A 115343-nucleotide genomic window follows, 5' to 3' on the forward strand; every position below is an offset into this window, starting at 1 on the left:
TTAAACGATAATCTCCCAAATTGTGAACAGATATTTTTTTTCTATACCTAAAAACATTTCCATGCTACAAGTTCTTAATTTTTTTTATCTTATCTAAAAGATGTGGGTAATCAGTAGGACTTAAGTCCCTCGCTAGGGATAAAGTACTTGTTTTTTAATCTTTTTTAATAATATAGGATTTAAGACAATCTCGCCTAAAGCTTACAGCCTAACGCCTATCGCCAAAATCAATAAACACCAACATTAGAAATCACAGGGCAAGCCTTGGCATCTTTGATATTGATTCTTACTTTGCTAGTTTCCACGCCATCCAGTTTCAATATTCTTTTATAGCCAATCGTAGTAGCTGACGCTACCTCTTTCCATGCGTTATCTTTCCAAACCTCCACATTAAAGCTTTTTACTCTTTGACCTAATTTGATGTATTCCTGCAAAAGCACGTATTTTACAGGCTTATTAGCTCCTAAATTAATTTCAAGGCTTCCTGATTTTTGTTCATCATCGGTTGTCCAATAGGTTTCCTTATTGCCGTCAGTTACGTTTTTAGCCTTAAACTTTACATCATTTCCACGTACTTCGCTAGCTTTTACTGAGGCGTTGAGTGCCAAATTGGTTTTAAATTCCTTATCCAAAATAGCCTTGAAACCCTTCAATGATTTTACATCATTTTCATGAAAAAGCCCACGACGATCAGGAGGAATATTCAATAACAAGTTTGAACCTCTACCTACTGATGAAAGATAAATTTCAAATAATCTTTCTGGCGACTTTACTGCTGCATCTTCTTTAGCATGATAAAACCACCCTGGACGGATAGAAACATCTATTTCGCTCGGAATCCAAGCCGTTCCATTTTCAGAACCCGTATTCAATAAGTGTTCAATACCACTTTTGCCAGCGTACAAACTATCAGGCGTAATATTATTCCAGTTGGTTTCGCCTGCAATACCACTTTCGTTGCCACACCAACGTACTTCTGGCCCAGCATCGCTGAAAAAGATAACATCAGGTTGCATTTTTCTTACCATCGGGATGGTCGTTTTCCAGTCGTAATATGTTTTAGCGTCTATTTTGCGTTTCTCGTTAGCACCACCATAATAGCCCGTTCCGCCATTGGCACCGTCGAACCAAAGTTCAAAAACAGGCTTATAATTACTAAATAATTCGTTTAATTGATTACGATAATAGTTAATGTATTCAGGCTTGCCATAGTCGGCACGGTTTCTATCCCAAGGCGATAAGTAAACCCCAAATTTTACCCCGAATTTCTTACAAGCCTCTGCCGTTTCTTTGACAACATCGCCTTTGCCATCTTTATAAGGACTGTTTTTGATAGAATGCTCCGTGAATTTACTTGGCCATAATGTAAAGCCGTCGTGGTGCTTACAAGTAAGAATTGCACCTTTAAAGCCAGTAGCTTTCAAGGTACTAATCCACTGGTTCGCATCCAGTGCCGAAGGGTTAAAAATAGCAGGACTTTCATCGCCATTTCCCCATTCCAAATCAGTAAAAGTGTTGGTCGTAAAATGGATAAAAGCATTGGTTTCCATTTCCTGATAAGCCAATTGCTCTTTCGTAGGAATCGGATACACAGGTTTTGGGGCTGTAACAGCCTTTTTGATAGTCTTTTTTACAATCGGCTCATGCGTTTTGGGTAACGTTTCAGCATGATTAAGTTGAGAAAAAAGCAAAAAAGGAATAGATAAAAATAGCGCGTTTTTCATGGAATAATTAGTATTTAAAAGCTAAACTCGGATAGTTCTTATATTTTTTTAGGAAATTAGCTGGCAACGTTACAGTTACTTTGTCGCCTTCCGCTTTCCATTTTACGGTTGTTTTTTCGCTTAACAATTGCACTTTCGCTCCTTTGGCAGGCACATTGCCAGTCCATGTGATGGTCGTAGCAATTGGTTGATTTTCTGGTAATCTTACCAGCGCATAGATGGCGTTGTCTTTGCCTTTGGTAAAAAATGTTTCGCCGTCTCTGTAAACATCCGTAGTTCTAGTATTATAAATAGCCTCGCCATTAGCATTCAACCAAGTACCGATTTCTTTCAAACGTGATACTTGTGTATCGTTTAACGTACCGTCGGCTTGTGGGCCAACGCCTAGTAACAAACTGCCGCCTTTGGCTACTACTTCTATCAAACTATGGATAACTTTAGTTGACGATTTGAAATTATCATTCGGTACATAGCCCCACGCACCGCCTAAAGTAATACAGCTTTCCCACGGCGTGTCTGACTTATTGGCTGGAATACTTTGCTCTGGTGTTCTGTAGTTTTCGTATTCACCATGAACCGTTCTGTCAACCACTAAAAGACCGGGCTGAGCCTTACGAGCCATCGAAGCAATTTTGGGCATATCTATTTCCTGACTGAAAGCAGGAATAGCAGCACCCCAAGCCCGTACTTCGTCGGTAACGGTATCCAACGGACGAACCCAACCGCCATCAAGCCAAAGAATATCCATTTTGCCATAGCCTGTCATTAATTCTTGAATTTGGTTGTAGCTAAACTCTTTGAATTTATTCCAACGCCAAGGATTCTTACGGATGTCATAATTCACATTACGGTCTGGCGTAGCATAACGATTCCACCAAAAGTATTCAGAATGCCAGTCTGGTTTTGAAAAGTAAGCGCCAATCATAAAATTCTGTTTTCTGAATGCTTCAAAAACATATTTGGCTACGTCGGCTTTTGGATTTTGAGCGAACGGACCATTTGAAATTTTGAAATCAGAATACTTAGTATCGAACATCGAAAACCCGTCATGATGTTTTGTCGTAAAAACTACGTATTTCATCCCAGCGTCTTTGGCAGCACTAGCCCATTGGTCTGGATTAAAATTGGTAGGATTAAACTTTTTGTTCAAACCCCAATACCACTTTTTATAATCATCATAAGTTTGGGTACTGTCGCGGCTAATCCAATCCTCAGAACACAATTCCCATGATTCGATAATACCCGGTACAGCATACAAGCCCCAGTGGATAATCATCCCAAATTTTTGGTCACGCCAAGTTTCTAACTTTTCTTTTACCAAAGGGTCAGTAGGGTATTGGTATTCCGTTGAAGCCTGATGAATATTTCCCTGTGCTGTTGACTGAAAATGTGAAAAGGCAAAAAGACCAAGCAATGCAATTATTTTTTTGAACATAATAATAGTTTTTATGAAGGATAATATGACAAACGATTGTTGTTGATAATCGTTTTTGTTGGTTAAATTAACTTCTTTACAAAAGAGGTTTTAAGGATACTTATACCTCTTTATATTTACTAAATTACGAAAATATTTGATTTATTTTTAATAATCGGAAATATATTACATTTTTAATCAAATAAATGTGCATTTTTTTAAGGCTACATACCGTTTAATAATTATTGAGGTCAGAAACAAGTTGAAGATTTTATTTTAGCTAATTTTAAACAGCAAACTATGAACTTTAACTATGACAAAATGACACACACTGTACAACCAAAGGAAACCCTTTATAGTATCTCAAAAAAATACAGACTTTCTATAGAGCAACTCACCGAAATGAATAGTTTACAATCTACCAATTTGTCGATAGGGCAGGTGTTAGTAGTAGATTCTTCCACTTTTTCTGACGATACCACGACTACTACCATTTTCAGTGCTAATACGAGCGTTTTTAATGACAATACTGCTTATAATACTTCTAATACCTCCAGCCAAAATAGTTCTATCAATCATGCTGCTGTCAATCCTGTAGATTATGGAAGTTCGGTTTTTGAACGACGACAAGTATTCCAAATTCAGCAACAAAACAAAGGTTCATATAGCACTTATGTAATTAATTTTCCGAGTTCAGACGGTTTTATGCAGACTGGTCCCATGCGTGACGTTTATCCCTCGCCCAATCAAGTAAATCCTAAAGGGGTAAGCTATGCGGGGCAATCTGGCTTTGATGAAAACAAAAGTATGTTTTTAGATTTATGTCAAGAGCCATATTATGCCGATATTCTAAAATACATTTCAAAAAACGAAGGCTGTTTCGATGCCGTGAATAGCTATGACAAAGCCATTTTTTCTTTTGGATTTATTCAATTTACAGGTGCAGTAGCTAGCGGTTCAATGCTTACAAGGGTATTAGCAAGGCTAAAAGATAGAGACGAAGATGTATTTAATGAATGTTTTGGTCAATACGGACTGGATGTTCAAAATGATGGAACACCTGTTTTTCAGGTAGATACCAGCTATGGAACCAAAGAAGGCGATGCTGCATATTTAGAAGTAGCCAACGATTTAAGATTAACAGGAGCTTTTATAGCCAGTGCGTTCAAACCAAGTATGATTTGCGTGCAGGTAGAAGTAGCCTTAGAAGAATATGTAGTCAAGGCGGTGTCATCGTCGGTAATGATTAATATTTATGGGAATGCATATCCATTAAACCAGATTATCAATACACAGGGGGGAATTGCTTTCAGAGTAGATTTAGCCGTCAATCGAGGTTTGAGCGGCTCGTTGGCAGTACTAAAAAAGGCCATTGAACAAGTGTTGTCTGAATCTGGAAGTGGGGATATTACTAGTTTAGATGAAAGAAGTATCATCGAAAAAGTAGCCATGAACGATGTAGAAACTTGGAAAAAACAACGAGTATTGAAAGTGTTGGATAGTGGCTTTAGCTTTGCGAAGTGAAATAATGAAAATATAGGTTTCTACTAAAGAGATATAACTTCCATTTTACGGTTTAATTAGTAAAATGGAAGTTTTTGTTTGAAAAAGCATTACAGAATGCTTTAATTTGAGATAAAATAATTGAGAATAGTTTTACACATGAAATCAAAAAAACAAGCCAATCAATACGATAAGATATTCAAGGAAAATATAGAGGCTGTTATACCAAGTTTAATGGAAAATATACTTGGCATATCTGCGGTTTTATCAGAAGAACTTCCCGACGATATTCAGCATACTAAAGAACGAAAACCTGATGTTTTAAAGAAAATTACTGATATCCAAGGTAATATCTTTGTCCTTCAAATAGAGTTTCAAGTAGTTGATGAGTCAGATATGATTTATAGAATGGCAGAGTACAATGTCATGTTGGCAAGAAAATATAAATTACCAATCGAGCAATTTGTGATTTACCTTGGCATAAAAAAGCCAAAATTTTCAACTCGTATAGAAAGTAAACTTTTAAATTATAACTTCCCTTTAATTACATTTTCAGAACTTGATTATCATATTTTCCTGAAATCAGATAAACCTGAAGAAATAATATTAAGTATTTTAGCAAACTTCAGAGAAGAAGAACCGAAAAATGTTTTGAAGGAAATTATTCATCGCATTGAAGAAACCACTGAAGGAGATTTTTCGTTAAGAAGGTACATGCAACAGTTGCGAGTACTATCACAATTGCGTAACTTAGAACAAAAACTTAAAGAAATTATCATGATAAGTATTGCAGAATATATAAATGAAGAAAAAGATCCTGCTTTTATGATTGCTAAAGAAAGAGAACAAACTAAGTTTGTCATCAACTTGCTAAGCGAAAGCGACTTTTCTATTGAGAAGATTGCTAAAGTTACAGGTGTGTCATTAGATTTCGTAAAAAACATTCAGCAACAACTCAAGCTTTTACCCGAATAATATCTGCCAACCGCGTGGTATATCTTTTCGAAAGCTTCTCTTGTTTCATTTTCCAAGTACGTTGTAAATCTTGGGTAGCTAGTTTTACTATCGTCGTGCCTGTTTTTCTATTGATGTTATCTACAGCTTCCATCAATTTTTTATGCTTGGGATTACTATTTTGAAAGAGGCTGATTTGTTGAGCATTTTCGGGAGTTAAATCTGTTACAATTACGCCTGCTTTTTTGTATTCAAAACCCTCTCTGAAAATCATATCCAAAGCCTCTGTCGCAAATTTTGCTAATTCTATGTTTGAATTAGTTGGATAGGGTAGTGCCAACACCTGACTTTTACTGTACTGTTCTAATTCTTTTCGATGCGCATTGGTACGCAGAAAAACCACGATGGCATTACAACAAGACTTTTGCTTTCTTAACTTCTCCGCACAACTCACCGTAAACGTAATAATCCTCTCTTTGACAAGCTCATAGTCTTTATAATTTGTTTCAAAACTTCGTGTAGTAGCAATGTTTCTTTTATCGGCTACTTCGTCTAAATCTAAGCAACTAATTCCTTGCAGTTCTTTGTATAGGCGTAAACCTACCACACCCATTTCTTTTTTTACCCACTCTTCTTTGCAATTAGTAAAATCAAATGCAGTGTGTACTTCTGCCGCTTTCAACCGTTTGGCAAGTCTGTAGCCTATTCCCCATACACCCTCTATCGCCAGCCATTTCAAGGCTTTGATACGTTTCTCATCGCTATCAATTACATATACGTTACCTGTTTTTTCGGGGAATTTTTTAGCGATATTGTTCGCCACTTTTGAAAGTGCTTTAGTAGGAGCAATGCCCACACTGATGGGAATCCCCGTGCCTTTGGTTACTTGATAGCGAATCTCATTGCCATACTTTTGAAAATCGAAATACTTTTCAAAGCCATCAAATTTCAAAAAGGCCTCATCGATGCTGTATAGCTCTATCTCTGGTGTAAATTCGGCTAATAAATTCATCACTCTGTTGCTCATATCGCCATACAAAGCATAGTTAGATGAAACCACATGAATGTTATTCTTGTTAAAAAAATCCTCAAATTTATAAGCCGGAGCACCCATCGGTACGCCCGCCTTTTTGGCTTCGTTACTTCTGGAAATCACACAGCCATCGTTATTAGACAGCACAGCAATGGGCTGGTTCCTCAGTTTGGGCTGAAAAACTCTTTCGCAGGATGCGTAAAAATTATTACAATCAACTAGTGCAAACATATTTTAGTGCTTTTGAATGGAAAAAGTAACCATACCCCAAATTTCAAAATCGTAATATTCTGTCACTTTCGTTGGCTTATAATTATCATTGGCAGGCATTAGCCAAATACCTTCTTGGTCTACTTTCAGGCGTTTTAATACAAACTCTCCATTCAGGATACACACAGCAATTTTACCATCTGTAGGCTCAATAGATTTGTCGATAATCAATAAATCTTTGTCGGCAATACCTGCGTCAGTCATCGAAACACCATCTGTTAGGGCAATAAAAGTAGTGGAAGGATGCTTGATTAAATATTTATTAAGGTCGATGGCTGTATCTAAAAAATCGGCGGCTGGCGATGGAAACCCCGCACTAATGCCCCCTTCGATGAGTGGTAACTCCAACGAAGTTTCATCTGAAAATGCGTAAATCTTTAATGTTCCCTTTGTATTAACAGCTTTTAGATTCATTTACTTATCAGTTCGGCACTTTGCGAAGTGGTGAGGATTGAAGCACTAATGTTGAGTTTTGAACTAAAGTTTAAGAGTACTACCACCGTTCAATTTAGTGCTTAGCCCTCCATTTTGTAAACCCCTTGCTAGGCGTTCATTGTTTTTGTTCGTCAGTTCTTTTATTTGTAATTCAAGTGATTTCAATATAGTTACGTCTGTTTCAAACCCAAAAAGTCTGCTTATCCCAGTTTCTCTTGTCTGTATTAAAATTTTCATCTTATAGTTTTTCCCGTAACAAGCCTTTTCAAGTTTCTCAATAGCATCTTCAATGCTTTCATATTCTGTTTGTATTTTTACAGGCACAGGTACCCCGTCACAATGCTCTTTTAAAAAACCGTCAATTCCTGAATTACGTTGAACTGGGAAGGCATTTATATTTTGAAGGGTTGCTAGTTCTTTTTCTGTTTTTTCAAAATAGTCGTTTGCTCCCTTATTTAATAAATTGGATTCTGAAATTATCATTTCTTCTAAACGAGAGTTAGCCAATTCAACTGCATCAGCAGATACATCTATTCCAATGAAATTCCTTTTTAATGATTTTGCAGAGACACATGTTGTTCCACTTCCACAAAATGGGTCAAGAACTAAATCACCTTCATCTGTTACGATATTTAGAACTTGATTTAGTAACAGAACAGGTTTTTGAGTTGGATACCCTGTTCTTTCTTTTGCTTTTGGGTTTAAATATGGTATTTCCCATACGTCTGAAAGTGGAACACCTTTTTTCTCTTTTCCTAAAATTGGGTTTCCATTTTCGTCTCTTTTGTAAACAGATTTCCCATTTTCATTTCTTTCTCTGTCTTGTAAAATTTGGTCAATATTTGTTGTAGCTGAATAGTCAGTATACAATGTGTTGAATTTGAAATTCTGTGTTTTTGAATAAAAAAAGATTACTTGATGAGAGTTTAAAAGTCCCTTTTTTGCATTAGACCATCGTTTGTAAGACCATATAATTTCGCTTTGAAAATTATTACGTCCGAAAACTTTATCCATAATAACTCTTATATTATGAGAAGCTGTTTTATCGCAATGTAAAAATACACTTCCTGTATCCTTTAAAACACGTTTTGACTGCTCTAACACACTTTCTATAACAAATAAATACTCTTCAATAGAATTATATTTATCGTCAAATTCATAAGTTTTGGAGTTATTCTTATTAGTTAAAGAATGTTTTTTTTGGGTGAAAAAAGGTGGGTCGAAGTAAACTAAATCTATTTTATTAGCTTCAACTTCTTTGAGCTTTTCAATACAATTTCCGTGAATGATTTTATTAATTTCCATCTTGAGGTGTTCTTTCGTTAGCAATTTCTGTCAAAATCAATTTTAGGTCAACTCCAGAATATGTTTTTATGTATTCCCAAGCTTCTTCCCCACCGTAATATTCACCTTCAACACCTGCATAAAGTGTTTTTAGTGTTTGTTGAATCCTAATTGCCTGCTCTCTTTGTGGATAATAAAACATGACCCGAATTGGCTTATAACCGTGGACTCTAATTACTTGAACTCTTGTATGTTCTTTAGTAATATGATCTCCATCTGTTGTAGCATCTCTCCATTTAATTTCAATTGCATCATTTGCATTCAGAAAATCAATTTCAAACGTTTTTGGCCGTTGTCCTATGGTATTTTCAACTTTTGTTTTTATTCCTTCTGGGAATTTATAATTTAAACATAATGTTGCAGCTTCTTCAAGAAATGAACCTGCATACTTATACAAAAATCGTCCAGTGTTTTGGTGTGAGTCTATAAGTTGCCCTTCTTCGGGTGTAATTCCTAATACACGATATATCAGATAATGAGAGTTGTCATCAGCTTTCATTTCTTCTGTTCTGGCTTCAATTTTTCCTTTTAAGTTTGCTGAGTAAACTTCTGCTAAATTCTTGATATTTTCTTTTAACACATCCATACTAAATTTATCTAAATAATTCGGTGCAAGTTAGGGAATTTTAGTTGCTTTCAGTTTGTCTTCGTTTTGATGACATAATGATGCGTAACAACAGGCTTATGCATGACATAATCATTCATCCAGAAATCATTCCCTATATTAATATCTATTTCATTGACTACTTCAAACCCCAGTTTTTCATAAAAACTTTTTGCTTTGTTGGTTCTGTTTACATTCAGTTCTATATAATCACAATTTTCTGCTTGGGCTATTGCTACTATTTCCTGAATCATCATTTTGCCAAAGCCTTTTCCTTGTGTTTCAGGTAAAAAATAAATCTTATGTAATTTGATCATTTTTTCCTTTTTTTCAAAACCCGAAAACCCTACTGGCTTATCATTATCAGAAAAAAGCAGAAATTGGTTTGTTTCAAACTGCTTTGTAAGTGATGTATCGCTATACATCATCTCTAGCATAAACAATGTTTGTTCTTCCGTCAAGATACCTCCATAGGTTGGTCTCCAAGTTTCATTCGCAATTTGTTGAATAATGGGTAAATCCTGTAAACCAGCTTTTGCTATTTTGTAATCACTCATGATAATCTATTTTTTGTCTTTTAATGAAAATAAAGCAGGATATTTAGGTGTAATATTCATATAGTAGGCTTGAATACTATCCAAATCGGCTTCATAATTACCCGTTGGGTAAAATACGTCTAAAAATCCAGCTTCTTTGTTCTTATAATCTAAAAATCCTAAAATGATAGGTACTCCTGCTTTTAAGGCAATATGGTAAAATCCTGATTTCCATTCGCTTGTATAAGAGCGTGTGCCTTCTGCGGGAACAATTAATTGAATGGGTTGAGTGGAGGTTTTCAGTAACTGAGCCATCTCTTCTACTAAATTATTTTTTTTCTCCCTGTTTACAGGAATCCCGCCCAATGCGCGCATTAATATTCCTAATGGGAATTTAAACAAGGACGCTTTTGCCAAATAGCGAATCTGTAGTTTGACAGAATAAATGGTTGCCATACAAAAGACGTAGTCCCAATTAGAGGTATGCGGAGCCGCAATAATCACAGCATGGTGGTATGAATTTACGCCATTGGGTGTATTATCGATAACTTTCCAACCTGAAAATTGTAGTATTAATTGACCTATGATTTTTAACATGAAAGATTTCTGTAATTTCGTCGCCACAACAAAACTACCTATATTTGATTTTAGATTCAAAAGTAAAGATATTTTGGTATTATTATTAGATATTTAATAATAATAATTAGAGCTAACAGCAACTAAAACATTAAATTTGATACAACAAACGCAGATTTTTAAAATACCGATTACAAACAATGCAAAAACCACTCATATTGATTGCTAATGATGATTCAATAGCGGCGAAAGGGATAAAAACATTAGCAGAGATTATGTCTAGGATTGGCGAGGTATTCGTAGTAGCGCCTGATAGCCACCAGTCTGGAATGGGCCATGCTATTACGTTAGACAGACCACTCAGAGTGAACCCCGTAAAAGATTTTTTACCTAATGTAGAGGCTTATCAATGCAGTGGAACACCTGCTGATTGTATAAAATTTGGAAAACACTTTTTATTAAAAGGTAGGAAAATAGATTTAGTAGTTTCGGGTATCAATCATGGCTCAAATTCTTCTATTTCAGTGATTTACAGTGGAACCATGTCGGCGGCGATAGAAGCAGCCATAGAAGGTATCCCAGCGATTGGGTTTTCGTTGTGTGATTTTGGTGCTGAAGCCGACTTTTCGCATACAGAAGAATACATCATTCAGATTGCAAACAAAGTATTGGCAAATGGCTTACCCAAAGGCATCGCCTTGAATGTAAACTTTCCTAAAAAATCTGATGAACCCCTTAAAGGTATTAAGGTGTGTCGTCAGACGGATGCCTTGTATCGCGAGACCTTTCAAGAAAGACAAGACCCGTATGGAAAGTCATATTATTGGATGGATGGATTTCTTCAAAATAAAGATACCGCAGGGGGAAATGATGAAGATGCTTTGGCAGAAAACTATGTTTCAATAGTTCCCGCAAAATTTGATTTAACAGATTATCAAGCACTTGATACCATCAAAGAATGGTTTTAATGAGTGAAAACTTTAAACTTTTTCTGACGAATTAATTCCTATGGCAATAGTTGGCAATATTTTAAAAAGAGGTATCGGATTGACAGGCCTGATAAAACGCCCAAAATCTAATTTAGCGAAGATTCAGCGTAAGACCTTGGTGAAGTTGTTGAATAAAGGACGCTTTACGCAATTTGGAGAGAAGTATCATTTTGAGGAAATTATGAATGCTGCATTGTTTTCGGACGATAAAGAATTCTACACAAAATATAAGAAGCTTGTTCCTGTGTATGACTACAACAAGATGTTTGCAGAATGGTGGCACAAGACTTTGGCAGGAGAAAAGAATGTTTCGTGGGTAGGGAATGTGAAATATTTTGCGTTGAGTTCGGGTACTTCCGAGGCCGCTTCCAAGCATATTCCTGTTACGAAAGACATGGTGAAAGCCATCCACAGGACTTCCATTCGTCAAATTTTAGCATTATCTGCCTATAAAAATCTACCTTCTCAATTGTACGAAAAAGGCTATTTAATGCTTGGTGGAAGTACAAAATTGCAGGATAAAGGTGATTATTTTGAAGGAGATTTGAGTGGGATTACTGCAGGGAAAATTCCGTTTTGGTTCGAACGTTTTTATAAACCCGGAAAAATCATTGCTGAAACTGCCGACTGGAGTGAAAAGCTGGATAAAATAACGAAGAAAGCAAAAGATTGGGATATTGGTTTTATTGTAGGAGTGCCAGCGTGGATTCAGATTTTGATGGAAAAAATCATCAAAGAATATAACCTGAAAAACATTCACGAAATTTGGCCGAATTTAGAAATATATTGTCATGGGGGAGTAAGTTTTGAGCCCTATAAGCAAGGTTTTGCCAAATTACTTGGTCGCCCGATTACTTATATTGAAACATATTTAGCTTCAGAGGGTTTTTTGGCGTATCAGACCCACCCCAATAGCGATATGCAGTTGGTGCTAAACAATGGGATTTTCTTTGAGTTTATCCCTTTTAATGACCGTAACTTTGATGAAGACGGTAGCATGGTTCAATACCCAGAAACGTTGATGATAGATGAAGTGGAGGAGGGTAAAGAATACGCGCTGTTGATTTCTACAGTATCTGGAGCATGGCGTTATCTGATAGGCGATACCATTAAGTTTACCAATAAAAAACAAGCTGAAATTATTATTACAGGTAGAACAAAGCACTTTTTGAGTCTTTGTGGCGAACACCTTTCTGTGGATAATATGAATAAAGCCATTGAATTGGCCTGTAAGCAATTTAATATCGATATCAGAGAGTTTACGGTAGTAGGTAAAAGGCTGGAAGATACCTTCGGGCATCATTGGTATGTGGGGACGGATGATCAAGTGGATGCTGAGGAATTGCTAAAATTTATAGATGAAACACTTTGCAGAATTAATGATGATTATCCCGTAGAGCGAAAACATGCTTTAAGAGGATTGGAAATCAGTGTGTTACCAGTAAAAGCTTTTTATGATTTTATGGCATCTAAAGGCAAAACAGGCGGACAACATAAATTCCCGAGAGTATTGAAGAAAAAAGACTTAATCGCTGAATGGGAAGCGTATATTCAATAGTGCTGGGTAGGGAGTGTTGAGTGAGGGAATTTTTACCCGCAGATTTTACTGATTAACCCCGCAGATATTCGCTGATATAATTGTCTATGAATATCTGCGATAAAATCTCTGTGAATCTGCGGGTAAAGATATTACTTTTAAATTTTAAAAACTCATAGCTCAAATATTAGATAGTGCTGAGTTTGGGAAGTGCTGAGTTGGGAGTTTTGAGTGAGGGAATTTTTACCCGCAGATTTTACTGATTAACCCCGCAGATATTCGCTGTATACTTGTCTGCGGAAATCTGCGAGAAAATCTCTGTAAATCAGCGGGTAAAAATATTACTTTTAAGACTCACAGCTCAAATCTCATAACTCAAAGCCTACAAAAACTGCTTCCAAAGAATCAACAACCCTGAAATAATAAAAATAATACCAGCTACTTGATTGATTCTCCTTAAAATTGTAGGCGTTAATACACTCTTCATTTTTTGAGCATAGAAGGCAATCAACGATTCAGCCAACATCGTAGCACATAAGCTTGCTATAAAAAAAATGATGGTTTCATTAAGGCTAAATCCTTCTACACCAGTTAAGTAAGTAGACGTAGTGAAAACTGCAATATAGTTTGAAGGATTGAGTAGATTCAATAATATACCTGACGTAAAGTAGTACAGAAAAGAGCCAAATTTCGATTTAGGATATACCAATTGGGTTTGCTGTTTAAACAAACTATTGAACCCAAGGATAAATAAAATAGATGCCCCAACAAGGGCAATAGTAATATTGAAATATTGAAACTTTGGTAGAAAACTAGTGCCAAATACTGCAAAAAACATCAAAATAGCATCCGCAGCCGTTACTCCTCCCGCAATTAATACTCCTCTTCGAAACCCAATATCAATACTAGTTTGTATCAATCTGAAAAACGCCGGCCCAAAAGTAAAACACAATAAGAATCCATAAAGGAATCCAAAAACAATCGCATTAATTATCATAAATTTAAATTCCTTTCAAACGTGCCACTTTCAGAATTGTTGCAATACTTAATGAATCCGTAATTTCGGAATCCATTACCATTCTGATTGCTTCAACTAAACTCACTTTTTTCAACACCAAAATCTCAGTATCATCTGGTTCGGCCTCTCCATAGGTTAAACCTTCTGCCAGAAACATAAAACCAACCTCGTCGGTTACAGAATTTGATGTATGAAGTTTTCCTAATTCCGTCCATTTTTCTGCTTCTATGCCTGTTTCTTCTTTTAATTCACGCCGAGCTGATTCCAGAATATCTACCTCAAAAGAGCCACCCCCCATGGGAATCTCCCATGTATATTCGTTTAAAGTATATCGATACTGGCCAACTAACCAAGTATTGTTTTCTTCGTCGAGTGGTAAAACTGCGGCTGCTCTGTTCTTGAAATGAGCTACCCCATAAATACCTGCTTCGCCGTTAGGCTTAATTACCTCTTCGTGGCGAATATTTACCCACGGATTATCATAAACTTCACGAGACGATATCGTCTTCCAAGGATTATCAAAAGTTGTCATTTTGCAAAGGTATAATAGTATGTTCTAAAATTAAAATATGAATTTCGTACCTTTGTGATTAAATATACGAAGAATGTCTCCTAAATATAAATTAATACTTACATCATTTGTGGTGAGTACACTATTGATGATTGTAAAATTCATTGCTTATTATTTAACTTATTCAAGTGCTATCCTAACGGATGCGCTAGAATCAATCATTAATGTAGTAGCCAGTGGTTTTGCTTTTTATGCGGTTTATTTAGCATCGCTCCCCAAAGATTTGAACCACCCTTACGGACATGGTAAAATCGAATTTTTTTCAGCAGGATTAGAAGGCGTACTTATCACGCTGGCTAGTATATTTATCATATTTCACTCGTTACAAGGTTTTGTTAATCCTTTGCCTTTGAATGACCTAAATGTTGGCCTCGTTATTATTTCTGCGGGTGCTTTGATTAATTATTTTTTAGGGTATGCGATAGAAAAAGAAGGAACCAATCAAAACTCACCAACACTTATTGCTGATGGGAAACACCTAAAATTAGATGCTATGAGTGGTATTATTCTGATTATTGCTATTGGTTTAATCATTCTCACAGGGGCTTTATGGATAGATGGCTTGGCTTCTATCATTTTTGCTGTTTTTATGGGCATTAGTGGCATCAAAATTATCAGGAAATCAATTGGTGGATTAATGGATGAAACCAATGATAACATCCTACATAGTATCGTAGAAATCCTCAAAAATAATCAAAAGAAAGAATGGATAGATGTCCATAACCTAAGGATACAAGAGTACGGTTCCGACCTCCACATTGACTGTCACCTAACTTTACCCAACTATTGGGTATTAGATAAAGTACATGATACCGTTCATGAATTTGAAGAAATTTTAGGCAAAGAATTTGACTCAAACGTAGAGTTTTTTATTCATGCCGACCCATGTTTGCCAGATTGCTGTCATCATTGCAAAATTGAAAATTGCCCTATCAGGCAGCATGAGCAGACTAAAAATATTGAATGGAATAAAATTAATTTATCATTAAATCAGAAGCATTTTCTTGAAGACATTTCATAAAGTTGTCATCGTTATACTCATCGTAAGTTGCATTTCATGTTTGAAGAGCTTCAAAATGAACGACGAAGCCGTTGATAAATATTATAGTCAACACCCACCAAAACCCACCTTTTCATACTTTAATTACGAAGGCAACAAGTATTTCTATGCATCGTCTGGCGATACTACCAAACCTATGCTTTTTTTGATTCATGGTGCTCCGGGGGCGTGGTCTGGGTATAAAGAGTTTTTAGCGGATAGTTTGCTCTTGGAAAAATACCAAATAGTAGTACCCGACCGTTCAGGCTATAATAATTCTGGGCATAAGGTGACTTCTATCGAAGAACAAGCCAAAATATTCTACCAAATCATTAAGATGAAAAAGCCTTCGGGCGTTGTTTTGTTGGGGCGTTCGTATGGGGCAGGTGTGGCGGCTAGAATGGCCGCAGAGTATCCTGCATTTATTAAAGCTTTGATGTTGGTGTCACCCGCATGCGACCCATCTCTCGAAAAATTCTGGTGGTTTTCAAAGCCTATCAATTCAAAATTCGCAAGGTTATTTTTACCTCAATATATCAATGCGGCTAGCGACGAAAAGTTTAACCACGTAACGGAATTAAAAAAGCTATTGCCTTTTTGGCGAAAAATTACTTGCCCCGTTACCATTTTGCAAGGAGGGAAAGATTGGATTATTGAAACAACCAATGGACAGTTTGTGGCAAATTCCTTGGAAAATGCCCCTCATCGCTTGATTTATTTACCCGAAAACGGGCATTTAATCACTACAGAACGTTATGAACTTGTAAAATCTATTTTGCTGGAAAATAACTAATAAATGCTTTTAGAGTCCTTAAAAATCTTCATTAAACATTAAAATTCCCTTAAAATACGCCTTTTACAATTTTCATTATAGTTCTTTCTGGCTAATATTCCTTAATTTTGATTAAAGCAAACGAACATCGTATGAGAATATTAGTAATAGAAGACGAAATAAAGACGGTGCAACTCATCAAACAAGGGCTTGAAGAACAGCAATGTGAAGTGGATGTAGCCTATGATGGCAATATGGGGTTTCAGCTCGCTTCTCGCAATCATTATAATTTAATCATCTCTGATATCATCTTACCCGGCATTAATGGTTTAGAACTTTGTAAAAAACTTCGAGCAAATGGCATTTCTTTTCCAATCCTCCTCCTCACGGCCCTTGGTACTACTGATGATAAAATCATCGGGCTTGATAGTGGTGCCGACGATTATCTGGTAAAGCCCTTTGAATTCAAAGAATTAATGGCCAGAATCCGTGCTTTAACCCGCAGAAGCATAGGCTCTATACAAACAGCTAATACGCTGAAAATATCGGATTTGGAAATGGATTTAGAAAGCAAGAGTGTGTCGAGGGGGGGTAAAGAGATCGTATTGACAGCCAAAGAGTTTTCGTTGCTAGAATATTTTATCAGGCACCAAGGACGCGTAATTTCTAAAGCTGAACTCGCCGAAAAAATTTGGGATGTAACCTTTGATACGGGTACTAACGTAATAGAAGTGTATGTAAACTTTGTCCGCAAAAAAATTGACAAAGATTTTGATACCAAACTATTACATACACAGATTGGGATGGGTTATGTACTGAAAATACCAAATTGATGATTAATATTCGCTCCAGACTTACTTACCAATTCATCGCATTGGTAACGGCCATCTTACTACTTTTTTCAGTAGGAGTATATTTCTTTAGTAAGCTGTATCTTGAAAAACGTTTTTATAAACGCCTACAAGACCGTGCCATTACTACCACTACCTTGCTCTTCGATTTACAAGCAACTGATTCGACCGTACTGAGATTGGTCAATATTTCGGATAAAGAATTATTGATTGACGAAAATATTTTTGTGTATGATGAAATCAGTAAGATGATAGTGTTTTCATCCAACAATGGCAATCTGCTTTCACGCCAACAGTTGTTGCCCTTGATGAAATCTGACCAGATAACTACCTACGCCCGTGTTGGCGACTATCAGGTACTGGGCATACACCTGAGAAAAGGAGAGTCTGACAACTGGGTCGTAGTAAGTGCTATTGATAAAAACGGCATAGAAGCCTTAGACGACCTGAGGCGAATCTTGATGATTATGATACTGGCAGGTATTTTACTACTAGGACTATCAGGCTGGTTTTTCGCTGATAGGGCACTGGCTCCGATGTCGGGTATTATTAAACAGGTAAATGGTATTTTCCCTGAGTATGTCGCCAAAAGGGTAGAACACCCCAATCGCTCAGATGAAATAGGGTTGTTGGTGGCTACTTTTAACCAACTATTAGATAGGATTGAGGATGCCCTGATTATGCAAAAAATGTTTATTGCCAATGTCTCGCATGAATTAAAGAATCCTCTTACCAAAATATATTCGCAGATAGACGTAGCCTTAATGCAAAAAAGGAGTCCAGAAGTATATGAAAAAAGCTTAAATTCTTTAAAAGAAGATACTACTACCTTAATTCAGCTAACCAATACCCTTTTAAACTTGGCAAATACCATCGTCAGTTCAGAAAGCGTACAAAAAACGCCTATCCGAATGGATGAGTTACTTTGGGAAACCAAAGGACAACTTCAAAAATGGCATGAAGATTATCAGGTACAAATTAATTTCCTAGACTTCCCCGAAGACGAAGAATCGTTAATTCTCCAAGGCAATGAAGCATCATTAAAGGTAGTATTGATGAATTTAATGGATAATGCTTGTAAGTTTTCAAACGATAATACAGTAATTGTCACCTTCTTAGCCAATCAAGAAGGCATTAAAATATCCTTTATGAACAAAGGCTCGATTATTCCAGCGTCTGATTTACCCTTCATCTTCCATCCATTTTATCGGAGCAATGCCACTGCTCAGGCCACCAAAGGACATGGTGTTGGCTTGGCGATAGTCTCGCAAGTTACTCGCCTACACAAAGGCGAAGTCACAGTAGTATCAGATAAAAACGGAACCATCTTCACGTTATCGTTTCCCAAAAACACTGAGCAATTTTAAGGTAAATTTAATGTGAGTTTAATTCTTGTTTAAGTTAAGGGGTGTTAGTTTGTATCATCAAAAACAACAACAATTACTTAAACAGGAACAATCATGGAATCAAACAACAATCAAGGAGTATTCAAAATTACTATAGGCGTTCTGATTGGTATTGTAGCTTTATTAAGTTACTTATTCATGGGAGCTAGAAACGAAACTTTTGAGCTTCAACATTCATTGACAACCAAAGTTGAACAGTTATCAAGTACTCAAATTAAACTAGACTCTATTGCTTTTGTATTAAACGATAAAATAGCTGAAATTAAAAAACTGGGGGGTAATGTTACTGAATTAGAAAACGTAAAAGCTCAGTTAGAAAATGATAAAAAGAGATTAAAATCTGACTTTAATTTCTCTGTTCAAAAATACGATACCAAAATCAAAGAATACGAAAAATTCTTGACTGTTAAAGATGACGATATTCGCAAATTGCAAGAAGAAAATGGCAACTTGATAGCACGTACCAAAACACTTGAAGAAGAAAAACAACAAGTAGTTACTGAAAACACTGGCTTGAAAACAGAAAAAGCTTCATTAGTTCAAACGGTTTCTGATTATTCTTCACAAAATGATGATTTGAAACGTAAAGTAACGATGGCAAGTGCTATGAAGGCTATCAACGTACAAGTAGCTGCGTTGGCAGCCAATGGTAAAGTACGTGAGGGAGGCTTGTATAAAGCATCAAAAATCAATAAATTAAAGATTTCATTTATCATGCCTTCTAATCCTGTGGCTGAGAAAAATAGCAAAGAAATTTTTGTTAGAATTCTAGATCAAAACGGAGCGGTTGTAAGCGAAGATGGTTCGGCAGGAACAGTAAATTATGATGGAAAAGAACTAGGGTACAGCTTCAAACAAAGTGTTCCATTTGAAAATAATGACCAAAAAGTGGACATCATTTACGGTAAAAGTTCTTCTTATCAATCAGGGAAATATAACATAGAGTTGTATTCCGAAGGGTTCAAAATCGGAAATGGTTCATTTCAAGTTAAGTAATGATGGAATGAATAAAAACTAAAGACGATGTTGAACAAACATCGTCTTTAGTTTTTAAAAGGAGCAATATTATTTTTTGTTCGTTACAATTGTTTGATAACACACCAACCTTAAACTCACTAATGCTATGATACTATACATCAAATTTTTCCAAATCTTATTAGTCTTCCCAAGCTTACTAATTTCAAGCACCATTGATGGACTACGAATTGCTTATCAGAAATTCAAAGAGTTTCCTCTAGCTTATACCGCACTTTCTTATCTCTTCATTACAATGTCTTTTTGTCATTATCCAATTTTTGACCATTGGATAGCAGGTTTCATCATGATGAGCTCGCCCATTGCCTTTGTCGTAGGGCTGATAGCAAGCGGTTATTTATTATACAAAAAACAAAAAGTAATGGCCACTATTGGCTTTATCTGGGTATTGATGGCCTTCCCCATCATGAAGCGTTTTATAAGCATCAACAATGCTAATACAGCAGAAATTACCTCTTTGAATACCTTGAAAGTATTGAGTTTTAACGGAGAATGTTTTGCTGAAAATGCGGAAGGAAATTCAAAATGGGGCGCGTTAAAGTCGGATATTGCTTGTTTTCAAGAATATTCACCCAATCAGCACCTTGAAGAGCAATACTCAAATAAGATTGAAAAACTAACGGACTTTGGTAAAGACCGTTCAGTAGGCTTGGCCTTGTTTTCTCAGTACCCAATCGTCAATCAATATAGTAAGATTTGGGACAAAGCCTATGGCCCTAAAATCAATGGTTTTATCTGTGCCGACATTGCTTATGGTAACGATACCGTTAGAGTAGTAAATGCACATTTATGGTCGATGGGCGTAAGAATCAATCAGAGCATAGATGCCTTGAAGAATGGCGAGTTTAAACAATTTGCCTTGGAAATCATGGATACTTTTGACAAGATGAAACAAGGTTTTGAGTTTAGAAACGAACAGTTGAAAGAGGTAGAATCGTATGTAGCAGGCAGTAAATATCCCGTTATCATTTGTGGTGATTTCAACGAAACACCATTTGGATATGCTTATGGGAAATTGAGTTTAAGCTTTAAAAATGCCTTTGAGGAGGTAGGTAAAGGTCTGGGATTTACCTTGAACAGACAACCGTACTGTGTGAGAATAGACCAGCAATTCTTTAGTGCAGAATGGCAAGTGCAGTCGTGTCATACTATTTCAGATTTTAATATCTCAGACCATTTCCCTGTGATGGCAGAATATGTGTTAAAAAGCCCTAATAAGATTTCAAATAATTCGAACAATGTTTTTGCTTCAATTTTTTAAAAGCTACAATTTTATGGCAGGCTCTTGGTCATCAAAGAAAATATAGTTCAAAAAGTCTAAGTATGGTTTTAGAATAAAGCATGCTTCTGTTACTTTTTGAACAAAATTATCCGCCGATACTTCTTCGTTTGAAAATTTATGCCAGAAAAATAATTGTTTTTTACGCAGCAATTCAATCTCTGGATGCTCTTTTGAATATCCTTTTGGAGCCGACTTTACCGATTCTCCTTCGGCCTCACCAAATGCTTTTATAAAGTCAGGATTGTAAATGATTGATTTCAATTCGGCAGCATTATAATCAATTTCTTGTCGGAGTTTTGCCAATTGTTCGGGTGTAGGTGAATACATACCGCCTCCTATAAACGATTTGCCGGCTTCAATATGAAGATAATAGTCCATTCTGCCCGCTTTTCTACCACCAGCCGAAAAGCTAGCCGACAACCACGTTTTGTAAGGTGCTTTGTCTTTACTAAACCGAACATCGCGCGCTATCCTGTAATTACAGTCTTTTACTTCAACGCCAGTCATATCTTCAAAAGCCCCAATAGCACCAATCAGTTCTTTGATAGTAGCTTCAAAATCAGCCTTTACACCATCATACGTTTTTTTGTTGGCATGAAACCATTCTCGGGTATTGTTTTCTTTGAGTAAATTTAGGTAATCGAAAGTTGAAGTAGGAACAGCCATTATTGACAATTTTAAGAAGATAAAAAACGATAATTTATTAGGTTAAAAATACTTAATTCGTGAAGTTACGTAAAATCAGGGAACACGATTTGATGGATTCATGGATTTTACTCAATTTTGCAAAATATTAACATCAGTTACACATTTCATTTTACGATTATACCCTTTTTTTAAAATGCGCATTCTAACAGGCATACAAGCATCAGGCAGACCACATTTAGGCAATGTTTTGGGTGCAATTCGTCCAGCCATCGAATTATCAAAAAATCCAGCTAACGAATCTTTTTTGTTTATAGCCGATTTACATACACTTACTTCTTTAAAAGACGGAAAACAACTCCGTGAAAATACGTATGCTATCGCCGCCGCATGGTTAGCTTGTGGTTTTGATGCTGACAAGAATTTTTTCTATCGCCAATCTAGATTAGCAGGTTATCATACCGAATTAATGTGGTATTTAAGTTGCTTTACACCTTTCCCTATGTTGGCGAATGGACATAGTTTCAAAGAAAAATCAGAAAAACTAGCTAATGTAAATGCTGGGTTATTTACCTATCCAGTATTACAGGCTGCTGATATAATGCTATATGACGCACATTTAGTTCCAGTAGGAAAAGACCAACGCCAACATCTTGAAATGACAAGAGACCTAGGCGGAGCGTTTAATAATCAATATGGCGAAGATACTTTGGTAATACCAGAAGCTAAGATTGATGAAACCGTCATGGTGATTCCGGGTACGGATGGACAAAAAATGTCAAAGTCTTATGGAAACTATATTGATATTTTCGTGGATGAAAAAGATTTGTTGAAGGCCGTAAAAAAGATTGTTACCGATGCTACTCCACTAGAAGAACCTAAGAATCCTGAGACTGATAATGTTTTTAAACTATATTCTTTAGTAGCAACCAACGAAGAAGTTGAAGAAATGAGAGCCAAGTACTTAGCAGGTGGGTATGGCTATGGTCATGCTAAACAAGCCTTACACCAAGTATTAGTACGTGAATTTGCCAAAGAAAGAGAATTATTTAATTATTATATGAATAATATTCCTGAACTAGAGCAAAAATTAAAAGAAGGCGAAGCCAAAGCCGAAGTAATAGCCAAAGCCACTATCGAGCGGGTTCGTGAGAAAATGAATTTTTAAATTTTATAAGATAATTTTGATGAATCAACTTGATACAGCAGTCTTCTTATGGCTCAATTCATGTCATACTACTACTTTAGACCCAATAATGGCGTGGATTTCGGCAAGAAACTCTTGGATTCCTCTTTATATACTTATCATTGGATTATTAGTATGGCGTTATAAAAAGCAATCTATTGCTATCATTCTAACGATAATAATAAGTGTAGCATTAGCTGATCAAATTTGTTCATCATTTTTTAAACCATTAGTGGAACGACTGAGGCCTTGTCATGAACCTGCCATTCAACATTTAGTCCATGTAGTAGGCAATTGCGGAGGTCAATTTGGGTTTTGTTCCTCTCATGCAGCTAACTCGTTTACCTTAGTGGTATGCTTGATATTATTGGTTGGCAAACAATATTCATGGGTCAAATACCTGTTTTTGTGGGCAATAATTGTATCATATAGTCGTATTTATGTAGGCGTTCATTATCCGCTTGATGTACTAGCAGGTGCTGGAGTAGGAGTGTTTACTGCTTTTATATCATTCAAACTATATCAATTCTATGTATCAAAATATGTTCATGAAGTGTCCTAAGTTGTTATCATTGCTTTTTGTATGGTGTTTGTTGAGCTCTTTTATAAATAGCGAAGAATCTGATGGAATTGTAGGCGTGTGGTTTACGGAAGACAGAGCATCCAAGATTCAAATTTTTAAGCAGGACAATCATTATTTTGGGAAAATAGTTTGGTTAAAGTCACCTACTGTGAATGGCAAGCCCATTTTAGACACAAAAAATCCAGAAGAAAAATTACGAACCAGACACATACTTGGACTTGTTTTTCTGAACAAATTTGTGTTTGAAGGGAATAATAGCTGGGCACATGGAGAAATTTATGATGCTCGTTCTGGAAGGACAGTATCAGGTAAAATGTCTCTTAAAAATAAAAATATGTTGGATTTGAGAGGTTTTATAGGTAGACCTCTTTTTGGCAAAACAGTAACTTTAGTCAGAGCGGAGTAGAAAACTATTCCAATTTTATCCTTAGCGAGGGACTTAAGTCCCTCGCTAAGGATAAAATTGGAATAAGACAAACATGAGTCATCCCGAATTTTAAAATCATAAAAAGCGGTCGAAATTAGTTTTTCGACCGCTTTTTTATGATTGATGAACACCGAATTCCTACTGTTTGAGCGGAGCGAGGCGGTTCGCCACTGCGATTAGGAATTCTTGATTTTCTTTTGCGGTCCGCCGCGCGGTTACTTTTCTTTCATCAAGGAAAGAAAAGTAAGGACTAGACAATAATAAGTAGAAAACCTCTCAAATTGTCTCCAAAACGCACAATTTTAGGGAAAATTCGGTATGACTCATGTTTGTGATTCAACAATTCAGAATATTTTATCTTTAGTCATTCAATGACAATAAAAACAACATCGTATCTACACCATCCGCATAATCCCACAGCTTTGGCATTTGTGTTTCTCCGAAAGGAATACTGCCCTCAAACCAAGCATCTTTTGAAACAATACACTGAATTTTATCTGTTTTATCCGATATTTTTTGTTTTAAATCTTCTTCATTTTGGTAAGTTTCATAGAAGATAACAGAAATAGGAGAGACCAACGACTCGTTTTTTGTCAGTATCAAAAAGCCATTATCATAATGATGCACCTGATTTACTAAATAAATAGACTTATTATAATCGTAATTATTTTTGTATTTATTATGGTAAAAAACATCGCCCAATGGCTCGATAGTATCATAAAAATTCACAAAGTCATAATCCTCAGGAACATAAAACTTTGAGATATTTCTACAGCCTAAACCGTAATAATCTGTAATGTCTTTTCCCAATGCAAAGAAATCATCCTCCGTTTCACTACCATTCAAAATAGCTACTGAGCTTCTATTTTGACGAATAATATGAGCTTTATTTCTGAAATAATATTCAAAATAACGAGCCGAATTATCAGAACCAGTAGCTATTAAAGCATCCACTTCGTTCATTCTTTCGCTAATTCTAATGCCCAGAGTCGGACTAATTTCTAACAGCTTTTCAATCAAAGCTAACATCAACACCGAATCCTGCGAACTAACCTTTGCTACACAGTCATGCCCCGCAATGACAACCGTCAATAAATCATGGAAACCTACAGCAGGAATATTCCCAGCCATTATCACACCAATACTTTTTATAATCGGAGGTCTATCAGGTATTTCATATAACCCTACCCATCTTTCCAAGGTATCTCTATCTAAATAAAAATCAGCGATTGATTTGATAGCATTCTTAGTGTTTTGGGGTGTAAACCAGTTGTTTTGATGCGAAGCCCTATCTGCCCATTCCTCAATGATTGATTGATTTTCTTCGTCTCTTAAGAAATTTCCTAAGCTAACGAATGTTTCAATTCTTGCTTGTAAATCCATTTTCTGTACTTTTTTTACAAATTTACACAAATACAACGAAATATTTTTTTCAATAGTCTCCAAACTTTATAGGCTATTCAATGTTTAACTGTTAATTTTGTGAATGATTTAAAGAAATAGAATGTTTTAAATTCTGATAGAGGTATTAAATCAATTTAAGAAAGCATATACAATTAAAACGAAGTTTTTATGGCAATTATCATAACCGAAGAATGCATCAACTGCGGTGCTTGCGAGCCAGAATGCCCTAATACAGCAATTTATGAAGGTGGAGTAGAATGGACTTGGTCGGGTGGAACCAAATTAGTAGACGTTGAACTAGAAGACGGTAGTGTTATTGGAGGTAAAGACCCAATGACACCTATTTCGGATGAATTTTATTACATCGTTTCAGATAAATGTACTGAATGTATGGGTTTCCACGAAGAGCCACAGTGTGCAGCTGTTTGCCCTGTAGACTGTTGTGTTCCTGATCCAGACCACGAAGAAGACGAAGAAACACTGTATGCTAAAAAGGCATGGTTACACGCTGAATAGTATTTTTTATTTTTTGTTGAAAGCCCTGATTTAGAGATAAATCAGGGCTTTTTTATTTGAATAATTATATTTTTTCTTGATATTTTACTTTAAGAATATTTGGTTTTTTGTCAATATTACAGAATATGTTAAAAATGAACTTATAGAGTAAAAATATTGACATTTTTCCCCAATATGTGGTTAAAATTATACCTGTTTTGGATTATTTTTTGAAAAAAAGCCTAAAATAGGTTAAAAATTTGCACATAAAATTTGGAATAGTAAATTTTACCTATAATATTTGCACCGTAATCAAGCATTAATATTTAAACATTCAACCAAATATTATTATGAAAAAAACCTTAATCACGTTATTTTCTTTGTTTTTAGCCGTTCCTGCATTTTCTCAAGAAAAAGAGGAGGACAAAGGTAAGTTTACTTTCTCTGGATATATTGATTCTTACTATCTAGCTAACTTCAATAACCCAAAAGATATGTCGAATACAGGTGCATCTAAAACGGCTAGAGCATTTGATCAAAAAACTGGTTTTTCTTTAGGTCTTGTTCAAACTAAAATTGGATATGCTACTGCAAAATCTGATGTTGTTGTTGACTTAGCATTCGGACCAAACGCTGACTTAGGGAACTATGGTAACAATATTGGACCATTAGGGGCTGGTTCCTCTTCTTTGGTTATCAAACAAGCTTATTTTAACTGGAAAGCTACAGATAAATTTACTTTGACCGCAGGTCAGTTTGGTACGCACATCGGTTATGAAGTAATTGATGCTCCAGTAAATTATCACTATTCACTTTCTAACTTGTTCAACAATGGACCATTCTACCATGTTGGTGTGAAAGCAGCTTATGCAGTTTCTGACAAATTTGCTTTAATGGGTGGTATTGTAAATGGAGTTGACCAACTTTACAGTAACAACGAGAAACCTGGTTTAATTGCACAAGTATTTGTTCAACCTGTTGCTGGTTGGAACGTTTATGTAAACGGAATCACTGCAAACCGTAACGCTAAAGATGCAACTACTGGTACTACTTCATCTGGATCGTATAACTTATTGGATTTAACAACTACTTATCAAGTAACTGAGAAATTCTTATTAGGCTTAAATGCTGCAACTGGTAAGCAAAACTATGCTACTGGTGATGGTAAGACATGGGGTGGATTTGCAGTTTATCCAAAATATGACTTCTCAAGTACTTTTAGCTTAGGAGCTAGATATGAATCATTCTCTAATACAAACGGTGTAACAGCTCTTTTAGACTATGATGGTAATGGTGTTACTGTTAATTCATTCACTGTGACTCCAACTTTTACAGTTGCAGACGGACACTTATTGTTGAAACCAGAATTTAGAGTAGATTCTTATGACAAGAATTTCTTTACTGATGGAGATGGCGTTAAAACAAAATCTCAATCTACTTTTACTTGGGCAATGATTTATAAGTTTTAATGATAAATAATCACATAATCAGCTAAAATATAGCTGGTTATGTGTAATTTAGTTTCTGTAAACAATTCCATAATAAACCCCTAAAACACTAATCACAATGACACAAAAACCAACATTTATTCCAATTCTCATTTTGCTTATCATTGCAATTGGAGCGGCGTTTGTTCCTGCTCCGGGTGCTGCGGTAACGGAAGGTATCAATTCAGGCGATACTGCTTGGATGCTAGTATCTTCTGGTTTGGTATTATTAATGACTCCTGGTTTAGCTTACTTTTATGGTGGTATGGTTAACCACAAAAACGTAATTTCTACAATGTTGCAATCATTTATTGCAATGGGTGTAATTACAGTTATTTGGGTAGTATTTGGCTTCAGCTTAGCTTTCGGAGAAACAATCGGAGGTTTTGTTGGTAACCCTTCTACTTACTTTATGTTCCAAGGAGTATTTGATGGTAAGCCTTGGCCATTAGCTGGTACTATTCCATTTGCTTTGTTTGCATTTTTCCAAATGAAATTCGCAGTAATTACGCCAGCACTTATTTCAGGTGCTTTAGCAGAACGTATTAACTTCCGTGCATTTGTATTATTTATGGTGCTTTTCTGTGTAGTAGTTTATGCTCCGTTAGCACACTGGACATGGCACCCAGAAGGTTGGTTGTTTAAATATGGTGTTCTTGACTTCGCTGGTGGTACTGTTGTACACATGAGTGCAGGTTGGGCTGCTTTAGCAGGTGCATTATATTTGAAACGTCGTAAGTCACACGTTGAAGCAAACATTCTTCCTCCAGCAAACATTCCTTACGTATTATTAGGTACTGGTTTACTTTGGTTCGGTTGGTTCGGTTTCAATGCTGGTTCAGCAGTAGGTGCTAGTCCATTAGCAGTATCTGCATTTGCAACTACTCACGTAGCAGCTGCTTCTGCTGGTCTTTCTTGGATTTTATTTGATGTAACACGTGGTCGTAAAGTTTCAGCGTTAGGTTTCTCTATCGGTGCTGTAGTAGGTTTAGTAGCTATTACGCCTGCTTCAGGTTTTGTTTCAGTAACAGCCGCTATCACAATTGGTACAATCGCTGCTATTATTTCAAACATCGCTGCACACTGGAGAGCTAATTCTAAATTAGATGATACTTTAGACGTATTCCCTTGCCATGGTGTAGGTGGTATGGTAGGTATGGTAATGACAGGTTTGTTTGCTTCTAAAGCAGTTAACGCTGCAGTTGTTGAAACAGAACAAGGTTTCTTCATCACTGGCGACCCAGCTTTATTTATCAAGCACTTAGTAGCTCTTGTAGTTGTTTCAGCTTTCGCATTTGGTCTTTCATATTTCTTATTATTCGTTACTGATAAAATCATTCCTTTACGTGTAACTGAAGAAGAAGAAAGAGTAGGTTTGGATATCTCTCAACACGATGAATTCCTTGCAGAAGCATAAAATATTAAAACTTTACCACAAGTAATGGTTCTTGTGGTTTTGTTTCAGAAGGAAAGCCCTCAGACTATGTCAGAGGGCTTTTTATGCTTTTAATAAGCCAAATACCAAAAGTGATGGCACTAAAATGGCAGTAAAATGGCACTTAGAATTACAAAACATGATTAAAGAAAATCCTGAGAAGAGAAATCACCTCATTGTACCACCCTCACTTGTCAAGTCTACTGGCAAGTCTGGGTGGTACATTAAGTTTTGGGCTTTTAATATGGATTCTCAGAAAAAGGAGAGAGTTCGTATTAAGGTCCATGGAAAAACAGTAGCACAAAGAATTAATGATGCTAACTTAATTATCAAAACAATTACCGAAGCTTTTGAAAGCGGAGCCTATATCTCTGATGTTACAAGGACTGAAACGCCTGAAGAAAAAGTGATAGATACACTTACTTTTAAAAAGGCCTTAGATTCATATTTAATTCATAGAAAGATAAACTTGAAAAAAAGGTCTCAGGAGACTTACACAACATGGTATAATACTGTACTGGAGTTTTTTGAATTGAAAGGCTATGATAAGTTTTTCCTAACAAGTGTTACTAAAAAACACATACGGGAATTTTTCGACTACATTATCGAAGTTAAAAACCTTAGCCCAAAAAGTTTTAACGATTATATCGGCTTTCTTTCGGGCTTTTATATTTTTCAGGTCGATAGGCAAAATGTCGAAGAAAATATTGTTGTAGGTTTTATCAAACGGATGAAAGTAATTTCTGGTAAACACGTACCTTATACAATGCCACAAGCTAAAAGTATTTTGGATTACTTTGATAATATTAATGATGAGCAAACAAAGCTATTTTTAGCGTTCAGTTATTATACATTAGCCCGCCCACGTGAGGAACTAAGAAATTTGAAAGTAGGGGATATTAAAGAGCATACAATTTATTTCCGCCCTGAGAACGCAAAATCAACTGAAAACAGCTACATAGTTATTCCAGAGCCACTCGAAGAACTCATAGTAAAGTATCAACTAAGAGAACAAGACCCAAATTTGTATTTATTCACTCCTAATAAGGACAAAGCATTTGTACCGGGAGAAAAAATAACTAATTCTCAATTCTTTTATTTAAAAATTAAAAAGTGTCTTAAGGCGCTTAAATTAACCGATAAAGAATATGACCTGTATAGTTGGAAACATACTGCTGTTTGTCAATTATTTTTATCAGGAGTAGATATTGAAGCCATTCGCCAACAATGTCGTCACTCAGATATTAAACAGACTATTCAGTATCTAAAGGATTTAGGAATGATTCGAAATGCAGAAATAAAATTAAATTTCCCTAGGCTAAACCTTAGCATTGCTAACTGACAAAATCCCATTTTTGCTGAAACTTTGTAACCATAAAACAAAAAGCCTGACAATTAATAATCGTCAGGCTTTTTATCTACCTACTTAAACCGAGCCGTAAACGCCACTAACGCACCCATATCCTTAGTACTCTTTGCAGTGTTGGCAGTGTTATTATTAATGCTCCCTAACAAACGATTTATATCATCTCGCAGAGCTTTTACCACATCTAATATTGCTCGCTCCGCCACATTCACATCTTTCAGCTCCTGCACCGCATCAGCTCCGTTTTTACGAATATCTTCCTGAAGCTTTGTATTTTCCGCAATGGCTGATTCCTGAGCCGACGTATCGCCCAAACCACTGTTATACGCTGGACTGTTCCCATCGCCAGCAGTTACGGCCGCATTGTCTTGAATTTCCTCTCTTTGTTGCTGCTCCTCACTATCTTGACGCTCTTCTTCTCGTTTTTCACGAATACGTTCCTGCATACGTTCATCAAAACTACCACCATCAGAAAACATCAAACCGCCCTCACGATAGATGGGAGCGCCATTTTTGTGCAATGAGCTATCCAACAACTTATCCACCACAGGTTTATTATTTTGATACGTATTCCTCGAAAGAATCATGATAGGCTCACCACCTTCCATTTCTCCAATTTCATGTCCGCTACTTCTATCTACCAGACTAATGCCAGATTCTCCATATTTCGAGCCGTGTCTTGGCCCCTGAGCAACACCAGCATTTTTAATAACAGCTCCTTTCTGGGCAAATGTTCTGGAGCTGATAGATGCCACTTGTACGCCCGTCATCACCCCTGCGGCCGCTGCTGCAATTAACCCAAAAGGCCAGCCAAACATGGCCAAAGATTTAATGATTGCCTGAGCACCATTAATCAATGCCTGGGCGATATCCATTTTCTTTTGTTTCTCAAAAGCCTCTTTTCTCAACTGTTGCTCTTTAGCAGCATACTGTTTATTCAGCTCGTCGGTTTTCGCTTCAAACTGGTCTTTTGTAATAAGCCCTTTATTATACTTCTCTTCCCAAGCCTTCAGCTGTTCATTCTTCTCTTTAGTCAAGTTGTTTACATCCTTCTGGAGCTTCAAATCATTCAACTTTCGCAAGAAATCAAAGCCTTCATTGGCATAATCAGCCACTTTATCGGTGTGGTCCATAAACTTGGAAGTACGCTCACTCAGGTTCTTTTTATCAGCTCCCAACTTTGCGGATAACCCATCAATAAAGCCCTTATAATCACCATCCATTAAGCCTTTCAAGCCTGAAAAGAATTTCTTATTGTTCTCGTCTCTTAGCTTATTATGTTCTTCCAGCTCCTTGGTTTTCGCCTGTTGGTACTGTGCAGTAGCTAGCGAGCTTTGAGCCAAATACTTTTCATCCAAACTCATTTGGTTGGTTCGGTACTGGCGGTGTAGCTCAGTAGTATCCTTTCCAGAAGCAGCTGCTTTCGCCACCTCAGCGTCATAGGCTTCTTTTAAAGCTTTCTTTTCAGCATCTAGCTCGGTTTGAAGTTTTTGAAGGGTCTCTCTTTTTTCAATATCCAATCGTTGTAGCTTCAACCGTTGGATTTCATCTTGATTATTTTTGGCAGTGATGAGCTCATATTCATTGATCGCTTTTTCAGCATCAAAACTATTCTTTATTCGAGTCTGGCGCTTCTGGTCTTGGTCTTTTTCTATCTCCAGTGCTGCTTTCTTTTCATCGGCAATTTTCTCGTCCCGGGCTTTTTTCTCCAGCTCGGCGATATCGCGGGAAAGTTTATCATTTAACGCTTGTTCCCAAGCTGCTTTGGTGCTTTGATTAGCCTTTGAAGTGGCTATTTTCTCAATCTCCTGCTGGGTCTGTAATTTCAGTTTGGCAATATTTCTAGCATTCTCTTCTTTAATGCTATCAATATCCATTTTCTTGATTTCAGCCAACATCTGCTTATCCTGGGCAATACCATCTTCCTTTTCTTTCTTAGCCTTTTCTTTGGCTTTGGCCAGCTCGTCAGCCCTATGTTTTACAGCTGCCTTTTCCTTAGCTGTTAGAGTAGCTTTATGTTCAGATTGCTCGTTTTCGGCTATTTTCTTGGCATTCGCCTTGGCATCCGTGGCGGTTTTATCATTGGCTTTTTTGTTGTTGGCGTCGTTTTCTTTCCGCAACTCATTCATTTTGCCGTTATAACCTTCATTGAATGAATTGCCTATTTTGGTTGCTCCAGTTTTGAAAATATCGGATAATTTTCCAAAATCAAAAGTCGTAAATGCTTTAAAAGCATCTGAAACCACAGCAATCAATGTTTTTATCGTATTCCATAAACCCGCCACAGAAGCTTTTACAGCATCACTTTTTTCATACCAAGTAGCAAATGCTCCGACTAATATCGCAATAACAGCAATGACCGCACCTATTGGGTTTGCACTCATTACAGTATTTAAAGCTGTTTGAGCAATCGTGACGCTTTGTGTGGCTATAGCCCTAGCTTTCTCAACCGCAGCATAAGCCAAACTGGTAGCAGTAGCAATAATCAATTGACCATTGAAAGCAAGAATAGCCGCTCCCAAAGCCAAAATCATGGTTTTGTTTTCAGAAATAAATTCGGGTACAGCTCTAATTACATTCACAAAAGTGATAAAACCAGCGGTTATTTTAACCAATATAGGCTCTAATCCTGCACCAATTTCAGTCTTTAAAGTGGCCATCGTAGCAGTGGCCTGCTTACTTTGAAAGTCTAGTGTACTGGTATTTTTGGCTGCTTGGGTATAGGCTTCTGTAGTACCTGTAAGCTTTTTGGTAAGTTCAGTAATTTCTTTGCCGTGGGTTACGATATGCTGGGCCGCTACTACGTTTTCTTTACCAAACATCTTCGCAATTTCAGCAGTACTCATCTGTTTTTTACCAAGATTTTCAATGGCTTTATCAAGTCCAACAATTTGCGGATTAGTTTCTTTTGAGCCTGCCGAGAGGGTTAATAAGACGTTTTTAAGTTGGTTACCCGCTTCACCGCCTTTTAATGATATCGTAGAAAGTGATTGTAATACCGCATTGGTTTGCTCAAAACTAACTTTAGAGGCGGCTGCTACTGTACCTGAGTTTTTTAAGGCTCCAGCCATTTCTTCAATCTCTGCCGAGCCTTCTTTTGCACCTGCTGCCATCACGTTAATGAACCTACTGGCCGAGCTGGCTGGTTCGCCAAACTGGTTTAAGCTACTGGCCAAAGCATCAGTAGCAGGACCGAGTTCCATTTTAGAGGCCTGAGCCAACTTGATGGCTTCATTAGTAGTGGCCGCTAACAGTTCTTTTTGTTCAAGCAATTCGGGTTTTGCAGAAGCCATCATCTTATATGCTTCGAGCATATCGCTCCCTAACATACCAAATTCAGGCCCCGTCTCTTTCGCTTGATCGGTTAAATATTTCAATTCATCACCCACCAAACCTGTAACAGCTGAAAGGTCGGCAGCCGAACTTTGAAATGTCTTAAATTCTCTAACAGAATCACTTACAAAATCATAAATCGCTTTACCAGCTTCAAAAACGGACATGACAGAAAAAGCCCTTGTAAAGTCTTCTTTGAACTGTTCCCAAATGCCTTTTTGCGATTCAGCTTCATTGCCAATCCCTCGCATATCTTGCCGTACTTCTGCCAATATTGGGTTAATTTCAGCGAGTCTATGAGCGGCCGCATTGTATTCATCAGACCCCACCACACTATCTTTCATGACACGCACTAAGTCGCCTTGCAATGCAGTAAGTTGCTTAACCGTCAGCTGGGTGACATCCATTTGCTGACGAGCAGTTTCAAGGGCCGCTTCTAAATCTTTTACATCCCTTCTGGCATCAGTCCACTCCTTTGTCCCTTTTTCAAGTAAAGCCATTTTATCCCTAGCTTCTTGAAGGGAAGATTCAATTTTGGATAATTCAGAAACAAAGGGCTGGCCATTAAGGCGAAAAACGATGGTACTTTCTTCTACTAAATTCATTTGGTACAGAACATTAGATTATTCAATACCAAGGTAGGGAGGGTAAATGGGGGAGAGTAGGACAAAAAAAGCCTCTCGATTTAGAAGCTTTGTTATCTTGTGCTATAATTATCACATGATAATTTTTACTCGAAAGTATATTTTTATCGTAAAATAAACCAAATCGGCAATATATTGCCTTATTTAATTATTTATTTACAAATAATAGTATTAAATAACCTTTTGATAATATTTTATATACATCAAGTTTATAATTGAAGATTACTTTGCGTAAGGTAAAATAAAAAAAGGCTACTCTTTTCCGCAAAAGAATAGCCATCAAACAACAATTAAACCAACAAGAAAATGAAGCTCAAAAAACGTTGGATTACAAGAATCTGGAGGATTTTTGTAACAAAAATTGTGTCTGTTGCTTTTAGTATTAGTACTTTTTTAAAGTCGCCGATTGGATTAAAAATGTTTGACTTGCTTTTGCTTTTGACTACCTTTTATGTCAAGAATTATCATGATTTATTTAGTAATTACTGATTTTTAAACTAATAGAAACTATGTATTATCAGTCTAATGAAAAGGTAGCTTTACTAAAGGAATTGCAAAGTTACCTTTTCCATTTTAAGATTCTAAAAAAACAAATTAACTATTTATGAATTTTGACAATTTAGTTTGTTAATAATTAGAAATACCCTCCAACTCACTAGTTCCCCCACTCAATATTTACCCCTCAAAACTAGGCAATAACTTCTTCCAAGTATAACACAAAAAAGCCTCTCATTGAGAAGCTTTTATTTATGCACTTAGCTTTTCAGCTATCATTAAATTTTCATCAAATGGTGTTTTATAATCTAAAATATTTTTTTCACCTGATAAGTATTCTTCATATTTATCAGGTGAAATAATTACTGGCATTCGTTTTCTTGTATTGTGTATTTTAGCCATCATTTCATTGGCAACAGTTGTCAATATTGAGAATGTGCGAATATATTTACCATTTTCAGGACTTTTCCAGTAAGAAAATATACCACCTAAAGCAAAACTATCCTCATCCTTTAACCAAATCCTGTACCTTTCACGTGATTTATCAGGTTTTTGGTGAGGCTCAATTATCGCCTTAACAATTACTAAACAGCGTAAATTTTGTGAATTTTTATAGGACATTTTTTCATGTACAGTTTCAATACAAGCATTTAACGTTTTAGTTTGGATAGATTTTGCTTGCTCCAAAGACGAAATATGCGTAGGTATTAAACCCCATCTAACTAAACAGATTTTGTCAGGCATATCACACATAATGATAGGCATTTTAGGATTAGTAAATCCATTAAATATTATATCAACTTGATTATCCTCGTAATACCTTTTTGTATGTAAACTGGCTTTGTATCTTTTTTCAAGCAATTTATCTGACGGCGGGATTTCTGCATAAAAACACATATCTTTCTAATTATAAATACTTTACAAAAATAAAAGAATTATTGACTTTTCAAACTTTACCCCTCCAAAGTCATCTCCAAACCATTAGCCACTTCCCTCAAAACCAGCTCCGCAATACTAGCCTGTAATTTCCTCCTAACATCCCTTACAAAAAGCGAACGTCCTTTATTATACCAACCCTCACCACGCCGTTTAATCTTCAATGAATTCTTTCTGGAGTAAGCCAAAGTATAAGCCAAACGATTGATGGCAATTGAAGTAACAGGCATTCTGGAAGCACCATAATAACCAGGAATACCCTTAAAAAAAGCTAAACCCTTTTTCTCAATGTATTCCTTCATACCTTCTACGAGTGGGCCTTCTGGGTCGGGCTTTCCGGGCTTATAGCCAATGGCTTTCATATCCAAATATCGGCCGTAGCTATTAAAGGTGACGTTTACTTCTGCATACAGCTCCGAAGCCACTACCATCGTTGATTTTTGAAAATGTTCCAGTAAGTTATTAGTCAAAACCAACCCTCTATCCTTGATAAATTTCTGAAAATACAAAACCGCCTGTTCCTGAATCTCATTCAGTTCGGTTTCAAACAGTACCTCCAAGGCTTTAGTATCAATATTCTCCATCAGTTTATGCGATATCCATGCCCCACACAACCCAGCGAAAGATTATGAAGCGGGCAAACTATTTCTTCAAAAATATAATTCACTCCATTGATATGTATTTTACGGTCTGGTGTCCACCCTGCCAAATCGCTTTCAGTTAAATACAAATCCACTGGTGGTGTTCGGAATGTGTTCATTAAAAACGATTCTTCTTCCTTGTAATAGGTATTATACAAGCCATTAGCACCATTCCAGTACAAACCCAACCCCGATACCTCTGGCAATGCCACCGGAACACCATCGACCACACCAGCCCATTGCAACATTCTAGGACTAAAATTCTTATCATTTTGCCCTGTCGTAATACCTTGCTGTAGCGTAAAAGGCAAACCACCATCCGTAATTAAGGAGCTCCACACTGTTTGAACTTTAAAGATATTTTCCTCGGCGCCAGCTGTCAGGTATCCATCAAAATAAGGGTGCTGCACTTTTGTTGTAGCATCGTCTGAATCCACCGAAAACGATAATTCCAAACCCGATATATTGGTTGGCATTTTACCCAAAATTGGCTTGGCTTTCTTGCTCCAGTCCAAAGTACAATCTGCCTGATACACACTTTTTCGGGTCCTGAATTGTAGCTTACGGTTGGGAGCATCAAAGAAAAGGGCTGAATTGGTTAGCTTCGCTACCTCCAACAAAAAAACGCCCAAAGGCAAATCGGGCAAATGATTCTGCGGATAAATCGTATTAAGCTCATCTAAACTAAGGGTATTATAAATCAAAAAACGGTTAATCTCAGGCGTATCAAAGCTAAATTCATAGTCAACTTTAATGGCTAGCTGGTCTAAAATATACCTTAAAAAGAACATGGGTACTTTGGTTCCACCGCTATAATGCCCAGCGGTACACTCGTTAATAATACCCGAAAAACCAGCTGGCATATTCTGATAAAAGTCAGGGTTTTTGATGCTTGGAAAAACATAACCGCCAGCTGCATACGTATTCGACAAGGTTACATCAAAATCTGACGGTATGGGCAATGTTCCAAAATCTATTTCACGTAAACTTTTAGTCCTTAAATTCCCAAATACGGCTTCAAGGTTGGAGGTATAACCCAGCTTATAATCGCTAATGGCTTCTAGTGGCAATACATATCCACGAGCCAAACGATTAGAATTTACATACTGCTCACAGTACATTTTGGTAGGCGAAGCCAATACCTGTGGGTGTCTATAATAGCCCAAAATACGGTCGTTCCGCACCGTAAAGGGCAAAATGATTTCCTCTGCATAATCGCCTATTACCTCATCCCTGAGGAACATAGGCGATTGCTTTTTCAAATTACACACTAGCTCGCTGGTTACATCTACCACCTCACCACCAATTTTTATCGTTAGGTTCATAAGACTTCTATTAAACAATATACCTTTGCTTGTGAAGGGTGATAGATGGCAGGTTGCCACAAATAAGCACCACTACCAGCCGAAAACTCAGCGGGTGTAATGGTTTTGGTAGCCACTTGCACGCCATTAGAATAAAGCTTTACTCTTATAGATTTGGTGCTACCATACACAGTAATAAAATACAGCTCCGAGCATGGCAAGAAAATATCATTCTTTCCAGCTGGATACACCTTCGAACCTGCGTTGGTATTGTTCTGAACTGCCCAATGGTTTCCATACACTACATCCGTTGGACTTCCAGAATAAGCACCACCACCTCCGTGGATATAATTGACAATTCCGCTTGGCTTGGTCAAAAACCGATAGTTAAACTTATTCACGGGCGGACCAGGAACGATGTTGTAATACTGAGGATCGGTCAGGCAAGTACCATTGTTGTTGGCATAGGTCTGCGTATTCAAAAACGCAAAACGGCTTTCGGCTCTGGCCGTTGCCTCAGCTTGTGTTTGTCCGCCAAAGGTATTGGCTGGAATAGTGATGGTAGCATAGTCGCCATAACCACTCGGACAATTGTTTCGGGTATAATTGCCCAGGCGTGAGATTAAGAAATTCTTATAAGGTGCCGAACCTGCCGTACACATATTTGAAGGTGCGGGCGTAAAATATCCTTCTGTCCCTGGCGAATTAAGTTTAGTCGGCACACCCTTCACAGGCTCTCCAGTATCTTTATAAGTCAACGTCAACCGAGTAGCTCCCTGATAACCCGTTGCCAAACCCGTCTCAGGGTCAAAAATACAATAAGGTTCTATCGGTAACCAAACCAATTCCCGCACAGAAACAGGCGGAGCAGATGGCAAATCCGAATAACCCAACTCGTTTTTGGCATATTCAAACGTAAAGGTTCGCCCCATTAAATCAACATTGTCTTCAACAGTGGTCAAAGATTCTGTGATAAGCGTCATAGGAACAAAGCCATCTTTGGTGGCAATGTAAATTTCTTCGGCAAACATCAGCTCTGAGTAATAGGCAGAATTTACACCATCAAAATAACCTGTGTTTATCGTAATCTCTTTTTTGCCCGTGATGCCAGTAACAAATACCTCAGCACTACTAGGCAAATAATTACTATCCAAAGCCTTTTCGCCTTTATTACGATTCACTTTCAAACTTGCCTGAGCAGTACCCACCGTGCGAATGGTATCATAACCACCCAAGGAATTAACCATTAATAAATACCTAGTATTTGGCTCATAAATATGGTCTAATTCATAACTCCTTATTTCAGTAATTCTATCACCCAAATCATTATTAAGCCAAACATCATACCCAGTAATAGGGTTTTCAGGCGTGCTAAAGTCACCCAAACCCAAGGCTACAAATCCCACAGGGATACAATAAACGGTATATTGGGTTACCACATTTAGGGTTTGTACAGTAAGGATTTGAGTAAAACCATCTTCATAAGAAACCTTTACTCGCACCGTAATGCTGTTAGGCTTTGGCAAAGCATTACACAACCAAAACAAAAATTCTGGTTGAACAGCATCAATTACTTTATTATTGGGCTGAAAGGTCAAAAACGGACAATTAGCATCAAAATGACTGCTAAAGAAAGTTTCCCTCCAGCTCGCAAAATCATCCACCGCTAGTTTAGATTTAATGGCAAAAGCTTCCGCCGAAATACTTTCTGTCCCCATTAGTACCCCCTCTTTTTCGATATAGCTTTTTGCCTTATAAGGTATCGTCATGCCTGCACAACTCATAATCTGCTTTTCGTCGATTTTGGGCGGACAAAATGAAAGTAAGCCATCCAAAATACTATCAATTTCAAAGTCGGTACCATAATAATAATTGGCTCCAGACAATATTTGTACAGGCCTTTCAGAACCGATACGCTCGGCCACACTGACAAATTCTGACGATTGATAAGCCTTCGGGACCAGTACTTCAATATGTGTATTCATGCCCCAACGATTGACAACAGTCGGGTCATACGCATCGATATGAACAGTCAGTTTATTCCGGGCAAAACTTACTGGGAGGTGAGAAATATAAGTAGCTAAAGAATCCATGAGAAAAGTTGTGATTTAGTGAGTTAGTGAATGAGTGATTTATTTTAGTTAGTGAATTGTGAATGAGTGAATGAGCGATTACTTTTTTAAATCACTAGCTCACTCATTCACTCAATCACAACTACAATAGAGCTCATTAACATTGAACGTGAACATTATTTCATTCCGCCAGCCCATCACGTCGGCGTTAACTACTTTTGAGACTTGATTCAGACGGTTTTCTACTACTGCCATTTCAAAGTCCCCAGTCTCTCTTTCTTCATGGCGAAGCTTGCCAATAAAGCCAATCATACTGGTTAGCGTATCATTCCAAATAGCATCTTGTATTTCTGGAGTTGCCTTGGCTTTACTTAAAATCGTGACGCCAAGCAGAAAGGTTAGCCGAACGTTTGAGGTGTCTGAATCATCTAAAAAGCCTTCTGAAGTATCAATAAACACCGCCTGACCTACTTTGTACCTAGCTTCGTAGTATTTGCCAATTCTACCTACTAGAATCTCTCCAGACCCTACATGCACAAAATCCACAACGCCAGCCGTGGATTCTGCTTGTCCCTTCAGGAAGGCGACCATTTCTGAAAAATTTGTTATCATGAGTTTTTAAATCGCTGTGCCTCCAGCTGCTTTTCTTGTTCCTTTACATCCAATGTATCATCTAAACACTTTGCCCAAATCAGGTGTACGTTTTGATAACATACACTTTCAAAGTTTCCAAACGTGCCTTTTTCCGCCACACTCATCAGCATCGTTACCCAACCCATCCCGTTTCCGTATCGTGGTTCTCTGCCATCATCACCAAGCATTTGAGAGTAATTTTCCAGAAACAGGCTGTTTTGCGCTTCAAAATATTGCAGTATCGCCACCTTTAACCCAAAGGGTAAAGTCTTTAATTCCTTCGCCCTGGCTTTTACTCTTTGACCGTTGTACACCTCTCTTTCATCACCGTCCCATTCCTTTGATTCTCTGAAGGTTAGCAAATCTTTTCTGCGAGGCCTGCAAAGCGTAGCAATCAGCTCATCCAAGGCAACCACGTTCGGAGCATCAGGATTGGCAAAAGCCAAATACTGCATATTTGCCCAAGCCAAATCCACGGCATCCGTATCGGCAAATCCTTCCTGAAACACTAGGTATTCAGTACCCAAATGCACAAAACTTGGAAACGGCTGCTCAACAATTTTTTCAGCAAAAGCAAAATTGGCTACTTCTTTGAGCTTGTACCATTGCGGTAACTCCAGCTCTAAGCGCTGCCAAAATTTATCACTACATCCCATCAGCACACAAACCGCATACTCATGTTCGCTTTGGGTAATTTCATCCACTTTCCATTGTGTCAATGGCGAAAGCTTTGAGATTTGCTCCAGCGTGCATTCATCCCAACGCTCAGGCATCGTAAATTTTTTCTTGTTGATTTGTACCTCTACCATACGCTTAAAATTTTCAGTACTAAAGCTGCTCTCAACGTCCAGACTTCAATGGTCTTAAAGGTCAGCTGTCTGTTAGCTTTTTTAAGTGCCTTTTCACTTTCAATCGATATAAATTCACGTTGGCGGATTTCCTCATTTTTGGCCGAAATGATAATATCTTTTTCGACCAGTACTGAGTCTTTAATGCCCAGCTGTAGCTTATAAATTGTAGCGTCTACTTTGGCTTTCAACGCTTCTCTGGCGCCATCTTCTGTTAGTAATACATAACCCTTGGGAATGAGCTTACGGAGGCTGTCTGTAGTTGAACGCTGTATCAATTGCCCATTGCAAACCGTCGTTATCAAGCTTATCAATAACCAGGTGTAAAGAATCTTTTTTAGCTTCATAGCTTTGTGATTTTTTTAATAATGTGGTTACTTTCTTTTCGGCAATGTTGGTTTTTTCCAAAGTTTCTGGCATATAATACAGGTTCTCTGCCTGCGCCTTTACCATAAACTTTTTCCTTTTCCAGTACGACGTCGCCACTATTCCAATCAGGAAGAGGGCAATCCCCAAAATGTACAGCTTCCACCCCGTAACCCAGCTTTTTACAAAGCTCCCACAACCAAACGGCATCGCCATCGGTAGGCGTGTTAATAATAAGTTGAGCCATTTCATCGGTAGGTAGCTAAAAAGGTGGGAGGCGCATTAATGATAGAATCATTGTGCAAAATCATCTTTTGCATTTCAAAGTTTTGCTCTGAAATACGCTTGGCCAGCAAACGGTTTTCGATAATCACCGCCTTGTAACTTGCCACACAGGTATCACAAAGCCCCTCTTGGAATCGCTCCACCGTATCAATTTGCTGTTTGATATAGGTGATTTTGGCAACTTTTTGTAGGCCAGATTCTGCATTGGGTGTTTTTATTGATGGTTTTACACCCTGTTCATTCAAACAGCTCCAAAAGACCGATAGCGTCAACACGCTAAGAAATAAGATACTTTTCATTGTGATGTAGTTTTTTAAGTTTTGAAATTCGATTAAGCCAACCCTTCAAGAATTTGCTTTGTTTCCCTACGCCAATTTTTCGGTAGTATCCCGCTCGATAGGTGTAGATATAATGATATAATTTTGACTGATTAGCCTGGTTTAATTTTTTCAGCATCTTGCTCCCAATCACCCCGTCTTGCTGAATGCCTAAATATTTTTGAATGACTTTGATATGTTTATCATCCTTGCCAGTACCACAATTGATAATCATATCAGAAATGATTTCGGCGACTGCTTGATTTTTAACCTCAGACAACCTGAAAAAATCCCAGTACTGGCGCTGGTAGATGGGCTTCATGTCGTTTAAAGTGGTTAGGCGTAAATCATTGGCGTCTATTTTGCCGTTTTTGTCCTTATCACATACCACAAAAATGAGCTTGGTTTTGTTACACCATTTGTCATATACGACCAAGGTTACCCCAAACTTTGTGGCGCCACCTCTATCGTACTGAATCATCACAAAATAAATCCCTTCAGATTGGATAATTCTAGGGTAGAACGGGTCAAAAACGGCTGAATAACTGTGAAAAAATGAACACCATAAAAGTGTAAATACTAATAAAGTCTTTAAAAATTTCATAAGATAGATGTAGTAAAAATAGAAAATATCAAAGCTTCCAGCCTAAAGCCTATCGCCTACAGCCTAAAGCCAAAATCACTTCATTCTAAAAACCGAACGATATTTTTTGTTATCGGGCAATCGACTTTGGCTTTCAGCCTTATACAAAATACTGGTTTTGAAGGTTGGAAAATTATCAGCATTCTTGTTTAGGAAACCTATTAAATCAGCTCTGGCAGAAGATGTTCTGGTGTCAATATTTCGTTTATATTCCATCCAAGTGTTCTGGTCTGGAGCTTTCGTATTGTTGATACCATCAAATTCTGATAGCACTCGTAATCCACCATTGCCCAGCTGTACCACATTCAAAAACAACAGTGCTTCTTCGTATGCAGCCCAAGCTAAATATTGCCTTGAAAGTCGGTAAAGGTCAGCCATGCCAGTCACTAAATTCGGGGTCAAATGGTAATTTTTTAGCATTGTCATAATCTCAATACCGACAATTTGTTGAAGTCTTGCCGTTTCAGCCCACACAAAATATTTGTTAAGCGTTAGCAATAAACGATAAGAACAATCTACCAGCGGTAAAGCATTTGACAATTGCTCTGCTGTACCAAACCAAGACTTTTTGAATGCAATCCCAAAAGCAGAACCCCAGAAGGTTGGGTATTTATTAGGTTCAGCAAAAAGCAATTCCAACACCGTTTCCATTGCCTTTGAAGCATTTTCGATAGTAGCACGCTGCCTTTTTTCTAGTACTCCAATTCTGGCGGGCTTAGTGGTGTCGGTCTCCGTTTCTTGCAAACCATTATCGCCATCATTTCCAATGGCATAAGGTAAATACAAATGATAGGTATAGAACGCCAAAGCACGTTGGATGTATGGCAAAATAAAAGCGTTATTAGCAGATAGCTGAACGCTACCAGTGCCGTTTACTTGGTTATTTAATTCATTGAAATACACCAAGCCTAAGCCTTTTTTTAGGTACTCATCCTCAGCCAATTCGATAAATGGTTGAAGTGATTCAATTTCAAAGCTTGCATTTACAGCCCTTCCAAGGTATTTCCTTAATTCCTCTACGTTACGAATCAGCATCAGAAAAAGCAGTTAAAAAATCCCCCAAACACTAGAATCAAATCATTGAGTAAGCAGTACACCAATGTACCAATTACGGTACTAGCCGCACTCAATACCGAAATATCACCACGGTTCAATTGTACACGAGTACCCATTGATACCACCCCTAAAATAACCAGCTGAAGAACCAGCCAAACAATTTGCCAAAACATAATTATGAAGCGTTAGAAGTTGTTTTCTGCGAACCAGTCGGGTTTTTATCCAAGGTTTGCAGAATGATATTTTTATAAGCAAAAACTACATTATCAGGTAATTCTAGTAGGGGTTTGATGGTACGGTTCAATACACGTAAAATCATCTGACGCTCACGAGGCGTTCTGTACTGCTGTTGAAATTCAGCTGATACACGAAGTTCCGAGCCTGACCCACCCATGATTTTACCATTTGATACGCCAGCCAAGTTTGACAAAACGCCTGAAGCATTGGCAATCGAAAGAATCGTCGTTTCGTAAAGCTTCAGGTATTCGTCGCCTTTAATGCCTTTTGGAATCGGAGCAATCTCAATCCAAGGAATTAAACCATTCGGACCCATTTCGCATTCATCCGCTAAAATTCGGTTAGTGCCTTCACCACCAGACAATAAGCTATCAATGTTTTCCCAGAACTCATTCCGAAAAGCATCTTCACCGCCTTCAAATTCTTCACCGAACTTCCTAAAATATTCGCCAGCTACCCGAACAATATTAGTAGCGTTATACTCCGTATCCAGTCCGTTAGCATGAAAATCCCACAGGCGATTAGCGATTTTAATAATCTTTTCAATCGCCCACCAAGTAGCATAGCTATAATAAAATTGCCCTGACTGTGTACGCTTTACATGAGCGATATACTCACCAATTTTATTTAAATCTGCTCCTGGTAATAGTGCAGGCGTACTGACAACATTCTTAATGGTATTATTCGCCCAGTCGGGACTAGTCAAATAACTTTGCACCCGTCCAAGTTTTAACTCCCTATTCGCTCGCATCAGTAGAGGGTCTAAAGTTGCAAGGCTTGGAATCTTGTCAGTATCAATACTGATATTCACAAAAAGGTTAGCCGTATCCACCACATGGCTCCCTGCTGATTCGTTGTATTCACTCAAATCGTTCTTATCTAAGAAAGCTTTAAGTTTTGGATACTTTGATGGCTCAATAGGCGATAATACGTAAGTGTCACCGTCATAACGTTCCTCAAAAACGCCAATACCAGCCCCAAAAAGAAAGTCCTTACGAGTATCCAGCAAATTGATTAAGTCCGCATTAGACGCCAGCAAATCCATCATTTCAGCAGGCTTCTTGTTATTCTTACCCCACGGATAAATATCAACAGATTGATTCCCAATCTTAACGGTTTTCTTAGTCGCCGTATAGTTTGCCCCACCAGTGTTGGAATCATTCCGATTCGCAACACTGATAGCAGCAGTCTTTTCATCGCCAATGAAGACGGTTTTACCAACTTTATTTATCATAGGTGTACAACTAATTACTAAAATCTGTGGTCAATCGGCTGACCATTAAATGAGATAAGCCCGCAGGCATGAATATCAAAATTCCCAGCATCAGGATGCCACAAGTACCATTTACCAGCTTGGCGGTTTTCATACTTGATAGATGATAAATCCTTTTTAGGTTTACTTACGCCACTAGGCCTACGCTTACAACCCTTCTTTTCACCAAAGCTTCCATCTGCTCTTGTATACACAATATCAAAGGATTCAGGAAAACCATTCCCTTTCCCCGAAAGCTGATATTGGTGATACGCATCTTTGTAATACATTCAATTTCCTCGGTTTTGTGTCACAAAAATGGCATTTCCATCAAAATCATCATAGGACAAAACTATTTACCCCCCAAATCCAACCCAATTCTACTCCACAAAACACCTTACCCACTGACTACCAAAAACTTAAACTCAAAACACCCCCAAAAATTCTATCCCTTTAGTCGATTGAAACGCACGCACTTGAACATTTTGGCGTACGCCAATTTGAAAAAAAAGAATATATGAATCTGTAACTGGGTATGCCAGTTTTCAAATGGGTGTTTACTTGAATACGAAGGGTTTGGATTTTGACGTTGATATCGAAACGTAACGAGCATACTTTCTATAGATAATATAATCGAATGTATCGCTTAAGTGTGTTGCATATTCCTGTGGAATTGGTTTGCTCTCTGAGCTCTTGTCCTTCTCAAAGTTGTCTCCAATGATTGGCGCATCTTGAAGAGACATAACCATTGCTTTAGCAGACCAGCCATTGATTGCAATGGTGGGCACTTTAGTAACAGCCCCTTTTAATATCTCATTAACCACCTTATAGCGTATGTTGTAGGGTGGATAGCTCAATTGTACCTCATCAAATACTAGCCATTTATCCTTACGCAAGGCCTTTTTAATGTCCTCAAAATAAGGCTTTCTATTAGCATCCTTTTTAGACCCTCCATTATCACCATAGATATACACCTTCTTATTACGGTGCTCATTATACTTGATAATAAAATCATTGATAAGCTTATTGACCAGAAGACTGTCTTCAGCTTCCTTCACATACATCGTATCAATACACTTAAATTCAGCCCCAAAATCTTGCCATATAGACACACTCGTAAACTTGGCATTAAAATCAAAGCTTATTTCAAGCCCTCTATTGGGGTCATAATCACCCTTATCATAGTCTAAATAAACGTGCTTATCACCAAAAGCCGAATAAAAAGAGTTCGGATTTCTGGTCCTACGCTTATTCATAATCTCAACCTCAAAACTCAGCGGGTCCAATATCTCTCGCTGGTCCTCAATATAATTCCCGGGCAAAAACATGGCATTATCAAAAGCCGAACCCTGCATATAGTAATACTTATGCGGTTTCTGTTTCGCTAAATCTTCGGTTTTATAAATCCAACGTCCTTCAGGGAGCCAAGGAGCTGAAGTAAAATCAATAATCGCCCAGTGTAACGGATGATTAAAACCTTTCCGCCCTGGTCTAGTATCTGAATAAACATACTTATTGGCACGTACAGTAGGCCGCAAGATTTTGTTAAAATGTTCTTCTTTAATAGTGGCCGATTCATCAATAAAAAGTTGATCCAAATTTGTACCTCTTTTTGCTTGAATCTGACCAACTGATAAAAACTCTACGGTATAACCATTGGCAAAACAGATACAGTTATCATATTTTCTAAGCGGATGGTGTGACTTTTTCCAATGAGTAGGAGGACGCTGGTTCACGACATAACAACCTATGCCAGTTTTAGCGTCATATTCTTCATACCCCCACTGCTTAAACACTTCAGCAGATTGCGAAAGAATTACATCTGATACCTGACGTAAGGTCAAACCCACCAACCCAGCTCTAGCCCTTGGCAATTCACTAGCCGAAAGGGCTATCACATGACACAATAAGTGAGATTTACCAAACCCACGACCACACTGACCAGTGGCACGCCAACCACCAGAAAAACCCCAGCCACGGGTATCCTTCGGGTCTGGCACGTCCGCCAAATTATTCATAAAAGCCTCCAAAAAATCGGCTTGCAAGGGATTAAGGGAAATTTCAGCAACGTTAGACGATTTCATATTCATCCTCCTTTCCCTCATCTGTGCTTGAGTAATTGTTGTTGACCGTCACCCGATTAAACACAATGGTTCGTTTCGGCATCAAATCAGCTGGAGACAATTGCGGTTGGTCGTTGTAAACGTTAGACAGCTTACCAATTTCTTTTACTGTAGAAATCACGGCGTTGGCATCTTTCTCACGAATGGCAATACTCATCGCCAAATACAAGTTTTCAATCAGTATTCGTTTGGTACCTTCCGCATCAATTTCCTCAACACGGCCATACAGCTCCGTCGCTTCCTGAAGTATTCTAGCAGCTTGCGCATACTGACTACCCTCATCCTGCATCATCATCTGTTTGACGTGCTGCGGTGAAAAGCCTTTACATCGCCAGCTAAAGGCTTTACGGTACTTCTCTAGCATTTTCAATTCACTAGGTGTCAATTTACCTCTACCCAATAAGTAATCCTTATACTTATCCAGTTTGTCGGGCGAACGTGGCTCAAGGTCGTTCTCTAAATTTGTTAATTCATTCATAGGTGCATAAAAAAAAAGTCTGTCACAAAACTGTAACAGACTTTTTAAAGTTGGTAGGATAGAAGTTTAATTATCCTCGATATATTTGAAAGTTTCAAAAAAATCTATAGCTAGTAGTCCTGGTGTGGGAATAATTACTTTTTTGATAATTTCAAGTTTTAGAGCGTTTTCTTTTTTCCCTTTTATTTTGTCTAAGTCGGGAAAGGTATCAACTATCAGGTCTTCTAATTTATGCCCACGATGCTCAGTGAACCAAGTCGGCAAATTAATTGTCATCCCATTCATTAGGATAGTTTTAATTAAATTCACATCATCTCTAGTATCAATAATAGGGTCAATTATATCCAGAATAATGTCAGCAATATGTTGAAAATCATCATTCGTAAATTGATTTATATCTTCAAAATTCTCATATTCTAAGTCAAAATCTTGAAGAGTCATTATGTTTTCTTTTACTAAAAGGACACCCAGTAAAATTGGATCGAGAAGATAGTTCTCGATAGCATATCTATATCTTGATTTATTTCCGAATACTAATGTATGTTCTACATTAGTATTGGATTCATCTCTATCAACAATACCCCAAATTAGATTATTTCCAGAGTCCGTCAAAGTTTTTGTAATATGTTTCACTTGTGCACAACCAGTAACAGGCATCCCATGTTTGTTCGTTCTTGAGTCTCCTGCTGATATAAAACTCAAATGAATTTTAGGATTTAATTTATCTTTAAGTATACTATATATTTTATCATAAAAAAGCACATCGTTAGCACTCTCGACAAATACTTGTCTTCTATTTTCATATGAGACAAATAACCCACTAATACCATAGATTAAAGAATTTATGGCATCTTCTCGACTTATTTTTACAGGATAACCAATATCCCTTTTCATGTAATAAATCGACTCCTCTGGTGAAAGAGCCACAGTAGAAGGAGAATGTGTTGTCATTATCACATCAACGCCATTTTTTTTCACTAAAACATTTTGGACTACATCTAAAAACATTTGAGCCATTGAAGGGTGTAAATGTGCATCGGGTTCATCAAACAGAATTAATTCAGGAAATGCACCACCTGATGTAGAGCTATATAAAGTAAATATAAGTGCCATGATAGTTTTTTCTCCAGAAGATAAACTTTCAAAACTTATAATATTGTTATTATCAATATCAACTAGAGTGACATTACCATTAAATTCATTATCACTAGTGAAAGTATATTTAGCAAGATATCTAAAATTAGCAGATTGCAGTATTTCATTAAAAAGTACTAAAGGTGGTTTTTGCCCTTCAACTAACTCTGGGTAATATTTCTTTTTTAATTCAAATTGGTGAAAAAGTAAATCTATGTAGGGAGAAAAAACGCTATTAGAAGTTTCATAAAAAATAATAAAATCATTGAAATTTATATTTAAGGATGTTTTTTTTGTATTATTTTTCAACTTAATAGTTTTTATTATGTCAGAATTAACAACCTTCCTGATGCTGTGATTAGGATATGGATTTGTTATCATTTTAGAAACGAATTGCTCTATTTTATCATTCATATTCAGTGCTTCATGTCCAATGTTTTTAATATCAAGATTTGGGTCTATTGCAAAGTCACTTGCATAAAGAATAGGTATTAATTGTTCCCATTCATTTTGAAAAGATTCGTAAAAGATACTTGGACTAATTTTATTTTCAGGTGGTTCTGTGATGCCAGGTAAGGTTAAAACAATATTATTATAAAATCCCCCAGAATGTTTTTGTATGGAAGTATTAATGATTTCATCCGAATAATTACGACGAGGTAGAGGATTCTCTTTTATACAATTCAATAATTGTGTTTTCCCTGAACCATTTTCTCCCATTAATACCGTGAACTTATTTAATTTAATTTCGGGAGAATCTTTTAAAACCATCCCATTTGATTTTACTGTTAGAATCATTTTGTGAAATTGTTTAAATTTTATACAATGTTGAGAACCTTATTTATTTAGATATTTCTTTTCTAATATTAAATAAAAAAATCCGTTAAAATGCTTTAACGGACTTTTTTATTTCGATATGTTAACTCTCTACTCAAACAAATTAAACCCACCATTCTTATTCTCAATTGCCCCCTTAGCCAGCTCCCTATACTCATCCTCATTCAGTTGCTTCTCATGCGGATTCAAAAGCGTACCTTCCTCAAAGAAATGCCCAAATCCTCTGCCCAGGCGTCTACCTCTTTCAGTATGTTTATCCAAGGCAACATCAGGCACTGGCGGACGTCTGAAGGGATGAGAAAGCCAAGCCCAAATCAACGCCCAATCTACAAGCCTACTCTTTTTTGAACGACTAAGCTTGATAACCGCATGAGTCAAAAACAACCGCTGCGGCTCATTCTTATCATCCTTCTTTTTGGCCTGCTCTCGATACATTTCATACAAAGCCCAAATCTCTGAAGAGATATTTTCCTCTGCCAATCCCACATCTTCGCTACTCATTATACGCAAGCGTTTAAAGCACCATTCCCCATAGCCACTATCAAACAGCTCCACGGCCCAAAACAACGCTTCTTTCTCCAAACCCCTACGGATACACTTCTGTAAAGCCGATATCACCTCGCTACCTTCATAGCCCTTATTCGTAATTATTTTATGCTGACTCATATCATTTTGATGGTTATTACTCCTTGTTCTATATTTACACTTACATCATAGCCTACCTTAAATCCTGCGTCACGTAGGTATTGCCCCGCAATCACTATTTTAGGCACTTTCGTTTCTTTCCAGATGCTTTTAACATATCTGCGTGAAACCTTTATTTTTCTGTTTTTTTCAATTATTTTTGTCCCGTTCATTATTGTAAATTTATTTGCAGTAATCAAAGCCCAAGCTCGTCACTTGGGCTTTTTCTTTTTTAGTCAAATAGCTCCTTGGGAGCTGGAGGCGCAAACAATGGCATATCACTCACACGCTTTTGTTCTGATTTCCGTTTGGTTACTTTTACTTGGTAGTTACCTACAAGCTCCAAAAACACTTTTTGTTCAGCCTTCGTCATTTTTTCAAAGTCTCTTCTTTTTATCATCGTTTCATCATTTTTAAGTGTTTAGAAACTGCTGTATAAGAAAGCTTACCCAGCTCCAACTGCCAGCTAATTTTTAAGCTGAGCGAAAAACTAACCATCCCTTTGCGGAATAATTTCCATGCGAAACGCATTACGCTAGCCATGCGTAATTTCTTTTTTAATCCTAATTTTGTGTCCATTATTGTATTGTTGTTATTGATTTGATACTGTAAATTTCTCCCAGATTATCAAGTTTCAGAAACGCAAAACCTGCTGATATGGCAGTCAGCCGCAGTAAATTTGGCAAGGCTAAAACAGGCTCATTTGCCCATTTTGCAGGATGGTAGGTTCCATTTTGGCAGGCTCGTATTTCCCTCTTTCTTTGGGCTTCGGTGGCTCAACTACCTTGCATTCTTTGTCTTTTACATAGAAGTAACTATCCTCAAATTTTTCGATATGTTCTATCGTTGGTACACCCACTCGGTTTAAATGTGTATTAATTCTATAGCCAAACTTCCAAGTGTAGGCCAGCGAGTCCATACAGCTCACTTCCCCCACACATCCGTGGAGCATCATATTAATGGCCGTCATTTTGGTACAAATTGGGTCAATGTCACTACCAAATTGATAATTGCCCGGAGCATGCGCATGAGCCGATATCAACATTCTTCCTGAGCCACAACAGTTGTCTAATACCCTTTTGCCAAATCCCTGTTCATCTTCGCCAAGGGTCATAAAAGTCATGGCATCTACCAACGCACAAGGTGTAAAGAATTGCCCCAAGGCCGACGACTTCCAATGACTAGAAATCGTTTCGTAGATAGTCCCCAGACCATCATACCAACTTTTATTCCCTCCCAAAACATCATTCATACACATGATGTATTCTTTCAGTAGTTCGTCAAATAAGGCATACTCGCCCTTATATTTTTTCTGCAATTGTTCCGCTCTTTCTTTGTCGCCTGTGGTCAAAAAACAGGCTAGCATATAATCTAGGTTATCGCTAAAAACATCGCTATAGCTACCATTCCGATAGGCGAGTTTATCCATTACCGCCGCAAACTTTTTTAGTTCCTTCGGTACTTCTTGTGCTAAATTCATAATGAGTAAATAAAAAAAGCCACTCGGTCGAGTGGCTCTGGTGGGTTAAAATGGTACGTCGTTGGTTTCGATTGTCGGTTGATAACTATTGGCTTTTATCAGGTGATCGATATAATAATCTTTCACCGCAAAGCTGGTCAATGCTCGCCAGCGTTCTTCCAAAGCCTTCACTTTCTGAGCTGGAGGCGAAACATACGAATTTCGGCGATAGGTTTTGACAAACTCGATTACATCTTCAATTTCAATACCCAACCCAGTAACAGTATTCATTTCCTGTACTTGTGTGTCAAGGTTCAAGCCCGATTTTGAAAACCAACTTTTTGACACATCGCCCAATACATTTTTATCACCCCAACGTTCAAAGTCAGCCTTGGGAAATGGTATCAAAAATTCGTCAATAACGCTGTTTTTATCCATCCATGCCATAGCATCCAATTTGGCATCTTTCCACATTTTGCCAATTTCAAGTGGATTGATAGAATTTTCAAACAAATACACATCCACCAAGTCAGGCGTCATGTATTCATTAATTTCCGTGCTGAGGTAACTAAGATGAGAAATACTGTAGATATTCATTTTCGCACAAATCAATTTATCTAAGGTATTGATGTGCATTTGTCGGCCTATCTGAGTAGCCCATGCATTATAGTCGGCTTCGCTCTTACCCGTTACTTGGATATAGCGTTCCATGTTCTTACGAACCTTCGACTGTTCCTTTACTGCTGCCGTTTGGATGTTCATTATTGAGTTGATTTACAGTTGATTAATTGTTTTTTGATACTGTAAATTTCTCCCAACAGAACGGATAACAGAAAAAAAAATCCTGCTGATATGGCAGGATTAGGCAGTTTTTTTGGCAAGGTTTTTATTAGGTATTAAGAAATTCATTATTAAGTTCCCGGTATACTATATTTCTTAAATCACAAGACTTTTCTGTTCCAATAACTTCACCAAGATGTGTTAAGATATAGTTCAGCTCCCATTTATTTTCTTTAGTATAAAGAAATTGAATTTTAGCTGGTTTTAAGGTTTTTTTTAAAGTTTCAATTTTTGATTTAATTAATAAAATTTTTTCTTTATCTAATGCCGAAACAGCATCATCTAAGTTTTCATATTTGATAAAAAGTTCTATTTTTATATCATCAGATATTGAAAAAATGAATGCTTTCGGACTAGTAGAATGATTAAAGTTTTTAATGAAATTTGCTGCTGCTTCCTTCACATGTTTTTTGAAAATATCAGTCCAGATTTCCGAGACTGAATCTAACATTTTTTCATGAATTTTTGGTAAAAGAGTCTTCAATCCCAAATATGCAACAATATATTTACCAATTGTAATAATTGTGCCTGAATCACTAAAGACCTCACTGTGTATTAATAAAAGTATATTTAATTTCTCACTCTCACTGAGAGGACCAATTACACTAGCACTAATTTCATTAATGGTTATTTTATCTTTTAATACAGTTTCTAACTCACTAGTAGTGGGGGAGAAATCTTTTTTTTCAAAATATTCTTTAATAAGGACAGTACCATCTTCTAAAGTTATTCTTTCTTGCTTATTTGAAAGCTCCTTTTGAGCAATAAGATAGAATTGTCCATCTTCACTCTCTACTACTTCTGCATTGTTCAGTCTAGTATAGGGTGATAAAAAAAACCATTCATGAATGATTATAGGTTTAATTTGTGTGCTACCATTAATATTTTTTGCAATATTTTCTAAAGTATTTTTATTAACACTTTTTCTAGGTGTTTTATCATTAAGAATACTATCATGTGTACTTAATAGAACTATAATATTATTACGTGATGTTTCCATAAAATTGTGCATCTAAAACAATACCCCTAAAACGGCAATCTCAAGCTTTTCTGAAACTCATGAGCCTTGCCCTGATTTTTCCTCAAGGTAATAATTTCTTTCCCAAAAACTTGCTGTAAATACTCAAAATCTTTTTGTTCAGCTTCAATATTTCTAAACTCAGCCAATCCCCCACGGTTCACAAACGTATCTTTCTGAGCAAAGTAAAAGCGTGTATCTTTCCAACCACCTCGGTGGTGATGGGCGTTTAAACACGAAATCCAATAATCTTCGTTACAGATAATCTCTGGGTTATACCAAAGCTTTGAACCTTTCAGTACCCCATGCGCACACCCAGTGAAGTACCCTGAGAGTTGGATAGGATTAAGAGAGTTAAAGGCAATAGGGTTAGGAGCCGAGGAGAAACCAAACAAAAACAACCCTGAATCCTTACAGGCCTGTGCCGTCACCCTGATAATTTCCGAAGCCGTTTCCGCTTCAACCGTAGTTTCTTCACCTTTCTCGGTATAAACTCGTTTCATAGCGCTGATATCATCATCTAGCATAAATACATCCCCAAAATGCTTAATTATCCAGTCACGTTTCAACGCCAAACCTTTAATGGAATCAGGATGAGTAACAATTTCAATATCGGGATTACACGCACGATATAATTTTGCTTGAGATTCCTCTACACACAAAATAGCACCTGCCACAGCACTGGTGGTAAGTACCCTATCAAACCGCTTATGCGAAGGAATTACAATTTTTAAGTCCATCTTTCTATCACATTTTTAGCGTTCAATACATGCGTTGAGCCAACCTTGCTACTCTTATAGCACTTCATCGTATCAATCCCTAGCTTTTCAGCCAAGTGGTTTTCGTCAATCTCATTCGTACAGACAATGACTATCGTCGTGTACTTTTCAGACATTTTTTGCACAATGGGTAATTCGGGTTCATCCTTTACCAAAGCTTCCTTACTATGTGCTTTGTCCAATTCATCCAGATTCAAGCCATATTCGTCCAGCTCCACCACACTAGCAAAGTGTTCAGCCAACAGCTCCCCAACAAAATCACCTTTCAAGGCGTTGGAGATAATGTTGTACTCTTTGTACTCCTGCTCAGTAAGTTTACGGTTGGGTTTGCGTACGTCGGCCAGCTCATCGCCACAGCCACTAGCCATTTTAACAGATTGCCGTTGATGACCAGCAATAATCATATTGTCGAAATCCAGTACTGGTATTTCCACATCGCCAAATTTTTGATAGGACTCACGAAGTTTTTTCTTCGTCTGCGCATTCATCTTTCTAGGATTATGCTCAAAAGGAATCATGTCACGCCAAGCAATCCGCTCAACGTGCCATTCTAGGTGTTGTGTAGTCATTTTTGTTTATTTAATAAATTCTTTTAAACCATGAAGGGCTAATATATGTCCATAAGAACAAATCATATCATCTTTTATTCTCAGCCATGGACTATTAATACAATTATCATTTGTTTCTATCCCAGAAGCATCGCAAAAATTCTTTAATGCACAACCGTAATTATGTGGCGACCTCAAATTTCTCAAGATAGAAAAAACGGCTGACGGGTAGAAAGGTTTCACATCATAATTAATTTCATCAGGAAGTACCATTGAGCCATTAAAGTTATTATTTAGCATAAATGGAGTTCCAATGGTATTTAGTATTTTAATAAATGTTTTGGTATATATTTTATCTGTACTTTCTGTTAGTTCAGAAAAAAAACCTCTATTTAACTTCCTTAACTTTTCTGCTTGGGATAAAATATACTCAAACCATTTTACATTATTTTGAAAATATTCACCATCAAATATTCCCTTAAATGATAAGGAAGTGTTTTGCAAAACCATTTCATAATAATCAATTATAACTTCTGAACCTCCAATACTAAAATAACTAAATTCATATATATCATCTATATTTTGAGGAAGCCAATTTTCTTTTTTCATTCTTTCAATTGATTCAAGAAATAATTTAGCAGGATTGTCATACATTAAAGATGCATCACATAATGCAATTATATAATCAACATTATCAAAATTGGGATAGATAGACTTTATTATCAATTCTACAAGTTTATATGGTACTTCATCAAGTAGAGTTTCTGGAAATCCTTTACGTTGTATTGCGTAAGCCATATATTCCTTGAGATGAAATGTCCCAAAATGGACCTTAATTTTTTCACTTTTAATATCATCAAAAAGATTAACCTCGTACTTGTTTAACTTAACATCTGGAGTTACATCATTACTTTTGATAGTTAGTTCTGAGTGGGTATAGTTTATAAATTTACTGTTTTCAATTTTAATCTGATTATCCCCATAAGTCGCTACAATAATTTCTCTATTAGCTAACAGATTATAATCGTTATTTAATTTTATTTGATTAGGAAATATATAGCCATCTGTTTTATACATTAAGGTTTTATAATGTATAAACTCTTTCATATCAAGAAAAAAGTGATACAATCCAGTAGTCGTAGTTAAACTCTGTAGAAAATGAACATACTCATGTATGAAAGTAGAAGTATATGTACAATCATTAGGGTCTTTAATACTTTTTGCTATATCAATATCAGAAAAGGTATCTATTTTTAATTCAAAACAGTTAGGTTTATAGTATCCGCTCATGTAATTAAATATTTTTATTTATTTTATTGAACCCCTAATTTCAAATTAATCTCACTAAGCTCCTCCTGATAAATCATCAGCTGTTTCCGCCATTCATTCACTTTCTCCTCAGCCTTATGAAACCGCACGTGCTTGGTAGGGTCAGCAATCTTTTTATCCAGCTTACCTATTTGGTCCTTTATTAGCTTTCGTTCCTGTTGTAACCCCATCCGCTTCAACCTGCTTTCTTCGCTCTCAACCTGCTCGGTATCTGTTTGAGAGCTGGTCTCAGCTGGCATACAACCATTACGCTTTAGATAAACTTTCTTATCCCAAATCCTTTCCACCTGATTCCGCAGAGCAATTGCCTGTTGCATCAATCCACCAGCGTTAGTGGCTTTAGCCAAATATGCTGCTACAATTTGATTACTCACTGCTGCTTGCTCATCAGATAACTTCTTAGCCTGTCGGCTCAATTCCGCTTGATATTCATCGTAATTCTTGGATTGTATTTCAGAAGTAAGGGAAACAGGTTGAACAAATAAAGAAGACTTTTCAAAGCCTTCCAATTCTTGCTGGAGCAATACCAACGCATCTTCCGCCCGTTCAAGTTCCTCTTGTGTACAGCGTTTAGCCTTAAATAACTGGCGTTTCAAGTTCAACACCATTTCAGCTTGCAACATACGAGATTCAATATTCATATTGTAATAAGGTATAGGTACGTAATAAGTGCGTAAGCAATTTTCCGAAAGTCCGCTGTTTGAGCGCAGCGAGTTTCGGACTTTCTTGATTTTCTTTTGTTACTTTTCTTGCATCAAGGCAAGAAAAGTAAGGCTAAGCGAAGAGGGAAAAACTCAACCCAGCAAAAATCTACTCAAGCATTTCCAAAAACTCCTCAATAATATTTCTATAATAAAAAACTTGATGGTCAGTAACAGGGTCAAAATTATAATGTTCATTTAGCGGAACATTATTTTCGAGAAGATAAGCAGTAATGGCTTCTTTCAGTGCAGATACCTTTATGCCAGCTCCCGTAAGGTGGTCTAACAAACTATCAAAATGTTCTGGAGCAGGTATCATAAAAGCCGATTGGTCTCTGCGAACAAAGTTTATTTACATACCCCCAGTCACCGTACTTTCAACGGCAAGCCAATCGGCAAGACCTTCCTTGCCGACTGGGGGTTGTAATAAATAGTTTTGTTCGCATGGCAAATATAGACAAAGCCCTTTAAACAAAAAAACCTAACAGGGCTTCCCATTAGGTTTTTTATAGGTTAAATCTTTGGCTCTGGTCGAACATCATCCGCCGTATCCTCAACAGGTTCTTCCTCTTCTAGAGGCACAGGAACTTTATAAGCCAGCTCCAACCGCTCTTTCATTTCCTGCTGTAGTGCTTCAATTTCTTCCGCTCTTTCAGCTTCTTTCAATAGAGCAACATCCTCTTCGCTCATACCCTCATACTGCTTATTAGCTTCTACATGAGCAATAGAATGATTAAGCTGGTTAAAGACATGAGCAAACAAATTGTTAGCATACACCTCTCCATATATTGCTGCTACTGCTTTTTTAGCATTCTCAGTAATATTAATAGCCTTTTTCAAATCAGGTAATTTCATCGCTATCTAAGGAGTTAAAAGGTTCATTGACGAAGAGGGAACGCGGTGGGCGTCCACTTCCTCAATATATTGTTTTACAATGTCAATCTTTCCATCTAACAAAGCCTTTGCTTCATCGTCTGTAAGATTTTTATCCAGGATAATAGTACCCTGCTGACTTTCAAACTTAATCCCATTTTCAGGGCAGTTTATAAGTCGATATTTTTGAAGTGCCATAACTGATGGAAATTAAATTCCCCCTCGCCTTCAGGAGAGGGGGCTAGGGGGTGAGGTTTAAATCAATACAAGAACATAAAGTCTTAAGTCTTAAGTCTTGTGTCTAATGTCTAAAAATCTAAATTAACACTGGTACATTAACAGCCGCCCCCAAAATCGGCGGAGCCATCGCCAAACCATCCTGGTCCATCTTAATGGTAAACTCACGTTTATCCGACCCTTTTAAGCCCGTCGTATGCGATTCCTTCAAGGCAAAACCATCTTCACTATGGCTATACACCACCATGTTTTTATCACCATGCTTTACAATCAACACAAAGCGCATGTTCAAAAACTTCCTCAACGCCAACCATTGCGTACTATTATAACCACTAATTTTAGCTTCAGCCATGTGTTTGTATGACTCATGACCCGATTCCCCTTCCTTGGCATAATCAGCTTTGGCAGTATTATCGGTAAACTCTATCTCAGCAAAAGCTTTACCCACCTTCAGCGGAATAGGTGTTATAATAGCTCCTGTAGTGGTATCAACATCTGCTTCCTCTGGCCATGCCCTTGAAAAATCTTCAGTAGCACATACCAGCCACTTTTTGTTTCCACCCGGGTTCACCTTATTACAAGGCGATTTAGGTACCGTCGTTAGCGACACACAAAAAAACATTTCAGCAGGAAGCACCGACCCCGTCACCTGACCAAGGGCAGATGTCACAGCACCCACCGCCAATAAGCCTTGGAAAACATTCCCAGTTTCCAAAACACTTGCTCCCAGCACCAAGCCAGCAAGCAAGAAAATAAATGAGACAACTAAATTTTTCATTGATTTTTGTTTTTAATGCTTTAGGCTGTAAGCAATAGGCCGTAGGCAAAAAAGCTTAAAGCTTACTGCTTACGGCTTATAGCTCAAAGCTCACAGCTTATTTCGAGTTCATTACAATCAAACGACCATCAGCATAATCCGCACCCGCTTCACCATCCAAGAAAATCTTGATAGCACGGTCTTGCTTTTCAATACTGATACTAGCAATATCCTCAGCTGTCCCCTCTGGAGCAAGGTAAAATAAGTTACCCGAAGGTGTCCAGAACTGCTTTTCAGTACCTCCCAAAAATGAACGATACTTAATGGTAGTATTCGGTAACAAAGCCAATTTCCACGCATTACCTTCTTTGAAAACTACTTGGTTTCCAGCCGTGATAGGCAGAGCCGCCACAGCATTCACCATAAAGGCATAGTGCTTAAAGGGCAAATACAATGTCGCTTCTTCTTCAATGTATTCTACCAATACATCCGAAGCCACAATAATATCAACAAGCTTTTGGATTTCTGCCAAGATGTTAGCCTGCGTAATAGTCGCCACAGATGTGGCCATGTTAGTAGTTGGAATATCACCCACGCCACCATTGCCCACAGTCAAAACACCTTTCGTTAGTTTGATGCCTAAACCATCAAAAAGGTTTACACCACCAACACCACCAGCCGCATTATAAACCCCTTTGAAAACTGCCTGAGTCATATCCTTACCCGCCTGAGCAAAGATTCTACCCATGTAATAAGCCATCGCTTCAAACGAATAAATATCGCTTGGGTCAGTTGATTTTTTATTGGCCAAGTACGACTTGCTCCAAGCATAAAGCGTTACTTCGTCCAATTTTAAATCCGCTTTAAATGGCTTAATTTCACCAATTCTCGCATTAAGGCTCACAGCATCGTTGGTGAAATTGGTTGAACCTGTTCGCCCTGGTTGTAAAATAGGGTTAGTACTATCTCTAATCAACGGTACTTTGTCTTTTGTTGGAATTACTGAGAAATCCCCGTTTCGCTTTTCGTCGAAACCATTACTCATTTTCAGCCCAAAAATTTTGGTGTAGTCACCCATGTTACGCTGAAGCTCGACCGCTAGGTCTGAAATTTTCATTGATGATGCCATCGTAGTATTATTTAATAAAAAGGTGAGAAAATAGCTGTAAGCGATAAGCTATAGGCTCTAAGCTTTTTTTGCCTAAAGCCTACCGCCTATAGCTTAAAGCATCTAAACCAAATCCCCCATCAAAGAAGGATACAGCGCTGCCAAACGGTTCAATTCTTCCAAGGCCTTGGCATCCTTTTCAGCTGTTTTTGAAATACGAACAGGCGCACCAGCCGCACCATTGTTTTCAGTATTCACCGCCATATTCGTAGGGCTTTGCGACGCTTTGAACTCTTTTAATTCCTGATTCTCCTGTGTTAGCCTTGTATTCTCCGCCTGAATACCATTGATTTTCCCATCCATAGCCGTCATAATACCCATTAACTTTTCAAGGGTTACAGGTTCTTCAGTAGTCGCTACAGCTCCTGTCGCTGGTAGTGTTCCTACTACAGGTGGTGTTCCTGCGCCGGGAGCGGTTCCAGCTGGAGGCGTACCAGTTGGCACGGTTCCAGTACCCGCACTAGCAAGTAATTGAGAAGCTGCTGCTTCGTCTGCTTTAATCGCAGAATCAATATCAGACGCCATTTTTTCGGTGAGGGTTGGCGAACCTACTAGGCCAGCGATGAGCTCACGAACCTTCTGAAACTTAATTTCCATAGTAGAAAAAATTAAAAAGATGTAAAATTAATTATTGCGTTTGTACTGTAATCCAAGTACATCCGCACGTTTAAGCGCATTGTCAAAACCCATCAGGCCGTCGGCCAAACCAATCTTAACCGCCTCTTTGCCATAGAAAATACTACCACCCGGGTCAGTTGTGAGGGCAACTCGTTTCTGCTGAACTTCCTGAAGGAATATTTTGCGTGAAGCGTCTAAAACTTTTTGCTCTTGAATGATCGCTTTTTGTTGATACTCACCCTCAAAGGCTTCAATACCATTCAATGCATTTTTATCTTCGGCGCCAGAACTTCGCAAAATCAAATACTTTTCTCCAGCTTTCGCCAAAGCTTCCGACTTATCTACATATACGCTCATGGTACCAATTGAACCCGCTGCCGTTATTTCGTTCTCCAGATAACATTCTAAACATTGAGAGAAAGCCCAAAAAGCCGCTGAGGCTACCATGTTAGTACCAAATCCTACAATTGGCTTAACAGAATCTCTTACAGATGCTGCCATATTTTGAGAACCGTTCAACTGTCCTCCGGGCGAATCAACTCGCCACAGCATCGCATTCACTAACGGATTACCATTACATAAGGCAATCTGTTGGGTAAGCCATTCGGTTCCATCACTGTAGTAGTCACCATAGCGCTGTGTAGCTCCACGAGTTGTCAGTACCGCCACCAGTCCGTCTTTGCCTTCAACAGTTTCAATTCCCAACCATCTTAATTCTCTTTGAGTATAGTTGTTAATCGTCGCTGAGGCAATCATCTCAACAGGCGTTTTGGTTATTTGACGGGAATCAATTTGATTCCCAGCCAAATACCGATTATAAAAATCATAAAAATGGCGCTCTTCGATGGCGAGCGGCCCTTGACCCAATAGATGTAGCATATATTAATAGCGGTTCGCCGCCGCGGGTGTAAAACGCTTAATTTATTTGCTGGCTCTCCAAGCACTACGACCAAACCACCTCACGATTTGGTACATGATATAGTGCCTAACAAAGCCCTTGGGGTCTACCTTATTGGCGAAATACAAAAACTGTTGGTCTGCAAAATAACGAGCCTGTTTTTCGCCCAATTCCTTTTCCCTTAACTGCAAATCATACAAATAATCATGGACCAACGCCGCACGATTATACTTGCCTATCGGCGGGAAAAAGCTCCATAATATCCAAGGAACGCTAGCGAAATCGGTCACATAGCCAGCGCTTATTTTGATTGTCGTACCGTCGCTAAGCGTTTCCTCAAATGGTTCGTAAAGCTCCCACCAATCACTCTTGTCAGTCGGAGCCTCACGATATTGAACTACAATCTTACTGTACATTGGTTACCGCTAGTCTAAAGTCAGTCAAGCTACCTTCAAAGGCAAATCCCTGTAAGGCATTATTAATGGCCGTTAGCCCTTCCATCGTTTTGTTGGCTCTATAGCTTTCAATCAACAAATACAACTCAAACGGAATGATTTTTGAACCCGTATCAAAAAGTACAGGTGTACCAAAACTCACAATAGATTCTTCAAGAACAGGCTTATTATACTTCATAATCGGATTACCCTCAGCATCCAAGCTCGGCACCATTTTGATATACTTCTCCGCCAAAATCTCATAAGAGATTTCACAAACATTCGTCCCATCCGTTACAAACAAATCTCTTAAAAGCGTGTAACGCATCGTGGTTGGTATTACTGTTACCTTATAAGGAACAGCAATATTAATTGAGGCACTTTTCATAATGTTTCTATTTTTAAGCTTAAAATACAGGTGTAATCGCATATGATAACGTCTTACCAATGGGTGCAGTAAACGTTAAAGGGTTGTCGGTATTAGCCGTACATGTACTCGCTGGCGTAGTGGTAATGGTTGTTACTCCCGAGCTGTCCAATACTTCAAACGTGAAATCAAAAGGGAAACGAACATTTCTCGTGATACTAGCTCCCGTGCCATCCACCGCAAAGGTAGATTTCCCCAAACTTCTGAGTATCGCTTCTGGCGAAACATAAGCCCCACGACCCAAATCACCGTTAGATGGTGCCTGACCCGCATCCTTTCCAAGTTTTGTGCTAGGCGTCGATAAATACTGAAGTTCGGTATTGGTTAAACGTTCACCCCAAATACAAATCTGTTTCACAGGTGCATTGGGCGAAGTATCCGACCCAATTCTTAGTTCGTTTAGTGCAGGTATCACCACCGCATTATCATCCGCCGAAGCCACACCATTCACATATACTTTTGCATCATTATTGGCAAAAGCATAAGCCATTAGTACCGAGTTGGTAGCAGGCACAATATTAGCAGAGTTCTGAGTAACGCCATCATACATAACAAAGCCCTCAACACTACCATTCGTATTGGCAATTACACCGATTCTATTAGCCCCACCAGCAGTTGCAACACCTTGCAACATCGCATATTTACCATTACCCGTAGCTACTTTTCCTTTGGCAGCACTTACAAAAATTGTCCCTTTGTTAATGGCTCCAAAAAGTTGACTGAACTGCGTTCCTGCAATCACAATCATATCTTGCTCTCTGGTTACAGTAGTAGCCGCTGTAGGAATATACGAAGTCGCATCAGCTCCCTTTGCTAATTGTGGACCATAGATATAGATATTCTGCGAAGCACTAGCAGTATGCGCACCCGTAACAGGTATAATCAGTGTATTTAAAGTAAAAGAAGCACTAGAAGTAAACGAAAGCTCACATCTATACCAACCATTTGGGTACAATGTCATGGCCGAGCTTACAAACGTAAAGCCTGCACCATAAGTAGTCCCTGCTAACCTTGTTCCAAGATTTAAGTTATAAGTTACGGTTACACCGCCTCCAGTAGAAGAAACTTGCATTTTAAAAGCTGTTCCTATGGTACCAGCTTTTGCCCAAACTGAAAAGGTGTGTGTAGTGGCATCCGTAATGGTAACGCCTTGCGTAAGAGCAGATTCAGTAGCAACAGCATTATCCGTTACAAGACTAGCTTCAGCTAACGTTCCATTAGGTCCAATGGTATCACTTGCACTAATTGCCAACGATATTTTTCCCCAAGCAGCATTTGAACAGTCGGTGGAATATCTTAGCAAATTTGTTCTGCTTTCTTCTAGCAACAGCCCCAAACATTCGCCAGTTAGCGGGTCAAAGGTAAAGCGAGGCTTGTTAGCCTGTACAGTTTTTACAAAGCCATTTCGGTCAATGTAAGTCCCCACACTGTTTCTAGTAAAAGAAAAGGCAGGGTCAAGGAATCTACCATTGGCAAAGTCTAAATTCAAAATAGGTCTAAGAGCAGGTCGTCCAAACCCACCTGCCAAAGCATCAAAACTGGCTTTATTGTCATTGACTACCTTACCGAGCGTATTGGCTGGATAATCCGTTTTGGCTGCATTGTGCGTTAGCTCTCCAGAATCGTAGGCATGCAATAAATTAGGGTCTATCGTTGCTGGGAAATACGAACCTAGCGCATTTGAATATTCCGTCGTCAGAAAAACCCTAAGCTCAGGTTGGTTCGTATAAATTGAAAGCAAAGTTTCTTGAGACAAATTATTGCTCAAAACTGTGCCATTCAGTGCATTATTGCTCTGTACGGCTATTTTTCCATTGTATGCGGGGTCTACCCGAATTACCACTGCCATTTGTATATAAAATTATAAGGTGACTAAAACTGAATTAATCAAAAACACATTCACCGATTCGGCATAGAACGACGGCTCTTTAGATAACCTCCCAAACTTGATATTCACCGTACTGGTCCCAACATTCAAGCTACACGCCAACAGTCTCAGCGGTTGTCTGACCGTTCCCAGTACCTTGGTTACACCGTTACGGTCGGTCGATAGCCCAATAAAAGTTTTCCCTCGCATACTATTAATCGAAAGCGTACGATTCGCAAAATCTTTCGGTACATTCAATTCTACCACCGTTTGCCACGCATCGCCCTGTTCAGATGGCACCAAGTCTTCATTATAAAACCCCACCCCTTCAAACTTCATATCCACCACCTTTGGATTCAGCAGAACAATTCCACCAGTCGGCACACTCCAGTTAGCAAGCTTCGGGTTAATTTCCTTCACATCCGAAACACCAATAAGCCTGAACTTCCTAAGCCCAGACGCATTGCTTTTACCTTCTATCGATTCGGTGCCAACTACAGTATTCATTCGCCAAATCTATGATGGTTTTCTGCTTTTTGGTAGGATAGAAAAACCATGCAATTATTACACAAAAAGCCCTCATACACATTGTATAAGGGCTTTTTAAGGTAATTAGAATGCCAAAAATTGAATGAATAACTACGATATTCATTGAATACCTCAAAAAGTTGATGAATAGTACCCCAACTTTTTTTCTATTTTTTTACGCTGATACGTCTGATGATTCCGCCACATTTGGCGTAACCGCTCTGCTATCTTTCCATCATCGTCAATATCATACTTTACCATAAAATTATCAACGGCGTTATAGTCGCTAACGCCCAGCTCTACGAAAGCTTCACAGTGTGCCAAGAATACCTCTCTAAAATGATACTCCAAGGCCTGTACAAAAAGCTGGACTTTTACAGGATGTAAGAAATGATTTTTCAGCGAATCGGGTAACAGAATCGTAACACAGCTCTTTTCTTCCATATCAGCAATTTTCGGTAAGCTATGTACATAACCTACCTTCTGACAAGCCAGCTCGGTCAATTTTCCGAGAAACGAGCGCCTTGTAAGGTCAATAATAGCAGTGTCGTCCCCATATCTACTAATTACGAATTTCCGCACATGCGGTTCTTTGATAGATATTCTGGTTTTAATCATTGTTGAAATTGTTTATTTGTATTATTCTAATAATTTGCCTGTGGTTGGTGACATTCCGACGAAAACGAAACGCTAGGGTAACTTTTCATTTTCTGTGTCAAATGGCTGTATTCTTGTAACCATGTATAAATATCTGATTGTCAGTATTTTAACTCAATTTAATAAGGTGTTTTCTATTTTCCAAATTTGTAACCAAATTGTAACCAAAGCAAAAATTTAAAAGCTGCCTTATTTAGTTACAACTTTTTTGTAACCATACTACAACTTTTAAAAAAATAATTGTAACTAATAATAGATAGATAAGTTGCTGATATACAGATTGTTGAAATTTTAAAAAATCCTTCGGTTACAGGGTTACAGAGTTTCTTCAAAATCTACTATCCTTACTAAGAGAATCGAAAAGAGGGCAAAACCCGCCCACCAAAATAAAAAAAGAAGGAAAAAGAAGCGGCTGTGTTTTTGTATGATTTTTAGGCTTTTGTTCCCATAGATTATATAGAGTACTCATGATGTAAAAACGCATAGACCCCACTATGCGAAAAGCCCTGCACTTGTATAAGGCAGGGCTTCTGTAATACGACTTTCCAAGTCGTTACTCGTTAAGATATGATTTATAAGGTTCCTCCGAACTAAAATGAATCAAGCTTCGTGCCTCTACAAGCTCGTGAAATAGGTTGAAGGCTAAATACTTGCTCTTGTCCTTCCCAACCTCCCAGAAGTCCACATAATACGCCTGTGGTTTCTCCAGAAAGTCAATGCCTATCAGCAAAAATTTACGATTACCGGTGACATCTTGCCACCATGTATTTCGTCGATATTTTTCATGTGGTTTTTCCATTGTTTTTCTGGTTACGGTGTTTTCCTGAATTTTGATGACCAGCCCACTTTTGTGGCGTGTTAAACTCACGGCCACAACAAACCTTTGTTTTAAACACATACTTTTCCGTATGCTCCTTTTCAAGGGGTTTGTATACTGGCTCAGCGTTGAGCTGTCCAAGCTCTATTTTAATGGCCCTCACTATTGCTTCGGCTTGGGTCAGCATCAACAGGAGCAACGACTTACGGGGTAATTTCGGGTCACATAATTGGCTAAAGTATTTCTGAAATACTTCAAGCCTAGTTGGTAAATCAGTCATGTTACTTTTTTAGTATATTAAAAATTGCATGTTCCAATTCTGGTAATGTTTTTTTTCCGTAGGTGACATAAAATTTTGTATCATCATAAATCATCCAAAACTTGGCTGTATATTTAGTCTTACCGAATATCTCGTAACATTCAACATTATTTTCCCACATATTAGTTGTATCATTCAACTTCTCTAAGAACTCATCATTAAATTTGACTTTTTCCATTTGTTGTTCATTATTGTTTAAAAGGGTAAATCTTGTTTTTCAGGTTCTTCAAGGCCTTTCGTGCTAATTTTAGTCTCTGGCGATTGAATATAAAAATGTTCAATACTCTGCGGTTTAGGTAGCTCCGTTTCTATCCACGATTTCGTCTTATTATCAAAAACCTCCCTGGTCTTACACTTGATATTAATACGACCATCTTCCTGAATATGCTTGGCTTCTTTGGGGTTTAAAATCCAGCCTTTCATTCTGCAATAGAGGGCAACTTTGTCTTTAAAACCATTGGTAGTAATATCTACATTCACTTCCATTTTGTAGCTCTCAAACATCTTATAACGGGGTACATAAGCGTTCAAAGTCTCGTTGTCTTCACTAAAATACAAATTGGCCCACGGTATAAAGTTGGGTCCTAGTTTAGATTTATAGGTGTTTATCATCAGCTCTTTCATCGGTGGCTCTACCTTACCAAACTTCAAATAGACCTGAATACACTGAGCTGCGAAGTTTAAAAACGCTATCCATTCTTCTTTCGTAAAATCTTGAAAAAGGTTCTTTCCAAACTCGTCAATGGGGCGTCGTACTTCCCGATATTCTCCCGAAGCATTGTAGTGGTAATAGTCTGAAAATGCCAAAAACCATAGACGTCTCAGCGTACTGTCGTCACTCTCTACAGGTGGGAAGTTGCTAGAGATATGAATCTTAGGCATATCCTTAAACATCAAATTGAACGACTTCGTACCCTTCGGGTTTACCTTCATAAAGGTAGTAATTACTGCAAAGAAGAAAGAGAAATCCAAGTACTTCTGACCATCATCAACCAACAAATAATCCGTATGCTCCGTGACGTTCTCAAATATGTGACGGTTCTTTGTCAGCTCTTTGTCTCGGCCATCCAGTACCTCATATTGCATCATGTTAAAGAAACTCTTACCAAAAACAGATTTACCAGTACCACCCTGCGACTTATCCGAATCTCTCATGATATAATCCATACTCCAGATACAATACGTATTTGCTTCATCTTTATAGCGGTGGAGCAGATAGCCCATTGCTGACATTTTAGCCACTAAGTGCAGCTGTTGTTCTTTCTGTTCATCTTCTTTCAACAGTGGACCTTTAATGTCATATTTGTGGACTAGTCGGTATTGCTCTTTGTCTTCAGACGATTTATCCAACCTATCCTCCAGTTCAGTCCGCCAGTGAACCCGAGAGGTATTAATCAAGAAATTGAAAAACGGATTATCGTCTTTCAATACATCAATTAGGTATTCACCCAGCTCGTTTTTCTCGATGCGAAAATAAGGATCGCTAATTTCGATATCCACCGCCTGTTCCTTTGCTCTTTCATCCAAATATTTAGGCGCTATTACTTCATGCTCCCAAACAAACGTATCTGCTTTATTGGCTTTTACCGTTTCAATTTTGTTTTCAGATACCGTCCAAACTTCATTTTTAAAGAATAGTTTCTGTGAGAAACGGTCATAATCTTTAAAGTCCAAACTCCATCGAGGCAAACGCTCCAATGTGTTTTCTGTCAGGTCTTTCGAACGAATAAAGGCATCAATCAAATCAGACTCAGCATGACGGCTCTCTAAAAAGCCATCAATAAATTCCTTCATTTCATTAGCTTTGATAGAAGTAACGATATTGTTTGTTATCCTCACGAAGTCCGTTCCTCCAGCATTATTCTTTAGCTGCACAAAGCCATTCCGGTGCAAGAAATTCAGCATCAATTTTGGTTTAGGCGTATATTTCAAAATGGCTTTCCCTTCAAAATACTTTGGGTTACCTTTGGCGTCTAATGCTGGCGCCGCATTCCAAAAACGTAGTGGGTATGAAATCTTAATAAGGTTGCTAAAGTCATGCTCCCCGTAGTGATTCAAATAATCACGAACATCCTTACTGTATTTGGGTTTACCATCTTGGTCAAACTTTCCAGTTTTCAAGTTCGCCAATGACTCAGGCAGATAAATCGTATAAAGGTCTAGGTGATAACTAGCCAACTCAAACGCTTTTTTCTTACCCGTGGCGTCGATATCAGGAAGGTTATAAACCCTATGAGCCCAAAACGTTAAATTGTGCATCGGGATAGACCAGGGATGCACAGTTTCACTATTAAACCAAACCACCTCATAACCGAGTGCTGCCACATTCAAAGCATCCGAACCGCCAGTGCAAATAATGATTTCCGAAAGCTTTCGTTTCTGCTCATCTTCCATCATTTGGGCCTCATTAAACTTTCTCAGGATACGGTCTTTACCAAACATATAATCCTTTGGCTTTTGTCCATAGCTCGCAAATCGGTTGGCAGCATCTTTGGCAAAAGGTTCATAAAACTTTTGCCAGCTCCCTTCATTAAACATATAAATCGGGTACCCTTCAGTACTCGAAAATGTATGTACAACTTTCTCTCCAGTGGCTTTCAGTTTCCCTACCAAACTAGAACTTTCTAATACATGTAGATTATACCGTTCAATCAATTTACAAGCATTGATATACGCCACTTCGTCGTCTTCTCCCTGTTGCAGATGGCTCCAAACGTGTTTACTAAAGAGCGTCTTTAAATCGCTCATTAATGGCTTTTCCTTATAAGTCCATGTACGTGTTCCAATTACCTCGTCTTCAGTAGCAGGTCGTACCCTATATTCTGGCTTTGCTTTGGTTGTTACCTCGCTAAAAGTTTTACCCGAAATATTAAAAGTTTGCTCAATCCATCTGCACGCACCTCGAAAGTCAACGTTCAATTCCTTCATTACCAAGTCGATAGGACTATACGACCTATCGCCAAAATCGGTAACATACCAGGCATTCTTATTAGGATTGAGATACAGAGAACTGGAGGCACTTCGTTCGTCTCTGATTTTGAATTTAAACTGTTTATCCCTGCTCGCTTTTTCAGCGTCAGGGAACAACATTACGATAATATCCAACCCACTGTTGGTATGCTTATAGTACTCTTCTACTGTGATATAACTCATTTGAATGGGGCTGGTAAGTCTGTGGTTCTTGTTATTGAGATAGATGTATAAGGCACTTATTTTGCTTTGATTTTGGTACTTAAACGGGCTATTACTTTGTTTCGACTACTATACTTTCTCTTGAGTCCACCGAGAACAATAAATCATGCTCCAGCTTTACTTCGTCTAAAACTTTTTGAGTTATACCCGTTATAAGCCCTAAATGATGGCTCTTTTGAATAGGGTCTTTATCCGTAGTAGTTTCAATAATAAAGGTTAACGTATCGATAAACCCCTCTAAATCACGGGTAAGGAAAACCAAATAATTCATTCGCTCCTTTAGTTTAGGTAGGTGAGCCGAATATTCGCTATCCATTAAATACAATCTCAATACTTCGTCAAATTTCATGTTAGTTTAGTTTTTGTTTACGATTATCTAGTTCATTATTAGCCATTTCCAATCCCTTTGTCCAAACGGGTATCATGTGGTTTGATGCAAACCTATTATTTTGAATAGTCGCTTTAACTAGTTTAATATAGTCCATAATTTGTACCTGAGTCATCTTCTTAAGCACATCCTCAAATGCTGGTCTTTTTTGCTCATCCATAAAAAACAGCGATTAGTATTAACAATATCCAAAAACCAAAATAACCTGCGATAAATACTTTTACCACCGATTCAAAGTCCTTAAAACTCCTCTCAAAAATGCTGGGAGGTTTGGGGGTGTTCAAACAAATCTGTCTGTTAACTTCAAGCAGAGTAGAAAGCTCCTCGAAATATTGCCTTCCACAACACTGGTTTGGTAGGATATTAGTTAAGATATCCAAACACACACTTTTTCCTTTCTCAAGCACATTAATGGCCTCACTGCATTCAGCGTCCGACCATTCTAAATGTTTGTTTTCCTGAATTTCTTCAAGAATCCTTCTAGGTGATTTAGGTCTTTTCATTTGAGTAAATGATAAAAAATAATAACAGTTAGAATTAAAAACAGCGTAATCAGGAGGTCTAAAAGACCCTCTTGAAAGTAGGTAGGTAGAGACCAAAACCATTGCATTAGGTTAGAAATTTTCATGAGATTTAAAATTTATATGGTTGAACTTTAGTTGAATTTTTTAAATATCCAGGGCCACAAAGCAGCCCCGGAATATGATTACATCTACACACTTAACAAACCAAGTATTTGGGGCAAATACCAACTGATAAAACACCGCCAAAATACCCAACAGTACTACATTTATACTTTTCAGGAAGTTGATTCAAAACGCTTTCTAACGCTACGTTGGCATTAAAATCTAAAGCCCAAACATCATTTTGAAATTGCATAATTCTTACTTTCGAGCTCGTTACGGCTCTAGCAAATTGTCTAATCGTCATGTTCATTATTGTAAAGGGATTTTTATTTTGGGATATTAATTTTTACTCTCTTTAATACGTTAGCAGCTCTATTTTCCCTTACTGCTTTTTCAGCTTGATAGTCATCAATGATTTTTTCCCAGAGTGTTAGAATTGTTTCATCCTTTGAACGGCCTTGGTGTACATTTTGCATCAAAGTAGCCCCTTCCAGCGAATCATACTCAGGAGCAATTGCTATTAATCGTTTTCGCCAATCAGCAGGTAATTGGGGCTTTAATAAAGTCCATTTACCGTTAGATAAGTTTTGACGTTTTCGTGGGGTTGTTAATTGGCTTGCCATCCTTTTTTTATTAGATTTACAATGTAATAAGTATATGTATTTATTACAGTGTAATATTAGTATATTACTTCTAATTTATGAAGTAACTACATTTAAAATTTATACAATAAATTATAATTTAGAATGATTCCAAATAGACATTTCGGGGAAGCCTTAAAGAAATATATAGAAATCAATAGTATTACAGCCTCTAAAATCGCTGATAAGCTTGGAATGACTCCAACAGGATTCTTTGCTTATTATAAAGCGAAAAATCCAAGACCTGAGACTGTGGAAAAGATTTTAAAAGCTTTGGATATTAGTTTGGAAGATTTATTTAAGGATAAAAAAGAAGTAAACAATGAGGAAGACTATAAAGCTAAATATGAAGCAGAATTAAAGAAAAATACCGAATTACAAGATTTATTAATAAAGTACCAGCAGCAGGAAATAGAGGCCTTAAAACAACAAAAGGCAAATAGGGGGGAAACCCCCGTTTCAGAAGCTAATGCATCTAATTAAGAATTTCATGTTTTACAATACTCGCAATTAAGAATTAAATATCCTATTCATTTATTAAAACCACATTACACATTGAAAAAATATATATTTATCAGTTTCCTATCTATGTTTTGTCAAATTGCTTGCCAGACTAATTCTACATCTGAAAGCAAACAAAGCACAACAGAAAAGACTCCTAAAGAGATAGAAATTAATAAAAACGAGATTCAAATCAAGAAAACAGATTTTAAAGATTGGCCATTTACTGTCGCTGAAGGTCGCCTTTGGTGTGATGATGGCAAGATTTTATTCTCAGCTGAAGGAACGCTTTACGGGATTAATGGAGCTGGGGCAACATTTGCTAAATCGGAGGGAGGTCATGACCTCAAAGAGATTTGGGCAATAGATTTAAAGCAGAAAAAAGAACTTTTAGCGCTCGGACTAACAGATAAACAGTCTGACGCATATATGGATATTTCTCCAATTTTAGAAAAGGGGAAATCCCTTTGCCAGTGATGGCACTAAAATCACAATAAATCTAAAATGGCACTAAAAAAGAGCCAGATGTCAGTATAAAAAAATCAAAAAACACTTAAAAACGGCTATTTAGGGCATTTTCTGAAAAGAGCGAGAAGTAATGGTTCTTGTGGTTTTGTTTCAGAAGGAAAGCCCTCAGACTATGTCAGAGGGCTTTTTATGCATATTTGAGCCCATAGACACCACTCAAATGCACAGTAAAGAGGCAGTTAGATTTCCTTAAATTTTGTATGGGTATATAGATGTATTACAATACTTGTAGTGTATTATACTGCTTCTATTCTCCACAATAATGGAACTAGGTTCTTTAACTCCCTTTTATAAGAAATATTCAATATCTTTGTGAACCACAAGTTTGGTTTCTTGTGGTTTTGTTTTGTTATAAGAAAGCCCTCAGATGTTATTTGGGGGCTTTTTACAGTTTTTTGAGCCATCAAAGGCTCAGTCAATGGCAGTTAGAAAAAAATAGTACTACTTACATAAGTTATATCGTAACTCCTGAGCCATTAGAAATAATTATCAATGCCTAAAAACCTCCTCTCTTACATGGCTAATTTATCCTTAGCTTCAACGAAAGAAGAATCTATTTTGGATAATTAAGAAACAATGGGCTGACAATTAAGGCGAAAACGATGGTGTTTTCTTCTACATAATTCATTAATATAGAACAATAGGTCATTCAATACCAACTTAGGGTAAGGAAAAAAAAGTGAAGGGTAGGACAAAAAAAGTCTATCACAAAACTGTAATAGACTTTTTAAAGTTGGTAGGATATCAATTAATCAAACAAATTATAGCTATCATCCTTATTCTCAATAGCCACCTACACATTTGCTGCTACTCATTATACGTAATCGCTTGAGATACCGTTAGGCAAATATACGTATTGATGTGCATTTGTCGGCCTACCTGAGTAGCCCAAGCATTGTAGTCCGCTTCGCTTTTCCCCGTTAATTGGATATAGCGTTCCATGTTCTTACGAACCTTCGACTGTTCCTTTACTGCTGCCGTTTGGATGTTCATTATTGTGTTGATTTACAGTTGATTAATTGTTTTTTGATACTGTAAATTTCTCTCAACAGAACGGATAACAGAAAAAAAAATCCTGCTGATATGGCAGGATTAGGCAGTTATTTTGGCAATTTGAATTAAGTATACATAAATTTCCATTCTTCAGAAGAATCATTATTATCCCAGCCACCTAGGCAAACTCTTCCTAATATATTTGATGAATATATCGAACTATCCCAATATCTATTTTTACCTTCTCCTTTACCTTGAATATTTGCAGCTTCAAAAAAACTTGAAATCGGTTTTAAAGAAGGATATTCTCGTGATAGTTTACATAATAGTCTTGTAATTAATACAGCCAAGGGATTAAAGTAGGGTACTTGATTTTTTAATAAACTACTAAAACACAAATAGCTTGAAACAGCAGACCCATTTTTCCCATAAATTGGAATGTACTCATCAAAGTTGGGAACAAATCTTGGTCCAAAAAAAGTAGTCTTACAAATGCTCCATGTAGTTAAATCTGCAATGCAAATCAAGTCAGGAGCAAATTTAGGATGTTTAATCTTAGCCTTATCCATCGTTTCAATATACGAGGTTACATTTTCAATGGGTTTAGATGAAGGATTCTTCCATGAATGTGAATGACACAATAACCCATATAATATTGATGAATGAAGTTCTTTATATGGAGAGCCTACTTTAGGAAAAGTAAGATTTTTAATTTCCACAGAACTCTCAAAGAATTCTTTAATATGTGTGGCTTTCAAGGTTAATTTACATTCAAATGCGGCTAATACTCCAGTAGCTAGGTATAATTTCGTATTTATTAAACCCTCTGGATATTCTGGTCTTAAAACTATTACATCAATCTGTGGACTTGCTTTCCCTTTTGTATTTAAGATTCTACCTTTGGTTACTATTTTAAATGTACTTGGTAACCATTTTGAAAGAAGCTCTTTCCAATTTTCTTCACCTTGATCGCCAGCAGTGCCTGGGTCTTCTGTCGCTCTTCGTTGAATTCTTCTGTATTCATTTTCAATATTCTGACTTGTTGAGGTAAAAAATTCAATTAAATCCTCATTTGGATTATTGTCTGAAAAAAAAGTTGTTATGCTCATTATTGTATTTTTTTCTCTAAAACGGCAATCTCAAGCTTTTTTGAAACTCATGAGCCTTGCCCTGATTTTTTCTCAAGGTAATAATTTCTTTCCCAAAAATTTGCTGTAAATACTCAAAATCTTTTTGTTCTGCTTCAATATTTCTAAACTCAGCCAAACCCCCACGGTTCACAAACGTATCTTTCTGGGCAAAGTAAAAGCGAGTATCTTTCCAGCCACCATCGCTACTCATTATACGTAATCGCTTGAGATACCATTCGCCATAGCTTACGCATTGATATGCATTTGACGGTCTACTGCTGTCGTTTGATTATCTATTATTGAGTTGATTAATTGTTTTTGATACAGTGAATTTTTACCAATAGAACTGATGAGAGAGAAAAAAATGCTGATATGGAAGGATTAAGCAGTTATTTGGCAATAGTTTTTAATGAATCAACATACTCTACCATTTCCATTCTAGCATTGTATGCAGAAAGAAACAATTTATTTAGTATAGTGTGCTCATCTGCTGAAAAAAAGATATTTTTTAAATAATAATCTTGATAATTATACCATTCTTCTAGTTTTTTAAAGTAGATTTCCAACTTACTAACTACTATGGGATTCCCTTTATTAACAATCTCTAATAAATCTTCTTCTGTTAATCCCAAAAGATATTGGGATAAATTTTGACTATGCATAGCATAAATAAGTGCTGCTAACCGATATTCAGATGGCTGGAACATGTTTTGAGAATTTAGAATGTATGAGATATAATCGAATCTTATCAAGGAAGTCTTGCTGAGATGACAAGACTTAGCAATTATTGCGGAGTGTAGTATTAGTGAGGGGTATTATTGTATTAATCTGTATAGCCGAAAACATCCTAAATTGTTTTCTAAAATAATTAAATTAATTTCTAGGCGTGATGGTTAAATCTACTAAAAATAAATTTCAGTACATGCAATTCCTTCATAAATATTTTGGCGTTTAACATATCCTGACCGTGATTGTGTTATTGGGGGCATTTTATATTTTTGAGCCATTATGTGCTCAAGCAACGATAGTTAGAATTTTTTAAGATGATTTTTTTGTATAAAAAGATTTTTGCTGACACAACTAGCGTAAGTTAGCTTATCAAGCGTGGTCAACTTGACTCAATTCATTTACCATATTATTTTCATTATTCAACTCGACAATTATTCGCTCTACCAAACCTGTTAATAAACCTAAATGGTGCGCTTTATTTTCATCATTTTCAGTTTGATTAATAATCAACATATGTAACTCTTTCAAATAGTTTTTCAGATCTTTAATATATAAATCTATTATATACAATCTATGACTGGCAGGAATGTCCTGACTAGTATAACTATCGTTTGAAATATATTTTCTTAAAAGAACTTCTAATTCCATTTTTTTAAACGTTTAATTGATAATTCATGCCTCAAAAACTATTACGATGATTATAAGGCATATTAAAAGGAGTAAACCTACCAAAAGAGTATAACTATCTTGTCGGAAGTCCTCCACTTCTATTCCAAGCTATACTTAGCCATCTTTGGTACTTTTATGAGGTTAGTATGTTGCTCAACTTGTACTAATTGCTTCTCAAACTGGGGTATTTCATTATCATTTGTCAACATATAATAATGAGAGACTTTTTAGGTAATGTTAATTCTAATAAATTTGGTAAAATATTAACATCGTCGGGAGATTGAAAGTAAGCCAGTATATTACCACTCAACCATAAAAATTATCAAGATGAATTTTGTTGCAATTGATTTTGAAACCGCTAATAATTTTAAAGGAAGTGCTTGTGCTTTGGGACTTGTAAGGGTTGAAAATGGAAATATCGTCGAGAGAAAGGAATGGATGATAAAACCTACTCCCTTTGAAATGGGCTTTTACCAGAATCAAGTCCACAAAATTGAATTGAAGGATTTAGTAGATAAGCCAACTTTTAAGGAGATTTGGCATGAACTGAAACCTCTTTTGGATAATCAATTAGTCATTGCACACAATGCAAGTTTTGATTTTGGTGTATTAAATAGCGTCTGCTCGCATTATAATATACAAACTGCTCAGTTTACGCCCATGTGCTCGATTGCCTTATCAAGAATGGCTTGGCAGGGAGAAATAGGTTATGGATTGAGTTATTTGGTAGCCTCTAAACTTGAAAATTATACATTCAATCATCATAATGCTTTAGAGGATGCGGAAGCATGCGCTCATTTAGTCCTTAAAGTGTTGGATGAGTTGTCGTTAGCAAGTATCGAAGAAATATACCAATTCAAGGCTAATAATCAGGCTAAAAAGCGTTCCACTGGAGTTTCAAAGAAAAAGAAAACCCTTGAAATAGCTATTAATGAGAGCCACTCCAATGCTTTTAATGGCAAAGAGGTAGTGTTTACTGGAACGTTAGAGTATTTTGTAAGAAAAGATGCCCAAGCCTTGATAAAAAGGCTAGGAGGGAGCTGCTCAAGTGGTGTAAGCAATAGAACGAATTATGTTGTAATAGGTCAATCTGATGTTTATAGAGTAAGCCAAGGATATAAATCTTCAAAAATTAGTATGGCTGAACAATTAGTTGCTATAGGGTATAAAATTAAAATAATCACCGAGAATGAATTTATAGAAATGTTGTCAGCTTAATAAGGGAGGAAAAAAGGAAATTTAGCTCAAAAAAACCCCTTCTCTGATGGAGAAGAGGTTGGGGATGAGGTTGATATATCTATACCTAATAAATTACTTAGCTACATTAGCACGGATGATATTCAATGCACCACCTGCTTTAAACCATTCAATTTGTTGATCATTATAAGAATGGTTTACTACAATAGTATCAGTTGAACCGTCACTATGGTTTAAAACAACTTGCAATGGCTTACCAGGAGCAAATGAAGTTAAACCAAGCACATTGATTGTATCATCTTCTTGAATCAAATCGTAGTCTGCTTCATTCGCAAATGTAATTGCCAACATACCTTGTTTTTTCAAGTTAGTTTCATGAATACGAGCAAAAGATTTTACTAATACCACACGAACACCTAAGTGACGAGGCTCCATCGCAGCGTGCTCACGTGAAGAACCTTCTCCATAGTTTGAGTCACCCACCACGATTGTTCCGATACCAGCCGCTTTATAAGCACGTTGTGTTGCAGGAACTGGTCCATATACGCCTGTCAATTGGTTTTTAACGTTGTCTGTCTTCTCGTTAGCGAAGTTCAATGCCCCAATCAACATATTGTTGGAGATATTATCTAAGTGTCCACGATATTTCAACCAAGGACCAGCCATAGAAATATGGTCAGTAGTACACTTTCCTTTTGCTTTAATCAATAATTTCAACCCAAATAAGTCAGTACCTTCCCAAGCTGCAAATGGGTCTAATAATTGAAGACGATCAGATGTTGGAGAAACTTTCACTTGTACAGCAGAACCATCTTCAGCAGGAGCTTGATAACCAGCATCTTCTACTGCAAATCCTTTTGTTGGTAATTCATCACCTGATGGTGCATCTAATTTTACTAATTCTCCGGCTTCGTTTGTTAAGAAATCTGTGAGCGGGTTGAACGTCAAATCCCCAGCGATTGCCAAAGCCGTTACTAATTCAGGAGAACCAACGAAGGCGTACGTATTAGGGTTACCATCAGCACGTTTTGCGAAGTTACGGTTGAATGAGTGAACGATGGTGTTTTTCTCCGCTTTTTCAGCACCTGCACGAGCCCACTGACCAATACATGGACCACAAGCATTAGAGAATACTTTACCTCCGATTTGATGGAAAGTATCAATAAATCCATCACGTTCGATTGTATAACGTACTAATTCAGAACCCGGTGTGATAGTATATTCTGATTTCGTTTTTAAGCCTTTAGCAGCTACTTGTTTTGCTAAAGATGCTGCACGCGAAATATCTTCGTAAGATGAGTTCGTACATGAACCAATCAAACCTACTTCTATTTTAGTTGGCCAGCCGTTTTTCTCTGCTAATTCTTTCATTTTAGAGATAGGCGTTGCTAAATCTGGTGTGAAAGGACCGTTCAAATGTGGTTCTAATGTATCTAAGTCGATTTCGATAACTTGGTCGAAATAAGAAGCTGGGTCAGCATATACTTCTGGGTCAGCAGTCAAATGTTCTTTAATAGCATCGGCCAAAGCAGCTACCTCAGCACGCCCTGTAGAAGCTAAATAACGAGCCATCGATTCGTCATAACCGAAAGTAGAAGTAGTTGCACCAATTTCAGCACCCATGTTGGCGATAGTACCTTTTCCCGTACATGACATTGAAGTAACACCTTCGCCAAAATATTCAACGACACAGCCAGTACCACCTTTTACAGTAAGGATACCTGCTACTTTTAAGATGACGTCTTTTGGAGCAGTCCAACCGTTTAATTTACCAGTTAATTTAACACCAATAAGTTTAGGGAATTTCAACTCCCAAGCTAAACCAGCCATCACGTCGCAAGCATCAGCACCACCCACACCAATGGCAATCATACCTAACCCACCAGCATTTACTGTATGAGAGTCAGTTCCAATCATCATACCACCTGGGAAAGCATAGTTTTCTAATACTACTTGGTGAATAATACCTGCACCTGGTTTCCAGAAACCTAAGCCATATTTATCTGAAACAGATGAGAGAAAATCGTAAACCTCTTTGTTTTTATCAACCGCAACCGAAAGGTCAATTTTCGATTCTACTTTAGCTTCAATTAAGTGGTCGCAGTGAACTGTAGAAGGAACAGCTACTTTCGGACGACCAGCCTGCATAAATTGTAAAAGAGCCATTTGAGCTGTAGCATCCTGCATCGCGACACGGTCTGGTGCAAAATCAACATAAGAAGCACCTCTCTCAAACGTACTTGTTGGAGTACCTTCCCACAAGTGAGAGTAAAGAATTTTTTCTGTTAAGGTAAGGGGTCTGCCGACAAGTTTACGAGCTGCCTCCACGCGGGCTGGCATACGATCGTAAACTGCTTTAATCATTTCAATGTCAAAAGCCATAATATGTTTTTAGTTAAGAGTTTACGAAATTATAAGATTTAAAGAATAAAGATTTATCCATAAATCTAATTACTATTTTCCATTCTTAATGTATAGGGATAACAAATTTCAGGTATTTTAAGTTCTTTGCAGTCTGTGGGCGTACTTACGTCGTTAAAAATACATTTTTTAATGTTATAAGGTTTTATTGTTAATTGGGATTTAGTAAAAAAATCATGCTTGCCTATTCAATAATAGAATAACATAATTAAAAATAAAACAAAACGAAGAAAATATATGTTAAAATCGGCTATTCGATAAAAAATTTTTAAATCGAAGTTGCTTTTTATAAATTTGTAAGACAACTAATTCACAGAATAACTTAATTTTAATTCTAAGAAGAAGTTTACTGATATAAAAATATATACGTAAAAATACCATAATAACTGTAAATAATACAATATGAATTTTTATAACGATTACCTTAAAGAAATCGAAGAAAGAAAAACGCAAGGACTTCATCCTAAGCCAATTGATAGTGCTGAATTGGTAAGCGAAATCATTGAACAAATTAAAGATTTGGGCAACGAAAACCGTCCTTATTCACTTCAGTTTTTTATTTATAACACTTTGCCAGGAACTACTCCTGCGGCTGGTGTAAAGGCTAAGTTTTTAAAAGAGATTATACTTGGTCAGTCTGTTGTAAAAGAAATTTCGCCTGATTTTGCTTTCGAATTGTTATCACACATGAAAGGTGGTACCTCTATTGAAGTATTATTAGATTTGGCTTTAGGAGATGACGCTGCTATTGCAAAACAGGCAGGTGACGTATTGAAAACGCAAGTTTATTTATACGATTTAGACTTGAGCCGTTTGAAAAATGCCTTCCTAAGTGGCAATACAACAGCAAAGGATATTCTTGAGAGTTATGCTAAAGCAGAATTTTTTACGAAACTTCCAGAAATACCTGAAGAAATTAAAGTCGTTACTTTTATCGCAGGTGAAGGCGATATTTCAACAGATTTACTTTCTCCGGGAAACCAAGCTCATTCACGTTCTGACCGTGAATTGCACGGAAAATGTATGATTTCTCCTGCTGCTCAAGCTGAAATTGAAGCATTGAAAGCACAACACCCAGATAAATCTGTGATGTTAATTGCAGAAAAGGGAACAATGGGTGTAGGTTCATCAAGAATGTCAGGAGTAAATAATGTGGCACTTTGGACAGGCAAGCAAGCAAGCCCTTATGTTCCTTTCGTGAACTTTGCTCCAATTGTAGGTGGTACGAATGGTATTTCTCCGATTTTCCTTACGACAGTTGATGTAACGGGCGGTATCGGGATTGACCTTAAAAACTGGGTTAAAAAAGTAGATGAAGCGGGTAAAATTATTCGTGATGAAAATAACGAGCCGATACTTGAGCAGGTATATTCTGTAGAAACAGGTACTGTCCTTACGATTAATACAAAAACGAAGAAATTATACAATGGCGATATAGAGCTGATTGATATTTCTAAGGCGTTTACTCCTCAAAAAATAGAATTTATCAAAGCAGGAGGTTCTTATGCTATCGTATTTGGTAAAAAAATCCAAACGTTCGCTTCTGAACTTTTAGGCATTGCTATTGCTCCAGTATTTGCTCCTTCAAAAGAAGTTTCTAATGAAGGACAAGGCCTTACAGCAGTAGAAAAAATCTTTAACAGAAATGCAGTAGGTGCTACACCAGGCAAAGTTTTACATGCAGGTTCAGATGTTCGTGTGCTAGTAAATATCGTAGGTTCGCAAGATACTACTGGTTTAATGACAGCCCAAGAATTAGAATCAATGGCTGCAACTACTATTTCTACGACGGTTGATGGTGCTTATCAATCAGGTTGTCATACGGCTTCTGTTTGGGATAAAAAAGCTCAGGCGAACATTCCAAAATTGATGAGGTTCATGAACGACTTTGGTTTGATTACTGCTCGTGACCCTAAAGGTGTTTATCACGCAATGACCGATGTAATTCACAAAGTATTGAATGACATCACGATAGATGACTGGGCAATTATCATTGGTGGTGACTCGCACACTCGTATGTCTAAAGGAGTAGCCTTTGGTGCTGACTCTGGTACAGTGGCGTTGGCACTTGCTACAGGCGAGGCGTCTATGCCAATTCCTGATTCTGTAAAAGTTACTTTTAAAGGTGACATGAAGGAATACATGGATTTCCGTGATGTAGTACATGCTACTCAAGCACAAATGCTTCAACAATTTGGTGGTGAAAACGTGTTCCAAGGTAGAATTATTGAGGTACATATTGGTACACTTACTGCTGACCAAGCCTTTACATTTACAGACTGGTCTGCGGAGATGAAAGCAAAAGCTTCTATCTGTATTTCTGAAGATGCTACTTTAATCGAATCATTGGAGATTGCTAAAAGCAGAATCCAAATCATGATTGACAAGGGCATGGACAACAAAAGCCAAGTGCTTCAGGGATTGATTGATAAGGCTAATAAGAGAATTGCTGAAATTCAATCGGGCGAAAAACCAGCACTTAGACCTGATGCTAACGCTAAATATTATGCTGAGGTAGTAGTTGACTTAGACCTAATCTCTGAACCAATGATTGCTGACCCAGACGTAAACAATGCCGATGTTTCAAAAAGATATACCCATGATACTATCAGACCATTGTCTTACTACGGTGGCGATAAAAAAGTAGATCTTGGATTTATAGGTTCTTGTATGGTTCACAAGGGTGATATGAAAATTTTGGCACAAATGCTTAAAAACATTGAAGCACAAAATGGTAAAGTTGAATTTAAAGCACCACTTGTAGTAGCACCGCCAACTTATAACATTGTTGATGAATTGAAAGCGGAAGGCGACTGGGAAGTATTACAGAAATACTCAGGTTTTGAATTTGATGATAATGCACCTAAAGCAGCCGCACGTACAACATACGAAAAAATGTTATACTTAGAGCGTCCAGGGTGTAACCTATGTATGGGTAACCAAGAAAAGGCTGCAAAAGGTGATACTGTAATGGCAACCTCTACTCGTTTATTCCAAGGTCGAGTTGTGGAAGATACAGATGCTAAAAAAGGCGAATCTTTGCTTTCATCAACACCAGTGGTAGTTCTTTCTACAGTTCTTGGTAGAACTCCTACTATCGAAGAGTATGTAAAAGCAGTTGATGGTATCAATTTGACTAAATTTGCTCCATCACACATCAAGTTGGTGAAATAATAGCATAACATAGATTAAAAAAGCCTGAGCAAACACTCAGGCTTTTTTGTTGTTTATATAAAAGAGAGCGTATTTTGAAGCACTCTAAGATTTATTTCGAAGCTGTTTAAACTTTCCGTTTCTTAGGTGAAAGTATTGTATTTTGGAACAAGCTATGCTAAAAGACTTAGTTTAATCCGAAAGGGAAAGTTAAAACAGCTTCTTCATATAATCTGGCAAATTAATATAGGCTGTTGGCTAATTTCATTTCGGATAAATAATAGAATTACGCAAATTTATTATTGTTATCAAGAAAAATGGACTACATTTTGGAATGAAGTTTATATATTTGGCAAAATATAAAAGTTAGTGGTCTTTTATCAGGCATTTTTTGCCCAATAAGGCATCAAATTAAAAGATTTGGCCTCTAAAGCATAAATATTTTGTAAATAATTTCGATTGTTTACTCCACCAATCAAAATAATTAATGTCGAAAAACTTAGTAATAGTAGAGTCTCCAGCAAAGGCAAAGACCATTGAGGGATATTTAGGAAAAGATTTTACGGTAAAATCCTCGTTCGGTCACGTTAGAGATTTACCTAAAGAAAACGACGCCATCGATATTAAAAATGGTTTCAAGCCTACTTATATAATATCTCCTGAGAAAATTAAAGTTGTCAACGAACTAAAGTCTGCCGCTAAATCTGCTGATGTAGTATGGCTAGCAACCGATGATGACCGTGAGGGAGAGTCCATTTCATGGCATTTAAAAGAAGCCTTGGGGCTAGCGGATAATACGAATAGAATTGTCTTTAGAGAAATCACTAAAAAGGCTATTCAGAATGCTATTCAAAACCCAAGAACCATTGACGTTGATTTAGTGAATGCTCAGCAGGCACGCCGTGTGCTCGATCGTCTGATAGGGTTTGAACTTTCACCCGTGCTATGGTCTAAAGTGAAAAAGGGACTTTCCGCAGGTAGAGTACAATCTGTAGCGGTTAGGATTATTGTAGAACGCGAAAGAGATATTGAAACCTTTGATTCAAAATCTTCTTACAAAATTATCGCACTGTTTCCATTAACAGGAGGGAGAGTTTTACAAGCAGAACTACCCAAAAATTTTGAAACTGAAGAACAAGCAAGGGCGTTTTTGACAAAATGCATAGGAGCAGAGTTCAAGATTAAGAACTTAGAAACAAAACCTGCTAAAAAATCTCCAACGGCACCTTTTACCACTTCTACACTACAACAGGAGGCTTCACGTAAATTAGGATATTCTGTGGCATCAACGATGATGTATGCACAGAAACTATACGAAGCAGGTAAGATTTCTTATATGAGAACAGACTCAACGAGTCTATCAGAAGAAGCAATCGGGAAAGCCAAAGAAGCCATTACAAATGCTTATGGAGTAGATTATGTACAGACCCGACAGTATAAAACCAAGGATGAATCTGCGCAGGAAGCTCACGAAGCTATTCGTCCAACAGATTTTGCTGAAAGTACTGTTTCTGGAGATGCCAAAGAAAGACGCTTGTACGAACTTATTTGGAAGCGTGCCATTGCCTCGCAAATGGCCGATGCCCAATTAGAAAGAACAACTGCTACTGTTGGAATTTCTACCACATCTGAAGAACTAATAGCACAAGGAGAGGTTATTAAATTTGATGGATTCTTGAAAGTATATTTAGAAGGAAAAGATGATGAGGATGATGAAGAAAACTCAAAAATGTTACCTCCTTTAAATATCGGGCAAATCCTGAATTTAGATACGCTAAAAGCTACTGAGCGTTTTTCTCGTCCACCAGCACGTTATACAGAAGCGAGTTTGGTAAAAGCCTTAGAAGATAAAGGTGTGGGTCGTCCTTCTACGTATGCCCCGACTATTTCAACGATTATCAAACGTGAATACGTTGTAAAAGAAGATAGAGAAGGCAAGGAGCGAAACTTTAAAGAGATTATTTTGAAAGAGAACAAAATCTCTGAAAAAGTAAGCAAAGAAACTTTCGGAACTGAAAAAGCTAAACTTTTCCCTACCTCGGTAGGTATGGTAGTGAATGACTTTCTAGTCGAAAATTTCAAGGAAGTAGTAGATTTTAAATTTACTGCCGATATGGAAGATGAATTTGATGAGATTGCCAAAGGTAAAGTAGAGTGGTCGAAAATGATTGATAATTTTTACCAAGGCTTTCACCAAACCATTGAAGATAGTAAAGGCGTTGATAGAAATACAGTAGGTTCAACACGTGATTTGGGTATTGACCCAAAAACAGGGAAGCCTGTTTCGGTAAGATTAGGCAAGTTTGGCCCTTATGTACAATTGGGCGAAGCTAAAACCAAAGATGACGAAAAACCTGTTTATTTCAACCTTAAGAAAGACCAGTTAGTAACAACCATTACTTTAGAGGAGGCTTTGGCATTGATGGAATTGCCAAAACTGCCACGAGAAGTTGGTTTCTTTGAAGATAAGCCTATGGTAATTGGTGCAGGCAAAATGGGCCCTTATATTCGTCATGATGATAAATATACGAGTCTTCCGCCTAGTGAAGACCCATTTACGGTAACAGAAGAAAGAGCCATCGAATTGATTCTGGAAAAGCGTCAGGCAGATGTTGGAAGTGCTATCGGAAGTTTTGAAGGAGAGCCAATCACTACAGGTAAAGGTAGATTTGGTCCTTATGTAAAGCATAATGGCAAATTCTACTCATTAGGAAGAGGGGAGAGCATCGACACAATTACTGGCGAAAGAGCGATTGAGATTATCATTAAAAAACGTGATAGCGAAGCCAATAAATACTTGAAAGAATTCCCTGAAAATGATTCAATCAAAGTAGTGAATGGTATGTATGGCCCATATATCCAGATTGGAAAACGGAATATTAAAATTCCAAAAGATACCAAGCCTGAAGATTTGACCCTGGAAGATTGTATCAAACTAGGCGAAGAAGCACCTGCACCAGCAGCAAGAGGAAAGAAGAAGAGTACAAAGTAGTTGAGTAATGATAAACGTATGTCGTTTAGTTTTGACCAATTACTGATTTGAATTTTTTAAAGAAAGGTTGTCGATTTTTGATTGGCGACCTTTTTTGATTTACAGAAATATACTTTATTTAACAGCAATAACTTATCATGTTTTATTAATTTTACTATATGTATATTCTCAACGATAACGGAAGATTTATTTCTATTTTATCCGACTATGGCTTTAAGGCTACTTTTGGAAATGAAGCTGATACCACTTTTCTTAAAAAAGCACTCCAAGCCTTAATAAATTCACCTTGTGCTATTAAAACGGTCGAATTTGTTAAAAATGAAATGGCAGCTATTACTATTGACAGTAGAAGCGGAATTTATGATATTGCTTGTGTAGATGAAAATGAGAATCATTTTATTGTAGAAATGCAATTGAGTGAATACCCTGAATTTATTCAACGCATGAAATTTTATGCACTGCATAGATTCAATACGATGGTCAAGAAAGGAGCATATAGGTTTGATAATCTACAAAAAATCTACTGTATAGGTATTCTTGCTCAAAATATTTTTAATGAAATTGCTGATTACCATAATATCGCAATTTTAAGAAATGAGAAAAATGAAATTATAGATGATCAATTATCGTTTATAACATTAGAATTAGCCAAGTTTAATAAACAGTTACCTGATATTAACACGGATTTAGATAAATTGATTTATACCATGAAAAACTTGCATACAGTTACAGAGACTTCACAATTTCCAACATTTTGGAATGAAGAATGGTTGAAAAAAGCTATCAGTGAGGTTGATTTAAGAGCATTAACTCCTGAACAAAAATTAGCTTATGAAATGGCTATTTCTGCCAATGCACTAGCAATTAAAAATGAAAATAAGAAAATAGAGGAAGCTGAGTTAGAAGTAAAGCGTATGAGTATTCAAAAAGCATTGAAAAGAGGCAAATTGGCTTTAGATGAAATTGCTGAAGACAATGGAGTTAGTTTAGAATTTGTCATTAATATTCAAAACGAAATTAATACAGATAAATAGTATTAATTATACATCTATAAAATAATAAGCATCAATTATGAACCCTATAAAAAAGAAGTTAGTAGTCCTTACTGGTGCTGGTATTTCAGCAGAAAGTGGTATTCCTACTTTCAGGGCATCAGATGGACTTTGGGAGAATCATGCCATTGAAGATGTAGCCACGCCACAAGGGTTTAAAAAAGACCCTGAGCTGGTACTACGTTTTTATAATGAGCGAAGGGCTAAGTTAGACCATGTTGAGCCTAACGAAGGACATAAGATTTTAGCGCGTCTTGAACAATACTACGACGTCCAAATCATTACTCAGAATGTAGATAATCTTCATGAACGCGCTGGCTCTACCAATGTGTTGCACCTTCATGGTGAATTAACAAAAGCTCGGTCGACAGTTGATGAACAGTTGGTGTATGATATTGGCACAAAGCCCATCAATTTGGGTGATAAATGTGAAAAAGGTTCACAACTTCGCCCGCATATCGTGTGGTTTCATGAAGATGTTCCTCTTATACACGAAGCCATTGAAATAGCAGAAAGTGCTGATATTTTCGTCGTAGTAGGAACGTCCTTACAGGTATATCCAGCGGCGGGGTTAGTTAATTATGTGCTAAGTTTTGTGCCTATTTATGTGATTGACCCTAAAAAGCCAGAATCTGCCACTAGAAAGAATATGTCTTTTATCGAGCATATTGGCAGTGTGGGCTTGGCTAAATTATGGGATATTTTGGTAAATGATTAGGATATAGCCAGAGATAACCCAATTTGTTTTGCTTAACAAAAAACTAGCCGTAATTTTGCGACTTCAAATTACAAAAAAACAAACCATGCAAATTATAGACGGGAAAGCAGTTGCTGACGAAATCAAGAAAGAAATCGCATTGGAAGTTGCTGAAATCAAAGCATCTGGTGGTAAAACACCTCATTTAGTAGCCATTTTGGTAGGAAATAATGGAGCTTCTGAAACGTATGTTGCCAACAAAGTGAAATCTTGTGAAGAGTTAGGATTTAATTCAACTTTACTTCGTTTTGACCCAAGTATTACCGAAGCAGAACTGTTAGCGGAGGTTCAAAAAGTAAATGATAATGAAGATATGGATGGATTGATTGTTCAATTACCCCTCCCAAACCATATCAATCCCGATAAAGTGATGGAGACAATTGCACCAAGTAAAGATGTGGATGGTTTTCATCCAATCAATATTGGTAGAATGGCGAAAGGTCTTCCTGCGTATATTTCTGCTACTCCGCAAGGGGTATTGGATTTACTAGAATATTATAACATAGAGACTTCTGGTAAACATTGTGTGGTAGTAGGTCGTAGCCAGATTGTAGGCTTGCCGATGTCAATTTTAATGCAGAGAAATAATAAAATTGGTAACTGTACAGTTACGCTTACGCACTCTAAAACGAAAGATCTACCTGCGGTTTGTGCTAGTGCAGATATTTTGATTGCTGCTTTAGGACGTCCCGAATTTATCACGGCTGAATACGTAAAAGATGGTGCTGTCGTTATTGATGTAGGCTTGACAAGAGTAGAAGATGCTACTAAGAAATCTGGCTTTGCTTTGAAGGGTGATGTTAAGTTTGACGAGGTAGCACCGAAATGCTCTTTCATCACACCAGTGCCTAAAGGAGTAGGCCCGATGACGATTGTTTCGTTGATGAAAAACACTTTGCTTTCAGCTAAAAAGGTGATATATCAATAAATAGTTGTATTATGTAATGTTGTTTTTGATGAAAATAACAAATACATGAAAAAACGTTGTTTTGATGCTATTTTACTAAATGATTTTTGTACTTTTGCGGTAAATTTCAGAAAAGGTATTTCCAAGATAATTTTGAATTAAGAGAGATTTACAAAACTCTCCAAAAAAATGGCTGCTATCAATCAAGTTAAGATTTTTACTGGATCATCTTCCGAATATTTAGCAAAAGAAATTGCTCGCTTTTACGGAAAAGATTTAGGATTGTCTTCTGTTCAACGTTTCTCAGATGGTGAAATGTCACCAAGTTTTAATGAGTCTATCAGAGGATGTGATGTTTTCATCATTCAGTCGACTTTCCCACCAGCTGATAATATGCTGGAGCTTTTGTTAATGATTGATGGCGCTCGTCGTGCTTCTGCTCACTATGTTACGGTTGTTATGCCTTATTTTGGCTATTCTCGTCAAGATAGAAAAGACAAACCAAGAGTAGGTATTGGCGCAAAATTGATAGCTAATTTATTAACTGCTGCTGGAGCCGACAGATTAATGACATTGGATTTACACGCTGGACAAATTCAAGGTTTCTTTGATTTCCCTGTAGATCACTTAGAAGGAACTGCGATTTTTGTTCCTTATTTAAAATCATTAGGATTAGATAATTTATTGTTTGCTTCTCCTGACGTTGGTGGTGTGGTTCGTACGCGTAATGTTGCTAAGTTCTTTAATGCCGAAATGGTAATTTGCGATAAACAACGTAAACGTGCTAACGAAGTGGCTACTATGCAATTGATTGGTGATGTTACAGGTGCAGATGTAGTATTGGTCGATGACTTAATTGATACAGGTGGAACCATGTGTAAAGCCGCTCAATTAATCATGGATAAAGGAGCTAAATCGGTAAGAGCTATCGTAACACACCCAGTGCTTTCTGGAAAAGCGTATGAGAATATCAATAACTCTGTTCTTACAGAACTTGTTGTTACTGATACTATTCCATTAAAAGAAGCTAGCGATAAGATTAAAGTATTATCAGTAGCAGAATTATTTGCCAAAGCCATTGGCAGAATTCGTGACCATGAGTCTATCAGTTCATTATTTATAAAAAATTAATTTAAACGGTTGATTGAAGATAGTGCTTAAGGAATTAATTCCTTGAAATCGACAGGCTTTCAACACAAATCACTCAAAAATGAGAAAGATTGAAATCGTAGGGTATAACAGAGAAACCCTTGGAACAAAATCAGCTAAAGATCTTCGTAACGAATCTTTAGCTCCATGTGTATTGTATGGTGGTGAAAAACAAATTCACTTTGCTGTACCAATGATTCTTTTCCGCGAATTATTATATACTCCTGAAGTATCAGAAGTAATTTTAAATATCGAAGGTGAAATTCACCACGCTATCGTTCAAGATTCACAATTCCACCCAGTATCAGAAATGATTCTTCACGTCGATTTCTTAGAAATCGTTGCTGGTAAAGAAATCAAAATTGATGTTCCTGTGAAAGTTATCGGTGATGCACCGGGCGTTCGTAAGGGGGGTAAAATGGTTCAAAAATTACGTAAAGTATCTTTGAAAGGTTTATCTGATAACATTCCTGACTTTATCGAAGCTGATATTACAGGTTTGGACTTAGGACAAACATTGAAAGTTGCTAAATTGAAAGCTGAAAACGTTGCGATTTTAAATAATCCTTCGGCTCCAGTAGCTACAATTGACATCCCACGTGCTTTAAGAGGAAAAATTAACTCATAGTAGTTAATTTCCAATTACACTGATAGATTTTTAAAGGCTGTTTCTTCAATATGTTGATAGAAACAGCCTTTTCTATTGTAGTTTATAATGGTTATTTAGTTAGCTTTTCTAAGGCTTGCTGAATTAAATTGTCAACTGTTTTTTCTGCATTCGGGGCAAATTCGTTCGTCATTCTACTGGCTACAATAGCACTTATTGATAATACCTCATGACCTAATACCTTACCCATCAAATAATAACCCGCCGTTTCCATTTCAAGGTTTGTCAATACAAGATTATCCTGTTTGAAGGTATTGAATTTTTCTAAAAGGTTTACAATCTTGGGATGATATCTCAATACCCTGCCTTGAGGAGCATAAAAGCCCGGACAGGTAACGGTATTGCCTCCAACCCAATTATGGGGGCTGTCATTCATCAGCAAAGCGAATAAGGATTCGCTTCCTGTATTGGCATAAGGTAGAAAATCTAACTGAAAATATTGTTTGACAGATTCAGCGATTTCATTGTCTTGTGAATGATAGAAGAACCCTAGCGAATCAAAACCAATGCCTAATTTGGATACTACAATACTTTCAAGAGGAATGTCCTTTTGTAAACTGCCAGAAGTTCCTAAACGAATAATGTTCAATGATTTATGATTGGCATACGGTGTTCTGGTAACTAAGTCTATATTAGCCAGCGCATCGAGTTCGTTCATTAAAATTTCTATGTTATCAGTCCCGATGCCACTTGAAATTACACTCAAACGTTTTTTTCCTACATAACCTGTATGCGTAACGAATTCTCTTTTATTGATTTTAAATTCTATGCTATCAAAATATTTAGATACCTTTTCCACTCTTTCAGGGTCACCCACAGTAATGATGGTATCAGCGATATCGTCTGGACGAAGATTTAAATGATAAATGCTTCCATCAGCATTTGTAATCAAATCGGTTGGTGAAATAGCCATTGTTCAATGAAGTTAAATGAAAAAAACTAGAGGTATTGTAAATAGCTACAATACCTCTAGTTGAATATAGTCGTCAAATATATAAATTACGCGTTTTGTTCCAAAGGACTTTTGGTTAATTTTCTACTTTTGAAGCCAAATTCTGGAGTATAGTTATCCGATTGCTTCGAATAATACCCTTTAACATTATAAGGACGTTTGCGTGGGTGATTTTTACATTCATCAGAACAAGCCCCATCCATTTCTAATAGACAAGTAGCACAAATTGGCAAATGCTCATTACATTCAGGATTAGCACAGTTTACCATATCTTCTGTATCAGTTTTACAGATATGGCATTTTGAGATAATAACAGGGTTTACAGTGTTTACTTCAGTTTTTACTCTGTTATCAAATACGTAACATTTTCCTTCAAAATCCTCGCCACCTTCTTCCAAGCCATATTTGATGATACCACCGTGTAGCTGATATACATTTTCAAAGCCACGCTCGATTAGATAAGCAGAAGCTTTTTCACATTTTATACCACCAGTACAATACGTAATGATTTTTTTATCTTTAAGGTGCTCAATTTCTTGAACGTGCTCAGGTAGCTCTCTAAGCGTTTCCATGTCGAAAGTAACCGCTCCTTTGAATTTACCGATACTATGTTCATAGTTAGAACGCATATCTACCAATACAACGTTGGGGTCGTTCTTCAACATTGCTTTAAAATCTGCTGGCTCCAAATGTTTGCCTGTTCTTACTCTAGGGTCAACTGGCAAATCTGAATTAACAATTTCTTCTTTTACGCGTACATGAAGTTTAGCAAAAGCGTGTTCCTCGTGTTCTTCCACTTTAAAATCGAAATCAGAGCCTGCAAAAATCGGGTCGTTTTCTAACCAACTCATGTATCGTTCACAGTCTTCAGCTAATCCAGAAACAGTACCATTCAATCCTTCAGGAGCGACAATGATACGACCTAACAAACGATTTTCAAGGCAAAATAAGTGATGTTTTTCTCGGTAAGTATCCACATCGGGGATAGGCGTGTAATTATAATAAAGAATTACTCTGTATGGCTTCATCTTCAACATGAGATTACAGGGTGAATGTATTTCTTATCAAAAATGCCTATTCGTAACTTTAAATATTTGATAAGAGATACTAAAACGAATAAGCACTGCAAAGATACGAAAAAGGCTAGTTTAGATGTATGAATTTGTAATTTCCAAAAATGCTTTTTGTCATTTTTTTATAAAATTACTCATGGCATGACTTTGTTAGTTTTATGATAATTGCCAATTAATTGGAAGTCATGCCATGAGTGAGAAAACAAATGCAATCGCTCGCATCATGCAAGTGATGACTATTATAAGGCTTCCAGCCAAACTTTAGTTTATAAACTACATCCGTAGCGGTAACAGCAAGGATTACCACTATTTTATCAGCTAATTAAAACATGAGTCATCCCGAATTTTTCCTAAAATTGTGCGTTTTGGGGACAATTTGAGAGGTTTTCTAATTAATTATTGTCTAGTCCTTACTTTTCTTTCCTTGATGAAAGAAAAGTAACAAAAGAAAATCAAGAATTCCTAATCGCATCGGCGAACCGACTCGCTCCGCTCAAACAGTAGGAATTCGTTGCCCATCAATCATAAAAAAGCGGTCGAAAAACTAATTTCTGACCGCTTTTGATAATAAGATTTCTTATAATACTAATTTACTAAACTCTAATGCATTTCATAAACCTCTACTTCTTCCACTTCCACCACCATGTTATCATTGATAGTAGTAAGCTTTATCCTTTTTGTTTCATTAATCAACAATGGGTCATATTTAGCCGTTACTCTGATATAGTTTTCAGTGAAACCCTGCATTTGCCCATTTTCGACATCTTCTTCAAAAAGTACCGTGAAGTCATTTTGCAAATGTTGTTCGTAAAAATACCTTCTTTTTTTATCAGATAAAATATGAAGCATTTTAGACCTTTCAGACCTTTTGTTCATAGGTACTACTGGCTTAATGGCCAAAGCAGTCGTGTTTTCGCGTTCAGAATAAGTAAAAACGTGCAAATAGCTGATAGGTAACTCGTTTAAGAACTGATAAGTTTCTAAAAAGGCCTCATCAGTTTCACCTGGATGTCCCACGATTACATCAACACCAATACAGCAATGAGGCATCAATTCCTTTATTTTATTAACTCTATCTACATAAAGCTCTCTTTTATAGCGACGTTTCATCAAGGCTAACACCTTGTTTGAACCCGATTGTAAAGGAATATGGAAATGTGGTACAAAACGTTTTGAACTAGCCACAAATGTGATGATTTCATCTGTAAGCAAATTTGGCTCTATCGACGAAATTCTAAAACGGTCGATTCCTTCTACTTCGTCCAATGCTTTGACTAAATCCAGAAAAGTATTTTCTCTTTTGCCATTTTGTAAACCGAAGTCACCAATATTTACGCCTGTCAATACAATTTCTTTTACACCACTCTCAGCAATTTCACGAGCAGCCTTTACTACATTTTGAATGGTATCAGAACGGCTAGCTCCTCTAGCAAGAGGAATAGTGCAGTAAGCACAAGGATAATCACAACCATCTTGTACTTTCAAGAAAGTACGCGTTCTGTCGTTTAAGGAATAAGAAGTATGATATTCTACGGCCTCCTCAATATTTTGATTATAGATTTTGGCTTTATTGCCACTTGGTTCTTTTACAAAACCATCTAATAAATCAATCAATTGAAATTTCTCGGCAGCACCTAGCACGGCATCTACGCCTTCAATGTCGGCAATTTCCTTTGGTTTTAATTGGGCATAACATCCAATGATGGTTACATAACCATCAGGATTTATCTTATTTGCTTCTTTTACAATTTTCTTGCACTTCTTGTCCGCATTTTCAGTAACTGAACAAGTGTTGATGATAAATATGTCTGGCTTTTGATTGAATTCTACCTTTTGATAGCCCTTTTGCTCAAACATTCTTGAGATGGTTGAAGTCTCGGAATAATTGAGTTTACAGCCTAATGTATAAAATGCTACTTTTTTCATACTGCAAAGATAGTTATCAAGATTGAAATTTGTAACTAAAAATCAAAACTAGCTTTATATTGTCTTCATTATTAGTTGTTTATATGCCATATAAGCAAAAAGCCCGGCTATATTAGCCGAGCTTTTTTGCTTATATAAATAACACCAAAGACTAAACTTCAACAGTTTTAACAGTTTTGATGATACGAGCAGCAACTTTGTATGGATCTGCAGCAGAGTTTGGACGACGATCTTCCAACCATCCTTTCCATCCTTTTTGAACAGCAGCAATTGGAATACGGATTGAAGCACCACGGTCAGAAACTCCATAAGAGAATTGATCGATAGATTGTGTTTCATGCTTACCAGTTAAACGTAAGTGGTTATCAGCACCATATACTTCGATATGTTCTTTTACGTAAGGAGCAAATGCTTGACAGATGATGTCATAAGTTTCTTTCTTACCAGCTGTTCTAAGAGCAGTGTTAGAGAAGTTAGCATGCATACCTGAACCATTCCAGTCAGTATCTCCAAGAGGCTTACAGTGGTAGTTAACCCAAACACCGTATTTCTCACAAGTTCTTTCTAATAAATAACGAGCAACCCAGATTTCATCACCAGCTTGTTTAGCACCTTTAGAGAAACATTGGAATTCCCATTGACCAGCAGCAACTTCAGCGTTGATACCTTCTACATTCAAACCAGCTTGAAGACAATATTCTAAGTGTTCTTCAACGATATTACGTCCATAAGCATTTTTAGCACCTACTGAACAGTAATATGGTCCTTGTGGACGAGGATAACCGTTTGCAGGGAAACCTAAAGGAAGGTTTGTAGCTAAGTCATATAAGAAATATTCTTGCTCAAAACCAAACCAGAAGTCATTGTCATCATCTTCAATCGTAGCACGACCGTTAGACTCATGTGGATTACCTTCTGAATCCAATACTTCGCACATAACTAAATAAGCAGGAGTTCCTAATAAAGAACGTTCAGGGTCTTTACAGATAAAAACAGGCTTTAATTGACAGTCAGAAGAACCACCTGGTGCTTGTTCTGTTGATGAACCGTCAAATGACCACATGTCGCAATCCTCTAATTTACCACTAAAATCGTTTTCAATTTTAGTTTTACTACGAAGGCTCTGAGTTGGTTTGTAACCGTCCAACCAAATGTACTCAAGTTTAGCTTTTGCCATGATTTTGTTATTGGATTTTTAAATATTTGGTTAATTTCCTTATTTCTTGGTACAAATTTATACTTCTAAAATTGAATTTCACAAGAAAAAAATGATTTTTATGAAATTTTTAAACCTGCACCTCTTTTTTTGTTTGATTTGAACTATTCTAATGTCTAAAACAATACTAATTTTTTGTTTAAAGAAATTATATTTTGTTATTATCAAATTTACAATACTTTATTTTGTAAATCAAAATTTTCACAGAATTAAATGTAAAGTTCTTAAAATAGTCAAATTTTTTCTTTGGTTATTTTAATATTGATAAAATTGTGATATTTGAAGGTTTTCCATTTTGGAGGCAAAAGCCCAATTTTGGCTATTTTTTTAAATTTTATCCCTGAATAATTAATAAAAAATAAATTTCAATTACATTTATACGTGAGTTTAAAATTTAGTGGTATTAATGAGGATATGATTGAGCGGGAACCTAGCTTTGCAATGTTTCCAATCAAGGTCCAAATGGATTATCCATTAACATTCAAAAAATAATCTGAATTAATTTATATGGCAATTGCAAGATTTAAAGCACTTGAGTTAGCTCAATCTCGCCCGACGGTAGCAGTGAAGATACCGACAGAGAAAGTAACGGACTATTATGGAAGCAATACTTTTAACGATGAAGTGATGCGTTCTTTGTTGAGTCCAGAAGCTTATCTGAAAATTACAAACGCGATTGAAGATGGTAAGAAAATTGATAGAGAGGCTGCCGACGAGGTAGCCGCTGCAATGAAATCTTGGGCTTTATCGAAAGGAGTAACACACTATACTCACTGGTTTCAACCGCTGACAGGTACTACTGCTGAAAAGCACGATGCTTTTTTTGATATTACAGGCAAGGGTAAAGCTGTAGAAAAATTTAAGGGGTCGGCATTGGTTCAACAAGAGCCTGATGCTTCGTCTTTCCCTAACGGTGGGATTCGTTCTACTTTTGAGGCCCGTGGTTATACCGCTTGGGATCCTTCTTCTCCTGCGTTCATCATGGAAAACGTGGCAGGTACTGCTACTTTGTGTATCCCATCAGTATTTGTTTCTTATACTGGCGAAGCACTAGACTATAAAACACCGCTGTTGAAATCAGGGGAATTGATTGATAAGGCAGCTACTAAAGTGATGAATGAATACTTCAATCGTGAAGTTTCAAAAGTAACTGCTTCGGTAGGTGTTGAACAAGAATACTTTTTGGTGGATGAAGCATTATATAATGCTCGTCCTGACTTAATGATGTCTGGTAGAACTGTTTTCGGACACTCGCCAGCGAAAGGGCAACAATTAGAAGACCATTACTTTGGCTCAATTCCTTCAAGAGTAAATGCCTTTATGGTAGATTTTGAGCTTGAAGCTTTGAAACTAGGTATGCCAGTGCGTACACGTCACAACGAAGTGGCACCCGCACAGTTTGAAGTTGCTCCGACTTTTGAAGAAGCAAACTTAGCTTGCGACCACAACGCCCTTTTGATGGACTTAATGAATAAAGTAGCCGCAAAACATAAAATGCGTGTACTTTTCCATGAAAAACCATTTGCGGGTATCAACGGTTCTGGTAAACATAATAACTGGTCGTTGGCTACTGATACTGGCGTAAACCTTTTAGGACCATCTACTAAACCAAAAGAAAACCTTCGTTTTCTAACTTTCTTTGTAAATACGATTAAGGCTGTTCACGATTATGCCGATTTATTGCGTGCCTCTATCGCAACAGCAGGTAATGAACACCGTTTAGGTGCAAACGAAGCTCCTCCAGCCATTGTTTCTATTTTTATTGGTACAGAAATGACCCGTGTATTGAATGATTTAGAGAATCTTTCTGAAATGCATGATATTAAATTAGAAAAAGGTGATAACGTTTATTTAAGACTAGGCATTAATAAAATTCCAGCGCTTCTGTTGGATAATACTGATAGAAACAGAACGTCTCCTTTTGCTTTTACGGGTAATAAATTTGAATTCAGAGCTGTCGGTTCATCTGCCAATTCGGCTGCTCCGATGACTATTTTGAACACGATTGTTGCCAACCAATTATTCCAGTTCAGAGAAGAAGTAGACGTGTACCTTGAAAAAGGTATCAAGAAAGAATTAGCGATTGTTGAAGTATTGAAAAAATATGTAAAACAATCAAGAAAGATTCTTTTTGAAGGAAATGGATATTCAGAAGAGTGGACGCAAGAGGCTGAAAAAAGAGGATTATCTAATTTAAAGACAACGCCCGAGGCCCTATTGAAATACTTAGATAAGTCTGCGGCAGACTTGTTTTCTAAGCATGGTATCTTCAATGAGATTGAAATGCACGCTCGTTATGAAATTGAGGTTGAAAATTATATCAAGAAAATTCAGATTGAATCGAGAGTAGTGGGCGATTTAGCCATTAACCATATCGTTTCAACTTCTTTGAAATACCAAACGCAATTGGTTGATAATGTTCGTGGACAAAAAGAAATTGGAATCGACCCACAATATTATGCACCGACGATTGAAATAATCAAGAAAATATCTATCTATACTTCTAAAATCAACAACTTGGTTGATGAGATGACTGAGGCTAGAAAAGAAGCCAATAATGTGGAAGATACTGCTGAAAGAGCTAGACTTTATAGCACTAAAGTGAAGAATTATTTTGAGGAAATTCGTTACTGTGTAGATAAATTAGAGCTTATCGTTGACGACGACGAATGGCCTTTACCAAAATATAGAGAATTGTTGCTTATCAGATAAGTAATATAAAGCCTGAAAATGCCCACAACACTTTTGTGTTAGTGGGCATTTTTGCTATCTTTGACACATAAATTAATCTATTGTAATATGTCATTAAAATCAAATCCGGGACTTGACCCAAAAGAAATTGAACAGTTAAAAAAGGAATGCAAGGAAGCAGGAAAAAAGTTTGTTTACTTTGAAGACGAACTTAATGACGAACCTGATAATGTTGAAGAATTTGTTCACGTTCAGTTTGTTGGTGAATACAATGGACAAGAAGCAATTTTTGATGCCGTTATTTATTCTTTGCGTTTGCACTACAATAGTATCGTTTACGAAACAGCCGAGCGCCAAGCAATGAAATCATTTCCTTTGTATGTGCCTGTTGAAAATCGTGATGAGACGTATACTGCCAATGAAGCAATGGATGAAGAAGTAGAATTGTTCATCACCGAATTAATTGAAGAAATTGAAGAGAATGAAGAAATTAAGCTTTCTGAACACTTAGAGGTTGATGAAGATTTTGAATTCGGAATCGGTCTTGAGGTATGTTTGAACGTAGAAGAAGTAAATGATAGAGTGGTAACTAAATTTGTTGATGATTATTTATCAGGCAACTTCAAATTAGACCCAACTTTATATTCTTTCAAAACAGAAGCAGAAGACTAAGTAAGCGTTGTGAGCCGATGATGAGTAACTTGTTGAATTTTAAAGTATTAATTACTAAATCACTCATTCATAAAATCGCTCAATTACTTAACAAATATAAATGTTTAAGGCTGTACCCATTTGGTTAAAATCGCTTTTAGAAGTGATTGGATTTCTTTTGTTTTTTATTTTCTTTGCTGGGCTTGGTAGAGTTTTATTTGCCTACTTATTAGCAAATATTTATGGGATTAGTTTAAACCAACTCTATGAACTGAGTAGTCAGCCTAAGCATCATGAAAAATTATTGTTGCAAGAATTAGGCGGAGTAATCGTAGAAATATTATCAGTTTGGCTTTTTCCAGTACTCTTAGGAAATAGACTTACCTTTAAACAGTTCGGTCTCAACTGGAAAGGAAAAACAAAAGATTTTGCCTTTGGATGCTTGTTAGGCATTATTTTAATTACTGCGGGATTTACAATCATGAAAATTATGGGATTTGTTCAAGTGGTTAAGCTTGAGTTTCATCCCATAATTTTCATGTCATACATCATCTTTTTTGTATGTGTTGCCATTTCAGAGGAACTCATGGCTCGTGGGTATGTGCTAAGTACCTTAATGAAAGGCATGAATAAATACGTGGCACTCAGCACGTCTGCATTAATCTTTTCAGGGTTACATCTGATGAACAATCATATCGCCCTCGTTCCTCTACTCAATCTGGTTTTGGCGGGTTATTTGCTCGGAATGTATTTCATCTTTCACAAAAACTTGATGTTTCCTATAGGGCTACATTTTACTTGGAATTTCTTTCAAGGAGCTGTTTTTGGCTTTGAAGTATCAGGACATAATATACAAGGCATTATTACCCAAAATGTAATCGGTGATATCCTATGGACTGGCGGAGAATTTGGCTTTGAAGGCTCAATAATCGCGGTGCCAATCGTCATAGCAGGTATTTTATTTATTTACTTTTGTTATAGCAAAAAATCTTCTCTGGAAAAAGAATCGCTTTCTAAGCTTCAGGAAGACTAATTACATGAATATATTTTACGAACCCAATATCAAGCAAACACATTTATTAAACGAAGAGGAGTCTCGTCATGCTATCAGAGTTTTACGCCTTACAGTAGGAAGTAAAATCTATGTAGTGGATGGCTACGGAGGATTCTATGGTTGTGATATAAAAGTGGCACATGAAAAAAAATGTGAAGTGCGGATTTTGGAAGAACAACAGAATTACGAGCATCAGGATTTTTACATTCATTTGATAATTGCCCCTACCAAAAATATGGATAGGATAGAATGGATGGTAGAAAAATGTGTAGAAATGGGAATTCATGAAATTTCTTTTATCCAAAGTCGTTATTCTGAACGAAAGGAAATTAAGATAGCCAGGATTGAAAAAATAGCCATCGGGGCGATGAAACAATCGCTCAAAGCATTTCTGCCTAAGATTAATGAGATGATTAGCTGGAAGGCATTTTTGCAAAAAGATATTGCAGAAGACCAGAAAATGATTGCTCACTTAGAAGAAGGTGATAGGAAATTGATTCAAGAGTTAGCAACTAAAAAAGGGAATTATGCCGTAATGATAGGGCCAGAAGGCGACTTTACCCCCGAAGAAATACAGCAGGCCTTGGCAAAAGGATTTAAGCCCATTACGCTAGGCAAAAGTAGGTTAAGAACTGAAACGGCTGGATTGGCAGCCTGTTTCGCTTTAAATTTAATTAATCAATAGGTAAACCAAGCAAACAAAAATGTAATTCAACTATGAAGAATACCGCTAAAAGTATTGCCTATATTTTGCTGTTGACTTTTTTGTTGGTTGTTAATCATCAAAGCTTTGCTCAATATTCATTTAAAATTGCTAAAATGAAATATGGGGGTGGGGGAGATTGGTATTGTAACAAAACCTCGCTATCCAACCTTATTAAGTTTTGCAATAGCAACCTCAGAACTAACATTGCCCCTGAAGAGGATATTGTAGAACCATCAAGTCCTGAACTGTTTACTTATCCATTTGTGCATTTAACAGGACATGGCAATGTAGTTTTTAGCGAAGCTGATGTTATAAACCTTAGAAAATATTTAGTAGGCGGAGGCTTTTTACACATTGATGATAATTATGGGTTGGATAAATTCATTAGAAGAGAAATGAAAAAGGTTTTTCCCGAACTAAGTTTTGTTGAATTACCATTTAATCATCCTATTTATAGCCAGAAATTCAAATTCCCGAATGGTTTACCCAAAATACATGAACACGATAACAAGCCTCCGCAAGGTTTCGGCTTGATTTATGAGGGACGATTAGTATGTTATTATACCTACGAGTGCGATTTAGGCAATGGCTGGGAAGACCAAAGTGTGTATAACGACCCCGAAGGTATCAGGATGAAAGCCTTGCAAATGGGGGCAAATCTCCTTTCATACTCGCTAACATCGTTTTAAACCTTGCAAATGTCAGAATATCAAAATATTTAAACCTTTTCACTAAACATTCGGTAACTTTGTTGAAGGTTTAGTGTTATTCTATTAATGAGAAATAGCTAATGCCTTTCTTTTCAATGCTCAATCACAAGAACAAATTAAAATAACAAAATACAATCATGCAATTGGTATTGCCCGCTTTCATCTTTCATTGGTATTTATCTTTATTTAGTCAAACGTTTTTCTTACATCGTTATTCAGCACATAAGATGTTTACGATGAATAAATTTTGGGAGAAATTTTTCTATTTTCTTACGTATGTTTCTCAAGGATCTTCCTATCTAAGTCCACGTGCTTACGCAATTTTACACCGTATGCACCATGCTTTTAGCGATACAGAAAAAGATCCACATTCACCGCATTTTTCAGATAATGTGTTTGCTATGATGTGGAAGACAAAAGATATTTACAACGCTTTGTTGAATAATCAATCTAAAATCGAGGAGCGTTTTGACCACAACTATCCGTTTTCAAAAACGATTGAAAAAGTAGGAGACCACTGGATGTCAAGAATCGGCTGGGGCGTTGCTTACGTATTGATGTATGTGGTAGCTTTTGTTTATTTTGATATGCACTGGGCATTTTTCTTTCTATTACCAATCCACTTTTTAATGGGACCTGTACATGGTGCTATCGTAAACTGGTCTGGTCATAAATATGGTTATCAAAACCATGACAATAAGGACAAATCAAGAAATTCATTGGTATTTGATTTCCTAATGATGGGCGAGTTATTCCAAAATAACCACCATAAATTGCCGAATAGCATGAATTTCGCTTCAAAATGGTATGAATTTGACCCAACTTATCCGATGATTAAATTATTAATCTGGTTAAGAATTATCAAGCCAAATTTAAGTAAACCTGCGAATGCTGAGTTTTAGGTGATAGAAATAACATTAAACATTCCGAATGTTGATATCAAAAAGCGGTCAGAAATTATTTTTCTGACCGCTTTTTGATTTATATATATATGGAATAATAGTTCCGTTAGGAACAATATATCGGTAGAAACATCCTGCTAATTTAGTTATCTTCTCCAAGCCCCATCGGGCGAAATATTTTGCCCTGATAAGGCTATTTTGTTAAACTTCCCTATTCTAAGAAAAATTCGGAATGACTTAAGTTTTATGACACATCCTTCTATCTTAACCTCCGATGCCTTCCAATAAATTGGATATTTAGAAATATATGCATAGTTTTAGAAATGCAAAAAACACCATACAACAAACAATTAAATAACTAAACTTACAAAAATGAAATTTTCTGAAGGAATACAAAAAGCAATTCCGTTTGGCTATCTTTTTTTGATAATATTGGGAATATTTAAAGAAGGTGTAATGTTTTATCAATTAGGAGTAAATATTTTAAAATATTCAACCATTACAGACATATTAATAAGTCCGATAGTCGATTTAGCTTCCTTTCCAGTTATACTAATTTTATTAATAGTGCTTATCGCATTTTCATATTATTTTCCTGCTTATTTATCCAAAAAAAGTGATAAAGAGTGGGTAAAAAGATTAGCGGGATTAAAAGGTAAGGGTGAATTAGATAATGAAAGACTTGCAAACCACTTTACCAACCTTTTTGTAAAATTTATGGCATTAACGCTATTTTCATTCTTCGTTGGAATAGGGTTGGGAAAAGGATTAGGCTTATCAAGAAGAATAAAGGAAGATGTACTTGAATATAAAACTACCCTTAATTTTAGTAGTGGTGAAGCAGAGCAAGTTTACCTCATAAATTCAAATAGTTTGTATTACTTTTATTTGAAAAAAGGTAATAAAAATATAAAAATAGCCCCTATTGGTGCGATAAAGAGCGTTGAGCTACCAACTAGTAAGGAGTTTAAATAAGAAGGGAACGTTATAAAAATATTTATCACTAGCGAGGGACTTAAGTCCTTCGCTAGTGATAAATATACAGCACTCTACCTACAATTTTCTATCAATTTCAAAGGCTTCCAAGTAATTTGATACTCTTTTTACAAATTGTCCACCTAATGAGCCATCCACAATTCTGTGGTCATAAGAATGAGAAATAAACATCTTTTGACGAATACCTAACAAATCACCTTGTGGGGTTTCAATTACAGCTGGTTTTTTCTGAATAGCTCCAAACGCCATAATAGCTACTTGTGGCTGAACAATAATGGGCGTACCCATGATGTTTCCGAAAGTACCAATGTTAGAGAAAGTATAAGTGCCACCTTCCAAATCTTCAGGTTTAAGCTTATTTTCTCTTGCTCTTTTTGTTAAATCGTTAATTTTCTTGGTCAGACCAATTAAATTATAAGAATCTGCATTATGAATGACTGGTACAATTAAATTACCGTTAGGCAACGCAACTGCCATCCCTACATTAATATTTTTTTTATAGATAATTCTATCGCCATCAACCGACGCATTAATTTGAGGGAAATCCTTGATAGCCTTAACGATAGCTTCTAACAAAATAGGCGTATAGGTAATGTTTTCACCATATTGCTTTTTGAAAGAATCTTTGATACTGTTTCTCCAGATGGCTACATTCGTCATATCCGTTTCTACGAAAGATGTAACGTGAGGAGCAACCCTTTTAGAATCCACCATTCTTTCAGCAATCATTTTACGCATCCTGTCCATCTGAATAATCTCATCATTGCCAGATATGAAAACAGGAGAAGCATTTGAAACTACTTTTTCAGGAGCTTTCGCTGGTGGTATTGCCTTAGTCGTTTTGCGTTGTTCTAAATAATTAAGAATATCGTGTTTAGTTACTCTTTGGTCTGCACCCGTCCCCACAATAGCATCAAGCTCAGTCTTAGAAATATTTTCTTCTTTAGAAATACTCAATACCAATGGAGAATAGAACCTTGAGCCATTATTGGATGAAACGACAGCCTCTTGCGTAATTGGGTCAAGATTAATGCCTGTCAATATTTTTATTTCTTCAATTTCTTGTGCCAGTTGCTCCGAAATTACTTCCACTTTTGCATTGTCCTTAACCTCCTCTTCGTCAGTACTGATCATACAAATAGGCTTGCCAATTTCAGCGATTTCACCCTCTTGAACCAAAATCTCAGTTAAAATTCCTGATTGAGAGCAAGGTACTTCTGTATCAATTTTATCAGTAGCTACTTCCAATAGATACTCATCTGCATTAATTTTTTCGCCTACACTTTTAAGCCACTTCAAAATAGTAGCCTCCATGATACTTTCGCCCATTTTGGGCATAATTACTTCGATTAAAGCCATGTTGTTCTTAATAAATTCAGTATGTTGATTGCTGTAAGATGAATGTTTTGTTCACGAAACCCACCCAATTGCAATTTTTTTGTGATTGTTTTACTTTCTGTGGCAATGGCAATCCAGATAGTACCCACGGGCTTGTCGGGTGTTCCACCGTCTGGTCCAGCAATTCCGCTTGTTGCTAATCCAAAAGTTGTATTACATAATTTGCGAATATTTTCTGACATTTCGATAACCGTTTCCTCAGAAACTGCTCCGAATTGTCCTAAAGTCTCAGGTTTTACGCCTAACTGATTAATTTTAACGCTGTTGTCATAAGAGAGTATTCCACCCATAAAATAAGCCGAACTACCAGCCACCTTAGTAAATTGATGCCCCAAATATCCACCCGTACAACTTTCTGCTACAGAAACAGTCAGCCCTTTTTCTTTCAATAAACGTCCAATAGCCTCTTCTAGTTCTTCGTTGCCATAGCCATATACATAACTTTGAATAGTAGGCAGTACTTTTTGAAATTCTTCTTCTACCTGTTTTTCAAGCAAAGCAATATCTTCTCCGAAGCCAGTCAGGCGGAGCTTTACACTGCCCATCGAGGGTAAATATGCTAGTCTGATATGGGGAGGCAAGGCATCTTCCCAAGCGTCAATCATTTCGGCTAACAAAGATTCCCCAATACCAACTGTACGAATTATTTTATGGAAAATGACAGGCGTTTTAAAATAAGCTTGTATTTTGGGTAACAACGATAACGTCATTAACCCTTTCATTTCATAAGGCACCCCTGGCATAGAGATATATACTACGCCATTTTGCTCAAACCACATACCAGGTGCTGTGCCCATGGTATTTTTGATATAGGTAGCATTGGCAGGTAATTCTGCTTGTCCAAGGTTTAAACCTGTTACCTCACGCCCTCTTTTTCTGAAAAACTCTTCTAAATCTGTTAATGCTTCTGGATGTACTTCAAGGGTAGTGTTAAAATACTTACAAAATGTCTTTTTGGTAATATCATCTTTCGTCGGTCCTAAGCCTCCTGTTACAATGACTAAGTCTGCTCGTTGGGTGGCTTCATTAAAAATTTGTAAAATAGCCTCCTCTGTGTCACCAACGGAAGATTTCCTAACGGTGCGAATGCCTATTTTATCAAGTTCAGCACTAATCCATTGTGTATTAGTATCAGTAATTTGCCCATATAATATCTCGTCACCAATAGTAATTATCTCTGCTCGAATCATTTTTATTTTTACCTTTTAGCTAAAGGCTTAGTCCTAATTGATTATTTTTGTTCAAAATTACACAAATTCAAGTGTTTTGGCGTTTAAATGACAATGACTTTACATAAAAATTTGTCAGTTTTTAATATTGTTAAATCTTGAAATTAAAAAAAATGAAAAGAATATTCTTAGGCCTATCCTTAATGTTTTCAGTGAGTAGCTGTAATTCACAGAATCTTGGAAATATCCTTAAACAAGCGAATGATGTTTTAGGTAACACATCTGGCCCTTTAACCACCGCAGAGATTGGTAAAGGTTTAAAGGAAGCCTTGACTGTGGGTATCAAAAATAGTGCTGCTCAGGCTTCGGCTACAGATGGTTTTCTTGGAAACCAAGCTATTAAACTTTTGTTCCCACCAGAAGCTCAAAATGTAGAACAAAAACTTCGTCAGATTGGCTTGGGTGCTCAATGCGATAAGTTTATTACAGCCTTGAACAGAGGAGCAGAGAAAGCGGCAGAAAAAGCAGTACCCATCTTTGTGGATGCTATCACACAAATGACGATACAAGATGCTGTCAGTATTTTGAAAGGAGATAAAGATGCTGCTACTAATTATTTAAAAAGAACATCTTCGGTAGCATTAACTAATGCATTTGCTCCTGTGATGGAAGAATCTATTAATGCGACGGGTGCGACAAAATTATACGGAGAAATTGCTACTACGTACAATAAAATTCCATTTGCTAAAAAAGTTAACCCAGATTTAAAACAATATGCAACTCAAAAAGCAATTGACGGGTTATTCCTTTTAGTTGCTCAAGAAGAACTCAAAATCAGAGAAAATCCTGCTGCTCGTGTAACGGATTTATTGAAAAAAGTCTTTGCAAATCAGTAGTATTAGCTATCAGCGCTGAGTTATGAGCTATCAGTTTTTTGGGCTACTTATTTCAAAAAACCATAATATAAAAAAGTACTAATTATTTATAATGAAACATTCTGAAATTAATTTTAAAGTACAATTAGACGACCAAAGTATCCCTGAACAAATACAATGGTCGGCCACAGACAACCCTAATGAAGGTATTGAAGAAACAAAATCTATTTTTGTAGGTGTTTGGGACCATTACCACAAAGGAACTTTAGCGTTACCACTTTGGACAAAAGACATGGACGTTTTAGAAATGAAACGTTTTTATATTGAAATCATCGGAAGTGTAGGCAATACTTTAGTAGATGCTACTGGTGATGAAAAAATGGCTAGTTTAATTGATAACCTTTGTAGAACACTTACTAAAAATCTGCAAGAAGAAATCAAAGCTGCTGAAAAAGGACAATAATTGATTGTTAATGCGTATTAAGTTCTAATCCTTTCTATTAGCGGGTGACTTAATTTCTACTGATTACTCATAAGTATATAAATAACTGATAATCAAGGTTTTTATTCCTAGTGAGGGACTTAAGTCCCTCACTAGGAATAAGAGCTTCAAGTAGTCAGGCTATGACATGAGGCGACCGACGCTTGGTTTGAAAGGCAATTTAAGCCTATTTGAACCAATTTTATCAATAATCACATCTTCATTTCAACTCGTTAAAAGATGTTGGTAATCAATAGTACTTAAGTCACCTGCTAATAGAAAGGATTTTGAGAAAAATATTATTTCGTTTTTACATCTTGTTTTATTAAAAAGCCAATAACATAAGAACTGAACAACCTTATTCTCTGAAGAGAGTGAGACGTATAATCGGGTCAAAGATTTAGCAACCATCCAATTTTAACCATGAAAAAAATATTAATGCTCGCTGTTTCTATACTGCTAAGCAATTTGTCTTTTGCTCAGAAAGGAACAGCTTTTTTACAGGGAGGTAATCTTAAAACAGTTTTTGATTTAGCCAAAGCCCAAAACAAACCTGTACACTTAGAAGTATATGCACCTACTTGTCATGTTTGTAATGCTTTCAAACCTACTTTTGAAAATGCACAAGTGGGGAATATCTTCAACCAAAACTTTGTAAATTATAAGCTTGATATTACTTCGCCAGAAGGATCTGCTTTTTTGAATAAACAAGGCATTTGGATTCCCTCTACGCCCACACTTTTGTTTTTTGATAAAGATGTAAAACTACAGCACATTACAGTTTTGGGCGAAAATTATAATACTCCCCAAGCATTGATTGAAGCTGCTACGAAGGCAATAGACCCTAAGCAACGTACTAGTAATTATAAAACAAGTTACCGTTCTGGCAATCGTGATGCTAATTTCTTGATTGAATATGGCTTTATGGCTAGAATTATGCGTGATACGGTGGATAATATCAATGTAATGAATAATTATGCAAAAATCATCCCGTCTGCTCAATACAGCAATAATACCAGCTTTTTATTATTGCAAAAAGTAATCATGGATGACGACAATGATATTTTTGAATACATGATTAACCATTTAGGTGAATTCAATGCTAAATATGATAAAACCCTAGTAAAACAAACTGCTGAAAACATTATTATGTATTCTTTGTACAGTAGTCGCGGAATGCGTTATTCTGTAGCAAAAATCAATCAGGTAAGGGCTAATCTTGCTAAATTAGGAGTAGATAAAAAATCAATTAATGGACGTGTTTGGAGAGAAGAATCAACGGCCTACTTCCGTGAAGGACAAGTGCCTAAAGCCCTTGCAGTGTTAGATAGCTTAGTAGATGCCAAGACAGATAAAAAATCATATAAATTTTTAAGCGACTGGATTAAAGCCAGAAGTGCTGACAAAGCAGCGTTAGCCAAAGCAGCCCTTTGGGATGCTAAAAGCAAATGATTTTTAGAGAAGTAAGCAATAAACATGAGACATACTGAATTTTTCCTAAAATTGTGCATTTTGGAGACAATTTGAGAGGTTTTCTACTTATATTATCGTCTAGTCCTTACTTTTCTTGTCTTGAAACAAGAAAAGTAACAAAAGAAATTCAAGAATTCCTAAACTCGCTATCGCTCAAACAGTAGGAATTCGTTGCCCATCAATCATAAAAGCGGTCGGAAAACTAATTCCGACCGCTTTTTTATGATTTTAAAATTCGGGATGACTCATATTTATTGGATTAATTAGTCTTAAAATAACTGATACGTTATCCCAAAACGTACAAATCTTGCCACACATTCAGTTGAGCCACCAACGTAGCCAGCTTTATAGCTTAAAAAACCATGAGAATAACCCGCAAAAATACCCATTTTGTTGTAAATGGCTGCCACCTGAATTCTTGGTCTAACATCTGCACTAATGGTATGTCTATCAACATCAGTTGAAAATACTCTTCCGTCAAAAGCAGTTGCTTTCCCGTTTTCATTAGCCTTTAAATTAGCTCCAATATCAAAACCACCCGTTAAATCAATGGCTACTTTATTGGTATGAAAACGATGTCCAATAGATGGAAAGATATTGATAAAGTCTGAACTTAAAATCGTTTTGCCAGTAGCTACTAGTTGATACGTGGAACTTCCCGTATAACCATTGATGGTATTGATGGTTACTTTACTTCTTAGATTTTCATAGCCAAGGTCAAGCCCTAGAATAAAATTCCTTTTTGTAATTCTCTTTAAATTCACAGAAAAGCCATAAGAAATAGCAGACTGCGTACCATAAGGATTATTGGTATAGCCACTTTGATTGGTTTCATTATAATTAATGGATGAAATCGCGTCAGAAGCTTTACCTGTGAAAGAAAAAAGACCAGAATTTAATGCAAAATGTAATTCTGTTTTCTGTGCAAAAGCACTTGTGAAAGCAATACAAGTAAAAATGGAGAGTAGATACTTTTTCATAAGATGGTTTAGTATTTTGAAAGATTAGAAATAGTGTAATTAACTGCACAAAAGAAATAAAATTGGGTAACTAATCAAAGTTAAATGATTTGTTAAAAGTCGATATTTCGATTTGAGTAGCGATAACCCTTGCGGTTACCGTTTTAGCGTACGTGATACGAGAATATTCATTGTGCTTATCATTTTGTAGTTATTTCGGCTGGAAGCCTTTTAATAGTCATCACTCGCATGGAGATGAGCGATTGCGTTTAATACATTCTGCTATTTTTTCTTGAAAAAATCTTATGTTGGGTGATTTTTTTACTAAGTTTATCCCTAGAAACAGTCAATAGTTAGGGATATATAACTTTATGGAATGTAATGGCAGAAAATTATACTTTTAAAGATAAGTCTAAACGGGAATTATTAAGATTTCTGGAGGCTTATCAGAAGGCAATAGATGAAAGTGTCATTTGCTCTGTTACTGATACCAAGGGGATAATTATATATGTAAATAAGAAATTTTGTGAGGTAAGTAAATACACTGAGGAGGAATTGATTGGACAAAATCACAGAATTTTGAATGCGGGGTATCATTCTACTACATTTTTTAAAGAAATGTGGATGACTATTTCTGGGGGTGAAATGTGGCGGAATGAGGTGAAAAGTGTTGCGAAAGATGGTTCTTATTTTTGGCAAGATAGTATCATTCTTCCCGTATTTGATGAAAACCATGTTATCATTCAATACTTTTCAATAAGGATACCAATAGATGAGCGGAAAAAAGCAGAGGAGGAAAAAGAACAGCGTATTAAAGATTTAGAAGAAATACTTTTTAAGATTTCGCACGAGGTACGCCATCCTGTTACGCTAATGTTGGGTATTTGTAATATGTTTGACGAACCGATGCTTACACAAGAGGAAATAGGTTCTTTTATCAATGCCCTTAAACATGCTGCCGAAAAATTAGATGTTTATACCAGAGAAATAACGGAGGTTGTAAGCAAGCTGAGAGATAAGGAAGACGAGCTTTAGGGTTTATGAGTTTAAAGTTTTTGAGTTTAATATTTGTTGCACAAAGACGTAAAATAACTAATTTCTATTAGGGTGCGACTTAAGTCGCACCCTAATAGAAATATTTGAACAATCGTTTTTATAGCTGCAAGCTTTTAACTCATAAACTATTTATTATTGAATATTGAAATACTTCAAGGAATAATTCCAACCTTCAATAGTTACTTGTGGTTTTGTTTGTAAAGGAACATTGTCAATAATAATGGTTTTTTCTGCTCCTGGGGCAATAGAAACGTAGTTGTCGTTATAGAATACTGGTAAAATACGTTCTTTGGTTCTTTCATCTACTATAGAAACTCTGTTAAAGAAAGCAACAGGATTATTCGCAGGATTACTCATGGTTACCTGTACTTTGCCCGTTCCGATACTCTTTATAGCTACTTTTAGATTTTCTACCGATTTTATTTTTTGTAAACCCGAATACACCCCCTTGATGTTAGGATACCAGTACATATTATCGCTTACAATTTGTTTGTTTTCATCCAATAATTGTAGTGATAAAAATGAACCATCTTCCGCACCAATTTCTTCTAAAACCTTTTTCACAGAAAGAATTTTCTTGACAGAACTTGCTTCAATATAAGTAAACACCTGAGTGATTTCTTTTACTTTGCCATTGATGTCGTATGCTTTAGCCACCAACATCAAATTTCTGCGAGGTTTAAAGTCATTATTTACCATCATTAACATACCATCTACAGGGTTTGCCATAATGTGAACTAACTCGCTACCACTTTTTAAGCCATACAAACAAGCATTAGGGTCTAGGTAATAATCATACATTTGCCCACGCATGGCTGTCCACGGATTTTGTGTTTTCCAGATAATCACGCCTGTGTACCATTCCCAAATGTGTGAAGAAAAACCTTCAATTAAACCACGGTATTGGTCATAATTGACTAACTGAGCTTTCAAACCAAAATCTTTGATGTCTTTTGGCTTTCCGTAAGGGTCTATAAACTGATTGTAGCCTACGCCCGTATAAGTATGGTAAGTCCAGACAGAATCAGGCTTTTGATTACTATCATGATAAGGAACATTCAGGTTTTCTTTTGGAATAAAGCGTTTTAACGATTCATAATCACCTGTACCTACTGACCCAACTTCTGAATTAAAAGGGAAAGTGCGTTGATTCCAGAATACATCCAATGGTTGAATACCATAAGGACCATCGCCATTTCCCCCCAATGAATTAAACGACATTTCGTCAGAGTTTGAATAATCAATAAACCAACGAGTACCGTCTAATTTTGGTAATATTTCATCTCTAAGAGGTACTAAAATATCTTCGGGAGGGGTAATTTCGTTACCTCCGCACCAGATGGCTAAAGAAGGGTGATTTCTTACCATTTTAATCATATCAGCTGCCGATGATAAAAATAGCTGATGATTATCGGGGTAGTTTCTTCTTGTCCATTGGTCTTCTTTTTTCATAGGGTCAACCCAACGACCATTACAATCGCCCGACATCCAAAAATCTTGGAATACTAATAATCCATAGCGGTCGCAAGCTTCATAAAATTCTGGACGTTCTACTAAGGCTCCGCCCCAAATACGAATAAGGTTCAGGTTCATATCACGGTGAAAACGGATTTCAGCATCGTATCGCTCGTCCGAGAAACGCAACATGGCATCCGAAATAATCCAGTTACCACCTTTGATAAATACTTTTTGTCCATTGACATAAATCTGGCGACTTGCTGTTAAGGCATTCCAATCTGTCTGAATTTCACGTACTCCAACTTTTACAGGCTCTTGGTCTGAAACTTGTCCGTTTACGATAAATTCAAATTTTGTATCATACAATTCTTGTTTACCATAACCCGCTGGCCACCATAAACGAGGATTCTTTAAACTATAATTATCAAGGTTAACCGTAGTGGTACTGTTAGGAGCAAGGCTTACTTTTTTTGAAATCTTGTTTCCATCAATGGTATAAACTAAGGTGCCTTCAACTTTCAGAGACGAAGTATTTTCTAAATCAGCAGAAGCTTTTATGATAGCAGGTTTTTGTGGGGCATCGGGTAATCTTTTTTCGGGAACAAGCGTAATTACGTGTGGATCTTTCAGGTTTACTTTCCCACTTTTTTCGATATATACTTTGTCCCAAATACCAGTGTTTCTATCACGAATCGGACGAATCCAGTCCCATCCTGCCGTATATTGTAATGAAACGTTTTTGGCAATTGTCCCATCACCACCTTGTCCGCCATTGGCATTACCAACGGTGTAAGGGGGATATACAATGACGGCTAATCGGTTGTTGCCATCTTTAGCCAAAAGCTTAGTAATATTAAAAGATTGACGAAGAAACATTCCTTCAAACACTTTCTCGTTTACTTTTTTACCATTCAAAAAAACATCACAGGCATAATTGATACCTCTAAACTTCAACCAAACTTCAGAACCATTGGTTGGCGAAATTTCTTTAAAGTCTTTGGCAAACCAATAAGTATAAAAGTCTCTGCCAGTATTATAAATGTCTGGTATTTTCTCATTGTTCAATCCATAAAAAGGATCAGGAATTTCTTTGTTTGCCAACATACTCGTTAGCACCGTTCCCGGAACAACGGCAGGTTTCCAACCCGAAAGCAAAAAATGAGGAGATGAAATCACCTCCCCATTTTCTTTCACACTTTTGATGGGTGCACATTTCCAAGCACCGTTAAGCTCATATTGATTTTGAGCCTGTAAGTGATTAGCCAGTAGCAACATCAAAAACACATGAATTTGTTTCAACATTAATTTTAAAAAATTGGACATAGTAGGGATTAAAATTATTAATATTTTTAGAAGTACACAGTAGGTTGGTATAAACCAACAAGCCAATCCCTCCAAAGAAAGATTGGCTAAATTTAACACATAATTTCTGTGATAATTATACTTATTTGTAAGTTTTAAGTTAAAAATGAGCAATTACACTTAAATAAAAAAGTGAAATCGGAAATATATGTCATTTTTTAATTTAACATATACAAGCTTTGTGAGTACTAGATTCCTAAAATGGTATTAAATAGCCTTTCAGAAAATTGTATATTTTGATGAAAATATTATTTCTTTCTACTAGAGCCCATCAAAGTTGTAAACTTTATATATGCAGTTGTATTACTTCGTTCAGAATTATTAATGTTACTACCATTTAATATTCCAAAATCAAGAAAACTTTTTTTATAGAATATCTTTGCACCCAAAAATATTACTGCCGATACGGTAGTATTATCAGTAGTTGTGTAGTTACCATTACCGTAATAGTAAAAATTGGTCTCTTTTTTGGTAAAAAGAATAGATTCAGCAATAAGTGCTACTCTTTTAGTGAGTCTATGCATGCCGCTCAATTGTGCAAAGTTTTTATGATCTCCATTCCCCACAAAAGTTGAAGAGAAGCCCATTGTTAAATTGCTGTTGGGGTTCCCATAGGTAGCAAATGCTGAACCCATTTGCACAGTATTGGTTGTACCACTGCCTGCTCCTAAATAAAAAGAAGCTCCTATATTTAATTTTCTGCCAATTGGTTGAGTAAACTTTCCACCAACAGCACAGCCGAAGAATACACCAAAAAATGGAATTGGTAAAATAACTGGACTGACCGAAACAGAAAATTTATTGCTAAGCCCAAAGGCAAAATCATTGATTAAAAAAATGGAATTAGTATAACGATTTTCGCCCTTTGCTAAATTATAAGCACTGGAGCTGATAAAATAGGACGTAGGTTTAATTGAAAAATCATCAAATTTGTCACTTGTCTCATTTGCTTCATCTAATAGAGTAATTGACAAAACGTTTTCAATGTTTACTTGTAAAACACCTAGATTGTCAGTGTTAATAGTATGGATAAATAAAGTAGAACTTAAAATTTTTCCTTTGAGAATGGTTCCATCTTTTAAACTGATTTGTACACGGGGTATCATCACTGAATCGGCTGGTGGGATGCTTTGTACTTGTGAAAAAGTTGTTGAGGAAAAAACAATAATCAAAAAAATGCAGAGGTAAATTAAGGTGTTTAAGCTTTTCATGTTATATACTTTAGAAGAGGTGATTATTTATGCTTTAGCTAGGCAAATGTAGGAGAATTTAGAAATTATACCTAATATCACTAGGTATAAATGGGCATAATTGTTAATTACTTTGTTAAGCAATTAATGATGAAATTTTTAGTTTTAATTCGTTTGTAAATCTGTTTAACGTCATTCAGCGAATTAATTTTATTCCTTCTCAGAAATCAATTATTTTCCTGTTTTAGTATTGAAGCTGTTTAAACTTTCAGTTTCTGAGGTGAAAGTATTCTAAAAGACTTAGTTTAATCCGAAAGGGAAAGTTTAAACAGCTTCATTGTTAATGTTTTCAGTTAATTTCACGCAGAACTATAAAATTTCTCAAATGAATATCAAATCGGACAAAACCATTATTTTATTATTAATACTTTTCGGTTCTCTGTTCAACATCCAAGCCCAGCCTATAAAACCTATGCCTGCTGGAGAACTTTTGTTGAATTTGAAAAAACTCAATGTGCTTGGTACAGCGATGTACATTGCCGCTCACCCAGACGATGAAAATACCGTGATGCTATCGTGGTTGGCCAAAGAGCGTAAAGTAAGAACAGCCTATTTATCAATTACACGCGGAGATGGCGGACAAAATTTGATTGGCTCAGAATTGGGCGATTTATTAGGATTGATTCGTACACAAGAATTACTAGCGGCTCGTGCGATTGATGGTCCTGAGCAATATTTTACCCGAGCAAACGATTTTGGGTTTTCTAAAAATACGGAAGAAACCTTACAGATTTGGGGAAAAGATGCTGTATTGTCAGACGTCGTCTGGCGTATCAGAAA

Annotated in this window: 117 protein-coding genes (1 of these 117 running past the window's edge); 40 read left to right on the forward strand and 77 right to left on the reverse strand. The window is 36.8% G+C overall.

Annotation, left to right across the window (positions count from 1 at the left end; translation table 11 throughout):
• Positions 1 to 227 precede the first annotated feature (227 nt).
• Both VB264_RS04995 and VB264_RS05000 read right to left on the reverse strand, forming a co-directional pair.
• Complete coding sequence (locus tag VB264_RS04995; protein WP_323247294.1) at positions 228 to 1724, reverse strand: alpha-L-fucosidase; 1497 nt, start codon at positions 1722 to 1724, stop codon at positions 228 to 230.
• A gap of 7 nt (positions 1725 to 1731) precedes the next feature.
• Positions 1732 to 3159, reverse strand: coding sequence for an alpha-L-fucosidase (locus VB264_RS05000; protein WP_323247296.1), 1428 nt, complete (start codon positions 3157 to 3159; stop codon positions 1732 to 1734).
• A gap of 279 nt (positions 3160 to 3438) precedes the next feature.
• Here VB264_RS05000 and VB264_RS05005 point away from each other — a divergent pair, with 279 nt between their 5' ends.
• Positions 3439 to 4662: a LysM peptidoglycan-binding domain-containing protein gene (locus tag VB264_RS05005; RefSeq protein ID WP_323247298.1), complete on the forward strand. Its 1224-nt coding sequence runs from the start codon at positions 3439 to 3441 to the stop codon at positions 4660 to 4662.
• A 138-nt stretch (positions 4663 to 4800) separates the two neighbouring features.
• Positions 4801 to 5616 carry an RpnC/YadD family protein gene (locus tag VB264_RS05010; protein ID WP_323247300.1) on the forward strand — a complete coding sequence of 272 codons (816 nt, stop codon included), beginning with the start codon at positions 4801 to 4803 and terminating at the stop codon, positions 5614 to 5616.
• On the opposite strand, the gene VB264_RS05015 is transcribed toward VB264_RS05010, so the two are convergent.
• The 6 genes from VB264_RS05015 to VB264_RS05040 all read right to left on the reverse strand — a co-directional run bounded on the left by VB264_RS05015 (position 5597) and on the right by VB264_RS05040 (position 10414).
• Complete coding sequence (locus VB264_RS05015) at positions 5597 to 6859, reverse strand: Y-family DNA polymerase (protein ID WP_323247302.1); 1263 nt, start codon at positions 6857 to 6859, stop codon at positions 5597 to 5599. The genes VB264_RS05010 and VB264_RS05015 overlap by 20 nt on opposite strands.
• A gap of 3 nt (positions 6860 to 6862) precedes the next feature.
• Positions 6863 to 7312: a LexA family protein gene (locus VB264_RS05020; RefSeq protein ID WP_323247304.1), complete on the reverse strand. Its 450-nt coding sequence runs from the start codon at positions 7310 to 7312 to the stop codon at positions 6863 to 6865.
• A 63-nt stretch (positions 7313 to 7375) separates the two neighbouring features.
• Positions 7376 to 8638, reverse strand: a complete 1263-nt coding sequence (locus VB264_RS05025; RefSeq protein WP_323247306.1) for a DNA-methyltransferase — start codon at positions 8636 to 8638, stop codon at positions 7376 to 7378.
• Positions 8628 to 9263 (reverse strand): ApaLI family restriction endonuclease, encoded by a 636-nt coding sequence (locus VB264_RS05030; RefSeq protein WP_323247308.1) that lies wholly within the window; start codon positions 9261 to 9263, stop codon positions 8628 to 8630. Before VB264_RS05030 ends, VB264_RS05025 begins: the two co-directional genes overlap by 11 nt.
• A gap of 50 nt (positions 9264 to 9313) precedes the next feature.
• Positions 9314 to 9838, reverse strand: coding sequence for a GNAT family N-acetyltransferase (locus tag VB264_RS05035; protein WP_323247311.1), 525 nt, complete (start codon positions 9836 to 9838; stop codon positions 9314 to 9316).
• 6 nt (positions 9839 to 9844) lie between these two features.
• The gene (locus VB264_RS05040; protein ID WP_323247313.1) at positions 9845 to 10414 is read right to left on the reverse strand and encodes a 1-acyl-sn-glycerol-3-phosphate acyltransferase; all 570 of its coding nucleotides are present in this window, start codon (positions 10412 to 10414) and stop codon (positions 9845 to 9847) included.
• 179 nt (positions 10415 to 10593) lie between these two features.
• On the opposite strand from VB264_RS05040, the gene surE reads away from it, so the two are divergent.
• A complete protein-coding gene (gene surE, locus VB264_RS05045; RefSeq protein WP_323247315.1) occupies positions 10594 to 11361 on the forward strand; it encodes a 5'/3'-nucleotidase SurE in 768 nt (255 codons plus the stop codon).
• A gap of 40 nt (positions 11362 to 11401) precedes the next feature.
• A complete protein-coding gene (locus tag VB264_RS05050; protein ID WP_323247317.1) occupies positions 11402 to 12940 on the forward strand; it encodes a GH3 family domain-containing protein in 1539 nt (512 codons plus the stop codon).
• A 361-nt stretch (positions 12941 to 13301) separates the two neighbouring features.
• Here the strand turns inward: VB264_RS05050 and VB264_RS05055 are convergent, their stop codons facing one another.
• Both VB264_RS05055 and VB264_RS05060 read right to left on the reverse strand, forming a co-directional pair.
• The gene (locus VB264_RS05055) at positions 13302 to 13916 is read right to left on the reverse strand and encodes a LysE family translocator (RefSeq protein WP_323247320.1); all 615 of its coding nucleotides are present in this window, start codon (positions 13914 to 13916) and stop codon (positions 13302 to 13304) included.
• Positions 13917 to 13920: 4 nt separating this feature from the next.
• Positions 13921 to 14469 carry an NUDIX hydrolase gene (locus tag VB264_RS05060; RefSeq protein WP_323247322.1) on the reverse strand — a complete coding sequence of 183 codons (549 nt, stop codon included), beginning with the start codon at positions 14467 to 14469 and terminating at the stop codon, positions 13921 to 13923.
• Positions 14470 to 14542: 73 nt separating this feature from the next.
• On the opposite strand from VB264_RS05060, the gene VB264_RS05065 reads away from it, so the two are divergent.
• The 6 genes from VB264_RS05065 to VB264_RS05090 all read left to right on the forward strand — a co-directional run bounded on the left by VB264_RS05065 (position 14543) and on the right by VB264_RS05090 (position 20872).
• Complete coding sequence (locus VB264_RS05065; protein ID WP_323247324.1) at positions 14543 to 15529, forward strand: cation diffusion facilitator family transporter; 987 nt, start codon at positions 14543 to 14545, stop codon at positions 15527 to 15529.
• A 55-nt stretch (positions 15530 to 15584) separates the two neighbouring features.
• Positions 15585 to 16340: an alpha/beta fold hydrolase gene (locus tag VB264_RS05070; protein ID WP_323247326.1), complete on the forward strand. Its 756-nt coding sequence runs from the start codon at positions 15585 to 15587 to the stop codon at positions 16338 to 16340.
• 131 nt (positions 16341 to 16471) lie between these two features.
• On the forward strand, positions 16472 to 17152 hold the full coding sequence (locus VB264_RS05075; protein WP_309916806.1) for a response regulator: 681 nt from the start codon (positions 16472 to 16474) through the stop codon (positions 17150 to 17152).
• On the forward strand, positions 17152 to 18537 hold the full coding sequence (locus VB264_RS05080; RefSeq protein WP_323247328.1) for a sensor histidine kinase: 1386 nt from the start codon (positions 17152 to 17154) through the stop codon (positions 18535 to 18537). The genes VB264_RS05075 and VB264_RS05080 overlap by 1 nt, the downstream gene beginning before the upstream one ends.
• Positions 18538 to 18630: 93 nt before the next feature.
• Positions 18631 to 19572 carry a hypothetical protein gene (locus VB264_RS05085; RefSeq protein WP_323247330.1) on the forward strand — a complete coding sequence of 314 codons (942 nt, stop codon included), beginning with the start codon at positions 18631 to 18633 and terminating at the stop codon, positions 19570 to 19572.
• A gap of 127 nt (positions 19573 to 19699) precedes the next feature.
• Positions 19700 to 20872, forward strand: coding sequence for an endonuclease/exonuclease/phosphatase family protein (locus VB264_RS05090; RefSeq protein WP_323247332.1), 1173 nt, complete (start codon positions 19700 to 19702; stop codon positions 20870 to 20872).
• Positions 20873 to 20875: 3 nt separating this feature from the next.
• Here the strand turns inward: VB264_RS05090 and VB264_RS05095 are convergent, their stop codons facing one another.
• Entirely contained in the window at positions 20876 to 21559 is a 684-nt protein-coding gene (locus VB264_RS05095; RefSeq protein WP_323247334.1) for a DUF2461 domain-containing protein, read from the reverse strand.
• Positions 21560 to 21734: 175 nt separating this feature from the next.
• Between VB264_RS05095 and trpS the strand changes: the two genes are divergently transcribed.
• From trpS to VB264_RS05110, 3 genes are read left to right on the forward strand one after another with little or no spacing between them, the layout of a single operon-like run.
• Entirely contained in the window at positions 21735 to 22706 is a 972-nt protein-coding gene (gene trpS, locus VB264_RS05100) for a tryptophan--tRNA ligase (RefSeq protein WP_323247335.1), read from the forward strand.
• Between the two features lie 19 nt (positions 22707 to 22725).
• Positions 22726 to 23286, forward strand: a complete 561-nt coding sequence (locus tag VB264_RS05105) for a phosphatase PAP2 family protein (RefSeq protein WP_323247337.1) — start codon at positions 22726 to 22728, stop codon at positions 23284 to 23286.
• Positions 23273 to 23713: a DUF2147 domain-containing protein gene (locus tag VB264_RS05110; RefSeq protein ID WP_323247339.1), complete on the forward strand. Its 441-nt coding sequence runs from the start codon at positions 23273 to 23275 to the stop codon at positions 23711 to 23713. Before VB264_RS05105 ends, VB264_RS05110 begins: the two co-directional genes overlap by 14 nt.
• 381 nt (positions 23714 to 24094) lie before the next feature.
• Here the strand turns inward: VB264_RS05110 and VB264_RS05115 are convergent, their stop codons facing one another.
• Positions 24095 to 25117 carry an aldehyde dehydrogenase family protein gene (locus VB264_RS05115; protein WP_323247341.1) on the reverse strand — a complete coding sequence of 341 codons (1023 nt, stop codon included), beginning with the start codon at positions 25115 to 25117 and terminating at the stop codon, positions 24095 to 24097.
• A gap of 189 nt (positions 25118 to 25306) precedes the next feature.
• Here VB264_RS05115 and VB264_RS05120 point away from each other — a divergent pair, with 189 nt between their 5' ends.
• From VB264_RS05120 to VB264_RS05135, 4 genes are all read left to right on the forward strand, one after another.
• Positions 25307 to 25654, forward strand: coding sequence for a 4Fe-4S dicluster domain-containing protein (locus VB264_RS05120; RefSeq protein ID WP_309916782.1), 348 nt, complete (start codon positions 25307 to 25309; stop codon positions 25652 to 25654).
• Between the two features lie 329 nt (positions 25655 to 25983).
• On the forward strand, positions 25984 to 27102 hold the full coding sequence (locus VB264_RS05125) for a porin (RefSeq protein WP_323247344.1): 1119 nt from the start codon (positions 25984 to 25986) through the stop codon (positions 27100 to 27102).
• Positions 27103 to 27199: 97 nt separating this feature from the next.
• Positions 27200 to 28537 (forward strand): ammonium transporter, encoded by a 1338-nt coding sequence (locus tag VB264_RS05130; RefSeq protein ID WP_323247346.1) that lies wholly within the window; start codon positions 27200 to 27202, stop codon positions 28535 to 28537.
• 157 nt (positions 28538 to 28694) lie between these two features.
• On the forward strand, positions 28695 to 29897 hold the full coding sequence (locus VB264_RS05135; RefSeq protein ID WP_323247347.1) for a tyrosine-type recombinase/integrase: 1203 nt from the start codon (positions 28695 to 28697) through the stop codon (positions 29895 to 29897).
• A gap of 80 nt (positions 29898 to 29977) precedes the next feature.
• Here the strand turns inward: VB264_RS05135 and VB264_RS05140 are convergent, their stop codons facing one another.
• Positions 29978 to 33859: a phage tail tape measure protein gene (locus VB264_RS05140; RefSeq protein WP_323247349.1), complete on the reverse strand. Its 3882-nt coding sequence runs from the start codon at positions 33857 to 33859 to the stop codon at positions 29978 to 29980.
• 345 nt (positions 33860 to 34204) lie between these two features.
• Here VB264_RS05140 and VB264_RS05145 point away from each other — a divergent pair, with 345 nt between their 5' ends.
• The gene (locus VB264_RS05145) at positions 34205 to 34387 is read left to right on the forward strand and encodes a hypothetical protein (RefSeq protein ID WP_323247351.1); all 183 of its coding nucleotides are present in this window, start codon (positions 34205 to 34207) and stop codon (positions 34385 to 34387) included.
• 258 nt (positions 34388 to 34645) lie between these two features.
• Here VB264_RS05145 and VB264_RS05150 read toward each other — a convergent pair whose 3' ends face one another.
• From VB264_RS05150 to VB264_RS05390, 49 genes are all read right to left on the reverse strand, one after another.
• The gene (locus VB264_RS05150) at positions 34646 to 35290 is read right to left on the reverse strand and encodes an SOS response-associated peptidase (protein WP_323247353.1); all 645 of its coding nucleotides are present in this window, start codon (positions 35288 to 35290) and stop codon (positions 34646 to 34648) included.
• A gap of 56 nt (positions 35291 to 35346) precedes the next feature.
• Positions 35347 to 35913 (reverse strand): hypothetical protein, encoded by a 567-nt coding sequence (locus VB264_RS05155; RefSeq protein WP_323247355.1) that lies wholly within the window; start codon positions 35911 to 35913, stop codon positions 35347 to 35349.
• A complete protein-coding gene (locus tag VB264_RS05160) occupies positions 35913 to 37295 on the reverse strand; it encodes a hypothetical protein (protein WP_323247357.1) in 1383 nt (460 codons plus the stop codon). The genes VB264_RS05155 and VB264_RS05160 overlap by 1 nt, the downstream gene beginning before the upstream one ends.
• A complete protein-coding gene (locus tag VB264_RS05165; protein ID WP_323247359.1) occupies positions 37292 to 39367 on the reverse strand; it encodes a DUF5977 domain-containing protein in 2076 nt (691 codons plus the stop codon). The genes VB264_RS05160 and VB264_RS05165 overlap by 4 nt, the downstream gene beginning before the upstream one ends.
• A 111-nt stretch (positions 39368 to 39478) precedes the next feature.
• A complete protein-coding gene (locus VB264_RS05170) occupies positions 39479 to 39937 on the reverse strand; it encodes a hypothetical protein (protein ID WP_323247361.1) in 459 nt (152 codons plus the stop codon).
• Between the two features lie 17 nt (positions 39938 to 39954).
• On the reverse strand, positions 39955 to 40788 hold the full coding sequence (locus VB264_RS05175; protein WP_323247363.1) for a hypothetical protein: 834 nt from the start codon (positions 40786 to 40788) through the stop codon (positions 39955 to 39957).
• On the reverse strand, positions 40782 to 41174 hold the full coding sequence (locus tag VB264_RS05180) for a hypothetical protein (protein ID WP_323247365.1): 393 nt from the start codon (positions 41172 to 41174) through the stop codon (positions 40782 to 40784). Before VB264_RS05180 ends, VB264_RS05175 begins: the two co-directional genes overlap by 7 nt.
• Positions 41171 to 41440 carry a hypothetical protein gene (locus VB264_RS05185; RefSeq protein WP_323247367.1) on the reverse strand — a complete coding sequence of 90 codons (270 nt, stop codon included), beginning with the start codon at positions 41438 to 41440 and terminating at the stop codon, positions 41171 to 41173. Before VB264_RS05185 ends, VB264_RS05180 begins: the two co-directional genes overlap by 4 nt.
• Before the next feature lies 1 nt (position 41441).
• Complete coding sequence (locus VB264_RS05190; RefSeq protein WP_323247369.1) at positions 41442 to 41777, reverse strand: hypothetical protein; 336 nt, start codon at positions 41775 to 41777, stop codon at positions 41442 to 41444.
• Positions 41755 to 42399, reverse strand: coding sequence for a glycosyl hydrolase 108 family protein (locus VB264_RS05195; RefSeq protein ID WP_323247371.1), 645 nt, complete (start codon positions 42397 to 42399; stop codon positions 41755 to 41757). The genes VB264_RS05190 and VB264_RS05195 overlap by 23 nt, the downstream gene beginning before the upstream one ends.
• 75 nt (positions 42400 to 42474) lie before the next feature.
• Positions 42475 to 43473: a DUF6712 family protein gene (locus VB264_RS05200; RefSeq protein ID WP_323247373.1), complete on the reverse strand. Its 999-nt coding sequence runs from the start codon at positions 43471 to 43473 to the stop codon at positions 42475 to 42477.
• Positions 43473 to 43667, reverse strand: coding sequence for a hypothetical protein (locus tag VB264_RS05205; protein WP_323247374.1), 195 nt, complete (start codon positions 43665 to 43667; stop codon positions 43473 to 43475). Before VB264_RS05205 ends, VB264_RS05200 begins: the two co-directional genes overlap by 1 nt.
• A gap of 2 nt (positions 43668 to 43669) precedes the next feature.
• Complete coding sequence (locus VB264_RS05210; protein ID WP_323247376.1) at positions 43670 to 44965, reverse strand: hypothetical protein; 1296 nt, start codon at positions 44963 to 44965, stop codon at positions 43670 to 43672.
• A gap of 17 nt (positions 44966 to 44982) precedes the next feature.
• Positions 44983 to 45273, reverse strand: a complete 291-nt coding sequence (locus VB264_RS05215) for a hypothetical protein (protein WP_323247378.1) — start codon at positions 45271 to 45273, stop codon at positions 44983 to 44985.
• A 267-nt stretch (positions 45274 to 45540) separates the two neighbouring features.
• Positions 45541 to 47067, reverse strand: a complete 1527-nt coding sequence (locus VB264_RS05220; RefSeq protein WP_323247380.1) for a hypothetical protein — start codon at positions 47065 to 47067, stop codon at positions 45541 to 45543.
• The gene (locus VB264_RS05225) at positions 47054 to 47584 is read right to left on the reverse strand and encodes a hypothetical protein (protein ID WP_323247382.1); all 531 of its coding nucleotides are present in this window, start codon (positions 47582 to 47584) and stop codon (positions 47054 to 47056) included. Before VB264_RS05225 ends, VB264_RS05220 begins: the two co-directional genes overlap by 14 nt.
• A 66-nt stretch (positions 47585 to 47650) precedes the next feature.
• Positions 47651 to 49516, reverse strand: coding sequence for an AAA family ATPase (locus VB264_RS05230; protein WP_323247385.1), 1866 nt, complete (start codon positions 49514 to 49516; stop codon positions 47651 to 47653).
• A 129-nt stretch (positions 49517 to 49645) separates the two neighbouring features.
• Positions 49646 to 50221 carry an AAA family ATPase gene (locus VB264_RS05235; RefSeq protein ID WP_323247387.1) on the reverse strand — a complete coding sequence of 192 codons (576 nt, stop codon included), beginning with the start codon at positions 50219 to 50221 and terminating at the stop codon, positions 49646 to 49648.
• Positions 50218 to 50412 (reverse strand): SymE family type I addiction module toxin, encoded by a 195-nt coding sequence (locus VB264_RS05240; protein WP_323247388.1) that lies wholly within the window; start codon positions 50410 to 50412, stop codon positions 50218 to 50220. The genes VB264_RS05235 and VB264_RS05240 overlap by 4 nt, the downstream gene beginning before the upstream one ends.
• Positions 50413 to 50471: 59 nt before the next feature.
• Positions 50472 to 50639: a hypothetical protein gene (locus VB264_RS05245; RefSeq protein ID WP_323247389.1), complete on the reverse strand. Its 168-nt coding sequence runs from the start codon at positions 50637 to 50639 to the stop codon at positions 50472 to 50474.
• Positions 50636 to 50818, reverse strand: coding sequence for a hypothetical protein (locus tag VB264_RS05250; RefSeq protein WP_323247390.1), 183 nt, complete (start codon positions 50816 to 50818; stop codon positions 50636 to 50638). The genes VB264_RS05245 and VB264_RS05250 overlap by 4 nt, the downstream gene beginning before the upstream one ends.
• 109 nt (positions 50819 to 50927) lie before the next feature.
• Complete coding sequence (locus tag VB264_RS05255; RefSeq protein WP_323247391.1) at positions 50928 to 51719, reverse strand: N-6 DNA methylase; 792 nt, start codon at positions 51717 to 51719, stop codon at positions 50928 to 50930.
• A gap of 45 nt (positions 51720 to 51764) precedes the next feature.
• On the reverse strand, positions 51765 to 52460 hold the full coding sequence (locus VB264_RS05260) for a hypothetical protein (protein WP_323247392.1): 696 nt from the start codon (positions 52458 to 52460) through the stop codon (positions 51765 to 51767).
• A 127-nt stretch (positions 52461 to 52587) separates the two neighbouring features.
• Entirely contained in the window at positions 52588 to 53538 is a 951-nt protein-coding gene (locus tag VB264_RS05265; protein WP_323247393.1) for a hypothetical protein, read from the reverse strand.
• A gap of 26 nt (positions 53539 to 53564) precedes the next feature.
• Positions 53565 to 54296 (reverse strand): GREB1-related protein, encoded by a 732-nt coding sequence (locus tag VB264_RS05270; RefSeq protein WP_323247395.1) that lies wholly within the window; start codon positions 54294 to 54296, stop codon positions 53565 to 53567.
• The gene (locus VB264_RS05275; RefSeq protein ID WP_323247397.1) at positions 54287 to 54904 is read right to left on the reverse strand and encodes a ParB N-terminal domain-containing protein; all 618 of its coding nucleotides are present in this window, start codon (positions 54902 to 54904) and stop codon (positions 54287 to 54289) included. The genes VB264_RS05270 and VB264_RS05275 overlap by 10 nt, the downstream gene beginning before the upstream one ends.
• 6 nt (positions 54905 to 54910) lie before the next feature.
• The gene (locus tag VB264_RS05280) at positions 54911 to 56173 is read right to left on the reverse strand and encodes a hypothetical protein (protein WP_323247398.1); all 1263 of its coding nucleotides are present in this window, start codon (positions 56171 to 56173) and stop codon (positions 54911 to 54913) included.
• Positions 56174 to 56196: 23 nt separating this feature from the next.
• The gene (locus VB264_RS05285) at positions 56197 to 56853 is read right to left on the reverse strand and encodes a hypothetical protein (protein ID WP_323247400.1); all 657 of its coding nucleotides are present in this window, start codon (positions 56851 to 56853) and stop codon (positions 56197 to 56199) included.
• A 169-nt stretch (positions 56854 to 57022) separates the two neighbouring features.
• Positions 57023 to 57232, reverse strand: a complete 210-nt coding sequence (locus VB264_RS05290) for a hypothetical protein (RefSeq protein ID WP_323247402.1) — start codon at positions 57230 to 57232, stop codon at positions 57023 to 57025.
• A 194-nt stretch (positions 57233 to 57426) separates the two neighbouring features.
• Positions 57427 to 57768 (reverse strand): hypothetical protein, encoded by a 342-nt coding sequence (locus VB264_RS05295; protein WP_323247404.1) that lies wholly within the window; start codon positions 57766 to 57768, stop codon positions 57427 to 57429.
• 6 nt (positions 57769 to 57774) lie between these two features.
• A complete protein-coding gene (locus VB264_RS05300; RefSeq protein WP_323247406.1) occupies positions 57775 to 57984 on the reverse strand; it encodes a hypothetical protein in 210 nt (69 codons plus the stop codon).
• Positions 57985 to 58102: 118 nt separating this feature from the next.
• Positions 58103 to 58801 carry a hypothetical protein gene (locus VB264_RS05305; RefSeq protein WP_323247408.1) on the reverse strand — a complete coding sequence of 233 codons (699 nt, stop codon included), beginning with the start codon at positions 58799 to 58801 and terminating at the stop codon, positions 58103 to 58105.
• Positions 58802 to 58898: 97 nt separating this feature from the next.
• A complete protein-coding gene (locus tag VB264_RS05310) occupies positions 58899 to 59909 on the reverse strand; it encodes a hypothetical protein (RefSeq protein ID WP_323247409.1) in 1011 nt (336 codons plus the stop codon).
• Between the two features lie 102 nt (positions 59910 to 60011).
• Complete coding sequence (locus VB264_RS05315; RefSeq protein ID WP_323247411.1) at positions 60012 to 60545, reverse strand: hypothetical protein; 534 nt, start codon at positions 60543 to 60545, stop codon at positions 60012 to 60014.
• Positions 60546 to 60572: 27 nt separating this feature from the next.
• A complete protein-coding gene (locus tag VB264_RS05320; protein WP_323247413.1) occupies positions 60573 to 61445 on the reverse strand; it encodes a S49 family peptidase in 873 nt (290 codons plus the stop codon).
• A 42-nt stretch (positions 61446 to 61487) separates the two neighbouring features.
• Positions 61488 to 61880: a DUF1353 domain-containing protein gene (locus VB264_RS05325; protein WP_323247415.1), complete on the reverse strand. Its 393-nt coding sequence runs from the start codon at positions 61878 to 61880 to the stop codon at positions 61488 to 61490.
• Positions 61870 to 62286 (reverse strand): hypothetical protein, encoded by a 417-nt coding sequence (locus tag VB264_RS05330; protein WP_323247417.1) that lies wholly within the window; start codon positions 62284 to 62286, stop codon positions 61870 to 61872. Before VB264_RS05330 ends, VB264_RS05325 begins: the two co-directional genes overlap by 11 nt.
• 19 nt (positions 62287 to 62305) lie before the next feature.
• Entirely contained in the window at positions 62306 to 64174 is a 1869-nt protein-coding gene (locus VB264_RS05335) for a phage head spike fiber domain-containing protein (RefSeq protein ID WP_323247419.1), read from the reverse strand.
• Positions 64175 to 64186: 12 nt separating this feature from the next.
• Complete coding sequence (locus VB264_RS05340) at positions 64187 to 64531, reverse strand: hypothetical protein (RefSeq protein ID WP_323247421.1); 345 nt, start codon at positions 64529 to 64531, stop codon at positions 64187 to 64189.
• Positions 64532 to 64852: 321 nt separating this feature from the next.
• Positions 64853 to 65302 carry a hypothetical protein gene (locus VB264_RS05345; RefSeq protein ID WP_323247422.1) on the reverse strand — a complete coding sequence of 150 codons (450 nt, stop codon included), beginning with the start codon at positions 65300 to 65302 and terminating at the stop codon, positions 64853 to 64855.
• Positions 65303 to 65930: 628 nt separating this feature from the next.
• Positions 65931 to 66176 (reverse strand): hypothetical protein, encoded by a 246-nt coding sequence (locus VB264_RS05350; protein ID WP_323247424.1) that lies wholly within the window; start codon positions 66174 to 66176, stop codon positions 65931 to 65933.
• On the reverse strand, positions 66160 to 66474 hold the full coding sequence (locus VB264_RS05355) for a hypothetical protein (protein WP_323247426.1): 315 nt from the start codon (positions 66472 to 66474) through the stop codon (positions 66160 to 66162). Before VB264_RS05355 ends, VB264_RS05350 begins: the two co-directional genes overlap by 17 nt.
• Before the next feature lies 1 nt (position 66475).
• Positions 66476 to 66691, reverse strand: coding sequence for a hypothetical protein (locus VB264_RS05360; protein WP_323247428.1), 216 nt, complete (start codon positions 66689 to 66691; stop codon positions 66476 to 66478).
• Positions 66692 to 66708: 17 nt separating this feature from the next.
• Entirely contained in the window at positions 66709 to 69666 is a 2958-nt protein-coding gene (locus VB264_RS05365) for a primase-helicase family protein (RefSeq protein ID WP_323247430.1), read from the reverse strand.
• A 91-nt stretch (positions 69667 to 69757) separates the two neighbouring features.
• On the reverse strand, positions 69758 to 70054 hold the full coding sequence (locus VB264_RS05370) for a hypothetical protein (RefSeq protein WP_323247432.1): 297 nt from the start codon (positions 70052 to 70054) through the stop codon (positions 69758 to 69760).
• Position 70055: 1 nt separating this feature from the next.
• The gene (locus tag VB264_RS05375; protein WP_323247434.1) at positions 70056 to 70253 is read right to left on the reverse strand and encodes a hypothetical protein; all 198 of its coding nucleotides are present in this window, start codon (positions 70251 to 70253) and stop codon (positions 70056 to 70058) included.
• Positions 70246 to 70596 carry a hypothetical protein gene (locus VB264_RS05380; RefSeq protein ID WP_323247436.1) on the reverse strand — a complete coding sequence of 117 codons (351 nt, stop codon included), beginning with the start codon at positions 70594 to 70596 and terminating at the stop codon, positions 70246 to 70248. Before VB264_RS05380 ends, VB264_RS05375 begins: the two co-directional genes overlap by 8 nt.
• Before the next feature lie 217 nt (positions 70597 to 70813).
• Complete coding sequence (locus tag VB264_RS05385; RefSeq protein WP_323247438.1) at positions 70814 to 71029, reverse strand: hypothetical protein; 216 nt, start codon at positions 71027 to 71029, stop codon at positions 70814 to 70816.
• A 16-nt stretch (positions 71030 to 71045) separates the two neighbouring features.
• Positions 71046 to 71342, reverse strand: a complete 297-nt coding sequence (locus VB264_RS05390; RefSeq protein WP_323247440.1) for a hypothetical protein — start codon at positions 71340 to 71342, stop codon at positions 71046 to 71048.
• Between the two features lie 123 nt (positions 71343 to 71465).
• Between VB264_RS05390 and VB264_RS05395 the strand changes: the two genes are divergently transcribed.
• Positions 71466 to 71843, forward strand: coding sequence for a helix-turn-helix domain-containing protein (locus VB264_RS05395; protein WP_323247442.1), 378 nt, complete (start codon positions 71466 to 71468; stop codon positions 71841 to 71843).
• A gap of 72 nt (positions 71844 to 71915) precedes the next feature.
• Positions 71916 to 72338: a DUF2511 domain-containing protein gene (locus VB264_RS05400; RefSeq protein ID WP_323247444.1), complete on the forward strand. Its 423-nt coding sequence runs from the start codon at positions 71916 to 71918 to the stop codon at positions 72336 to 72338.
• A gap of 858 nt (positions 72339 to 73196) precedes the next feature.
• On the opposite strand, the gene VB264_RS05405 is transcribed toward VB264_RS05400, so the two are convergent.
• The 5 genes from VB264_RS05405 to VB264_RS05425 form a co-directional block, all read right to left on the reverse strand.
• Positions 73197 to 73382: a hypothetical protein gene (locus VB264_RS05405; protein ID WP_323247446.1), complete on the reverse strand. Its 186-nt coding sequence runs from the start codon at positions 73380 to 73382 to the stop codon at positions 73197 to 73199.
• A gap of 125 nt (positions 73383 to 73507) precedes the next feature.
• A complete protein-coding gene (locus tag VB264_RS05410; RefSeq protein ID WP_323247448.1) occupies positions 73508 to 74491 on the reverse strand; it encodes a DUF6602 domain-containing protein in 984 nt (327 codons plus the stop codon).
• Positions 74492 to 74507: 16 nt separating this feature from the next.
• Positions 74508 to 74723 carry a hypothetical protein gene (locus VB264_RS05415; protein ID WP_323247450.1) on the reverse strand — a complete coding sequence of 72 codons (216 nt, stop codon included), beginning with the start codon at positions 74721 to 74723 and terminating at the stop codon, positions 74508 to 74510.
• 178 nt (positions 74724 to 74901) lie between these two features.
• On the reverse strand, positions 74902 to 75219 hold the full coding sequence (locus VB264_RS05420) for a hypothetical protein (protein ID WP_323247452.1): 318 nt from the start codon (positions 75217 to 75219) through the stop codon (positions 74902 to 74904).
• Between the two features lie 391 nt (positions 75220 to 75610).
• Positions 75611 to 75889: a hypothetical protein gene (locus tag VB264_RS05425; protein WP_323247454.1), complete on the reverse strand. Its 279-nt coding sequence runs from the start codon at positions 75887 to 75889 to the stop codon at positions 75611 to 75613.
• A 348-nt stretch (positions 75890 to 76237) separates the two neighbouring features.
• Here VB264_RS05425 and VB264_RS05430 point away from each other — a divergent pair, with 348 nt between their 5' ends.
• Complete coding sequence (locus VB264_RS05430; protein ID WP_323247456.1) at positions 76238 to 77128, forward strand: exonuclease domain-containing protein; 891 nt, start codon at positions 76238 to 76240, stop codon at positions 77126 to 77128.
• Between the two features lie 93 nt (positions 77129 to 77221).
• Here VB264_RS05430 and VB264_RS05435 read toward each other — a convergent pair whose 3' ends face one another.
• Positions 77222 to 79489 (reverse strand): aconitate hydratase, encoded by a 2268-nt coding sequence (locus tag VB264_RS05435; RefSeq protein WP_323247458.1) that lies wholly within the window; start codon positions 79487 to 79489, stop codon positions 77222 to 77224.
• Between the two features lie 441 nt (positions 79490 to 79930).
• On the opposite strand from VB264_RS05435, the gene VB264_RS05440 reads away from it, so the two are divergent.
• The 7 genes from VB264_RS05440 (at position 79931) to VB264_RS05470 (ending at position 90166) form a co-directional block, all read left to right on the forward strand.
• The gene (locus tag VB264_RS05440) at positions 79931 to 82702 is read left to right on the forward strand and encodes a bifunctional aconitate hydratase 2/2-methylisocitrate dehydratase (RefSeq protein ID WP_323247460.1); all 2772 of its coding nucleotides are present in this window, start codon (positions 79931 to 79933) and stop codon (positions 82700 to 82702) included.
• A 466-nt stretch (positions 82703 to 83168) separates the two neighbouring features.
• Entirely contained in the window at positions 83169 to 85673 is a 2505-nt protein-coding gene (topA, locus tag VB264_RS05445) for a type I DNA topoisomerase (RefSeq protein ID WP_323247462.1), read from the forward strand.
• A 158-nt stretch (positions 85674 to 85831) separates the two neighbouring features.
• Positions 85832 to 86707 (forward strand): Rpn family recombination-promoting nuclease/putative transposase, encoded by an 876-nt coding sequence (locus tag VB264_RS05450; RefSeq protein ID WP_323247464.1) that lies wholly within the window; start codon positions 85832 to 85834, stop codon positions 86705 to 86707.
• A 37-nt stretch (positions 86708 to 86744) separates the two neighbouring features.
• Positions 86745 to 87443, forward strand: a complete 699-nt coding sequence (locus tag VB264_RS05455) for an SIR2 family NAD-dependent protein deacylase (protein WP_323247465.1) — start codon at positions 86745 to 86747, stop codon at positions 87441 to 87443.
• An 85-nt stretch (positions 87444 to 87528) separates the two neighbouring features.
• The gene (locus VB264_RS05460) at positions 87529 to 88410 is read left to right on the forward strand and encodes a bifunctional 5,10-methylenetetrahydrofolate dehydrogenase/5,10-methenyltetrahydrofolate cyclohydrolase (RefSeq protein WP_309916750.1); all 882 of its coding nucleotides are present in this window, start codon (positions 87529 to 87531) and stop codon (positions 88408 to 88410) included.
• Between the two features lie 168 nt (positions 88411 to 88578).
• Complete coding sequence (locus VB264_RS05465; RefSeq protein ID WP_309916747.1) at positions 88579 to 89520, forward strand: ribose-phosphate pyrophosphokinase; 942 nt, start codon at positions 88579 to 88581, stop codon at positions 89518 to 89520.
• A 79-nt stretch (positions 89521 to 89599) separates the two neighbouring features.
• Complete coding sequence (locus tag VB264_RS05470) at positions 89600 to 90166, forward strand: 50S ribosomal protein L25/general stress protein Ctc (protein ID WP_309916745.1); 567 nt, start codon at positions 89600 to 89602, stop codon at positions 90164 to 90166.
• A 91-nt stretch (positions 90167 to 90257) separates the two neighbouring features.
• Here the strand turns inward: VB264_RS05470 and VB264_RS05475 are convergent, their stop codons facing one another.
• The 4 genes from VB264_RS05475 to VB264_RS05490 form a co-directional block, all read right to left on the reverse strand.
• Entirely contained in the window at positions 90258 to 91118 is an 861-nt protein-coding gene (locus tag VB264_RS05475; RefSeq protein ID WP_323247467.1) for a nucleoside phosphorylase, read from the reverse strand.
• Between the two features lie 86 nt (positions 91119 to 91204).
• A complete protein-coding gene (gene trhO, locus VB264_RS05480; protein WP_323247468.1) occupies positions 91205 to 92185 on the reverse strand; it encodes an oxygen-dependent tRNA uridine(34) hydroxylase TrhO in 981 nt (326 codons plus the stop codon).
• Between the two features lie 645 nt (positions 92186 to 92830).
• Positions 92831 to 94156: a tRNA (N(6)-L-threonylcarbamoyladenosine(37)-C(2))-methylthiotransferase MtaB gene (gene mtaB / locus VB264_RS05485; RefSeq protein WP_323247469.1), complete on the reverse strand. Its 1326-nt coding sequence runs from the start codon at positions 94154 to 94156 to the stop codon at positions 92831 to 92833.
• Positions 94157 to 94307: 151 nt separating this feature from the next.
• Entirely contained in the window at positions 94308 to 95333 is a 1026-nt protein-coding gene (locus VB264_RS05490) for a glutamine synthetase beta-grasp domain-containing protein (RefSeq protein ID WP_323247472.1), read from the reverse strand.
• A 546-nt stretch (positions 95334 to 95879) separates the two neighbouring features.
• Here VB264_RS05490 and VB264_RS05495 point away from each other — a divergent pair.
• From VB264_RS05495 to VB264_RS05525, 7 genes are all read left to right on the forward strand, one after another.
• Positions 95880 to 98084, forward strand: a complete 2205-nt coding sequence (locus VB264_RS05495; RefSeq protein WP_323247474.1) for a glutamine synthetase III family protein — start codon at positions 95880 to 95882, stop codon at positions 98082 to 98084.
• 87 nt (positions 98085 to 98171) lie between these two features.
• The gene (locus tag VB264_RS05500; protein ID WP_323247476.1) at positions 98172 to 98735 is read left to right on the forward strand and encodes a hypothetical protein; all 564 of its coding nucleotides are present in this window, start codon (positions 98172 to 98174) and stop codon (positions 98733 to 98735) included.
• A 100-nt stretch (positions 98736 to 98835) separates the two neighbouring features.
• Positions 98836 to 99747 carry a CPBP family intramembrane glutamic endopeptidase gene (locus VB264_RS05505; protein WP_323247478.1) on the forward strand — a complete coding sequence of 304 codons (912 nt, stop codon included), beginning with the start codon at positions 98836 to 98838 and terminating at the stop codon, positions 99745 to 99747.
• A gap of 4 nt (positions 99748 to 99751) precedes the next feature.
• Positions 99752 to 100453 carry a 16S rRNA (uracil(1498)-N(3))-methyltransferase gene (locus VB264_RS05510; protein WP_323247480.1) on the forward strand — a complete coding sequence of 234 codons (702 nt, stop codon included), beginning with the start codon at positions 99752 to 99754 and terminating at the stop codon, positions 100451 to 100453.
• Between the two features lie 32 nt (positions 100454 to 100485).
• Positions 100486 to 101163, forward strand: a complete 678-nt coding sequence (locus tag VB264_RS05515; protein ID WP_309916720.1) for a DUF4159 domain-containing protein — start codon at positions 100486 to 100488, stop codon at positions 101161 to 101163.
• 158 nt (positions 101164 to 101321) lie between these two features.
• The gene (locus tag VB264_RS05520) at positions 101322 to 102086 is read left to right on the forward strand and encodes an acyl-CoA desaturase (protein ID WP_323247482.1); all 765 of its coding nucleotides are present in this window, start codon (positions 101322 to 101324) and stop codon (positions 102084 to 102086) included.
• A 372-nt stretch (positions 102087 to 102458) separates the two neighbouring features.
• Positions 102459 to 103061, forward strand: coding sequence for a hypothetical protein (locus VB264_RS05525; RefSeq protein WP_323247484.1), 603 nt, complete (start codon positions 102459 to 102461; stop codon positions 103059 to 103061).
• A 78-nt stretch (positions 103062 to 103139) separates the two neighbouring features.
• Here VB264_RS05525 and VB264_RS05530 read toward each other — a convergent pair whose 3' ends face one another.
• Both VB264_RS05530 and VB264_RS05535 read right to left on the reverse strand, forming a co-directional pair.
• A complete protein-coding gene (locus VB264_RS05530) occupies positions 103140 to 104441 on the reverse strand; it encodes a dihydrolipoamide acetyltransferase family protein (RefSeq protein WP_323247486.1) in 1302 nt (433 codons plus the stop codon).
• Positions 104432 to 105670 carry a competence/damage-inducible protein A gene (locus VB264_RS05535; RefSeq protein WP_323247487.1) on the reverse strand — a complete coding sequence of 413 codons (1239 nt, stop codon included), beginning with the start codon at positions 105668 to 105670 and terminating at the stop codon, positions 104432 to 104434. Before VB264_RS05535 ends, VB264_RS05530 begins: the two co-directional genes overlap by 10 nt.
• A gap of 152 nt (positions 105671 to 105822) precedes the next feature.
• On the opposite strand from VB264_RS05535, the gene VB264_RS05540 reads away from it, so the two are divergent.
• The 3 genes from VB264_RS05540 (at position 105823) to VB264_RS05550 (ending at position 108457) form a co-directional block, all read left to right on the forward strand.
• Positions 105823 to 106545, forward strand: coding sequence for a DUF4197 domain-containing protein (locus VB264_RS05540; protein ID WP_323247489.1), 723 nt, complete (start codon positions 105823 to 105825; stop codon positions 106543 to 106545).
• Positions 106546 to 106636: 91 nt separating this feature from the next.
• Positions 106637 to 106987: a gliding motility protein GldC gene (gldC, locus tag VB264_RS05545; protein ID WP_309916701.1), complete on the forward strand. Its 351-nt coding sequence runs from the start codon at positions 106637 to 106639 to the stop codon at positions 106985 to 106987.
• Between the two features lie 441 nt (positions 106988 to 107428).
• Positions 107429 to 108457, forward strand: coding sequence for a DUF255 domain-containing protein (locus VB264_RS05550; RefSeq protein WP_323247491.1), 1029 nt, complete (start codon positions 107429 to 107431; stop codon positions 108455 to 108457).
• A gap of 290 nt (positions 108458 to 108747) precedes the next feature.
• Here the strand turns inward: VB264_RS05550 and VB264_RS05555 are convergent, their stop codons facing one another.
• A complete protein-coding gene (locus tag VB264_RS05555; RefSeq protein WP_323247493.1) occupies positions 108748 to 109458 on the reverse strand; it encodes a hypothetical protein in 711 nt (236 codons plus the stop codon).
• Between the two features lie 360 nt (positions 109459 to 109818).
• On the opposite strand from VB264_RS05555, the gene VB264_RS05560 reads away from it, so the two are divergent.
• Positions 109819 to 110472: a PAS domain-containing protein gene (locus tag VB264_RS05560; protein WP_323247495.1), complete on the forward strand. Its 654-nt coding sequence runs from the start codon at positions 109819 to 109821 to the stop codon at positions 110470 to 110472.
• A gap of 153 nt (positions 110473 to 110625) precedes the next feature.
• On the opposite strand, the gene VB264_RS05565 is transcribed toward VB264_RS05560, so the two are convergent.
• Positions 110626 to 113274 (reverse strand): glycoside hydrolase family 2 protein, encoded by a 2649-nt coding sequence (locus tag VB264_RS05565; protein ID WP_323247499.1) that lies wholly within the window; start codon positions 113272 to 113274, stop codon positions 110626 to 110628.
• 287 nt (positions 113275 to 113561) lie between these two features.
• Positions 113562 to 114524 (reverse strand): hypothetical protein, encoded by a 963-nt coding sequence (locus tag VB264_RS05570; RefSeq protein ID WP_323247501.1) that lies wholly within the window; start codon positions 114522 to 114524, stop codon positions 113562 to 113564.
• A gap of 364 nt (positions 114525 to 114888) precedes the next feature.
• Between VB264_RS05570 and VB264_RS05575 the strand changes: the two genes are divergently transcribed.
• Positions 114889 to 115343, forward strand: the beginning of a protein-coding gene (locus VB264_RS05575) for a PIG-L family deacetylase (RefSeq protein WP_323247503.1). 2038 nt of this gene lie beyond the right edge of the window; only the first 455 of its 2493 coding nucleotides appear in the window; the start codon lies at positions 114889 to 114891; its stop codon lies beyond the right edge, outside the window.

It is taken from the genome of Arcicella aquatica, assembly GCF_034928825.1.
In the GTDB taxonomy this organism is placed as follows: domain Bacteria; phylum Bacteroidota; class Bacteroidia; order Cytophagales; family Spirosomataceae; genus Arcicella; species Arcicella aquatica.

Bases quoted from the DNA above. Each gene is read 5' to 3' on its own strand.
- VB264_RS05405 (WP_323247446.1), bottom strand. From the start codon at position 73,382: ATGAACATCCAAACGGCAGCAGTAAAGGAACAGTCGAAGGTTCGTAAG.
- VB264_RS05465 (WP_309916747.1), top strand. From the start codon at position 88,579: ATGGCTGCTATCAATCAAGTTAAGATTTTTACTGGATCATCTTCCGAA.
- VB264_RS05500 (WP_323247476.1), top strand. From the start codon at position 98,172: ATGTCATTAAAATCAAATCCGGGACTTGACCCAAAAGAAATTGAACAG.
- surE (WP_323247315.1), top strand. From the start codon at position 10,594: ATGCAAAAACCACTCATATTGATTGCTAATGATGATTCAATAGCGGCG.
- VB264_RS05550 (WP_323247491.1), top strand. From the start codon at position 107,429: ATGAAAAAAATATTAATGCTCGCTGTTTCTATACTGCTAAGCAATTTG.
- VB264_RS05250 (WP_323247390.1), bottom strand. From the start codon at position 50,818: ATGGACACAAAATTAGGATTAAAAAAGAAATTACGCATGGCTAGCGTA.
- VB264_RS05455 (WP_323247465.1), top strand. From the start codon at position 86,745: ATGAACCCTATAAAAAAGAAGTTAGTAGTCCTTACTGGTGCTGGTATT.
- VB264_RS05195 (WP_323247371.1), bottom strand. From the start codon at position 42,399: ATGAAATTTTTAAAGACTTTATTAGTATTTACACTTTTATGGTGTTCA.
- VB264_RS05080 (WP_323247328.1), top strand. From the start codon at position 17,152: ATGATTAATATTCGCTCCAGACTTACTTACCAATTCATCGCATTGGTA.
- VB264_RS05255 (WP_323247391.1), bottom strand. From the start codon at position 51,719: ATGAATTTAGCACAAGAAGTACCGAAGGAACTAAAAAAGTTTGCGGCG.
- VB264_RS05145 (WP_323247351.1), top strand. From the start codon at position 34,205: ATGAAGCTCAAAAAACGTTGGATTACAAGAATCTGGAGGATTTTTGTA.
- VB264_RS05355 (WP_323247426.1), bottom strand. From the start codon at position 66,474: ATGACTGATTTACCAACTAGGCTTGAAGTATTTCAGAAATACTTTAGC.
- VB264_RS05015 (WP_323247302.1), bottom strand. From the start codon at position 6,859: ATGTTTGCACTAGTTGATTGTAATAATTTTTACGCATCCTGCGAAAGA.
- VB264_RS05190 (WP_323247369.1), bottom strand. From the start codon at position 41,777: ATGAAAAGTATCTTATTTCTTAGCGTGTTGACGCTATCGGTCTTTTGG.
- VB264_RS05560 (WP_323247495.1), top strand. From the start codon at position 109,819: ATGGCAGAAAATTATACTTTTAAAGATAAGTCTAAACGGGAATTATTA.
- VB264_RS05540 (WP_323247489.1), top strand. From the start codon at position 105,823: ATGAAAAGAATATTCTTAGGCCTATCCTTAATGTTTTCAGTGAGTAGC.
- VB264_RS05520 (WP_323247482.1), top strand. From the start codon at position 101,322: ATGCAATTGGTATTGCCCGCTTTCATCTTTCATTGGTATTTATCTTTA.
- VB264_RS05095 (WP_323247334.1), bottom strand. From the start codon at position 21,559: ATGGCTGTTCCTACTTCAACTTTCGATTACCTAAATTTACTCAAAGAA.
- VB264_RS05085 (WP_323247330.1), top strand. From the start codon at position 18,631: ATGGAATCAAACAACAATCAAGGAGTATTCAAAATTACTATAGGCGTT.
- VB264_RS05335 (WP_323247419.1), bottom strand. From the start codon at position 64,174: ATGGCAGTGGTAATTCGGGTAGACCCCGCATACAATGGAAAAATAGCC.
- VB264_RS05220 (WP_323247380.1), bottom strand. From the start codon at position 47,067: ATGAAATCGTCTAACGTTGCTGAAATTTCCCTTAATCCCTTGCAAGCC.
- VB264_RS05165 (WP_323247359.1), bottom strand. From the start codon at position 39,367: ATGGATTCTTTAGCTACTTATATTTCTCACCTCCCAGTAAGTTTTGCC.
- VB264_RS05020 (WP_323247304.1), bottom strand. From the start codon at position 7,312: ATGAATCTAAAAGCTGTTAATACAAAGGGAACATTAAAGATTTACGCA.
- VB264_RS05150 (WP_323247353.1), bottom strand. From the start codon at position 35,290: ATGTGTTTTTATGCAGAAATCCCGCCGTCAGATAAATTGCTTGAAAAA.
- VB264_RS05265 (WP_323247393.1), bottom strand. From the start codon at position 53,538: ATGGAAACATCACGTAATAATATTATAGTTCTATTAAGTACACATGAT.
- VB264_RS05000 (WP_323247296.1), bottom strand. From the start codon at position 3,159: ATGTTCAAAAAAATAATTGCATTGCTTGGTCTTTTTGCCTTTTCACAT.
- VB264_RS05050 (WP_323247317.1), top strand. From the start codon at position 11,402: ATGGCAATAGTTGGCAATATTTTAAAAAGAGGTATCGGATTGACAGGC.
- VB264_RS05430 (WP_323247456.1), top strand. From the start codon at position 76,238: ATGAATTTTGTTGCAATTGATTTTGAAACCGCTAATAATTTTAAAGGA.
- VB264_RS05275 (WP_323247397.1), bottom strand. From the start codon at position 54,904: ATGACTACACAACACCTAGAATGGCACGTTGAGCGGATTGCTTGGCGT.
- VB264_RS05305 (WP_323247408.1), bottom strand. From the start codon at position 58,801: ATGAAAAATTTAGTTGTCTCATTTATTTTCTTGCTTGCTGGCTTGGTG.
- VB264_RS05010 (WP_323247300.1), top strand. From the start codon at position 4,801: ATGAAATCAAAAAAACAAGCCAATCAATACGATAAGATATTCAAGGAA.
- topA (WP_323247462.1), top strand. From the start codon at position 83,169: ATGTCGAAAAACTTAGTAATAGTAGAGTCTCCAGCAAAGGCAAAGACC.
- VB264_RS05535 (WP_323247487.1), bottom strand. From the start codon at position 105,670: ATGATTCGAGCAGAGATAATTACTATTGGTGACGAGATATTATATGGG.
- VB264_RS05075 (WP_309916806.1), top strand. From the start codon at position 16,472: ATGAGAATATTAGTAATAGAAGACGAAATAAAGACGGTGCAACTCATC.
- VB264_RS05330 (WP_323247417.1), bottom strand. From the start codon at position 62,286: ATGAAAAGTGCCTCAATTAATATTGCTGTTCCTTATAAGGTAACAGTA.
- VB264_RS05065 (WP_323247324.1), top strand. From the start codon at position 14,543: ATGTCTCCTAAATATAAATTAATACTTACATCATTTGTGGTGAGTACA.
- VB264_RS05505 (WP_323247478.1), top strand. From the start codon at position 98,836: ATGTTTAAGGCTGTACCCATTTGGTTAAAATCGCTTTTAGAAGTGATT.
- VB264_RS05025 (WP_323247306.1), bottom strand. From the start codon at position 8,638: ATGGAAATTAATAAAATCATTCACGGAAATTGTATTGAAAAGCTCAAA.
- VB264_RS05130 (WP_323247346.1), top strand. From the start codon at position 27,200: ATGACACAAAAACCAACATTTATTCCAATTCTCATTTTGCTTATCATT.
- VB264_RS05395 (WP_323247442.1), top strand. From the start codon at position 71,466: ATGATTCCAAATAGACATTTCGGGGAAGCCTTAAAGAAATATATAGAA.
- VB264_RS05070 (WP_323247326.1), top strand. From the start codon at position 15,585: ATGAACGACGAAGCCGTTGATAAATATTATAGTCAACACCCACCAAAA.
- VB264_RS05410 (WP_323247448.1), bottom strand. From the start codon at position 74,491: ATGAGCATAACAACTTTTTTTTCAGACAATAATCCAAATGAGGATTTA.
- VB264_RS05555 (WP_323247493.1), bottom strand. From the start codon at position 109,458: ATGAAAAAGTATCTACTCTCCATTTTTACTTGTATTGCTTTCACAAGT.
- VB264_RS05420 (WP_323247452.1), bottom strand. From the start codon at position 75,219: ATGTTCCAGCCATCTGAATATCGGTTAGCAGCACTTATTTATGCTATG.
- VB264_RS05495 (WP_323247474.1), top strand. From the start codon at position 95,880: ATGGCAATTGCAAGATTTAAAGCACTTGAGTTAGCTCAATCTCGCCCG.
- VB264_RS05180 (WP_323247365.1), bottom strand. From the start codon at position 41,174: ATGAAGCTAAAAAAGATTCTTTACACCTGGTTATTGATAAGCTTGATA.
- VB264_RS05315 (WP_323247411.1), bottom strand. From the start codon at position 60,545: ATGGAAATTAAGTTTCAGAAGGTTCGTGAGCTCATCGCTGGCCTAGTA.
- VB264_RS05325 (WP_323247415.1), bottom strand. From the start codon at position 61,880: ATGTACAGTAAGATTGTAGTTCAATATCGTGAGGCTCCGACTGACAAG.
- VB264_RS05570 (WP_323247501.1), bottom strand. From the start codon at position 114,524: ATGAAAAGCTTAAACACCTTAATTTACCTCTGCATTTTTTTGATTATT.
- VB264_RS05170 (WP_323247361.1), bottom strand. From the start codon at position 39,937: ATGGTCGCCTTCCTGAAGGGACAAGCAGAATCCACGGCTGGCGTTGTG.
- VB264_RS05370 (WP_323247432.1), bottom strand. From the start codon at position 70,054: ATGAAATTTGACGAAGTATTGAGATTGTATTTAATGGATAGCGAATAT.
- VB264_RS05115 (WP_323247341.1), bottom strand. From the start codon at position 25,117: ATGGATTTACAAGCAAGAATTGAAACATTCGTTAGCTTAGGAAATTTC.
- VB264_RS05340 (WP_323247421.1), bottom strand. From the start codon at position 64,531: ATGAAGTTTGAAGGGGTGGGGTTTTATAATGAAGACTTGGTGCCATCT.
- VB264_RS05040 (WP_323247313.1), bottom strand. From the start codon at position 10,414: ATGTTAAAAATCATAGGTCAATTAATACTACAATTTTCAGGTTGGAAA.
- VB264_RS05175 (WP_323247363.1), bottom strand. From the start codon at position 40,788: ATGGTAGAGGTACAAATCAACAAGAAAAAATTTACGATGCCTGAGCGT.
- VB264_RS05035 (WP_323247311.1), bottom strand. From the start codon at position 9,838: ATGAGTGATTACAAAATAGCAAAAGCTGGTTTACAGGATTTACCCATT.
- VB264_RS05565 (WP_323247499.1), bottom strand. From the start codon at position 113,274: ATGTCCAATTTTTTAAAATTAATGTTGAAACAAATTCATGTGTTTTTG.
- VB264_RS05235 (WP_323247387.1), bottom strand. From the start codon at position 50,221: ATGAGTCAGCATAAAATAATTACGAATAAGGGCTATGAAGGTAGCGAG.
- trhO (WP_323247468.1), bottom strand. From the start codon at position 92,185: ATGAAGCCATACAGAGTAATTCTTTATTATAATTACACGCCTATCCCC.
- VB264_RS05380 (WP_323247436.1), bottom strand. From the start codon at position 70,596: ATGAAAAGACCTAAATCACCTAGAAGGATTCTTGAAGAAATTCAGGAA.
- VB264_RS05415 (WP_323247450.1), bottom strand. From the start codon at position 74,723: ATGAGTAGCGATGGTGGCTGGAAAGATACTCGCTTTTACTTTGCCCAG.
- VB264_RS05090 (WP_323247332.1), top strand. From the start codon at position 19,700: ATGATACTATACATCAAATTTTTCCAAATCTTATTAGTCTTCCCAAGC.
- VB264_RS05270 (WP_323247395.1), bottom strand. From the start codon at position 54,296: ATGGACTTAAAAATTGTAATTCCTTCGCATAAGCGGTTTGATAGGGTA.
- VB264_RS05055 (WP_323247320.1), bottom strand. From the start codon at position 13,916: ATGATAATTAATGCGATTGTTTTTGGATTCCTTTATGGATTCTTATTG.
- VB264_RS05425 (WP_323247454.1), bottom strand. From the start codon at position 75,889: ATGGAATTAGAAGTTCTTTTAAGAAAATATATTTCAAACGATAGTTAT.
- VB264_RS05210 (WP_323247376.1), bottom strand. From the start codon at position 44,965: ATGATAAATAAAGTTGGTAAAACCGTCTTCATTGGCGATGAAAAGACT.
- VB264_RS05215 (WP_323247378.1), bottom strand. From the start codon at position 45,273: ATGTATTACAAAGATGCGTATCACCAATATCAGCTTTCGGGGAAAGGG.
- VB264_RS05240 (WP_323247388.1), bottom strand. From the start codon at position 50,412: ATGAACGGGACAAAAATAATTGAAAAAAACAGAAAAATAAAGGTTTCA.
- VB264_RS05225 (WP_323247382.1), bottom strand. From the start codon at position 47,584: ATGAATGAATTAACAAATTTAGAGAACGACCTTGAGCCACGTTCGCCC.
- VB264_RS05390 (WP_323247440.1), bottom strand. From the start codon at position 71,342: ATGGCAAGCCAATTAACAACCCCACGAAAACGTCAAAACTTATCTAAC.
- VB264_RS05135 (WP_323247347.1), top strand. From the start codon at position 28,695: ATGATTAAAGAAAATCCTGAGAAGAGAAATCACCTCATTGTACCACCC.
- VB264_RS05300 (WP_323247406.1), bottom strand. From the start codon at position 57,984: ATGGCACTTCAAAAATATCGACTTATAAACTGCCCTGAAAATGGGATT.
- VB264_RS05140 (WP_323247349.1), bottom strand. From the start codon at position 33,859: ATGAATTTAGTAGAAGAAAGTACCATCGTTTTTCGCCTTAATGGCCAG.
- VB264_RS05030 (WP_323247308.1), bottom strand. From the start codon at position 9,263: ATGGATGTGTTAAAAGAAAATATCAAGAATTTAGCAGAAGTTTACTCA.
- VB264_RS05295 (WP_323247404.1), bottom strand. From the start codon at position 57,768: ATGAAATTACCTGATTTGAAAAAGGCTATTAATATTACTGAGAATGCT.
- VB264_RS05375 (WP_323247434.1), bottom strand. From the start codon at position 70,253: ATGGATGAGCAAAAAAGACCAGCATTTGAGGATGTGCTTAAGAAGATG.
- VB264_RS05475 (WP_323247467.1), bottom strand. From the start codon at position 91,118: ATGGCTATTTCACCAACCGATTTGATTACAAATGCTGATGGAAGCATT.
- VB264_RS05260 (WP_323247392.1), bottom strand. From the start codon at position 52,460: ATGAACATCCAAACGGCAGCAGTAAAGGAACAGTCGAAGGTTCGTAAG.
- VB264_RS05105 (WP_323247337.1), top strand. From the start codon at position 22,726: ATGAATCAACTTGATACAGCAGTCTTCTTATGGCTCAATTCATGTCAT.
- VB264_RS05490 (WP_323247472.1), bottom strand. From the start codon at position 95,333: ATGGCAAAAGCTAAACTTGAGTACATTTGGTTGGACGGTTACAAACCA.
- mtaB (WP_323247469.1), bottom strand. From the start codon at position 94,156: ATGAAAAAAGTAGCATTTTATACATTAGGCTGTAAACTCAATTATTCC.
- VB264_RS05365 (WP_323247430.1), bottom strand. From the start codon at position 69,666: ATGAGTTATATCACAGTAGAAGAGTACTATAAGCATACCAACAGTGGG.
- VB264_RS05125 (WP_323247344.1), top strand. From the start codon at position 25,984: ATGAAAAAAACCTTAATCACGTTATTTTCTTTGTTTTTAGCCGTTCCT.
- VB264_RS05230 (WP_323247385.1), bottom strand. From the start codon at position 49,516: ATGATTCTAACAGTAAAATCAAATGGGATGGTTTTAAAAGATTCTCCC.
- VB264_RS05205 (WP_323247374.1), bottom strand. From the start codon at position 43,667: ATGTTTTGGCAAATTGTTTGGCTGGTTCTTCAGCTGGTTATTTTAGGG.
- VB264_RS05110 (WP_323247339.1), top strand. From the start codon at position 23,273: ATGAAGTGTCCTAAGTTGTTATCATTGCTTTTTGTATGGTGTTTGTTG.
- VB264_RS05450 (WP_323247464.1), top strand. From the start codon at position 85,832: ATGTATATTCTCAACGATAACGGAAGATTTATTTCTATTTTATCCGAC.
- VB264_RS05060 (WP_323247322.1), bottom strand. From the start codon at position 14,469: ATGACAACTTTTGATAATCCTTGGAAGACGATATCGTCTCGTGAAGTT.
- VB264_RS05005 (WP_323247298.1), top strand. From the start codon at position 3,439: ATGAACTTTAACTATGACAAAATGACACACACTGTACAACCAAAGGAA.
- VB264_RS05155 (WP_323247355.1), bottom strand. From the start codon at position 35,913: ATGGAGAATATTGATACTAAAGCCTTGGAGGTACTGTTTGAAACCGAA.
- VB264_RS05525 (WP_323247484.1), top strand. From the start codon at position 102,459: ATGAAATTTTCTGAAGGAATACAAAAAGCAATTCCGTTTGGCTATCTT.
- VB264_RS05435 (WP_323247458.1), bottom strand. From the start codon at position 79,489: ATGGCTTTTGACATTGAAATGATTAAAGCAGTTTACGATCGTATGCCA.
- VB264_RS05515 (WP_309916720.1), top strand. From the start codon at position 100,486: ATGAAGAATACCGCTAAAAGTATTGCCTATATTTTGCTGTTGACTTTT.
- VB264_RS05320 (WP_323247413.1), bottom strand. From the start codon at position 61,445: ATGCTACATCTATTGGGTCAAGGGCCGCTCGCCATCGAAGAGCGCCAT.
- VB264_RS05200 (WP_323247373.1), bottom strand. From the start codon at position 43,473: ATGCTGATTCGTAACGTAGAGGAATTAAGGAAATACCTTGGAAGGGCT.
- VB264_RS05460 (WP_309916750.1), top strand. From the start codon at position 87,529: ATGCAAATTATAGACGGGAAAGCAGTTGCTGACGAAATCAAGAAAGAA.
- VB264_RS05385 (WP_323247438.1), bottom strand. From the start codon at position 71,029: ATGAACATGACGATTAGACAATTTGCTAGAGCCGTAACGAGCTCGAAA.
- VB264_RS05120 (WP_309916782.1), top strand. From the start codon at position 25,307: ATGGCAATTATCATAACCGAAGAATGCATCAACTGCGGTGCTTGCGAG.
- VB264_RS05360 (WP_323247428.1), bottom strand. From the start codon at position 66,691: ATGGAAAAAGTCAAATTTAATGATGAGTTCTTAGAGAAGTTGAATGAT.
- gldC (WP_309916701.1), top strand. From the start codon at position 106,637: ATGAAACATTCTGAAATTAATTTTAAAGTACAATTAGACGACCAAAGT.
- VB264_RS05470 (WP_309916745.1), top strand. From the start codon at position 89,600: ATGAGAAAGATTGAAATCGTAGGGTATAACAGAGAAACCCTTGGAACA.
- VB264_RS05245 (WP_323247389.1), bottom strand. From the start codon at position 50,639: ATGATAAAAAGAAGAGACTTTGAAAAAATGACGAAGGCTGAACAAAAA.
- VB264_RS05440 (WP_323247460.1), top strand. From the start codon at position 79,931: ATGAATTTTTATAACGATTACCTTAAAGAAATCGAAGAAAGAAAAACG.
- VB264_RS05290 (WP_323247402.1), bottom strand. From the start codon at position 57,232: ATGATACCTGCTCCAGAACATTTTGATAGTTTGTTAGACCACCTTACG.
- VB264_RS05280 (WP_323247398.1), bottom strand. From the start codon at position 56,173: ATGAGCGGATACTATAAACCTAACTGTTTTGAATTAAAAATAGATACC.
- VB264_RS05185 (WP_323247367.1), bottom strand. From the start codon at position 41,440: ATGGCTCAACTTATTATTAACACGCCTACCGATGGCGATGCCGTTTGG.
- VB264_RS05350 (WP_323247424.1), bottom strand. From the start codon at position 66,176: ATGGAAAAACCACATGAAAAATATCGACGAAATACATGGTGGCAAGAT.
- VB264_RS04995 (WP_323247294.1), bottom strand. From the start codon at position 1,724: ATGAAAAACGCGCTATTTTTATCTATTCCTTTTTTGCTTTTTTCTCAA.
- VB264_RS05510 (WP_323247480.1), top strand. From the start codon at position 99,752: ATGAATATATTTTACGAACCCAATATCAAGCAAACACATTTATTAAAC.
- VB264_RS05530 (WP_323247486.1), bottom strand. From the start codon at position 104,441: ATGGCTTTAATCGAAGTAATTATGCCCAAAATGGGCGAAAGTATCATG.
- VB264_RS05160 (WP_323247357.1), bottom strand. From the start codon at position 37,295: ATGAACCTAACGATAAAAATTGGTGGTGAGGTGGTAGATGTAACCAGC.
- VB264_RS05310 (WP_323247409.1), bottom strand. From the start codon at position 59,909: ATGGCATCATCAATGAAAATTTCAGACCTAGCGGTCGAGCTTCAGCGT.
- trpS (WP_323247335.1), top strand. From the start codon at position 21,735: ATGCGCATTCTAACAGGCATACAAGCATCAGGCAGACCACATTTAGGC.
- VB264_RS05285 (WP_323247400.1), bottom strand. From the start codon at position 56,853: ATGAATATTGAATCTCGTATGTTGCAAGCTGAAATGGTGTTGAACTTG.